The 95,663-nt window shown below is 52.9% G+C and carries 90 protein-coding genes, 4 tRNA genes, 2 pseudogenes and 2 riboswitches; of the genes and pseudogenes, 21 read left to right on the top strand and 75 right to left on the bottom strand.

Annotation, left to right across the window (positions count from 1 at the left end):
* Positions 1-201: 201 nt before the first annotated feature.
* The 10 genes from H7U36_RS13065 to H7U36_RS13020 all read right to left on the bottom strand — a co-directional run bounded on the left by H7U36_RS13065 (position 202) and on the right by H7U36_RS13020 (position 5,731).
* Positions 202-291: transfer RNA gene (locus tag H7U36_RS13065), tRNA-Ser, on the bottom strand.
* 48 nt (positions 292-339) lie between these two features.
* Positions 340-425, bottom strand: a tRNA-Ser gene (locus tag H7U36_RS13060).
* Between the two features lie 102 nt (positions 426-527).
* A complete protein-coding gene (ispD, locus tag H7U36_RS13055; RefSeq protein ID WP_205156290.1) occupies positions 528-1,268 on the bottom strand; it encodes a 2-C-methyl-D-erythritol 4-phosphate cytidylyltransferase in 741 nt (246 codons plus the stop codon).
* Positions 1,269-1,273: 5 nt separating this feature from the next.
* Entirely contained in the window at positions 1,274-2,302 is a 1,029-nt protein-coding gene (gene tsaD / locus H7U36_RS13050; protein ID WP_191493911.1) for a tRNA (adenosine(37)-N6)-threonylcarbamoyltransferase complex transferase subunit TsaD, read from the bottom strand.
* A gap of 19 nt (positions 2,303-2,321) precedes the next feature.
* Positions 2,322-3,236 carry a ribonuclease Z gene (locus H7U36_RS13045; RefSeq protein ID WP_033127087.1) on the bottom strand — a complete coding sequence of 305 codons (915 nt, stop codon included), beginning with the start codon at positions 3,234-3,236 and terminating at the stop codon, positions 2,322-2,324.
* Between the two features lies 1 nt (position 3,237).
* Entirely contained in the window at positions 3,238-3,477 is a 240-nt protein-coding gene (locus H7U36_RS13040; protein WP_033127088.1) for a hypothetical protein, read from the bottom strand.
* Between the two features lie 106 nt (positions 3,478-3,583).
* Positions 3,584-4,027, bottom strand: a complete 444-nt coding sequence (rimI, locus tag H7U36_RS13035; protein WP_191493910.1) for a ribosomal protein S18-alanine N-acetyltransferase — start codon at positions 4,025-4,027, stop codon at positions 3,584-3,586.
* 4 nt (positions 4,028-4,031) lie between these two features.
* Positions 4,032-4,736 carry a tRNA (adenosine(37)-N6)-threonylcarbamoyltransferase complex dimerization subunit type 1 TsaB gene (gene tsaB, locus H7U36_RS13030; RefSeq protein WP_033127096.1) on the bottom strand — a complete coding sequence of 235 codons (705 nt, stop codon included), beginning with the start codon at positions 4,734-4,736 and terminating at the stop codon, positions 4,032-4,034.
* 25 nt (positions 4,737-4,761) lie between these two features.
* Positions 4,762-5,199, bottom strand: a complete 438-nt coding sequence (gene tsaE, locus H7U36_RS13025; RefSeq protein ID WP_033127090.1) for a tRNA (adenosine(37)-N6)-threonylcarbamoyltransferase complex ATPase subunit type 1 TsaE — start codon at positions 5,197-5,199, stop codon at positions 4,762-4,764.
* A gap of 4 nt (positions 5,200-5,203) precedes the next feature.
* Complete coding sequence (locus H7U36_RS13020) at positions 5,204-5,731, bottom strand: YcxB family protein (protein ID WP_191429098.1); 528 nt, start codon at positions 5,729-5,731, stop codon at positions 5,204-5,206.
* A gap of 124 nt (positions 5,732-5,855) precedes the next feature.
* Between H7U36_RS13020 and H7U36_RS13015 the strand changes: the two genes are divergently transcribed.
* Positions 5,856-6,218 carry a VOC family protein gene (locus H7U36_RS13015; protein WP_033127092.1) on the top strand — a complete coding sequence of 121 codons (363 nt, stop codon included), beginning with the start codon at positions 5,856-5,858 and terminating at the stop codon, positions 6,216-6,218.
* Between the two features lie 139 nt (positions 6,219-6,357).
* Here H7U36_RS13015 and H7U36_RS13010 read toward each other — a convergent pair whose 3' ends face one another.
* From H7U36_RS13010 to H7U36_RS12995, 4 genes are all read right to left on the bottom strand, one after another.
* Complete coding sequence (locus tag H7U36_RS13010; RefSeq protein WP_033127093.1) at positions 6,358-6,993, bottom strand: ECF transporter S component; 636 nt, start codon at positions 6,991-6,993, stop codon at positions 6,358-6,360.
* Positions 6,994-7,124: 131 nt separating this feature from the next.
* Positions 7,125-7,277: riboswitch (FMN riboswitch) on the bottom strand.
* Positions 7,278-7,336: 59 nt separating this feature from the next.
* A complete protein-coding gene (locus tag H7U36_RS13005) occupies positions 7,337-7,912 on the bottom strand; it encodes a hypothetical protein (protein ID WP_205156289.1) in 576 nt (191 codons plus the stop codon).
* 109 nt (positions 7,913-8,021) lie between these two features.
* A complete protein-coding gene (locus H7U36_RS13000; RefSeq protein ID WP_205156288.1) occupies positions 8,022-10,409 on the bottom strand; it encodes a hypothetical protein in 2,388 nt (795 codons plus the stop codon).
* A gap of 322 nt (positions 10,410-10,731) precedes the next feature.
* A tRNA-Pro gene (locus tag H7U36_RS12995) sits at positions 10,732-10,806 on the bottom strand.
* A gap of 197 nt (positions 10,807-11,003) precedes the next feature.
* Between H7U36_RS12995 and dapB the strand changes: the two genes are divergently transcribed.
* Positions 11,004-11,804, top strand: coding sequence for a 4-hydroxy-tetrahydrodipicolinate reductase (dapB, locus tag H7U36_RS12990; RefSeq protein ID WP_033126519.1), 801 nt, complete (start codon positions 11,004-11,006; stop codon positions 11,802-11,804).
* 89 nt (positions 11,805-11,893) lie between these two features.
* Here the strand turns inward: dapB and dtd are convergent, their stop codons facing one another.
* From dtd to H7U36_RS12975, 3 genes are all read right to left on the bottom strand, one after another.
* Positions 11,894-12,340: a D-aminoacyl-tRNA deacylase gene (gene dtd, locus H7U36_RS12985; RefSeq protein ID WP_033126520.1), complete on the bottom strand. Its 447-nt coding sequence runs from the start codon at positions 12,338-12,340 to the stop codon at positions 11,894-11,896.
* 64 nt (positions 12,341-12,404) lie between these two features.
* The gene (locus H7U36_RS12980) at positions 12,405-12,911 is read right to left on the bottom strand and encodes a CarD family transcriptional regulator (RefSeq protein WP_033126521.1); all 507 of its coding nucleotides are present in this window, start codon (positions 12,909-12,911) and stop codon (positions 12,405-12,407) included.
* A 180-nt stretch (positions 12,912-13,091) separates the two neighbouring features.
* The gene (locus tag H7U36_RS12975) at positions 13,092-13,991 is read right to left on the bottom strand and encodes a DMT family transporter (protein ID WP_138303960.1); all 900 of its coding nucleotides are present in this window, start codon (positions 13,989-13,991) and stop codon (positions 13,092-13,094) included.
* A gap of 169 nt (positions 13,992-14,160) precedes the next feature.
* On the opposite strand from H7U36_RS12975, the gene H7U36_RS12970 reads away from it, so the two are divergent.
* The 5 genes from H7U36_RS12970 to H7U36_RS12950 all read left to right on the top strand — a co-directional run bounded on the left by H7U36_RS12970 (position 14,161) and on the right by H7U36_RS12950 (position 18,481).
* Positions 14,161-14,814 (top strand): TMEM164 family acyltransferase, encoded by a 654-nt coding sequence (locus H7U36_RS12970; protein ID WP_191428750.1) that lies wholly within the window; start codon positions 14,161-14,163, stop codon positions 14,812-14,814.
* 95 nt (positions 14,815-14,909) lie between these two features.
* Entirely contained in the window at positions 14,910-15,665 is a 756-nt protein-coding gene (locus tag H7U36_RS12965; protein WP_205156287.1) for an ATP-binding cassette domain-containing protein, read from the top strand.
* A complete protein-coding gene (locus H7U36_RS12960) occupies positions 15,662-16,627 on the top strand; it encodes an ABC transporter permease (protein ID WP_033126524.1) in 966 nt (321 codons plus the stop codon). Before H7U36_RS12965 ends, H7U36_RS12960 begins: the two co-directional genes overlap by 4 nt.
* A gap of 3 nt (positions 16,628-16,630) precedes the next feature.
* Positions 16,631-17,713 carry a sugar ABC transporter substrate-binding protein gene (locus tag H7U36_RS12955; protein WP_033126525.1) on the top strand — a complete coding sequence of 361 codons (1,083 nt, stop codon included), beginning with the start codon at positions 16,631-16,633 and terminating at the stop codon, positions 17,711-17,713.
* A 3-nt stretch (positions 17,714-17,716) separates the two neighbouring features.
* The gene (locus tag H7U36_RS12950; RefSeq protein ID WP_138303968.1) at positions 17,717-18,481 is read left to right on the top strand and encodes a pseudouridine-5'-phosphate glycosidase; all 765 of its coding nucleotides are present in this window, start codon (positions 17,717-17,719) and stop codon (positions 18,479-18,481) included.
* A gap of 74 nt (positions 18,482-18,555) precedes the next feature.
* On the opposite strand, the gene H7U36_RS12945 is transcribed toward H7U36_RS12950, so the two are convergent.
* Positions 18,556-19,398, bottom strand: coding sequence for a MerR family transcriptional regulator (locus H7U36_RS12945; protein WP_191493703.1), 843 nt, complete (start codon positions 19,396-19,398; stop codon positions 18,556-18,558).
* A gap of 82 nt (positions 19,399-19,480) precedes the next feature.
* On the opposite strand from H7U36_RS12945, the gene H7U36_RS12940 reads away from it, so the two are divergent.
* Complete coding sequence (locus H7U36_RS12940; RefSeq protein ID WP_138303971.1) at positions 19,481-20,887, top strand: MATE family efflux transporter; 1,407 nt, start codon at positions 19,481-19,483, stop codon at positions 20,885-20,887.
* 124 nt (positions 20,888-21,011) lie between these two features.
* The gene (locus H7U36_RS12935; RefSeq protein ID WP_052084097.1) at positions 21,012-21,344 is read left to right on the top strand and encodes a DUF6465 family protein; all 333 of its coding nucleotides are present in this window, start codon (positions 21,012-21,014) and stop codon (positions 21,342-21,344) included.
* A gap of 115 nt (positions 21,345-21,459) precedes the next feature.
* Here H7U36_RS12935 and H7U36_RS12930 read toward each other — a convergent pair whose 3' ends face one another.
* From H7U36_RS12930 to H7U36_RS12890, 9 genes are all read right to left on the bottom strand, one after another.
* On the bottom strand, positions 21,460-22,203 hold the full coding sequence (locus H7U36_RS12930; RefSeq protein WP_207750607.1) for a DUF6198 family protein: 744 nt from the start codon (positions 22,201-22,203) through the stop codon (positions 21,460-21,462).
* 117 nt (positions 22,204-22,320) lie between these two features.
* Entirely contained in the window at positions 22,321-22,665 is a 345-nt protein-coding gene (locus H7U36_RS12925; protein WP_033126528.1) for a YolD-like family protein, read from the bottom strand.
* Positions 22,580-23,995 (bottom strand): Y-family DNA polymerase, encoded by a 1,416-nt coding sequence (locus H7U36_RS12920; protein WP_052084098.1) that lies wholly within the window; start codon positions 23,993-23,995, stop codon positions 22,580-22,582. Before H7U36_RS12920 ends, H7U36_RS12925 begins: the two co-directional genes overlap by 86 nt.
* A gap of 208 nt (positions 23,996-24,203) precedes the next feature.
* A complete protein-coding gene (locus tag H7U36_RS12915; RefSeq protein WP_330637140.1) occupies positions 24,204-26,768 on the bottom strand; it encodes an ABC transporter permease in 2,565 nt (854 codons plus the stop codon).
* 15 nt (positions 26,769-26,783) lie between these two features.
* A complete protein-coding gene (locus H7U36_RS12910; protein ID WP_205156286.1) occupies positions 26,784-27,455 on the bottom strand; it encodes an ABC transporter ATP-binding protein in 672 nt (223 codons plus the stop codon).
* Between the two features lie 24 nt (positions 27,456-27,479).
* The gene (locus H7U36_RS12905; protein WP_330637141.1) at positions 27,480-29,813 is read right to left on the bottom strand and encodes an ABC transporter permease; all 2,334 of its coding nucleotides are present in this window, start codon (positions 29,811-29,813) and stop codon (positions 27,480-27,482) included.
* A complete protein-coding gene (locus tag H7U36_RS12900) occupies positions 29,794-30,492 on the bottom strand; it encodes an ABC transporter ATP-binding protein (protein ID WP_205156284.1) in 699 nt (232 codons plus the stop codon). Before H7U36_RS12900 ends, H7U36_RS12905 begins: the two co-directional genes overlap by 20 nt.
* A 63-nt stretch (positions 30,493-30,555) precedes the next feature.
* Positions 30,556-31,578, bottom strand: coding sequence for a sensor histidine kinase (locus H7U36_RS12895; RefSeq protein ID WP_205156283.1), 1,023 nt, complete (start codon positions 31,576-31,578; stop codon positions 30,556-30,558).
* Positions 31,579-32,271 (bottom strand): response regulator transcription factor, encoded by a 693-nt coding sequence (locus H7U36_RS12890; RefSeq protein ID WP_205156282.1) that lies wholly within the window; start codon positions 32,269-32,271, stop codon positions 31,579-31,581.
* A gap of 196 nt (positions 32,272-32,467) precedes the next feature.
* Here H7U36_RS12890 and H7U36_RS12885 point away from each other — a divergent pair, with 196 nt between their 5' ends.
* The 6 genes from H7U36_RS12885 (at position 32,468) to H7U36_RS12860 (ending at position 37,555) form a co-directional block, all read left to right on the top strand.
* Positions 32,468-33,679, top strand: a complete 1,212-nt coding sequence (locus H7U36_RS12885; protein WP_205156281.1) for an ion transporter — start codon at positions 32,468-32,470, stop codon at positions 33,677-33,679.
* Positions 33,680-33,799: 120 nt separating this feature from the next.
* Positions 33,800-33,870 (top strand) — tRNA-Trp (locus H7U36_RS12880).
* Between the two features lie 118 nt (positions 33,871-33,988).
* A complete protein-coding gene (locus H7U36_RS12875; RefSeq protein ID WP_243426766.1) occupies positions 33,989-34,891 on the top strand; it encodes an AraC family transcriptional regulator in 903 nt (300 codons plus the stop codon).
* A 102-nt stretch (positions 34,892-34,993) separates the two neighbouring features.
* Entirely contained in the window at positions 34,994-35,380 is a 387-nt protein-coding gene (locus H7U36_RS12870) for a DUF1349 domain-containing protein (protein ID WP_243426765.1), read from the top strand.
* A 1-nt stretch (position 35,381) separates the two neighbouring features.
* The gene (locus tag H7U36_RS12865) at positions 35,382-36,572 is read left to right on the top strand and encodes an MFS transporter (protein ID WP_205156280.1); all 1,191 of its coding nucleotides are present in this window, start codon (positions 35,382-35,384) and stop codon (positions 36,570-36,572) included.
* A gap of 152 nt (positions 36,573-36,724) precedes the next feature.
* The gene (locus H7U36_RS12860; RefSeq protein ID WP_205156279.1) at positions 36,725-37,555 is read left to right on the top strand and encodes a polysaccharide deacetylase family protein; all 831 of its coding nucleotides are present in this window, start codon (positions 36,725-36,727) and stop codon (positions 37,553-37,555) included.
* Positions 37,556-37,578: 23 nt separating this feature from the next.
* Here the strand turns inward: H7U36_RS12860 and thiC are convergent, their stop codons facing one another.
* From thiC to H7U36_RS15325, 11 genes are all read right to left on the bottom strand, one after another.
* Complete coding sequence (thiC, locus tag H7U36_RS12855; protein WP_033126538.1) at positions 37,579-38,889, bottom strand: phosphomethylpyrimidine synthase ThiC; 1,311 nt, start codon at positions 38,887-38,889, stop codon at positions 37,579-37,581.
* A 243-nt stretch (positions 38,890-39,132) separates the two neighbouring features.
* Entirely contained in the window at positions 39,133-39,642 is a 510-nt protein-coding gene (gene thiW / locus H7U36_RS12850) for an energy coupling factor transporter S component ThiW (RefSeq protein ID WP_205156278.1), read from the bottom strand.
* Positions 39,643-39,851: 209 nt separating this feature from the next.
* A riboswitch (TPP riboswitch) is annotated at positions 39,852-39,961 on the bottom strand.
* A gap of 68 nt (positions 39,962-40,029) precedes the next feature.
* Positions 40,030-40,695 (bottom strand): trimeric intracellular cation channel family protein, encoded by a 666-nt coding sequence (locus tag H7U36_RS12845; RefSeq protein ID WP_033126572.1) that lies wholly within the window; start codon positions 40,693-40,695, stop codon positions 40,030-40,032.
* Positions 40,696-40,856: 161 nt separating this feature from the next.
* Positions 40,857-42,590, bottom strand: a complete 1,734-nt coding sequence (locus H7U36_RS12840) for an ABC transporter ATP-binding protein (protein ID WP_033126540.1) — start codon at positions 42,588-42,590, stop codon at positions 40,857-40,859.
* Positions 42,583-44,403, bottom strand: coding sequence for an ABC transporter ATP-binding protein (locus H7U36_RS12835; protein WP_052084099.1), 1,821 nt, complete (start codon positions 44,401-44,403; stop codon positions 42,583-42,585). Before H7U36_RS12835 ends, H7U36_RS12840 begins: the two co-directional genes overlap by 8 nt.
* 62 nt (positions 44,404-44,465) lie before the next feature.
* The gene (locus tag H7U36_RS12830) at positions 44,466-45,218 is read right to left on the bottom strand and encodes a TetR/AcrR family transcriptional regulator (RefSeq protein ID WP_242842864.1); all 753 of its coding nucleotides are present in this window, start codon (positions 45,216-45,218) and stop codon (positions 44,466-44,468) included.
* 192 nt (positions 45,219-45,410) lie between these two features.
* Positions 45,411-45,977 carry a CDP-alcohol phosphatidyltransferase family protein gene (locus H7U36_RS12825; RefSeq protein WP_033126542.1) on the bottom strand — a complete coding sequence of 189 codons (567 nt, stop codon included), beginning with the start codon at positions 45,975-45,977 and terminating at the stop codon, positions 45,411-45,413.
* A 165-nt stretch (positions 45,978-46,142) separates the two neighbouring features.
* Positions 46,143-47,603 carry a glycoside hydrolase family 1 protein gene (locus tag H7U36_RS12820; protein ID WP_033126543.1) on the bottom strand — a complete coding sequence of 487 codons (1,461 nt, stop codon included), beginning with the start codon at positions 47,601-47,603 and terminating at the stop codon, positions 46,143-46,145.
* Between the two features lie 24 nt (positions 47,604-47,627).
* Complete coding sequence (locus H7U36_RS12815) at positions 47,628-49,529, bottom strand: beta-glucoside-specific PTS transporter subunit IIABC (protein WP_033126544.1); 1,902 nt, start codon at positions 49,527-49,529, stop codon at positions 47,628-47,630.
* Positions 49,530-49,670: 141 nt separating this feature from the next.
* Positions 49,671-50,510 carry a BglG family transcription antiterminator LicT gene (gene licT / locus H7U36_RS12810; RefSeq protein WP_033126545.1) on the bottom strand — a complete coding sequence of 280 codons (840 nt, stop codon included), beginning with the start codon at positions 50,508-50,510 and terminating at the stop codon, positions 49,671-49,673.
* A 190-nt stretch (positions 50,511-50,700) separates the two neighbouring features.
* Complete coding sequence (locus tag H7U36_RS15325; RefSeq protein WP_255349850.1) at positions 50,701-50,832, bottom strand: hypothetical protein; 132 nt, start codon at positions 50,830-50,832, stop codon at positions 50,701-50,703.
* A 112-nt stretch (positions 50,833-50,944) separates the two neighbouring features.
* Between H7U36_RS15325 and H7U36_RS12805 the strand changes: the two genes are divergently transcribed.
* A complete protein-coding gene (locus tag H7U36_RS12805) occupies positions 50,945-51,595 on the top strand; it encodes a TetR/AcrR family transcriptional regulator (protein WP_033126547.1) in 651 nt (216 codons plus the stop codon).
* An 88-nt stretch (positions 51,596-51,683) separates the two neighbouring features.
* Entirely contained in the window at positions 51,684-53,414 is a 1,731-nt protein-coding gene (locus H7U36_RS12800) for an ABC transporter ATP-binding protein (protein WP_033126548.1), read from the top strand.
* 209 nt (positions 53,415-53,623) lie between these two features.
* Here the strand turns inward: H7U36_RS12800 and H7U36_RS12795 are convergent, their stop codons facing one another.
* Together H7U36_RS12795 and H7U36_RS12790 are read right to left on the bottom strand one after the other, a co-directional pair.
* The gene (locus H7U36_RS12795) at positions 53,624-54,256 is read right to left on the bottom strand and encodes a Type 1 glutamine amidotransferase-like domain-containing protein (RefSeq protein ID WP_033126549.1); all 633 of its coding nucleotides are present in this window, start codon (positions 54,254-54,256) and stop codon (positions 53,624-53,626) included.
* A gap of 26 nt (positions 54,257-54,282) precedes the next feature.
* Positions 54,283-54,957 carry an MBL fold metallo-hydrolase gene (locus H7U36_RS12790; protein ID WP_191429269.1) on the bottom strand — a complete coding sequence of 225 codons (675 nt, stop codon included), beginning with the start codon at positions 54,955-54,957 and terminating at the stop codon, positions 54,283-54,285.
* A 133-nt stretch (positions 54,958-55,090) separates the two neighbouring features.
* Here H7U36_RS12790 and H7U36_RS12785 point away from each other — a divergent pair, with 133 nt between their 5' ends.
* On the top strand, positions 55,091-55,408 hold the full coding sequence (locus tag H7U36_RS12785) for a hypothetical protein (RefSeq protein WP_147581196.1): 318 nt from the start codon (positions 55,091-55,093) through the stop codon (positions 55,406-55,408).
* 91 nt (positions 55,409-55,499) lie between these two features.
* On the opposite strand, the gene H7U36_RS12780 is transcribed toward H7U36_RS12785, so the two are convergent.
* The 3 genes from H7U36_RS12780 to H7U36_RS12770 all read right to left on the bottom strand — a co-directional run bounded on the left by H7U36_RS12780 (position 55,500) and on the right by H7U36_RS12770 (position 61,824).
* Positions 55,500-60,140 (bottom strand): PolC-type DNA polymerase III, encoded by a 4,641-nt coding sequence (locus tag H7U36_RS12780; RefSeq protein ID WP_205156277.1) that lies wholly within the window; start codon positions 60,138-60,140, stop codon positions 55,500-55,502.
* On the bottom strand, positions 60,133-61,188 hold the full coding sequence (ispG, locus tag H7U36_RS12775) for a flavodoxin-dependent (E)-4-hydroxy-3-methylbut-2-enyl-diphosphate synthase (protein WP_033126553.1): 1,056 nt from the start codon (positions 61,186-61,188) through the stop codon (positions 60,133-60,135). The genes H7U36_RS12780 and ispG overlap by 8 nt, the downstream gene beginning before the upstream one ends.
* Before the next feature lie 174 nt (positions 61,189-61,362).
* Complete coding sequence (locus tag H7U36_RS12770) at positions 61,363-61,824, bottom strand: hypothetical protein (protein WP_033126554.1); 462 nt, start codon at positions 61,822-61,824, stop codon at positions 61,363-61,365.
* Positions 61,825-62,029: 205 nt separating this feature from the next.
* Here H7U36_RS12770 and H7U36_RS12765 point away from each other — a divergent pair, with 205 nt between their 5' ends.
* A complete protein-coding gene (locus H7U36_RS12765) occupies positions 62,030-62,386 on the top strand; it encodes a helix-turn-helix domain-containing protein (protein WP_033126555.1) in 357 nt (118 codons plus the stop codon).
* Positions 62,387-62,409: 23 nt separating this feature from the next.
* Here H7U36_RS12765 and H7U36_RS12760 read toward each other — a convergent pair whose 3' ends face one another.
* From H7U36_RS12760 to H7U36_RS12715, 10 genes and pseudogenes are all read right to left on the bottom strand, one after another.
* Entirely contained in the window at positions 62,410-63,153 is a 744-nt protein-coding gene (locus H7U36_RS12760; RefSeq protein ID WP_033126556.1) for a type 1 glutamine amidotransferase, read from the bottom strand.
* 15 nt (positions 63,154-63,168) lie between these two features.
* On the bottom strand, positions 63,169-64,509 hold the full coding sequence (locus tag H7U36_RS12755; RefSeq protein WP_033126557.1) for a MurT ligase domain-containing protein: 1,341 nt from the start codon (positions 64,507-64,509) through the stop codon (positions 63,169-63,171).
* A 545-nt stretch (positions 64,510-65,054) separates the two neighbouring features.
* On the bottom strand, positions 65,055-67,370 hold the full coding sequence (locus tag H7U36_RS12750) for a xanthine dehydrogenase family protein molybdopterin-binding subunit (protein ID WP_033126558.1): 2,316 nt from the start codon (positions 67,368-67,370) through the stop codon (positions 65,055-65,057).
* Positions 67,370-67,846 (bottom strand): (2Fe-2S)-binding protein, encoded by a 477-nt coding sequence (locus tag H7U36_RS12745; protein ID WP_033126559.1) that lies wholly within the window; start codon positions 67,844-67,846, stop codon positions 67,370-67,372. The genes H7U36_RS12750 and H7U36_RS12745 overlap by 1 nt, the downstream gene beginning before the upstream one ends.
* The gene (locus H7U36_RS12740) at positions 67,846-68,661 is read right to left on the bottom strand and encodes an FAD binding domain-containing protein (protein ID WP_205156276.1); all 816 of its coding nucleotides are present in this window, start codon (positions 68,659-68,661) and stop codon (positions 67,846-67,848) included. The genes H7U36_RS12745 and H7U36_RS12740 overlap by 1 nt, the downstream gene beginning before the upstream one ends.
* A 120-nt stretch (positions 68,662-68,781) precedes the next feature.
* Positions 68,782-69,252 carry a low molecular weight protein-tyrosine-phosphatase gene (locus H7U36_RS12735; protein ID WP_205156275.1) on the bottom strand — a complete coding sequence of 157 codons (471 nt, stop codon included), beginning with the start codon at positions 69,250-69,252 and terminating at the stop codon, positions 68,782-68,784.
* Positions 69,253-69,394: 142 nt separating this feature from the next.
* Positions 69,395-70,276, bottom strand: a complete 882-nt coding sequence (locus tag H7U36_RS12730) for an SIR2 family protein (protein ID WP_205156274.1) — start codon at positions 70,274-70,276, stop codon at positions 69,395-69,397.
* Positions 70,273-71,277: a ParA family protein gene (locus H7U36_RS12725; RefSeq protein ID WP_205156273.1), complete on the bottom strand. Its 1,005-nt coding sequence runs from the start codon at positions 71,275-71,277 to the stop codon at positions 70,273-70,275. Before H7U36_RS12725 ends, H7U36_RS12730 begins: the two co-directional genes overlap by 4 nt.
* A 143-nt stretch (positions 71,278-71,420) precedes the next feature.
* Positions 71,421-71,737, bottom strand: a pseudogene (locus H7U36_RS15525) (PDDEXK nuclease domain-containing protein).
* A 478-nt stretch (positions 71,738-72,215) separates the two neighbouring features.
* Positions 72,216-73,469 carry an RNA-binding domain-containing protein gene (locus tag H7U36_RS12715; protein ID WP_205156272.1) on the bottom strand — a complete coding sequence of 418 codons (1,254 nt, stop codon included), beginning with the start codon at positions 73,467-73,469 and terminating at the stop codon, positions 72,216-72,218.
* A gap of 428 nt (positions 73,470-73,897) precedes the next feature.
* On the opposite strand from H7U36_RS12715, the gene H7U36_RS12710 reads away from it, so the two are divergent.
* Both H7U36_RS12710 and H7U36_RS12705 read left to right on the top strand, forming a co-directional pair.
* Positions 73,898-74,521: a TetR/AcrR family transcriptional regulator gene (locus H7U36_RS12710; RefSeq protein WP_087174912.1), complete on the top strand. Its 624-nt coding sequence runs from the start codon at positions 73,898-73,900 to the stop codon at positions 74,519-74,521.
* Positions 74,522-74,638: 117 nt separating this feature from the next.
* Complete coding sequence (locus H7U36_RS12705) at positions 74,639-76,285, top strand: ABC transporter ATP-binding protein (protein ID WP_243426764.1); 1,647 nt, start codon at positions 74,639-74,641, stop codon at positions 76,283-76,285.
* A 1-nt stretch (position 76,286) separates the two neighbouring features.
* Here the strand turns inward: H7U36_RS12705 and H7U36_RS12700 are convergent, their stop codons facing one another.
* The 22 genes and pseudogenes from H7U36_RS12700 to H7U36_RS12595 all read right to left on the bottom strand — a co-directional run bounded on the left by H7U36_RS12700 (position 76,287) and on the right by H7U36_RS12595 (position 95,524).
* Positions 76,287-76,826 (bottom strand): histidine phosphatase family protein, encoded by a 540-nt coding sequence (locus H7U36_RS12700; protein ID WP_205156270.1) that lies wholly within the window; start codon positions 76,824-76,826, stop codon positions 76,287-76,289.
* Between the two features lie 5 nt (positions 76,827-76,831).
* Positions 76,832-77,722 (bottom strand): NifB/NifX family molybdenum-iron cluster-binding protein, encoded by an 891-nt coding sequence (locus H7U36_RS12695; protein WP_138304946.1) that lies wholly within the window; start codon positions 77,720-77,722, stop codon positions 76,832-76,834.
* Positions 77,700-78,029, bottom strand: a complete 330-nt coding sequence (locus H7U36_RS15440; protein WP_205156269.1) for a hypothetical protein — start codon at positions 78,027-78,029, stop codon at positions 77,700-77,702. The genes H7U36_RS12695 and H7U36_RS15440 overlap by 23 nt, the downstream gene beginning before the upstream one ends.
* Before the next feature lie 24 nt (positions 78,030-78,053).
* Complete coding sequence (locus H7U36_RS12685) at positions 78,054-78,794, bottom strand: metallophosphoesterase (protein WP_033127035.1); 741 nt, start codon at positions 78,792-78,794, stop codon at positions 78,054-78,056.
* Between the two features lie 39 nt (positions 78,795-78,833).
* Complete coding sequence (locus H7U36_RS12680; RefSeq protein WP_033127036.1) at positions 78,834-79,106, bottom strand: hypothetical protein; 273 nt, start codon at positions 79,104-79,106, stop codon at positions 78,834-78,836.
* Between the two features lie 4 nt (positions 79,107-79,110).
* Complete coding sequence (locus H7U36_RS12675; RefSeq protein ID WP_033127052.1) at positions 79,111-79,611, bottom strand: DUF1653 domain-containing protein; 501 nt, start codon at positions 79,609-79,611, stop codon at positions 79,111-79,113.
* 21 nt (positions 79,612-79,632) lie between these two features.
* On the bottom strand, positions 79,633-80,259 hold the full coding sequence (locus H7U36_RS12670) for an SAM-dependent methyltransferase (protein WP_052084189.1): 627 nt from the start codon (positions 80,257-80,259) through the stop codon (positions 79,633-79,635).
* A gap of 3 nt (positions 80,260-80,262) precedes the next feature.
* Entirely contained in the window at positions 80,263-80,748 is a 486-nt protein-coding gene (thpR, locus tag H7U36_RS12665) for an RNA 2',3'-cyclic phosphodiesterase (RefSeq protein ID WP_033127037.1), read from the bottom strand.
* Between the two features lie 31 nt (positions 80,749-80,779).
* Positions 80,780-80,881 carry a metallophosphoesterase family protein gene (locus H7U36_RS12660; RefSeq protein ID WP_306465207.1) on the bottom strand — a complete coding sequence of 34 codons (102 nt, stop codon included), beginning with the start codon at positions 80,879-80,881 and terminating at the stop codon, positions 80,780-80,782.
* A gap of 19 nt (positions 80,882-80,900) precedes the next feature.
* Positions 80,901-81,728, bottom strand: coding sequence for a TrmH family RNA methyltransferase (locus tag H7U36_RS12655; RefSeq protein WP_138304944.1), 828 nt, complete (start codon positions 81,726-81,728; stop codon positions 80,901-80,903).
* 112 nt (positions 81,729-81,840) lie between these two features.
* A complete protein-coding gene (locus H7U36_RS12650; RefSeq protein ID WP_138304942.1) occupies positions 81,841-82,101 on the bottom strand; it encodes a DUF1294 domain-containing protein in 261 nt (86 codons plus the stop codon).
* A gap of 98 nt (positions 82,102-82,199) precedes the next feature.
* Positions 82,200-83,684: an AAA family ATPase gene (locus H7U36_RS12645; protein ID WP_138304940.1), complete on the bottom strand. Its 1,485-nt coding sequence runs from the start codon at positions 83,682-83,684 to the stop codon at positions 82,200-82,202.
* 40 nt (positions 83,685-83,724) lie between these two features.
* Positions 83,725-84,723: a P1 family peptidase gene (locus tag H7U36_RS12640; RefSeq protein ID WP_138304938.1), complete on the bottom strand. Its 999-nt coding sequence runs from the start codon at positions 84,721-84,723 to the stop codon at positions 83,725-83,727.
* Positions 84,724-84,879: 156 nt separating this feature from the next.
* Positions 84,880-85,596 (bottom strand): ABC transporter permease, encoded by a 717-nt coding sequence (locus H7U36_RS12635; protein ID WP_138304936.1) that lies wholly within the window; start codon positions 85,594-85,596, stop codon positions 84,880-84,882.
* A 3-nt stretch (positions 85,597-85,599) separates the two neighbouring features.
* Positions 85,600-86,406, bottom strand: a complete 807-nt coding sequence (locus tag H7U36_RS12630) for an ABC transporter ATP-binding protein (RefSeq protein ID WP_330637139.1) — start codon at positions 86,404-86,406, stop codon at positions 85,600-85,602.
* Positions 86,406-87,206: a MerR family transcriptional regulator gene (locus H7U36_RS12625; protein ID WP_191493661.1), complete on the bottom strand. Its 801-nt coding sequence runs from the start codon at positions 87,204-87,206 to the stop codon at positions 86,406-86,408. Before H7U36_RS12625 ends, H7U36_RS12630 begins: the two co-directional genes overlap by 1 nt.
* Positions 87,207-87,320: 114 nt before the next feature.
* Complete coding sequence (locus H7U36_RS12620) at positions 87,321-87,902, bottom strand: metallophosphoesterase (RefSeq protein ID WP_191428694.1); 582 nt, start codon at positions 87,900-87,902, stop codon at positions 87,321-87,323.
* A gap of 2 nt (positions 87,903-87,904) precedes the next feature.
* Positions 87,905-89,761 (bottom strand): annotated as a pseudogene (gene recQ / locus H7U36_RS15520) (DNA helicase RecQ).
* A complete protein-coding gene (locus H7U36_RS12610; RefSeq protein ID WP_191493660.1) occupies positions 89,762-90,304 on the bottom strand; it encodes an O-acetyl-ADP-ribose deacetylase in 543 nt (180 codons plus the stop codon).
* A 105-nt stretch (positions 90,305-90,409) separates the two neighbouring features.
* Positions 90,410-93,043 carry a pyruvate, phosphate dikinase gene (gene ppdK / locus H7U36_RS12605; protein WP_033127046.1) on the bottom strand — a complete coding sequence of 878 codons (2,634 nt, stop codon included), beginning with the start codon at positions 93,041-93,043 and terminating at the stop codon, positions 90,410-90,412.
* Positions 93,044-93,207: 164 nt separating this feature from the next.
* Positions 93,208-94,617: an aminopeptidase gene (locus H7U36_RS12600; RefSeq protein WP_033127047.1), complete on the bottom strand. Its 1,410-nt coding sequence runs from the start codon at positions 94,615-94,617 to the stop codon at positions 93,208-93,210.
* 133 nt (positions 94,618-94,750) lie between these two features.
* Positions 94,751-95,524 (bottom strand): transposase, encoded by a 774-nt coding sequence (locus tag H7U36_RS12595; protein WP_138304924.1) that lies wholly within the window; start codon positions 95,522-95,524, stop codon positions 94,751-94,753.
* Positions 95,525-95,663 lie beyond the last annotated feature (139 nt).

Raw genomic sequence — 95,663 nt, 5'->3', positions numbered from 1 at the left:
GGTCTGATTTCCGTTCTGAATATTTCTCTTAGAAATTTTCAGGGTCGTTGTCTATTGTTCAGTTATCAAGGTTCTTTTTGTCTTTTGCTGTCTCTCGCGAGTCAGCTTTTCTATAATAGCATTTTGTTTTTCTGTTGTCAAGAACTTTTTTTAAGTTTTTTTGACATCATTTTCAGTTCTCAGAACCGATGCTATTATAAGCGGAGAAGGAGGGATTTGAACCCTCGCGCCGCTGTTAACGACCTACTCCCTTTCCAGGGGAGCCCCTTCGGCCAGCTTGGGTACTTCTCCAAATTGCCCTTTTCATATCACACAGACTTTCGTCTATTCAATATGAAGCGGAGAGGGTGGGATTCGAACCCACGCGCCCTTGCGGACAAACGGTTTTCAAGACCGCCTCGTTATGACCACTTCGATACCTCTCCACGTTGGTTTGTTTTCATGCCGCTTTCTCAGCGACATTGGTTATTTTATCACACTGAAAAACCTGAGTCAATACAAAATTTTAAATTTTTTGGATTTTCCTGTCAAAGATCCGGAAAGCACCTCTTTACAAACACTTTCGCTATGTCCAGGTCCTCCGGAGTCGTGATCTTGATGTTCTCGTAGCTCCCTTCTGTCATGTGAACAGGAATACAGAGCTCATTCTCCACAGCCATGGCATCGTCCGTGGCCTGTATCTTGTCCCGGGACATCATTTTTGCGTACGCCTCTAGGATGATAGAAGCGTCAAAGACCTGGGGAGTCTGGATAATCCACACAAACCTCCGGTCAGGCGTCTCCCTGGAAAATGTCTTCTCATCTACAATCTTTACTGTATCCTTGCTCGGGACACCCACCACACAGGCATGATATTTTTGCACATCGCAGTATGCCCTCCGAATGATCTCCTCTGTCAGGAAGGGTCTGGCGCTGTCATGGATAAAAATATACCTGTCCTGAAGATCACCCTCAGCCCGTACCGCCTTCAAGCCTTCCCACACAGAGTGATACCTTTCCCGGCCTCCCTCCACGATGTGGGTCACTTTTGTAAAATGATATTTTCCCACAAATTCTTTTCTGACATACTCTGTCTGCCCCGCCCCGGTCACCAGAACCACGTCATCGATCACCTCTGACCTCTCAAATATGCGAAGCGAATAAAAGAGGACCGGGCGGTCCTGAATCAGAAGATACTGCTTCTGTATCCTCGAGCCCATCCTCGTCCCCTGTCCTCCCGCCAGCAAAATAGCGGTACATCTTTTCTTTGTCCCGGTCTCTCTGCCCATCCTCTTTACCTCTCGCCCAGCTTCAGGTTGGGAACCGCGTTGAGATCCCAGCCGTGTCTGGTACCGTTTCTATATTCGTAGTAGGCGGCCACACCGATCATGGCCGCGTTATCTGTACAATAAATGGGAGAGGGATAGTAGAATTTAATCCCCCTGTCTTCACAGGCCTGTGCCATCGCCTGGCGAAGCGCACTGTTGGCGGCCACGCCTCCTGCAATGGCAAATTTATCCACGCCGAATTCTTCCACCGCGTGCATGGCATTCCCAACCAGCACGTCTGTCACCGCTTTCTGGAAAGAAGCAGCCACATCCGCCTGACTGAAGGTCTCCCCCTTCATACGGCAGCCATTGATGTAGTTGAGGACTGCCGACTTCACACCACTGAAGCTGAAATCGTAGGGCGCATCCTCCACGCGGGCTCTGGGAAACTGGATGGCGTCCGGATTCCCCTCCTTTGCCACCTTATCGATCTTTGGGCCTCCCGGATAGCCAAGCCCAATGGCCCGGGCCACCTTGTCAAAGGCCTCCCCTGCCGCGTCGTCCCTGGTCCGTCCCAGGATATCGAATTTTCCATAGTCTCTGACCCGCACAAGATGGGTGTGCCCGCCGGAGACAACCAGACAGAGGAAGGGCGGCTCCAGCTCCTTGTGCTCGATAAAATTGGCCGCAATATGTCCCTCAATGTGATGCACTCCCACCAGTGGTTTGCCTGCCGCGTAGGCGATGGCCTTGGCCTCCGCCACACCCACAAGGAGGGCTCCCACAAGTCCGGGGCCGTAGGTGACGCCCACCGCGTCTATGTCCCGCAGGGAAACGCCGGCCTCCACCAGCGCCTTCTCTATGACCTGATTGATCTTCTCGATATGCTTTCTGGACGCGATCTCCGGCACCACTCCGCCGTACAGCGTGTGGAGGTCGATCTGTGAATATATAATATTCGAGAGGATCTCCCTGCCGTTTCTGACGACAGCCGCCGCCGTCTCGTCACAGGAGCTCTCTATCGCAAGGATAAGAATATCTTTCTCTTCGTTCATTTCACTTGCCTCTGCCTTCCTATTTATCATCTGAAAATACCAGTTCCATCGTTCTGCCGTCTCTGGCCGTCACCGTATTGGGAAAGATTTCCCTCACATCATTCAAAAACTCCTCCGGGTGATTGAGGGAGGGACTGTAATGAGTCAGCCACATCTCCTTCACCTCCGCCTCCTTCGCAAGGCGGGCCGCCTCGTAGAACGTCATATGCTTGTACTCTTTAGCCTTTTTCTGCTTATCCTTCTCCCCGTACATTCCCTCGCAGACAAACAGATCCGAGTGTCTGGCGTTGCTGCGTATGGAATCCGTAGGCCGGGTATCCGTGCAGTAGGTGACCTTCAGCCCCTTCCTGGGAGGTCCCAGCACCATGTCCGGTGTCAGCGTCCGCCCTTCATATTCCACGGTCTCTCCCTTCTGGAGCAGGCCCCAGCAACGCTGGGGAATGTCCGCAGCCTGAGCCCGGGCCACATCAAATTTCCCCGCCCGGTCAATCTCCAGCGTGTAGCCGTAGCAGAGCACATTGTGGTTGACCCGGAAGGCCTTCAGACGGTATCCGTTCATCTCAAATGTCTGCTCCGGCTCCGTAATCTCCAGAAACCGGATTTTAAAGGGAAGTTCAGGGGCAATAACCCGCAGAGCGTTCACCACTCTCTCCAGCCCCTTTGGGCCGATCAGAGTGAGGGGCTCCGTCCGATCCGCATTTCCCATGGTGAGCAGAAGGCCGGGCAGTCCGCTGATGTGATCCCCGTGATAATGGGTAAAACAGATCACATCGATGGGCTTAAAGCTCCATCCCTTCTCCTTGATGGCGATCTGGGTTCCTTCCCCGCAGTCGATAAGAAGACTGCTCCCGTTGTAGCGGACCATCAAAGCGGTCAGCCAGCGATAAGGGAGGGGCATCATCCCTCCCGTTCCAACTAAACATACATCTAACATTCTATTCTCCTACCGGAATAACAAATGTGGCGACAAGGGCGTCGTAGCACTCCTCGCAGAGATCGAAGACGTCCACCTGGTTGTCCTTCTCGGAAAAGTACCCCCACCTCTTTTCCACAGAGAGGAAATCCGCTCTCGGCTCCCCCTTTTCTGTGGGGATCTCTCTTCCACATTTATTACAGATTATTTTTTTTATTTTTCTCTGAGTTTCTCTTGTTTCTATCATTTCATACTGGCGCATACATTTCCTCCTAAATGGTATCTCACAGGATTGTTCTTCTGTTACGCCTACATTATATATGGATGAACTGCCCCGTCATAGTGGGAACTGCTTCCTCCTCTGACAGCTATTTCCCCAGGTCACGGCTCATCAGCACGCCGGCCTCCACAGGATCGCTGTAAAATCTCCTTCGGACGCCGTCCTGCACGAACCCGTAATCCGTATAGAAGGAAATAGCCGGTCCATTGCTCTCTCTCACATCAAGGAGCAGCCTTGTGATCCCCCCTATCTCGCAGAGATTTTCCAGCTCCAGAAGAAGCCGGGCGCCTACCCCCTGCCGTCTCTTTCGGGGGATTACAGCGATCCGGGCAATCTCTCCATCCTCCAAAGCATAATACATGATCAGGTACCCGATCAGCTGGTAATCCTCATAGGCCACAAGGAGCAGCGTCTGCTTTTGTCTGTAGCTGTCCATCAGCGCCCTCTCACTCCAGGGATCCGGGAATATCTCCGCTTCCAGCCTGGCCACAGCGGGGATATCTGTCTCTTTCATCTTTCTGATCACTAGCATGTTCCTACTCCTTTTTCTCCCGCTGCGCCCTCTCCCGCTCAGCCTGGGACACCCGCAGATAATCCGGTGCGTGCTGGGCGGCCGTCTCCGTCCTGCCCTGCCTGTAATACTCCATCCCCAGAGCTCCCACTGAGGCCGCTCTCTGCCTGTTCATATGAGCCGGCGCGTATGTGTGGGGAACCGACAGCCTCCCCTCCAGGGTCTCCCTGTATACCGGGACTCCATCCCCCAGAAGGATCACCGCCTGTCCCAGCTCGTTCAGCCGGTCCGCCAGCTCCGACACAGGGATGGCACACTGGTCCATGACTGTGGAAAATCCCCCTTCAAAGGAGTAAATACCCGTGTAGACCTGCTTCCGCCTGGCGTCCATGAGAGGACACACCAGCTCCGACACGCCGTACATGTTGTAGGCAAGTCCCTCCAGTGTGGGAATATGGATCAGCGGGATGTCCAGGGCCAGCCCCAGCCCCTTCGCCGTGGCCGACCCGATCCGAAGCCCGGTGAAGGATCCCGGGCCAGCCGCCACCGCGATGGCGTCCAGCGTTTTCAGGTCCAACTCGATCATCCTGGCTATCTCATCCACCATGGGAAGGAGTGTCTGAGAGTGGGTCTTTTTGTAATTGACTGTGTATTCCGCGATTGTCTGCTCTTCCTCCAGGACGGCCGCCGAAGCCACCAGCCCGGAGCTGTCCAGTGCTAATATCCTCATTGCTGCATCTTCCTTATCTGTATGATTATCGATCATGGCCTTTTTCCTCCACAGTGATCCTGCGGTAATCAAAGCCCCGGCCCGGGTCTTTCTCTATCTTTATTTCCACATAGTGCTCCGGCAGGATCTCCTCGATCAGGTCTGCCCACTCGATCAGGCTGACACCTTCCCCGTAAATGCAGTCCTCGTATCCAATCTCCTCCATCTCCTCCACGTCACCGATCCGGTACACGTCGAAATGATAGAGAGGCATGCGGCCCTCCTCGTAGATCTGGACGATCGTAAAGGTGGGACTGCTGACAGGCTCCTCTATACCAAGGCCCTTTGCCAGTCCTTTCGTGAACACGGTCTTCCCGACTCCCAGGTCGCCTACCAGGGTGTAGACGTCACCGGGCACGGCTTTCTCTCCGATCTGGCGCCCCAGATCAAAGGTATCTTTTTCACTGTTCGACTCAAATACCATTCGTTTATCTCCTGTCCTGACTTTTTCTGATGCTCACAGCCGCCTGGGGCACATGGGCCGTGATCATGTCCACCGCCGCCCCATAGTCATCCCCGAGCTGGGAGATGGGCAGCACCATGGCATGCTTTTTCTCGTCATAGAGAATGAGAATGTGCTTTCTGGATACCGCCTTTTTCACATTCTCCCAGGGCACTCTCTTTTCCCTCTCAGCCGCCATTGTCCTTATGCCCTCCTGGTCAAAAATGTATTCCACAGGCTTTACAAATTTCTTCTGCCCCTGCAGGACAGACACCCTGTTTTTGATCACCGCCGGGAAACCAAAGAAGAGGAGCAGGGCAAACACCGCAAAGAGCAGCATCATAAACCATTCTCTCCGTATCCCAAAAGCCACCGCCAGCCCCGCGTTCAGCGCTCCCAGCGCCAGCACGGCTATGCCCGCTCCTCCTGTATAAATCTGATACATCATAAATTCAGTGATAGCCTCCGCGTCCAGCGTGATCTGCGCCCTTATCTCCTTCTTTTCCTTTTCCATCCCAGCTCTCCTTTACATCTATGTGGAACATTATAGCATATCTTTTTTTCTTCGGCTACACATGATATACTTAATTAAAGACTGCGTCAGGCAGATAATTACGATTTAAAGGAGGCACCCTGAATTGAAGTTTACATTTTATCACAACAATATCAATGTATATGATCTGGAAAAATCCCTTGATTTTTACGAGAAGGCCCTGGGCCTTACCGTGACCCGGCAGACGGAGGCCGAGGACGGGAGCTTCAAGCTCGTCTACCTGGGAGACGGCGTCACCCCCCACCTTCTGGAGCTCACCTGGCTCAGGGACATGGACAGGCCCTACAATCTGGGGGACAATGAATTCCACCTGGCTTTCCACACGGACGATTTCGAGAAGGCTCACCAGCTCCACAAGGAGATGGGATGCATCTGCTTTGAGAACGAAGCCATGGGCATTTACTTCATCTCTGACCCGGACGGCTACTGGCTGGAGATCTGCCCCTAGATCTGTTCCCAGCCGCCCTCAAGAGCCGGGCCAGGCAAAGGATAAAAAATGGATAAGCGCTCATACAAAGATCCGGACTGCCCCGTGTGTCTGCAGTCCGGATCTTTTTTCAGCTCTTTTATACCTGTCGCATCTGTCCCTACGCCTGACTGTTCATGCGGAAAACAGGGCTGATCTTCTTGTAAATGAGAAATACGATCAGCGATACAAGCACTCCCTTGAGAAGATTAAAGGGAGCCACAGCAAACGCCACAAATGTGAGCAGGCTGTTGATGCTTCCGTTTACCGCTGTGCCCATGGCCACCAGCGCGTCGATAGGCATCTGGAAGGCTGTGGCGTAAGCCGGAAGGAGCACATAGGCGTTCAGAAGGCATCCGATCAGCGTCATGAACACAGTGCCTGTAGCCATGCCTATGATGGCGCCTGTTCTTGTGCGCTTTCTGCGGTAGATAATGCCGGCCGGCACCACAAGCGCGCACCCAATCAGAAAGTTGGCCATCTCGCCTACGCCCGCTGTCGTTGTGCCGTTGATGATAAAGTTCAGAAGGATCTTCACAAGCTCGATAGATGCCCCGGCCACCGGCCCCATTGCAAAGGTTCCGATCAGCACCGGCACCTCGCTGAAATCAATCTCGTAGAAGGAGGGGGCAAAGGGCAGCGGGATCTCGAAGAGCATCAGCACAACGGCGATCGCTCCCAGCATGCCTGCCTGTACGATGGTGCGGACCCCTGCCCGCGGTTTTGCATTTGTGTTGTTCATAACCTGTGTACTCATTTTCTTTCTCTCCTTTGATGAATAAAATATTTTGCAGGAAAGAAAATCTTCTTGGAATTATGCAATAAAAAACTCCCATATCCATATGAATATCGGAGTCATGAAATAAAATGTTCTCTAAATAATATCGCATAGTTCTTCTCTCATCCAGACTTTACTGTCGGTTTTGGAATTTCACCAAATCAGCCGTTCACACATCTCCCATGCTCTGCAGCGCATCCATGTGTTCGCGGGTCGCGGACTATACCGCCGGTTGGGACTTTCACCCGACCCCGAAGACTTTATTCCTTATTTCGATAATACTATACCTCTTTATGGAGCTGTTTGCAAGAGTTTTTATTTTTTATTTCCAGTCAATCTCTCCGATCTCATAGACAGACGCACTCTGATTTTCATAGCTGATCACCAAAGTCAGACTGTATATCCTCACGAAAGGCTGTCCGTCCCTTAATCCCTCAAATGTGACCGTGCAGTCAACCTCGCCCACATCCTTTTTGTCATATCTCGTCCTTACGGCACGCGTCACTTCTGTGTTGGTCTGGCTAACCTGTACGTTTCCGCTGTAAAAGACCTTCCTGTCTTCCTTTACCCTCTCCAGATCATCCTCAGAAACAATACACTCATACAATCCCTGCTCTGTCATCTGCCGCGTCTCTTCGTCCACATCACTCCCCGACAAAAGAACACCTTCCGCCCAGGCATTGATGGACTGCCGTATATGCTCTGTATCTTCTTCAGAATAAGAGACATTAGAGTCCGGCATATGATCATACATATGACCGTACCCCTTTGTATCGCGTCCCTGATAGCCGTCGTCCACCTTTTCTGCATCATTTTCATTTTCCCCACTGCCGCCGCACGCCGTCAGGGCCAGCACAATCAGGAGCAGGCTTACTGCCCGCAAAAAACTTTTCTTCATCTTCATTTGTCAGTCCCTTTCCAAAAAAATATTGCCAAAAAACACACGGATTTTTGGCAATATTTTTGTTATGGATCATTTAACTTTTCTGCGCAAACTGTGCTGCCGCTTATTTGCGTTTTTTAGCGATCACTGCCGCGATTGCTGCAAGACTCACACCTGCCGCCGCTGCTGCTGCACCTGCGGAAGATGTATCACCTGTCCTGGGCGCAGTATTCTTATCCTCTGCGTTCTTTGAATCAGCCTTTTTGGACTCTTCAGATGTGCTGACTGTCTCACCCTTGCTGCCGTCTTCTGGAGCCTGAGGATTTTCAGGCTCTTCGGGTGTTGTCGGATCTTCCGGAGTTTCAGAAGCTACTTTTTCAACAATCATCGTATGTCCGCCTACAGAACCGTAGGGAATCTCAATATTTGTGATCTGGTCCACACCATCGGCAAGCTGGTATCCCTCAGGAAGCTGGAAATCCTCTCCAAGCACAAAGTGATGCGTATCCTCTGGTGAGCCAGGCACTCCTGCCTCCAGAGTCTCCTTCCCGACCACATTACCTTCTGTATCCTCAAAAGTCACTGTTAAAATCGTCTCACGCATTTTCAGAGTGATCGTATACTTTCCTCCGTCTTCCACAAAGAAATCACCAGTCACAATCAGCTCATAGCCTACAGGAAGATCGAGCTCAGAGTAGTTGGCAATACCGTCGCCATCCCCATCTACGATGTAATCCCCACCGCCGAGGTTGTTGCCATCCTCGTCTACAAACACGACATTGATCATCTTGCCTTCCTGGATCTTCGCCAGTTCGATCGTATAGGATTTTCCCGGGACTACAAAGAAATCTCCTGTCTCTTTCAGTTCATAGCCCTCCGGGAGATCAAGCTCAGAGTAATTGGCAATACCGTCGTCATCCTTGTCAACAAAATAATCGCCTCCACCGAGATTGTTGCCATCCTCATCTACGTATACTACATTGATGATCGTTCCCTCAATCTCCTTATTCAGAGTGATCTCATAGATCTTCTCTGTATCTACAAAGAAATCACCTGTCTCTTTCAGCTCATAGCCCTCCGGGAGTGTGAGTTCTGAATAGTTGGCAATACCGTTGCCGTCCGCATCTACAAAGTAGTCGCCTCCGCCGAGATTCTTGCCGCCTTCGCTCTTAAATACCACATGGATTATCGCAGCACCTTCCCTGTTAAGCACAATTGTATAGTGTGCGCCTTCTTCCACAAAGAAATCACCTGTCTCGTTCAGTTTATATCCGACAGGAAGCGCAAGCTCAGAGTAGTTGGCAATTCCATCCCCGTCAAGGTCTACCAGGTAGTCGCCGCCACCAAGGCTGTTGCCCTGAGGATCTGTAAATGTAACATTGATAATCGTACCTTTGTCGATCTTCTCAACCCTGACCTCAGACGCCTCGACTGCTGAGTAGTCCTTCACAAAAGCATCTCCAGTAACAGCCAGCCTGTAGCCTACCGGTCCTTCTATCTCTTTCCAGTTGAAAATTCCATCGCCGTCCGCGTCAACGAAAAAATCTCCGCCGCCCACTGTATTTCCATTCTCATCTACAAACTGCAGCCTGATGATAGAAGATTTTAAAACCTTTTTCGCTGTAAGAGTAGTTGTCTTGCCCACATATTCTGAGACAAACTGATCTCCTGCCACAGTAAGAGCGTATCCTTCCGGCACAGTCAGCTCAGACAGATTGAAAATCCCATCGCCATCTGCGTCAACAGTAAAATCTCCGCCGCCAAGATTGTTGCCATTCTCGTCCACAAATACTACGTTGATGGTCGAGGAGACAGCAATCTTTTCAATATTGACAACCAGTTTTCCGCCGTCTTCCGCATAGAAGTCGCCACTTGCTGTCATCTGATAGCCTGCCGGCACATACTGTGTAAGTACGGAATAGTTCTGCACGCCTGCCGGTACAGTGTAATCACCACCCGCTACTACTTCGTCTCCATCCTTGAACTGGATATTCATAGTTACATCTGTAGCAATCTTCTCAATATTGACAACCAGCTTTCCGCCGGCCTCCGCATAGAAGTCGCCGCTTGTCGTCATCTTATAACCTTCCGGCACATATTGTTCAAGCACGGAATAGTTCTGTACGCCTGCCGGCACAGTATAGTCGCCGCCTGCTATCACCTCATCTCCAGCCTTGAACTGGATATTCATAGTCACATCTGTAGCAATCTTTTCAATATTGACAACCAGTTTTCCGCCGTCTTCCGCATAGAAGTCACCACTTGCTGTCATCTGATAGCCTGCCGGCACATACTGTGTAAGTACGGAATAGTTCTGCACGCCTGCCGGTACAGTGTAATCACCACCCGCTACTACTTCGTCTCCATCCTTGAACTGGATATTCATGGTTGCACTCTCCTCAGCCTGCACAACCGACGCCCGACCCGGAAGCACAGTTGACATGCTGGTAGCAGCCAAAGTCACGGCCAGCGCAGTCACAAGACATGCTTTTGCCAACTTTTTTCTATACATTGTTCTCTCCTCCTACTTTCTTCCCCTACAGGAATGATACTTCTGTCTAAATACTGAAACTGCCAAAAACCACAGCAATCAGAACAGCACCAACGAGAAGCACATACCATTTTTTGTCACAGCTCCCATATTTAAACAGTTCTATTTTACCTCCCCCCGTATATTTTTGTCAATACTTTCCAAATACTTATTTCTATATTTTTCCATATTCAATTTTATTTCAGTGAGAATAATCTATAGAGTATCCAGCAGGCTCCATATTTTGTGAAACCAAGAAAAAACAGCAACAAAAAGACCAGTGGAAATCCACTGGTCTTTCAAGTCGGGGTAACAGGATTCGAACCTGCGACCTCGCGGCCCCCAGCCGCGCGCTCTAACCAAACTGAGCCATACCCCGGTCACAGATAGTATTATACTCGAAGTCTGTCGTATATTGCAAGTGTTTTTTTAATAAATCGTAAAATTCATAATATTTTTTTATTTTCGCCCTTATTGCGCCAACAAATCTGCCTGTATTCTACAATTATTATTTCCCGTTTTCAGACAAATATGCTAAAATACCTATAAAATCTTATGCGAAAGGAGTCCCTGATTATGAAATTAATTGTAACAGGCCCCAGGGGAAAAATGGGCCGGCTCATCACGCAGGTCGCCGCGGAGCGTTCTGACATCCAGCTGATCGCCGGAGTGGGGCCGGCAGGAAGAGATTACATCGGAAAGGATCTGGGCGATGTGGCCATGACAGGGCGCCGGCTCGGGGTACCCGTAGTGGATGATCTGGAGGCTGTCATAGATGACTGCGATGTGATCATCGATTTTTCCACAAAGGAGACCGGGCTGGAGGTGCTGGAAAGCGCTGTGAAGCACAAGAAAGCGCTCGTGTGCGGCACTACCGGATTTTCACCGGAGGAGATGGCCAAATTCAGGGAGGCCTCTTCCTCCATTCCCATGCTCTACGCAGCCAACACCTCCAAGCTGGTAAATATCATGAACAAGCTTCTAGAGATCGTGACCACAGCGGTGGGGGACGAGGCGGACATAGAGATCCTGGAGATGCATGACCAGTGGAAGAAAGACGCCCCCAGCGGCACATCCAAAGAGATGGGCGAGATCATGGCCCACGCCATGGGTAAGGAGCTGGACGACATCGCCGTCTACGGCCGCCACGGCGTATCTCCCCGCGAAAAGGGTACCATTGGCTACCACTCGCTTCGGGCCGGCAACATTCCCAGCAGCCACACCGTGTACTTCGGCTTCATGGGGGAGAGGCTGGAGATCACCCACCACTCCTACAACTGGGAGTGCTTCGCCAGGGGAGCTGTGGACTGCGGACTGTACCTGACGGACAAGGAGCCCGGCTGGTACACCATCAAGGATGTGCTCCACCTGTCCTGACCAGGAAAAGGGAGCGGCCGCGTCAATCCTTTTCGGATGACTGCGGCCGCTCCTTCTTTGTGCCTCTTATCGCTCATTTACCGCTACAGTTACAGTGTGTCAGAGTCCAGGATAATAGTGAAGGGGCCGTCATTTGTGAGGCTCACCTTCATATCTGCCCCGAACTGCCCCCGCTCTACTGTGGGCACTGTCTCCTGGCATTTTTCAATAATGTACTCGTACATCTCCTCCGCCATGGACGGATCGCCCGCCTCGATAAAGCTGGGGCGGTTTCCCTTTTTGCAGTTGGCATACAGGGTAAACTGGGAGATGAGAAGAAGGCTCCCGCCTACCGTGTCCAGTGACAGATTGGTCTTTCCGTTCTCATCCTCAAAAATGCGAAGGCCGAGCATTTTCTTTACCATCTTATCCGCGATCTCCTCTGTATCGCTGTCAGACACGCCGATCAGCACCATAAAGCCTCTGCCGATTTCTCCGATCGTCTGACCGTCTACCTTTACGTCCGCATTTGTGACCCGCTGTATTACAAAACGCATACTGTTTCCTCCTTTTCGCTATCTTCTATCATCCACGAAGAGGAGGGAAATGTCAATACTCTCTTTATTTGTGTTTCTCTCTCTTCTTTCGTATATAGGACTCAACCTCGTTTTTTTCAATCCCCAGCGAAACAGCGAGCTCACCGAAAAGGTTTTCCTGGGCCGCGTGCAGGCAGCGTTCATCACCTGCGGTCACTTTTTTCCCCTGGGCCAGTCTCTTTTCCCTGCGGACATTGATCGTCTTGATCACCCGCACCCACTGCCTCGTGTCGCAGGTTCTCAGCGCCTTTTTTAAGGTTTCTTCTCTCTGCCGTTCATTATCGATAGGGATCATATCCATCCCGTCAATCTCGCCAATGAGCTGCTCCGCTTCCTGCCTGGAGATCACATACCGCATAATGATCTTCTCACTGTCTGCCGGCACGTAGATCACGCCTCCTTTTGAGTACAGAGGTGACAGTGTATAGTAATCCTTTCCGGCGGACGCTTCCTCCAGGCGGATCGGACCTATACTCTCCACTCTGCACACGCCGTGCTGCCCGCAGACAATATACGCTCCTGTCTCAAACATTCCCATTCTCCTTTCTTTCATATTAAATAGTATTCCCAAAATACCGTTACATAAAAATCCGCCTATCCACAGATGTGGTAGACGGATTTTCATCTCTGTCTTTATACTATTTTATCAGACAAATCATTTTTGCGTAAGGCTTTTCCAGAAAATATTTTATTTTCAGCATTTTTGCGAGCATTACAGCGTCGATGGTTGTCTATTTTTACCCATTTTTTCCGGAAGCTGCGCCAGTATGATCGCCGCAAACATCAGGACACATCCCAGCCCCTCCCTCACGGACAGACGCTCTCCCAGGATCACCCAGCCGGCCAGCACAGAAATGCAGGACTCCAGGCTCAGGATCAGCGAGGCCACAGTGGGATTCATATTCTTCTGTCCAATGATCTGCAGGGTATAGGCCACACCGCAGGACAGAACACCCGCATACAGGAGCGGGCCCCAGCTGCGCAGGGCTCCCTCCACTGTAGTGGTCTCAAAGGCAGCCATGGGAAACATGGACAGGATGCCTGCCACAAAGAACTGGATGCAGGACATTTTCACTCCATCTGTTCTGGGCGCGAAATAGTCGATAATCAGGATATGAACAGCGAACAGCAGGGAGCCTATGAACACATAGATGTCGCCCCTCCCCACACTGAAGGACTCTGTGATACACAGAAAGTAAAGTCCCGCAAGGGCCATTGCCACCGCCAGCCACACCTTCCATCCGGTCTTCTTCCCCAGAAACATGCCGAGCACCGGCACCAGGACGATGTAGAAGGCGGTCACAAACCCTGCCTTCCCCGCCGTGGTGTACTGGATGCCGATCTGCTGCATACTGCTGGCCGCGAACAGGGCCAATCCGCAGCAGAGTCCTCCCGCAATCAGGGTCTTTGTGCTCCCCTCTTCCCCGGCTGTCCTTTTGTTGATCTTCTCCAGGATATAGATGCAGGGGAGAAGCGCCACGCCGCCGATGAGGGATCGGATGCCGTTAAACCCGAAGGGGCCCAGGTAGTCCATTCCCACGCTCTGGGCGACAAAGGCGGTTCCCCAGATAAACGCTGTCAGAAACAGCATACACGCGTTTTTTCTCCTCATATATTCTCCTTCATTCCTCTGTCTGAGTTTTCTTCTGTCTGATTTTTCTGTATACAACAACTTGTTCAGTATAACATATTCATGATTTTTTTGAAATGGTGTATACTAAAGAAAATGCGGGGCCTAAAACGCAAGATCCCTTGCAGCGGCAGAGAATCAGGAGGAGCCTATGTGGAAGTTCAGACGTTTTTTCTTAATATCGGGTATCCTGATGCTGGCGTCGGAGCTGTGGAAGCAGTACACCCTGACCTTCCTGATCGGCGGCGTCAGCTACAACTGGTGGTATTTTCCCTTCCAGCTCTGCAGCATCCCCATGTACGTCTGCCTGCTCCTGCCCTGGGCCCGTAGCCGGCGCCTCCGTCAGATCCTCACCGCCTTTCTCGTGGATTTCGGCATGCTGGGCGGCGTCTTTGCCTTCTTTGACACCAGCGGCATGCACTATGGGTATCTTCCCCTCACCATCCACTCCTTTGCCTGGCATATCTTTCTCATCCTGCTGGGCATTGCCGCAGCTCTCTCAGACCGCCTGGCCGTCGGGTGGAAAAATTATGCCGGGAGCGCCTGCCTCTATCTCGCCTGCTGCCTGGTCGCCACAGGGATCAATCTGCTTTGCGACCAATATGGCACCATCAATATGTTCTACATCAACCCGGACTATCCCATGACCCAGAAGGTGTTCTCGGAGATCGCCGCCGTCCTGGGAGACACTGCGGGTATCTTCATCTATATCGGCGCCACTGTCGCAGGCGCAGCTGTCTTTCATCTGGGCTGGCGAAGCTTTGTTCTAAAATCTATAGAAAATCCCAATCATTCTGTCTTATAGATATTATAAATATAATTATAGATGTCATCAATTTGACCACAAAACCACCTAGACGTACAATAGATTTAGACCGAAATCAAATCAGGAGACTTGCTATGGAAACTGAAACTCCCCTTTTAATCATAAACAACATCTATAAATCCTTTGGGCATGTGCAGGCCTTGAGAGGAGCCTCCTTTTCTGCCCCCAGGGGCAAGGTGACTGCTATTGTGGGGGATAATGGCTCTGGCAAGAGTACCCTTGCCAAAATCATTTCCGGCTGCCTGAAGCCCGACTCCGGGGAGATTACCATCAATGGCAGGACCTATCCTTCTCTCACGAACCATCAGGCCATATATGAAGGGAACATCGGGACTGTCTATCAGGATCTGGCACTGGACAATCTGAAGAACGCCTATGAAAACATTTTTCTTGGAAGAGAGGATATTCATTTTGGCGTTTTTCTCAACAGAAAAAAAATGAGGGAAAAAGCTGCCGCACTTTTCCAGGCTCTGGCAATTGACATTCCGGACATGGAGCTCCCTGTAGGCAGTATGTCCGGTGGACAGCGGCAGGCTATCGCCATCGCAAGAGCCATTGACATGGACAGGCAGATTTTGATTTTTGATGAGCCTACTTCTGCTATGGGTATGAAGGAGACTCAGCATACCATGGATCTCTTTCAAAGATTAAAGGATGAGGGGAGAACCATTCTTCTCATCAGCCATAATCTGTTTCAGGTATTTGATATTGCGGACCGCATCGCAGTTCTGGATAAAGGATGTTTTGTAGACACATTTTCCACAGCCGAAAGCAGCCCCCAAAAGCTGCATGATCGGATTGTAAAGGAAGAAATGGAGCTTGAGCAATGACAAAATATATTGAGAAAAACAGTCAGCAGCTATTTCTTTTGATCGTAATTGTTGTAATAGGTGGGTTTCTGACCATAAAAAGCGAATACTTTCTAACTCCTTCAAATCTGATCAATATTGCAGACTCCTGTGGCTACCGTCTCATCATGGCCGTAGGGATGACCTTTATCATGGCGTCCGGCGTCATGGATCTGTCAGCTGGCTCCACTGTCTCACTTGCAGGTGTCATCACCGCTTGGATGCTCCATGCAGGGGCAGGAATTCCCCTGTCTGTAGCGGCCGGACTGCTGACCGGAATAGCTGCAGGCGTTCTAAACGGGCTGCTCATCCACTACACAAAAATCAGTTTCTTTATCATCACACTGGCTATGAGCGGTATGCTCCGCGGCATTTCACTGATTATTACAGGCGGCCGTCCTATCACACGGTTTGGAGCGGCTTTTATGACAATCGGAACAGGCAGACTGGCAGGAATTCAGATCTCTGTGTGGATCGCAGTCATCCTGACACTGGCAGCCGCTGTTGTCCTGAACTGCACAAGATGGGGCAGCTATATCAGAACGCTCGGGAGTAATCCGGAGGCTCTTCAAAAATGCGGTATAGGCATAGCTGGATACCGCATTTCCGTACAGGCTGTCATGGGACTGGCAGCGGCTATTACAGCTGTCATCATCACGGCCAGACTTAATTCTGCCGAGCCCAATGCAGGTATGGATATGGAGCTGGACGCCATCACTGCTGTTGCGATGGGCGGCACGCCTATCACAGGAGGGAAATCCCGCATCAGCGGCACTATGCTGGCCGTTATCATTCTGGGCATCATTCGAAACGGTCTTACACTTATGAGCATTTCCTCAGATTACCAGCAGTGGATCACCGGATTTTTATTGCTGGTCTCTGTCCTCGTATCAGGGATCAGGATTAAAAATACAAAACAAAAATACACAAGAAAAGGAGAATGACTAATGAAAAAACTACTTAGTATCTTATTGGCAGCAGTGCTGGCCATGTCTCTGCTTGTCGGATGCTCCGGCACAGACAGCAGCACAGAGGACACAGATAAGGCGCAGACCACCGAGACAGAAGAAACCTCCTCCAGCGTCGTGGATCAGATACTGGCCGATGTAGAGGCCGAGATGGACAGTCAGCTCGGAGAAGTTCCGGAAAAAAGCGCCGGTGAAAAAGTTGGTATTCTGATCAGCTCTACTTCCAATGAATTCTGGGCCACTATGAAGACACGCTACGAAGAAGCTGCCGCAGACGCAGATCTTGACATAGAAGTATACGAGGCTTCTGCCGAAGATGACGCCGAGGGTCAGCTGGACGCACTAAATACTATGGTGTCCATGGATTTCGACGTGATCATCCTCTCCCCCATCAACGGCACTAATCTGATCCCCGGCATCGTGGCCGCCAATGAGAAGGGTATCAAAGTCATCAACCTTGGTCCCGGCGTAGATGAGGCGGCTCTGGAGGAGGCCGGCGGGCATCTGGATGCCAAGATCACTGTCAATTTTGAGGATCAGGGAAAAATGGTAGCGGAAGATATCGTGAAAAGGCTTGACGGCAAAGGCCAGGTAGCCATTCTGGAAGGCATGGCAGGCGCTGCACAGAGTGAGGGACGTGTCAAAGGCGCTGAGGATGTATTTGCACAGAACGACGGCATCGAGGTAGTAGCGAGCCAGGATTGCAACTGGGATACAGATACAGCCTACGAGGCAACCCGCGACATTATGACAGCCAATCCGGATGTAAAGGCAATCTTTGCCTGCAATGACAATCTTGCTCTGGCAGCTGTACAGGCTCTGACAGAGCTGGGCAACAGCGATGTACTGGTATACGGCGTGGACTACACCTCAGACGCGAAAGCCGCTATCGAGGATGGCACTATGATGGGCTCCATGACCTATTCAAGCGCCATCTACACGAAAGCTGCTATCTCCATGGCTATGAACCTGGCACAGGGCGGCAGCTATGACAAGCCCCTGTATCTTCCTCTGACACTGGTGACACAGGACAATGTGGCAGACATGGACGGATGGAAATAAACCATGAAACATCTGATCGAAACTGCCCTTTTGACTCACGGCCTGTCATCACTGTCCAATGAATACATAAAAAAGCAATGGCCGTTTAAGGAGGCAAATCTTGCTTATCTTGAAAATGGCACAGTAAAGACAGGCACTATAGAAGATTATCTGAAGCTGCGGGAACATCCTGAGCGGATGGCACGCATTGACTGTACTTCTCTGGAGAGTGCAAAATCACAGGGATTGTCCGGAGCTTTCACGGCTTCTGCCACCATGGCTGTGTGCCGTGAACTGGATATACCTATGGCAGTCACTGCCGGTATGGGCGGCATTGGCGATGTGGAAGGGGAAGAACTCTGTCCGGATCTCCCGGCACTCGAGACGATACCCGTCATCCTGATTTCAACAGGCCCAAAGGACATGCTGGACAGGGCGGCCACTTTTTCCTGGCTCCGGAAGCATGGCGTTTCCGTAAAAGGAATCAACACAAGCTCCTGTACCGGTTACGTTTTTAAAGGCAGTCCTCTTCCTCTTGAGTCATTTGACCTGAGTCTTCCCGTTGCAGCCCCGCTTCTTCTCATCAATGAGATCCCTGTATCTGACAGGATCACTGACCGAGAAATACTGACGAAGGCCATCCAGGCAGGACACCAGGCAGCCGCAGAAGGAAGAGCCTATCACCCTGCTGCCAACAGGCGCATCGATGAACTTACAAATGGGTATTCTTCCATAATTCAGCTGGCTTCTCTGATTGAAAATGCCCGTGCTGCCAAAAAGCTTCCTTAAAACGTAAAAAGGCAAAACTGACACAGGGCCATACCGCTCTTCAGACCTTACAGCGGTATGGCCCTCTTCTGTTATCACACTGTTTTCACCGGCACCTTGATCTTCACTACATAGTCCTCCTCCCCGGCTCCCGCAATGTAGCTGATCATATCGTACACATAGCAGTCCCCCGCGATTTTCAAACTTTCTCTCTCTATGAATTTCATCAGCTTCTCAATACTTTTTCCAAATGAATTGTAGGGTCCTTTATGCATGACGGATGCGAAAGTCCCTGCAGGCTTTCTCCTCACATCCTCTCTTTTGCACCATTCATCTGCCCATATATTTTCCGGTATCTTTGTAAAGAGAAAGCTTTCTTTCATCTCCTTCTTCTCCAGCGTTTCCCGCAAAATGATGGATCCCACAAAGGCGTGATTTCGGATGCCGCAAGCCTCACATTTCCGGATATGCTCGCCCAAAAGTCTGGCCGGAGCGTTGCTGCTGTCCCACTCCCTGTACCCAAAATCAGTAACCAGCAGATGCTCTTCCCCGTCCCGCTCTGTCCGGGGTACACCGTACCGGGCATCCAGCGCCTCCTCCGTGATCTGCACCAGCTCCTGCATAAAGCCTGAGAGCTCCTCCAGCTTCTTTTGCTCTTCTTTGATCCTGCGCTGCTTTTCCCTGAACATCTCCAGGAAATATCCCGTGTCAAAATTGCGAATACATTTCCGTATATCCTCCAGGGAACTGCCGGTGTATTTCATAGTCTGGATCAGATCAAAGTCATAGAACTGAACGGCCGTATAGTACCGATAGCCATTGTTTCCCACACGGTCGGGCTTCAATATACCAATCCTGTCGTAATGGAAAAGCGTCTCTTTTGTAGTGCCGCACAGAGACGCAAACTGTCCCGTTGTCAGAAGCTGTTCTGTATTCATCCTCAGATACTCCTCTCCGTTTTCTCTTGACTATTGTGTTACCCTATAGTTTACCATTCCTTGTTGAGGAGAACAACCATCTATGAAAACAGATACGCATACTACATTGAAGACAGATACTCATACTGCCGGCGTACAGGACAGCCATAACCGGATGTTTGACGGAATGTCTCCCACCAGACTCTTCTTCCGGTGCGCCATCCCCAACATGATCAGTATGGCTGTGGTATCGCTGTACACCATCGCTGACGGGATCTTTGTGGGCTACTACATCGGCGCTGAGGCGCTGGCTGCCATCAATCTGGTTATGCCTCTGATCATGATGAGCTTTGCCTTCTCGGACATGGTAGCCGTTGGTTCTTCTGTCCAGATTGCCATCTGGCTTGGAAAAAAGGACGGAAAAATGGCAGGGCGCATCTTTTCCACTGCCTGCCTTCTGATCCTCATCTCTGCTCTTATAATGGGGACACTGGCCTGGCTGTTTTCCTACCCGCTTGTGCAGCTGCTGGGGGCCACCGGGGAAGTGGCTGACCTGGCAGTGAAGTACATGCGTGTCTATGCGGCCTTCTCCGTCCTTATCATGCACTTTTTCGCCGTGGACAATTACCTGCGGATCTGTGGGAGGGTCCACTACAGCATGGCTATGAACGTGGGCATGTCGCTGGCAAATATTGTGCTGGACTGGCTTTTCATCGGCGTCTTCGGCTGGGGGATCGAAGCTGCCGCCCTGGCCTCCTGCCTCAGCCTGATGTGCGGAAACATCATCTGCTTTCTCCCGTTTTTCGCGGGAAAGCTGCCACTTTGCTTCACGCGGGAATGGGTCGGGCTCAGGCTGGTAGGAAATATCGTGGCCAACGGAAGCTCAGAGTTCTTCAACAATATCTCCGGCTCTGTGTGCATGATCATCTTCAACGCCGCCCTCCTGTCTGTCGGGGGATACATGGCAGTGGCGGCCTTCAGCATTATCATGTACGTGGACAGCGTAGTAAAGGCATTGCTTTTTGGTATGGGCGATGCCCTGCAGCCGGCCATCAGCTACAATTACGGGGCAGGAAGCCCTGCAAGGATCTGGGCCATAGAGAGGCGGGTCCAGGCTGCCGGGCTGCTGCTGGCACTGTTGGTGCTCACTTTCATGCAGATCGGCGGAGAAGCGCTGATCGGCCTCTTCGCAAAGGGTGACGGGGAACTGCTCAGCATGAGCGTCAGGGGCATGCGGATCTTTTCCCTGTCCTACCTCTTTACATGGTGCGCCATTTTGTCCGGCTCCTTTTTCACTGCTCTGAACCGGCCTGTCTTCTCCCTTGTGACTGCCGCGGGACAGACCCTCCTGTTCCCTGTCCTCTTTCTCTGTGTCCTGCCCAGGCTTCTGGGCCTGGACGGTATCTGGCTGTCCCCGGTGCTGGCCGGGGCCGCCTCCTTTCTGATGTGCATCCTGTTTCTCCTTGACACCAGCCGGCGCCTGTCCTCCGGGCAAAGGCAGCGGGCATAGAGGCTTGCGCACAGAGGCTGCTGCGATTTTGACCTTTTCAAAAAAAAGCGTTATAATACATTTCGTAGCAGAGAGAAATCCACCCTGCTTACATGCGATATGTGATCTAAGGAGGTAATCAGTCATGAAAAAGAATAACAGAACATCACATACAGCTCAGGCAACCAAATCGATTGTCACAACAAAGGACACCACCAAGGCTATCGAGACAAGGGCCGGCGTCTTAAAGGACGCACCCGAGGCGCCAAAGGCCGAGCTGAAGACACAGATATTTCTCCAGTATCTCGGAACAGAGTGCAGCACTGACGATATTCTTGCAAAGGTCAAAGATATCTGGACAAAGGACATGGGAAAAAAGGCAGAGGATATGAAGACTATCAACGTGTATCTGAAGCCGGAGGAAATGGCAGCCTACTATGTGATCAACGACGAAACAACAGGAAAAATTGCTCTGTAAATTCCTTATGAAAAAGAACACTCCCGACAGATGCGCAAAAGGCGGCATCTGCCGGGAGTGTTTTTGCAGACCTATTCTTCGCTTCACAGGCCTTCTTCCCCGGAATGGAAACGCTTTACACCTCCACACCGGAAAGCCGTATCATCCTGTCGTATGTAAAATGATTGAACACAGCGATGGTCCTTCCCACTCCGCTCATAGCCAGAATCGTCCCTATTCCAATCCCCACCAGATGTCCCGCAAAGACAAAGCTCACCGTGGTAGTGATGGCAATATTGGTCAGATCAAAGCAATTTTTTGTAAAGCCCACGCTTTTGCGGATACAGTCCGCTATAGCCTGTACAATGCCATCGCCCGGATTGGGAATAATGCGCATGTTCAGCGACATGGCCGCCCCGATCCCGGTCAGCACAATGGCGACCACAAGAAACAGGATCCGCAGGACCATCTGTCCCGGTGTGTCCTTCCCCTCTCCATACAGGTTGGGAATCACCGCCGAGAACACATTCAGGAACCTGGTAAACACAAGGCTCAGCGGTATCTGCAGCAGATCCATGAGCACCGTCAGCTTTCTGTCCATCCTGTTTGCATGGGCAAGGACAGCCCCCTCCTCACCGGCCGCTCTCTTGCTGCGGATCAGGTGCAGGCAGATCTGGATGACAACAAAAATGCTGTACAGGGCAAGCGTCATATTTCCAAAATTGTGTCCGGAGATGACAGAAATACTGTAAGCCACAGATATGATAGGCGATACGCCCAGGCCGGTCTTCGTATTCAGCGTAAGTCCCAGCGCCAGGACAAGAAGTCCAAGAAGATAGAAAAACACACGGAACAAGGTGCTTCTGTTGATTTTTCTCAAGTAAATCCCTCCCACTTTCTGCTCCGTTATATTATTCTAAGGATTTTTGAAAAATCTGTCAAATCCATTTCCCGGAACTTCCCGAAAAACTCTTTTTCCGGAAGAATTTCCACATTTTCACACATAGCTTTGGACGCTCACCTCATACAGATCCTCAAAGGGGATTTTTGTGTCCACAACCTTCAGCAGCCGGGCTGTGCCGTCTATCCTCGACACCATCCCCGTCACCTTCAGATATTCCCCCTCGCAAAAGTAGATGACTGTCACCATGTCATTTTTCCTGATCTGCCTGAGCGCGCGGTCCAGTTCCTCTCCCCGCTCCTCAGAGAGCTCTGCCTTGGGCACTGTGATCTTTTCCTTTTTTCTGAGCGCCTCCTCATAGCCCTTCAGGGCTGCGAAGGGCATAAACTGCTTTGCTCTGTCCTGGCGGCTCATCCCGCCCCGCCCGTTTCTGTACGCCATTTTCGCTTTCCCCCTTCTGTAATCGGCTCCACGTTTCTCCTCCGCTCCTGTGTCCTCCGATCTGGCGGTTTCTCTCCATAGTCGTCGCCCCCTCCTGCAGATCCATGCCTCTGACAACTGCATTTTTCCCATATTTTCCCTTGATCTCCAGAAGTGCCCTCTGCATCCGCAGCTCCCGGTCCAGCTCTTCCGGATCCGTAAACAGGTCGTACTGCCTCCAGGCTTCGTCCACCACATGATTGTACGTGACACTAATCCTTCTCACCGGCGTGCGGCGGTCCACGATCCTGTCGTAAAGCCGGGCCGTGCAGGCCATGAGCTGGCGGGAAGAGCTGGTCGTCAAGGTCATGGGCTCTGTGCCGTGAGCAGCCTTTCTTTCTATCCTTCCGCTGTACCCCACATGAAGGGTCACAGAGTCTGTTACAAGCCCCTTCTCCACCAGCTCCAGGCTGAGAAGATCCGCCATCTCTCTGGCCGCCAGTCTGCCCTCCTCAAAGCTGTAGTCCCGGGGCAGCACCTGCCCGTTGGAGACAGAGCTGGATCTGGGCCTGTAGGCCTTGATATCCTCCATCGTAGTGGTCTCCCTGCCCCAGGCGTGATCGATGAGGAGCTCCGCGTCAACGCCGAACAGGCGGTAGAGCAGCCCCTCGTCCGCATGGGCCACCTCCTCCATAGTCGTCAGGCCGGACTGGGCCAGGCGCCGCTGTATCCCGCTCCCGATTCTCCAGAAGTCCGTCAGCGGCCTGTGTCGCCAGAGCTGTCTTTTGTAGCTCTCCTCGTTCAGCTCCCCCACATGCCCCTCGGAGTGCTTTGCCGTGATGTCCATGGCGATCTTGGCCAGATAGAGGTTGGTTCCTATCCCCACAGAGGCGGTGATGCCTGTGGTGTCATACACATCCTCCATAATCCTAACGCCCAGCTCCCGTCCGCTCATCCCATACATGTGCAGATACCGGGTCACATCCATGAACACCTCGTCGATGCTGTAGACATGGATGTCCTCTTTCGCAATATATTTCAGATAAATGCCGTATATCTCTGCCGAGCGGTCAATATAGAGCTGCATCCGGGGCGGCGCCATGATATAGCTGATCCCCTTGGGGATCTCAAACACTCTGCACCTGCCCGGCACTCCCAGCGCTTTCATGGCCGGGGACACAGCCAGACAGATGGTCTTGTCGGTCCTCTCAGGATCAGCCACCACCAGGTTGGTGGTCATGGGATCCAGTCCCCTCTCCCGGCACTCCACGGAAGCGTAGAAGGACTTCAGATCTATGCACACATATGTCTTCTGCTTTCTGCTGGTAACATTTTGAACAGTGTTCTCCATATGAAATCCTCCTTTTTATTTTTTCGAACATATGTTCTTTTCTTGATTATAGCAGGAGCGGGGAGGATTTTCAACTGGGGATTTTTGACAGGAAGATTTGGGTCATGGAAATCTGTACTCGGCTTTCCAATCTCCCCCAAAATTTGTACATGCAAAAAAGGACGAGGCCATTTCGTCGAAACGGCCTCGTCCTTCGGCGCAGTGTTTCCTATTCCATCCGCAGTCTCTCCACCACGCTCTGCTTCTCCAGGTTCAGGAAGCACAGGCAGGGGATGAGAACCGCCAGGATGAGGATCAGCGGGGTGCACACGCCCAGGGGAAGCAGCGTAAAGCGGAAGGTGGAAAAGTCGTCCGCCGCCGTCACAGCCCGCACGCCAATGCCCACTGCCAGGGCGCTGACAATCCAGGAGGTAAGAAGGGTCAGCCCTGCATAGTACAGTCCCTCATACACAAGCATCCGGCGGAGCTGCCGCTTCGTCATGCCCACGCTCTGGATCACGGCAAACTCCCTCTTCCTGGAGACGATGGCCGTGATCATGGAGTTGGCAAAGTTCAGCACGCCCACCAGGGCGATGATGACGCTGATGGCGTTTCCCATGACCGCGGAGGATCTGGTCTCCTCCTCGTACTGCTGCGCCATAGTCTGGCGGGAGGTGACGGGAAGCGTCCTGTCCACAGAGGCGGTGTACCCGTCCAGCAGCTCCTGCATGGCATCCACCTGGCCCTCCTTCACATTGACGTAGAGCCTGCGCATCGTGTTATCCGGATACAGCTCCCGGAAGGAGTCGGAAGGGATCACATACTCCAGCTCAAGACCTGTGTTCTCTCCCGCCTCCAGAGCCCCGTCCACGACGGAGCTATCCGGCAGCACCACTGCCATCACCTGGTAGGTCCTCCCCTCCAGCTCCACCGTCTGGCCGACAGAGGCAGCGGGCAGAGTCTTCCCTCCTTTTGCCTCCTCTTTGGAGATGGACGCAGTGGACACGGCCAGGGCATACTCTCCTGTGGCAAAGGCCTCCGGGTCAAAGGATCCTGCCAGGATGTGATCCTCGTCTGTCATCGCCTCCAGTGGAATCCCATCCAGTCCGAACAGGGTGACTATGGCCTGCTTTTCTTTGATAGAGTTCTCCGCATCCTGGGCCCCCTGGGCATCGTAGCTGGCCCAGTCAGCCAGAATGTCCTCATTGTAGTAGGCAGCCAGATTGGCGGCTGTCCCATCGTCCATCTGCCAGATAAACTGGTGGGACCAGGCGTGGCCGGTCTCCTCCACTCCGTCCGCCTGCTCCACCTGGCTTACAAGCTCCTGGTTCAGCGTGGAGCCCTGGGGATCGTAGCCTCCTGTGTAGTCCTCGCTGGAGGCGTCGGAGAGCTCAAAATCAGCGATAGTCAGGCCGGAGAGATATTTCTCCATATCAAAGGCTGCGTTCTTGGCGTAAAAGCAGCTCAGCAGTACAAGTCCCAGGGACAGGGAGCAGACCACCAGGGCCGTCCGCTTCTTGTTCCGCCCCAGGTTGGCCCAGGCCATCTCGCGGAGGGAGGCGCTGCCCCGCTTCTTTGCCATCCTCTTCGTCTTATCCGGCGCGTCACAGGCCCGCAGCGCCTCCACAGGAGACACCTTCCCCGCAAGGCGGGCCGGGCGCAGGCAGGAGATCAGGACTGTGACCCAGGCAAAGAGGGCGGATCCGAGGAAGATCACCGGGCTTACCGAGACCACGCTCTCCCCCTCCAGCATGCCAAGGAGGGTGGGGACAAGGAGAAAACCGAGTCCCCAGCCCAGGACCAGGCCGATGGGGATGCCGATGAGGCAGAGCCTGTTTGCCTGTCCGTAGATCAGCCTGCGGAGCTGCTTTTTCGTCATACCCAGGGTCTTCAGCTTGCCGTAGAACTGCACATCCGCGGTGACGCTGATCTGGAAAATGTTGTAGATAATGAGATAGCCCGCCACAAAGACAAGGATCATCCCCAGGTACATGGGAAGGCTCTCTGAAAAGGCCGCAGCCCCCATCTCCGGCGAGTAGGCCAGGTTTACCCCGTACTCCAGCCCGATCAGGCCTGTGTCTGCCAGGATACCATCCAAGGTCTCCTCAATGTTCCTGTCACTGTAAAGGCTCACCTGCGCCATGTGGGTACCGAGAATCTGTCCCTCTGACACCGGCCCGTCGGCGCCTCCCGTCATCTGATCCGCAAAGGCCCTGGATACCCATGCCATGCTGGCGTAGCTGGAGGCATTTCCCTCCCAGTAGCCGCAGAGGGTGAAAGTGGAGGCTGTCGTCTCCTGGCTGTTCAGATCTGTCCGCCACTCAAGAGTCACCTGCTGCCCCAGCTCATGGGGAATTCCCAGGTAATCCAGCACAGTGGTGTCCACCGCCAGCTCGTCTTCTGCCTCCGGCATCCGGCCGGCAGTGGGCCAGGCAAAGGAGTGGGCGGCGTAAGAATCGTCCCCCCAGCGGATCTCGGTCTGATGTCCCTTAAGCTCTCTGTTTTCCGCCACTCCCAGCACAATGCTCTCTCCCACCTCCCTCACGTCCGGGTGGGCGCCGATCAGGGCCGCCTCCTCGCCCGTAATGCTCTTAAAGGAGGCCTGGGCATCGTAGCCTGTCTGGCGGAAGGTCATCTCCACCATATTTTTGCTCATGCTCTGAGCCAGCGTGAACAGAGTGGTGAACATGAGCGTGGTCATGAGGATGGCCAGCACAGCCACCACATTACGGCCCTTATTTTTTCTGAAAAGACGGCTACTTAGCGTCTTGATGGGTTGAAATCTTCCTCTCACAGCAAAGCACCCCCTTTACTGTGACACGATGCGGCCGTCTTCAATACGGATGACACGGTCCGCCATGCGGGCAATTTCCGGGTTGTGGGTGATCATGACGATGGTCTGGTGAAACTCCTGGCTGGTGGTCTTAAGAAGACCGATCACATCATCACTTGTCCTCGTGTCCAGGTTGCCTGTCGGCTCATCTGCCAGGATGATGGAGGGCTTGCTGGCCAGAGCTCTGGCAATGGCTACCCGCTGCTGCTGGCCGCCGGACAGGTTGTTCGGCAGATTGTCCAGCTTCTTCGCAAGGCCCAGAAGCTTTACGATCTCCATGATAAATTTCTTGTCCGGCCTGCGCCCGTCCAGGGAGATGGGGAGGATGATATTCTCCCACACGCTCAGCACGGGAACCAGATTGTAGTTCTGGAAAATGAAGCCGATCTGCTTCCTCCTGAAAATGGTGGCCGCCTCGCTGTCAAGCTCTGCCAGCTCCGTACCGCCGATGCGGATACTCCCCTCCGTGGGCGTATCCAGACCGCCCAGCATATTTAAAAGGGTGGACTTGCCGGAGCCGGACGTGCCGATGATGGCGGTGAATTTTCCCCGCTCGATCTCCAGGTCCACGCCGTCCAGGGCTTTGACGAGGGCCTCCCCCTTTCCGTAATATTTCTTCAGCCCTGCTGCCTTTAAGATCGCATCCATTTTTTCTACCTCCTGCTGTCTTGCTTAAACAAGACTCACCGCCCCCTCTATGAGTCCTTCGTACAGCACCATCCGCCGGATCTGCCTCTTCTCCATGCCAAGGCTCTGGTACAGGGCAAATTCCCTCCTCCTGGTCAACACCTTTGTCATGATCACATTCACAAATCCCAGGATGCTGATGCCAAAGAGGAGCGCTCCCGCGAACACCCCCACCGACACCGCCGATGCCACGGACTGCCGGAACTCTCCAAGCTCATCGCTTTTTCGCTCCACAGTCACTCCCTCGTCCCGGCGGATGTCGGCTGTCCTCTCCTCAAACCGGTCTGCTTTGCTGTCATCGATGTTGACCATGATCTGCCGGATGTGGGTCCCCGGGTACAGCTCCTGCAGCGTGTCCGCCGGCATCACATAGTTCAGCGAGAACTCTGCGGCCCTGCTGTTCCTTCCCGCCGGGATGCTGCCCCAGTCCGCCACGGCAGCCATGACCGTAAAGGTTCTGTCTCCGATCTCCACCTGGGAGCCCGCCGGCGCAGAGGATAAGCCCTCCTGGGAGGTAGCCCCCACAGAGATCACATAGTCCCCTGTGGCAAATTTCTCCGGATCAAATTCTCCGTCCAGAATATCGTAGAACAGGACATAGTCCATCACAAGACCCTCGGCGCCAATGAGGACGCTCCGGTACTCCCCCGTCTCCTCAAGCGCGTCAAGGCCGGCCACCCAGCCGGGCTGTCCGGACATAGACTCTTTCCTTGTCACATCTCCGTAATAGCTGTCGATGCCATTGTAAAAATCCACCACCGTCCGGCGCAGCGTCTCGTCGGCAGTCAGGTCCACCTCGTGGGTGAGAAATTCCCCGTACTCCGTAACCTCCGGGCAGGAGCGCAGCTTCTGCGCCATTTCTTCCGTGATATTGCCGGCCTGCTCATTGTATCTCTGGTACTCCCCGCCGCAGGAGGCGTCGATAAAGGAGTAATCGCTCAGATACATCTCATCCGCATAGTAGTCCTCATCGTAGCTGATATAGCGGATGTAGGCACTCCCCAGCACGAGGGAGGCCATCAAAAGGGACAGGATCGCTGCCGCAAAGCTCCGCCAGCCTGTCCCCAGCGAGGCCAGCGCCAGCCGCCAGGCGGTGACCCGCCCTCTCCTTCTCTTCTTCTTTCCACGGTACTCCCGGTTCAGAAAGGCCTGGATCATGGCCGGCGTCCAGCCCTTCATCCGGAAGGTGGAAAAGTAGCAGCCCGCCCAGGCAGTGAAAAGGGAGAGAAGCACTGCCGCCAGGGCCGGCCACAGATGGAGAAGGCTCAGCTCCAGCCGTATACCCGTGTATCCCTCCACAATCCCCCGGGCCAGCCAGAGAAACACGCCAAATCCAAGCGCCAGCCCGGCCGGAACGGCAGGGATGCAAAGGAGCAGCGCATAAGCGCTGGTAAACAGTCCCGTCTGCCCCGGCGTCATGCCCAGGGCCTTCATAGCCGCCAGAAGGGACAGACGCTCATGCAGGGATACAGTCATAATATTGTAGATGAGAAGGAAGCCCCCTGCCACCACAAAAAGGCCCGTCAGAAGATAGCTGACTGCCCTTGCGTTTGCAGTGTCCATCCTGGCGGAATTGTAGGAGAGATTCGTGGTAAAGGACACATCCCCAAGCCCCAGATCTGCCAGGATCTCCTCTGCCCGGTCATCCAGATCCTTCGGCTGCCAGAGCATGACGCCCAGGGTGACGCTCTCCTTCGCCCCGGTCTCCTCCCGAAGGCGGGACGCCTCCTCTTCAGAGATCCAGGCGCAGGACTCGGAGTGGACATTTTCCCCGGACCAGAAGCCGCAGAGGGTGAACCGGTCTGTGTGCTCTGTGCCTTCCCCATCCCTCCATTTCAGCTGGATCACCTTTCCCGTCTCGTGGGGCAGCCCTAAGGAGTCCAGGGTCATGGTGTCCAGGGCGATCTCTCCCATCCTCTCCGGCATACGCCCCTCCTCGGGGACGGCGCTCACCGTCTCGGCATAGTCCTTATCCGCGGCGGCCAGACAGATATTCCTGTATTCCAGAAGCTCGTCCCCCAGGGTGCCCAGGCTGCGGAGCTCCACGCTGCTCTCCACACTGTCGTGCCCGCTGATCCGCTCCGCCTGGTGCTCTGTCAGCCCGGTAAACACAATGTGGCTTGTGGATCCGTACTCCAGCTGATCACTGAGAAGATAAGAGCTGTGGACACTGTCCGCCGTGAAAAAGACCAGGGTGTAAAGGAGGGTCACCAGCAGGACGGACAGAGACAAAAGAGCGGCCCGCACCCTGTCTGCCCGGATCATGCGCCGGGCCAGGCGCAGGCAGACCTTTCGGTTGTCATTGGCCAGGAGCGCCATAGCCACCCCTCCCCTCCGCAAGCCTGCCGTCCTCAATGCGGACGATCCGGTCCGCCGTCTGGGCAATGTCCAGGTCATGGGTGATCATGACGATGGTCTGGCGGTATTTCCGGTTCATCATCTTCAAAAGTCCCAATACGTTCTGGCCGGACTTTGTGTCCAGGTTGCCTGTGGGCTCGTCTGCCAGCACAAGGGCCGGCCTGGCAATGAGAGCCCTGGCGATGGCTGTCTGCTGCCGCTGTCCTCCGGACAGCTCCCCGGGCAGGGCCGACAGCCGGTCCCCAAGCCCCAGCGTCTCCACCAGCTCCTCAAAAAAGCCCCGGTCCGGCCTCTCGTTTCCCATCTCCAGGGGAAACAGGATATTTTCCTCCACCGTCAGCATGGGGATCAGGTTAAAATTCTGGTACACAAATCCCACTTTGTTCCTGCGGTACACAGCAAGCCACGATTCCTTCAGGGTGTCAATCCTCGTCCCTTCCACCCAGATGCGCCCTTCTGTGGGCCTGTCCTGCCCTCCCAGCAGATTGAGAAACGTGGTCTTGCCGCTGCCGGAGGTGCCCACGATCATGGTAAATTTCCCCTTCTCGATCTCCAGGTCAATGCCGTCCAGCGCCTTCACAAGTCCCGCTCCCTGCCCGTAATATTTTTTCAGTCCCTCTGTCTTCGCGATTACTTCCATTTCCTTTATAGTAAAATCCTTTCCCTTCACTCTCTCCTGTACCTGTCGATGCCGGGGCCTTTGTCAGCTTGGCAGGAACACGGAGAAGACGGAGCCCTTCCCCTGCTCTGACTTCACCGTAATGTAACCCATCTCCTGCCGGATGATCTCCTGGGCCAGGTAGAGTCCAAGACCCACTCCGTCCTGCCCGGAGGCCTCCTGAGCCCGGTAAAACCGCTTAAAAATATCGTGGTAATGGTCCGGGGCAATGCCCATTCCCGTGTCCTCAATGTCGATCCTCGTGTAGATCTGCCAGGGCCGCACCCGCACGGTAATGCTTCCTCCCCGTGGCGTGTATTTCACCGCATTGTCCAGTATATTTCCAATGGCTTCCGCTGTCCATCTGGGATCGTGTCTGACCGCCACATCGCTGCCGCACTCTGTCTCCAGCGCGATCTCCTTCTTCTCCGCCCCGGCCCATACAAGGCTGATGGCCCGGGCAATGGTGTCCGCAAGAGAGGCCTCCTCCGGCTTCAGCACAAAGGTTCCTGTCTCCAGACGGGACATCTTGATCAGGGACTGCATGAGGAAATCCAGCTTCCCGATCTGCCCCTCCATAGTTTCCAGAAACTGCTGCCGCTTCTCCTCCGGCAGGTCGTGCTCCTTTAAAATACCCGCGAACATCCGGATATTCGCCATAGGCGTTTTGACCTGATGGGAGATATCACTGACCAGCTCCTGAATCGTCTGCTTATCCCTCTGGCTCTCCCTTCTGGCTTCCCTGGCAATGTCGTAAAACTGCAGGAGCTTTCCCTGCACCTTTGCTGTCAGGCTGTCCTCATAGATCTGAGGCCATCTGTCCGGCTCCCCGGCGATGAGACTGTCCAGGATGTCGCAGAGAGAGTCGGCAAAATCCGCCACCTGCCGCCGTACCCAGGCACGCCACCAGGCGGCCAGGAGAAAGAGGCCGGCGCAGATCCCAAGGAGCCCATACCGCACCTCCCGGCGGGGGACATACTCCCACAAAAGCCATGCCATAGCTCCGACCAAAACAATGGCTCCAAGAAATGGCAGCGCCTCCCGAAGCCTTCTCCTCTTCTCTCTCATCTATCTCCCCCCTGTCCAGATATAGCCCATGCCCCGGACCGTCTTGATGTAAGTGTGCTCCCCGTCCTCAATCTTGGCCCGCAGACGGTTCATGGTGACGGTCAGCGTGTGGTCATCAATATAATTTCCCTCGCTGTCCCACAGCTTGCCCAGAAGGGTCTGCCTGGTGAGCACATTTCCCCCGTTCTCCGTCAGCGTCCGCAGCAGCCTGTACTCGTTGGGGGTGATGGCGATCTGCTCCTGTCCCCTCCTGGCTGTCAGAGCGGCAAAATCCAGACACAGAAAGCCGTCCTCCCACCGGTCCTTCGGGGCAGTCTCCCGCCCCCCGGCGTGCCGCAGTGCCGCCTCCACTCTCTTGAGGAGGATTTTCATACTGAAGGGCTTTGTCACATAGTCGTCCGCTCCCAGGTCAAAGCCTGCCACCACGTCCTCCTCCAGGTCATTGGCCGTGAGGAAGATGACGGGCAGGCCGGGATCCCTCTCCTTCAGCTCCCGGCAAAGGTCAAACCCGCTGCCGTCGGGCAGGTTGACGTCCAGGATAACCAGGTCAAAATCGTCCTCCCCGGCAAGCTGCCGGGCTTTCTTTATATTGTAGGCGGCCACGGTGAGATAGCCGTTCATATCCAGTTCAAAGCAAAGGCCTGCGCTCAGCGTCAGGTCGTCCTCCACTACCATGATCCTTCCCGCGCTCATGTCTTACATTCTCCTTGTCCATAAAATCATACATAAAATCGCGCAGCCGGCCCTTTCGGCGCCGACATCACCATTATATTTCAGCAGGCCCCAAGGGACAAGAGAAAGCTCTCGCTGCCGGGAACTTTTTCATTTGCAATCCCGGGAATATATTGTACAATATCTGTGAAAGCTTAATGCGGGGAGGGCCTTCGATATGCAGGACACATGGGAAAAGAGGAGAAAAAGGATTTTTGAGATCATAGAGGTGGGGACAGAGTACGACTATGTCAGCCGCATCTATGATTTTTTCAACGCCTTCTGCATCATTCTCAATCTGGTGGCCAGTATGGTCTACACCTTTGACGAGTACCGGGCTGCCTACGGCGGCATCCTGATGGTCATAGAGCAGGCCACTGTGGCCATGTTCCTGCTGGACTACCTCCTGCGGATCTGGACGGCAAAATATCTGTATCCGGGCAGCACACAGCCCAGGGCTGTCTTCAAATACATGACCTCCTTCACCGGGATCGTGGATCTTTTGTCCTTCCTGCCCCAGTATCTTCCCTTCTTTTTCCCGGCAGGGGCTATCGCCTTCCGCATGTTCCGGATCATCCGCATTTTCCGTCTGTTCCGCATCAACGCCTACTACGACTCCCTGAACGTGATCACGGAGGTCATTGTGAGCAAAAAGCAGCAGCTTTTCTCCTCAGTCTTCATCATCCTCATGCTGATGCTGGCCTCCAGCCTGTGCATGTACAGTCTGGAGCATGAAGCCCAGCCGGAGGTGTTTTCCAACGCCTTCTCCGGCATCTGGTGGGCCGCGTCCACGCTTCTCACCGTGGGCTACGGGGACATTTACCCCATTACAGTGCTGGGGAAGATGTTCGGCATCTTTATCGCCTTTCTGGGCGTGGGCATTGTGGCCATCCCCACAGGTATCATCTCCGCCGGATTCGTGGATCAGTACTCCCGCATCAAGAGGATGAGCGAGTACGGCCAGGAGGCAGCTATCCATTTCATACAGATCCACCTGACAGAGCAGGACAAGTGGGCCGGAAAGACCATCTCCCAGCTCCACCTGCCGGCCCGGGTCATCGTAGCCGCCATACAGCGGGATCACCGGATCATCGTCCCCCGGGGCAGCATGATGCTGAAGGCCGGAGACGACATGGTTCTCGGTGCCGAGTCCTTCCACAACAACCAGGGTGAGCGCATCCAGCTCAAGGAAATGGTACTCCAGAAAAACCATCCCTGGATCGGCCAGCGCATCCAGGAGCTGGACATCTCGAGGAAATCTATCATCGTCCTTGTCAAGAGAAAGGGCCGCACCCTGATTCCCAACGGGAACATGATCCTCCGGGAGCAGGACATGGTCATCTTCTACTCCCAGATACACATGGCCAGCGCTACGCAGATAGAGGTGTAGCTCTCCCGCAGGGAAACAGCAGGCAAAAGATATTGATAGATTTTTTTAATTTATAATTGACAAAACGTGTGCAAATATGATATAAGTATCTAGTGACCGATTTAAGTCGGAAGCAGGTACAGGGGATTGGTCAAATGGTATGACAGGAGTCTCCAAAACTCTTAGCGGGAGTTCGATTCTCTCATCCCCTGCTTTTGAAAAGCCTTGGGAACGGCGTAAAAGCGTTGTTTCTCAGGGCTTTTATCTTTACCAAAAATTCACGATACAACTATTAATTCTTAGTCTTTATCAACATGTACAGAAATCCTGATGGAGAAAACAAAAATGCCCATATTACTTGATCATCAATTGCAGGAACAGATACCGCATGATATCTCAGCTTTTCCCATTGCATTTTATTGCGATGAGCTTGCCGCCCTGCCAGACCATGCGGGACCTATTCACTGGCATCCCTACTTTGAGATTGCCACAGCGCAAAGTGGTGTCCTTGACTATCAAGTGGGACAAACCCATACGATTCTGGAGCCGGGGGACAGCATCTTCGTCAACCAAAATGTGCTCCACGGAATCCGACAGCTGTCCGGCGCAGAGCCGGATCACCTTCCGATCATTGTTTTTTCCGCCACAGTGGTTGCCCCGGAGAACAGCTCTGTCTACCAGAAATATATCCAGCCGATTCTTGCGTGTAACTCTCTGCCCTTTGTTGTGTTCCGACACGACAGCAGTCTGTGGAAAGAGGTCCACAGGTGGATCCGCGCTACGTATCACGCCATACGGGAACATTCCGATTGTTACGAGCTGGAGGTTCAGCGCAATATCTCATGCATATTGGAAGCAGTCTTTCGCAATTTTGACTCTCTGCCAAAATCCGAAGCGTCACGGGTACAGCTGAACGCCCAGATACGGCTTCAGAAAATGCTGTCATATATTTACAAAAATTACGACCAAACGGTCACTCTGACAGACATCGCCGACGCCGCCAATATCAGCCGCAGCGAAGCGGGACGTTGTTTCCAGTCCTTTCTGGGGTGTTCTCCGGTGGAGGCGCTCATTCAGTACCGCCTTCAAACAGCGCAGCGTTTGCTGCGGGAAACCACGCTGACTCTGCAGGAGATCAGTTTTGCCTGCGGATTTCATTCTGTCAATTACTTCAGTCGTCAATTTCGCAAAAGATACGGATATTCACCCGGTGAAAAACGCCAGCGGAAATGAAGTTTGGGTAAATAATGCTTCTATTTGACGCTATAGTGCCTTTGACTTTGAAGGTTTTGATTATATAATACGCTTAAATTCGAGTTTGAAAGGAGATCCACCATGGAATTTAAGTGGTTAAACAAAAGCCGGATCGAACAGAGGAAGAGCCGGAACTGTTGGACAAAATGTTGTTTTGAACTTACCGATTTTGGTACGCATACTGTGGCAAGTGTAGTGACAAAGGGGAATTCCGATGATGCCAACGGATGCAATCTGGAAGGCAACACTGCCTGGCTGCGAGTTTGTCGGGTGGGCAACAATTTCGCGTTTCACTACTCTGTAGATGGTGTCAATTTTTATATGATACGATATTTTCATCTCCCTGCGGATCCCGCCATCAAAGTGGGACTCCTGGCACAGGCTCCGATAGGCGACGGCGGCGTCCGGGTGTATGAAAATCTCAGCATTGAAAAAAAAACATTAAAAAACATTCGGGCAGGTAAGTAATATGGCTGAAACCAGAAAGTATCAAAAAACACTGACAGCCTGCTATCTGGGATTTGTCACCCAGGCCATAGCCGCCAACTTCGCCCCCCTTCTGTTTCTTACTTTCCAAAATACCTACGGGATCTCGTTGAAAAAGATTTCCCTGATCCCCGTTGTATTTTATCTCACCCAGCTGCTGGTTGACCTTGGAGCGAGCAGGTTTGCGGACAAAATTGGTTATCGCATCTGTGTGGTGACATCCCAGGCAGTTTCAGCAGCAGGGCTTGTGCTGCTGGCGGTTCTCCCTGAAGTACTCCCTGTGCCATTTCCGGGTATCCTCATCGCAGTGGTGTTTTACGCCATCGGTAGCGGTCTTGTGGAGGTACTGGTAAGCCCTATCGTAGAGGCCTGCCCCTTCGAAAACAAGGACGGCAGGATGAGTTTACTGCACTCTTTTTACTGTTGGGGTGCGGTGGCCGTAATCCTGGGTTCCACTCTCTTTTTTGCGGTGTTTGGCACCGAGAACTGGAGGATACTCACGCTGATCTGGGCACTTGTACCGCTGGTAAATGTCTTTCAGTTCCTCACATGTCCCATGGAGCGTCTGGTCGAAGAAGGCGAGAGCTTGCCTCTTCGCAGGCTGCTCCGACTGCCGCTATTGTGGATGATGATTTTACTGATGATCTGTTCCGGCGCATCCGAGGCGGCCATGGCGCAGTGGGCATCCGCCTTTACAGAGGCAGGACTCGGCGTCTCTAAAACAGTTGGGGATTTGGCTGGCCCCTGTCTGTTTGCTGTTTTCATGGGTATCTCCCGTATGCTGTATGGAAAAATGAGCGGGAACCTGAACCTGACAAAAACCATGCTGCTGAGCGGCTTGCTGTGCGTGTCTTGCTATCTGCTGGCCTCCCTTTCCCCCGTGCCGCTTCTTGGCCTGACAGGGTGCGCTCTTTGCGGTTTCAGCGTAGGCATTATGTGGCCAGGCACGATCAGCCTTTCTTCCCAAAAGTGTCCGCAAGGCGGCACCGCTATGTTCGCTTTTTTGGCATTAGCAGGAGATTTTGGCGGAACAATAAGCCCGGCATTGGTAGGGAGCCTCTCGGAACTGGCTGACGGCAATCTGAAAGCGGGACTGCTGGCCGCTACAATCTTTCCGATTCTTCTAGTGATTGGCTTGCTTACCGTGAACCGAAGGATGAAGGGTTCCATTTGAAGGCAACCGGATGGTACAGAGAAAGCCGGAAGCGCTCATTCACAGCGCTTCCGGCCTTTTTCCCGCTGAAAGATATAAAATCTCCTCCGTCATACGCAGCCCGCCTCTATCATATAATAAAGAGACAACTGTAAGAGCAAGGATACAGCCCTATGTACCGCAAAATAAAACCACTCCCCTGCCTCCGGGTCACACTTCTCCTGGCCGCCGCCTTTCTCCTCGGCCGCACCGCCGCCCAGGTGACCTCCTTTGTCGCCGCCTCCCACTCTGACCGGATCCAGTCCTCCGCGGAGGGGAACTGGGGCCTTGGCTTCCAGGAGGAGGGCCAGCCCCCTGTGGGAAACGCCACCTCCCAGGAGCTGGCACGGTACGACGCCTACTATCTGGGCGACACAGATAAAAAGCGGATCTACCTGACCTTTGACGCAGGCTATGAGAACGGCAACACCAAGCCCATCCTGGATGCACTGAAAAAGCACGAGGCTCCCGCCGCCTTTTTTGTGGTGGGCAATTTTATCTCTGAGAACCCGGACCTGATCCGCCGGATGGAGGAGGAAGGACACATTGTAGGCAACCACACCTCCACCCACCCCGATATGTCCCGGATCTCCACTCTGGAGACCTTCCGGGAAGAGCTGGATGGTGTGGAAGCATCCTATAAAAAAATCACCGGAAAGGAGATGACAAAGCTTTACCGCCCGCCCCAGGGGAAGTACAATGTGGAAAATCTGAAGATGGCCAAAGAGCTTGGCTACCACACCTTCTTCTGGAGCCTGGCCTACGTGGACTGGTACCAGGACGACCAGCCCTCAAAGGAGGAGGCCTTTGACAAGCTGCTTGGCCGCATCCACCCGGGCGCCATCGTCCTCCTCCACAGCACCTCCTCCACCAACGGGGAGATCATGGATGAGCTTCTGGGAAAATGGGAGGACATGGGCTACTCCTTCGGCTCCCTGGAAGAGCTGATCCAGTCAGACAGATAGCGTAAAAAGAGGCACCCCCTGTCCTAGAGGATATCAATGTACTCCCCTGCCAGAGCTTTGTTCATGCTGCGCACCGCGCAGAATTTACCGCACATGCTGCATGTGTCGCTGTGGTCGTCCTCCGGGCTCCTGCTGTCCCGGATCGCTTTTGCTGTCTCCGGATCAAGGGCACATGCAAACTGGGCATCCCAGTCCAGCTTCTGTCTCGCCTCGGCCATACGGTCGTCTATATCTCTCGCACCCGGGATACCCTTGGCGATGTCCGCCGCGTGAGCCGCGATCTTGGAGGCGATGATGCCCTGCTTCACGTCATCCACATTGGGAAGGGCCAGATGCTCTGCCGGCGTCACATAGCACAGGAAGGCAGCGCCGCTCATGGCAGCCACCGCGCCGCCGATGGCTGCTGTGATGTGATCGTAGCCCGGCGCGATATCTGTGACGAGAGGTCCAAGTACATAGAAGGGGGCGCCCATGCAGATGCTCTTCTGCACTTCCATGTTGGCAGCCACCTGGTCAAGGGGCACATGTCCCGGTCCCTCTACCATGACCTGCACATTGTGGTCCCAGGCCCGCTTGGTCAGCTCGCCTAAGCGGACCAGCTCCTCGATCTGGCACACGTCTGTGGCGTCGGCCAGACAGCCGGGACGGCAGGCGTCTCCCAGGGAGATGGTCACATCATACTCCTCGCAGATGTCCAAAATCTCGTCAAAATACTCATAAAAGGGGTTCTCCTCCCCGGTCATGCTCATCCAGGCAAACACCAGGCTTCCTCCCCGGCTCACAATGTTCATTTTTCTCTTGTGCTTCCGGATCTGCTCAATGGTCTTGCGGGTAATGCCACAGTGGAGCGTCACAAAATCCACTCCGTCCTCCGCGTGGAGACGAATCACATCAATGAAATCCTTGGCCGTCAGAGTGGCCAGATCCCTCTGATAATGAATCACACTGTCATATACCGGCACTGTCCCGATCATAACCGGGCACTCGCTTGTCAGCTTCTGCCGGAAGGGCTGGGTGTTTCCGTGGCTGGAGAGATCCATGATGGCCTCCGCCCCCAGATTGACAGCGCTCATCACCTTCTGCATCTCGATGTCATAGTCCTTGCAGTCCCTGGACACCCCTAGGTTTACATTAATCTTTGTGCGGAGCATGCTGCCCACGCCCTCCGGATCCAGGCAGGTGTGGCGCTTGTTGGCGCAGATCGCAACCTTCCCTTCCGCCACCAGCTGCATGAGCTTTTCTACCGGCATCTTCTCCTTCTCTGCCACCCTTTTGATCTGGGGTGTCACAATGCCCTTGCGGGCCGCATCCATCTGTGTTGTGTAAGCTTCCATTTCTCCTACCTCCATTTGTATTTGTCCTGTTTTCTCCGACGCCGGCCATGGAAAACGCAGGACAAAGGAACGCAAAATTCCCTTCTCCCCGTCCGGATGCCGACGCCTTCACCTCTGTATAACGCGGTGATCATCATGGCTGTATTTCCTCCTTTGCAGTACAACCAGATTTTTCTATAGCGGCAGAAGGTGGTGTCCCCAATCTGCCGCTTTTTCAGAGGGCACGCCCTCCGATAAACACATTTACCCTGCTGCCCGCAGCTGGCTCATCACGCCGCCCTTCTCCAGCACTGTGATCAGGATAAAGGCCAGTATGCTCCCCGCCACTGTAGACACGAGGAACGGGACAACGTACACGAAAAGTCCCGCAGGCTCCATCCCCATCAGAAGTTTGGCTGCCGGGTAGGCGCAAAGTCCGCCCAGGATGCCTGTCCCAAGGGCCTCTGCCACGCAGGTCGGGGCCAGCTTCTTACAGGCCGCATAGACCAGTCCGCAGCAGAGGGCTCCCACCATGCTGCCGGGAAATGCCAGAAGGCTTCCGATCCCCAGGATATTGCGCAGAAGGCTTGCCGTAAACGCAATCCCCACGCCCCAGCCGGGTCCCAGCGTAACCGCGGCCAGAATGTTGACCATGTGCTGTACCGGAGCGCATTTGCTGCCCGCTATGGGAAAACTGATCAGACTCCCCACCACGGCCAGGGCTGTGAGAACTCCCGCCAGCACCAGCTTTTTCGTTGCTGTATTTTGTTTCATCAATACACAGCTCCTTTCTCTATGTCCTCAGATCCAGTGGAAAGCTTTGCTGTGAAATAAGAGTTCCGCTTGCGGAACTTTCGCGCCGAGCGCAGTCGCTTTAGCGACTATTTTCTGCTTTGCGCGAGTGCGCATCCCACGGAGTGTTTTGTTTGACAGAAACAAGGTTTTCTATCAAACAAAAAGAGATGCACGAGGGCATCTCCATTTCACACACGAATACACATCCCTACGTTGGCATTATCCAAATCAGGTTGCGGGTCGAGACGATAACAGCCTCCTCTCAGCCGGCTAACGGCCAGCTCCCCGTGACACGCTTATTCAACTGTATCTGATCACTTGTCATTATAGACCTGCCGGAGGTCATTTGCAAGGATTTTCGGTTCTCTATTTTGTTACCTGCTCCTCCATCCTGACCCTGGGAAGGTTCCACCGGTAGTGGGAGGCCAGACACCGGATCCCCAGGACAAGCAGCACTCCGGCGAACATGGCCGTCGTGATCCCGGTCGTCCTGTAGAGAAGCGTGCAGGCCACGGCTCCGGCTATGGAAGCGCAGGCATAGATGTGGCGGACAAATATGTAGGGCGGGACCCCTGCCATGATGTCCCGGAGAAGTCCCCCTCCCACGCCGGTCACTGTGCCGGTGAAGATCAGAAGGAATGTATTGTCCCCGTGCCCCTGCTGGATGCCTGCGTTGACACCCACCACAGTAAAAATTCCCAGCCCCACCGCGTCCATCAGGAGCATGGCTCCGTCGTACAGCTTTCCCAGCCTGCCGCTGGAGCGAAAGCTGCGAAAATACGCCACCCCGAATACAAGGCAGGACACAAGGACCGCCACCGTCGCGTAGACCGGATCCCGAAACACATTGGGAGGAATGATCCCTACCACCACGTCCCGAATAGCTCCTCCGCCCACGGCGGTGACCACTCCCAGCACGCACACGCCAAATATATCCATAGATTTGCGGATGCCCACCAGCGCGCCGGAGACCGCAAAGGCCACCGTGCCGATGATCTCCAGTATAAAGACAATGTTATCCTGCACACTCATTTTTCTTTTCCTCTCATACTCATCATTCTCATACAGGGCATAACAGCCCAGGTCATTATAGCACAATTCCATACCATGACAAGTCTAAAAAGAAAACTCCGATAAGCAGACCTATAAGCAGCTGTCCTTGCGCCGGCCGCTCTCTCCCCAGTGTCCCGGCGTCACAGCTTCCAGCCCGCCGCCGTCTCCCTGGCGTTCACAAACCTCCGATAAATGCCCTCCTCCTGCATCAGCTCCTCATGACGCCCTCTCTGGACAATTTTCCCTTTATCCACCACAAGGATCTGGTCTGCATGGCGGACTGTCTTCAGCCGGTGGGCGATCATGAGGATGGTCTTCTCCTTTGTCAGAGCGTCGATGGCCTCCACCAGCTCCTTCTCATTCTCCGGGTCCACATTTGCCGTGGCCTCATCCAGGATGATGACCGGGGCGTCCTTCATCATGGCCCGGGCGACGGACAGACGCTGCTTCTCTCCCCCGGACAGGGAAGCCCCGCCCTCGCCGATAACCGTGTCATAGCCCTCAGGCAAAGCCATGATAAATTCGTGACAGCAGGCCTTTTTGGCGGCCTCCACCACCTTCTCCATGGGCGCCTCCTCCTGACCGAAGCGGATGTTGTTGGCGACCGTGTCCTGGAACAGGTACACGTTCTGGAACACAAAGCTGAAATTTTTCATCAGGCTGTCCATGCTGTAATCCCGCACATCCACGCCTCCCAGCCGCACGCAGCCCTGATCCACATCCCAGAACCGGGAGATGAGATGGCACAGGGTGGTCTTTCCTCCTCCGCTGGGCCCCACAATAGCTGTGGTGGTCCGCTCCGGGATGTGAACCGTGATCCCGTCGATGATGGGCCTCTTATCGTAGGAGAACGCAATGTCCTCCACATCGATGTCGTGACTTTTGGGCGTCAGGTCCCTGCCCTCTGTGTCCATGGGCTGCAGATCCAGGATTTCCTGTGCCTTATCCACGCTCACGTCCACAGTCCGCAGCAGAGCTGAGTAGTTTCCCGCCGAGTCCAGGCTGGAATAGACGATAAAGGAGCAGATCATCATGGAGATGCACACGATCAGATCCATTGTACCCGCCAGATAAAACCAGATGGACAGGAGGGTCATGGCCACGCCGGTCATCTTGGTGACAAAATTCTGGACGCACATGTAGGGAATAAATGTCTTCTCCAGCGTAAAGTTGCAGTCCTCATTTTCGCTGATAGCCGCATCCAGCTTCCGGCTCTGGGCACTCGTCATATTGTAGGCCCGCACCTCCATGATGCCCTGGATGTACTCCAGCAGCTTTTCCACAAGGCCGGAGTCGGCAGCGATCTTTCTCGGGGAGACCTTCTCGGATTTCCTCTGCATCCGGCTGTTGACAAGGAAGAAAAGGAGAAGGCCCGCCAGCACCACCAGGCCGATCCGCCAGTCGTAAAAGAGCAGCATGGCTGCGATGATGAGGGTGGTGAGCACGCCTTGGGTGGTGAGCATGACCACTCTGGTGGCCACGTCCCCCAGGTTCTCCATGGTGTTGGTGGTGACGGAGGTAATGTATCCCATGCTGTTGCTGTTAAAATAGCCCATGGGCAGATACCGCAGGTGCTCTGCGATCTCGATCCGCTTCCCCGCCGCGGTGCCGTAGCCCGCCTCACACTGGATGATGGTGTTGTAATACTTCACGATGAAGCCGCCGATGATGCTGACAAGACAGATGCCCAGGCACTGCCAGATCACCGCTGTAGTCACATTTCCCCCGATGACCGCGTCCAGCATGAGCACGATAGCCGGGATTTTCAGGGCCTCAAAGAGGGCCATCAGCACGCCGAAGAAGATGGACAGGTAAAATTTGCGCCGGTTCTCTCCCCCGCAGAAATCAAAAAATTTTCTCAGAATTTTAAGCATGAAGCTCCCCTCCTTCCTCTTTTTTGGCAGCCTGGTCCTTCACGGACATGTGGGCCGCCCACATCTGGCTGTAGAGACCGCCCTGGGCCAGCAGCTCCCCGTGGGTTCCCGCGGCGTCCACCCTGCCATCCCGGATCACAAAGATCCGATCCGCATCGCTGACGGTGGACAGGCGGTGGGCGATGACGATAAGCGTCTTTCCCTGCACCAGCCTGGCCACGGAGGCCTGGATCACCGCCTCGTTCTCCGGGTCCATGTAGGCAGAGGCCTCATCCAGTATCACGATGGGCGCGTCCTTCAGCATAGCCCGGGCAATGGCGATGCGCTGCCGCTCGCCGCCGGACAGATGGCCGCCGCTGCCCCCTGCCACTGTGTCGTAGCCTTTTTCCAGGCCCATGATGAAGTCGTGGCAGCCGCTCCTTCTGGCCACCTCCTCCACCTCCCCGTCCGTGGCGCCGGGGCGCCCCATACGGATATTTTCCCGGATGGTGTCGTCAAAGAGGTAATTGTCCTGGGAGACGTAGGCGATCCTCCGGTTATACTCCTCCAGGGACAGATCCCGGATGTCCACGCCGCCGATCCGGATGCTCCCCTCCTTCACATCCCAGAGGGAGGCGATCAGCTTGGCGATGGTGGACTTGCCGGAACCGGAGGGCCCCACAAGGGCGGCGACGCTGCCCGAGGAGATCTCCATGCTGACGCCGTGGAGCACCTCCCTGTCGTGGTAGGCAAAATGAACGTTCTCCAGCGTGACAGAGTGGTCCGAAGGTCTGGCCCTGTCCTTCTTTGGCCGGTCCAGCTCCTCCTGTGTAAGGATCTCTGTCACCTCCCCGATGATGGTCCCCATCTTTCCCAGGTCGTCTGTGTAGGACATGCAGGTGATAAGGGGCTGGATGAGGCCCACGGACAGCAGGATGATCATGATGAAATCCACCGGAGCCAGGCTGCCGTTCCTGACAAAGAGTCCCCCAAAGGGCAGCACCGTCAGGGCCGTGCAGGGGATCACCACCATGCCCAGGGAGAAGGGGATATTGCACTTTCGCATCCACTCCACATAGCAGGCCGCCCCCTCCTTTGCCGCTGTGACAAACCGGTCGTAGGAGGTCTTCGCCTTCCCGAAGGCCTTGATGACCTCGATGCCGTTGATGTACTCCACCGCTGTGTCATTTAAGGTCTTTGTCTTTGCCAGTACATTTTTGTAGTTCTCCTCGTACCCGATCATCATCATGGAGTAGAACAAAAGTCCCAGGGGCAGGGTGATAAGAGAGATGAGCGCCATCCTCCAGTCGATGGTCAGCATGTAGAGGAACACCAGCACCGGGGCCAGTATATTTCCCGTAAACTCCGGCAGCACGTGGGCCAGCGTGGTCTCAATGCTGTCCGTCCTCTCCATCATGATGTTCTTCAGCGTCCCTGACGGTCTGTCCTTCACGTACCCTAACGGAACCCGGGACAGCTTGTCGCACATCATCCTGCGCAGCTGGGCCAGCACATGAAAGGTGGCCTTGTGGGAGCAGGTTGTGGAAATGCTGTGAAGGATGACCCTGGCCGTCCAGAACGCGGCCATGACAAGGCCGGACGCCAGATAGGCCTGCCAGTTCCTGTCCCCCTCCACCAGTCTGTGGATCATATCCCCCATGATCAAATAGGGGATGACTCCGCACACCACGCCCACGGCTGCCACCGCCACGCTGACTGCGTAGAGCCCCCTGTGGGTTCCCGCAAATGTCATGACCCACCCCAGGGTAGACCTTTCCTTCTTTCTTTTTGCTTCCAAATGAAATCCCTCCTTTATTCTTACCTTCCGTCTCATCCGTGCGTTAGTTATTTCTAACCGTCTGGCAAAAGAAAAAGGGAATGCTCCCTGTTTTCTCCTCAGCGGCTTTCGCCGCCGCTCTGTGTATCCGCATCTTCACCGGCCTCCCTGGCTTCGCCCCCGTCAAAATCAACGCCCATGATCCGCATCCACCCGCCGGTGTGGAACTCCCTCAGCTGCCGTATCCGCCTGGACGCCGCCTCCTTTTCCATATCGTGGGCCACCATCTCAAACATGCCAGTAAACAGGCCGCTGGAGATCATGTGACACAGCTCCCTGTCTATCTCGGGCATGGGATGTCCTGTGGACTCCACGGCCTCGATGTAGCGGTAGGTGGCCTCCACCTCCTTCTCTGTCATCTCATGGATAAACTGTTCATAGGACGTGCCCCCGGCGGAGCAGATGAGGAGCTTGCACTCTGTGTAATGGTCATACACATAGTCCAGGATCTGCCCTATACAGTCGCCTGTCACCCGGGACATGGCGCCGGTCTGCTCACTGGCGGGCATCTCCCGGATGGCGGCAAGTCCCTGGTCAAAAAAACCCATCACTGCCCTGGCGTGGGGCCCTGCCAGAGCGTCAAAGAGGGCCTCCTTTGTGGGGTAATACCGGTAAAATGCCCCGGTGGTGACGCCCGCCTCCTTCACGATCCTGCGAAGGGAAGCCCGCTCAAAGCCCTTTTCCAGGAATTCCTCCCGGGCCGCCTCAAGGATCCTCTCCTGTGTTCCCTTCTCTTCTTCCATGGCCTTCCTCCCCTTTGTATCCTGCCTCTCCCCGCCGGAAACAGCCTCCGCTGCTGCGGCCCCTTTCACATCGGACCTTCCGGCAGAGATAACAGTGTGTGCTAACACTGTTATCAGTGTAGCAGAAAATGTGTCCGGGCACAAGAGGAAGGGCTGTATATGAGATTTTTTCTCAACTGGGATAAAGGTATAAGAAAAGGCAGGCTCCTGTCCTCTGGAGCCTGCCGGCTGTTGACTGATCATTTTCACGCGATTTTGCGGTTATTTCTCTGTCTGTGTTCCCCGCAGGGTCCTGATGTGATGGATGCCGTAGAGGGCAAAGGACAAAAGCAGCATGGCCGCACAGATTCCGATCAGGAGCCGGGATACCCCCTCAGGGATATTGTACCAGAACAGGTGCAGGACCATCATGGCGTAAATCAGCCAGGTGGTGACCTTTCCGTGCCAGTCAGCCCCGAACACGCTGCCCGTCTTCCGTATCACCAGAAGTCCGGTGATGGCCATGAAGATTTCTTTTACCACCATGATGGCAAGCGGGACTGCCATGAGGGGAAATCTGGTCAGGAGACAGGCCAGCATGGCTGCCTGGGTCAGCTTGTCCGCCACCGGGTCCAGCACCTTCCCCAGGTCGCTGGTCATATGAAAATGCCTGGCTATGAGCCCGTCCGCCGTGTCCGTCAGGCCTGATATCACCAGCACGATGCCGGTCCATATATACTCCTTCTGCACGCAGTACAGCCAGGCAAAGACCGGTATCAGGCAGAGCCGGAAAAAGGACAGGAGATTGGGAATGGTCAGTATCCTGCGGGTTGTCTCTTCATGCTTCATGGCGGGATGCTCCTTTTTATCTTGGCCTCATTGTCCATCTGCCGGACACCGCCGCCCGACAGAAAAGCCCTGAGGTCTGTCTGTGTAAAAGTATATACCAAAGTCAGCCCTCAGGCAAGGCATCCCGGAAAAATCAGGTCAGCTCCTTAATAAAGCTCCCGCACTCTACTCCTCTTCAAAGAGCACCTTCCCGTTTGTCTCAATGACTTTCTTGTACCAGTAGAAGCTGTCCTTCCTGAAGCGGTCCAGCGTGCCGCCCTCCTCCTCTTCCCGGTCCACATAGATAAAGCCGTACCGCTTCTGATATCCGTTCAGCCAGCTCAGAAGGTCGGTAAAGGACCAGGTGCAGTAGGCCAGTACCTGGCAGCCCTCCTCCACAGCTTCTCCCAGCGCCTTGATATGCTCCTTCAGATAGCAGATCCTGTACTCGTCATGTATCTGACCGTCCTCAGTCTTCTTGTCAAAGGCTCCCAGCCCGTTCTCAGAGATGACTATGGGCAGCGCATAGCGGCTCGTAATCTCTCTGCAGCAGAACTGAAGTCCCGAAGGATCGATACTCCAGTCCCAGTCTGTGGTCAGCAGATACGGGTTGGCCGGATTTTTGTAAATCCCCGGCATCCCCAGCTCCTGGGCGGAGCCCTTGACGCCGGTCGTGTTCATAGTCCCGTAGGGAGTGGCCCCGTCCATCGGATTGTACTCGCAGACGCAGCTCTGGTAATAGTTCACGCCCATAAACGTGATCTGCGCTGCCGCCTGTCTGAGAATCTCCTCATCTCCATCAGCCATGTCCGGCGCGATCCCCTTTTTCTTCAGATATGTCATCGCCGCAACAGGATAGCGCCCGTATGCATAGACATCCATCCACCAGTAGTTTTTCAGGTCATCGTAGTTGGCTTTTGCCATAGCGTTGATAGGCCTGCAGTCCAGGGCATAGGAGGGTGTGTAGGCGAAGCTTGCCCCTATCTGTCCCTTCCCGCCCATCTGCCGATAGGCCAGCACTGCCTTTGCATGAGCCATAAACGCATGATGGTTGACCTGATAGAACATTTTCTGGTCATCAAATTTGCCCGGCGGATGCTGGGCTGTCAGCCATCCCAGCGAGGTAAATATATTCTGCTCGTTCAGAGTGATCCAGTACTTCACCTTTCCGTCAAACCTGGAAAACAGCGTTTTTGCATACTGTACATAATCATCGATGATGCGGGGGCTCTCCCACCCCCGATACTCATCGACAAGGGCCTGGGGCAGATCCCAGTGGTAAATGGTCACCATAGGCTCTATGCTGTATTTCAGGCACTCGTCAATGATATCCTGGTAAAAGGCCATTCCCTCCTCGTTGACTTCCCCGGTCCCCTCAGGGAAGATCCTGGCCCAGGAGACAGAGAAACGGTATGTCTTCAGCCCCATCTCTGCCATCAGCGCAATATCTTCTTTGTACCTGTGATAGTGGTCCACTGCCACATCTCCTGTGGTGGCTTTGTAGGTCTTGCCCGGGATGCGCACAAACGCATCCCAGTTCGTCATCCCTTTTCCGCCTTCCTTCCATCCGCCTTCTATCTGATAGGCGGCAGAAGCACTCCCCCAGAGAAATCCCTCCGGAAATCCTGATGCTCTCATCTGTTCCATGTCTCTTCCTCCTTTTCTTTTCAATCAGCGTACTACCAGTATCTCATCAAGCTCCTTCACCGGCCCGGAGGCGGTGGCAGACACATCCGCAAATGCATCCGTGTTGGATACGATGACCGGAGTCGTGATGTCATATCCCGCCTTCACGATCTCATCCTTGTCAAACTCCAGGATAACTTCTCCCTTCTTGACTGTATCTCCGGAAGCCTTTTTCGGATAGAAATATTTTCCCTCCAGATTTACCGTGTCCATGCCTACATGTATCAGCAATTCCACACCGTCACTGCTGGTCATCCCGACCGCATGTCCGGTCTCAAACATCATATCTATCTTCCCGTCAAAGGGGGATGCCACTTCGCCCTTCTCCGGGATGACAGCGGCTCCTTTTCCCAGGATTCCCTGTGAAAATGTAGCGTCCTTCACCTGCTCCAGCGGAATGCACTCTCCCTGGATAGGGCTCAGGATACGGATTTCTTTTCCCTCTGGAAGGGGAGCGGCTGCAGGCTGGGCCTCTTCTGCCAGGATAGCCTCATCCTCGTCATCCTCGTCCACAATATCTTCAAAGCCGATCAGCATAGTGGCGATAAATGCCACAATGACTGTTATGACAATGGTAAGGGCCGCTATCAGAAGGCTGGCTGCTCTGTCCTCCTCCACATACTGGACGATCGTCACGATTGCCGGTGTCGCGATGCCAAAGCACTTCATCTGGAAAAAACCGCCGAAGAGTCCGCCTGCGACAGCTCCGATGCAGGCCCCCAGCATTGGCCTTTTCAGTCTCAGTGTCACACCGTAGAGAGCGGGCTCTGTAATACCTGCCACAAGTGCGGAAAACGCGGAGGAGCCGGCAACCTGTTTGAAGTCTTTGTTTTTGCTCTTTACAGATACGGCGAGAGAAGCAGCACCCTGCGCCATGTTGGAGCATAGCTCACCGATACAGATAAAGTTCTCATATCCGGTTGTTGCGATCATACCGAGCTTTATCGGGGTAAATGCGTGGTGCATGCCGGCCATGACAACAAACGGATAAATACCGGCCACCAATCCGATGGCGATAAAGCCGAGCTGGTCATGGATAAAGTATACGATATCTGACAGGACATTGCCCAGGATTGCCCCCAGAGGTCCCAGTACGATCAGGGCGATCGGTGCCTCGATCAGCACCACCAGCATGGGGCGCAGGAAGTTCTTGGTCACCACGGGCGTAATCTTATCTGCCAGCTTCTCCACATACTTTAGGGACCATACTGCCAGGATGATCGGGATGACCGAGTAGGAATAGGAAGCATAGGTAACCGGAATAAAGCCGAGGAATTTTACCACCTCCCCTGCCTCATTTGCATTGCTCATCAGAGAAATAAAATTGGGATGGAGCATGATAAGCGCAATGCTGGCCGCATAGTACATATTTGTCCCGAATTTCTTTGATGCAGAAATGGCAATCAAAACAGGCATAAAGAAAAAAGCTCCGTCTCCCATAACGCTTAACAGGTTATAGGTATTCCCTTCTGTATCAAGCACACCTATCATGGGCAGTAGCGTCAAAAGCACCTTGATCATGGCTGCGCCGATGATTGCTGGAATAACCGGCGCCATAATGCCGGAAATCGTATCCATCAGCATAGAGACGATTCCCTTCTTTTCCTGCTTCTGTGGTGCTTTCTTCGGAGCCTCGTTTGAGAAGTTGCCAAGCTTATTCAGCTCTGCAAAGACATTGGCCACGTCATTTCCTATGATGATCTGGTACTGTCCTGCCTTCTTCATCACTCCCATAACACCTTTTGTCTTTTTCACTGCCTCGTCGTCCACAATGGACTCGTCTTTCAGCGTGAATCTTAGCCTGGTCATACAATGTACAAGGCTGATCACATTTTCTTTTCCTCCTACACGCTGCAGGATTTTCTTTGCAACATTTGCGTAATCCATATCTTCACCTCATTAGAATTAATATATGTATCCCGGAAGTATCCGGAAAAAGAAAGACCTAGCCTTAAAGAGCACATTTTCCCGGGAAATGTACCCTTCAGGGCCAGGTCTTGCTTAACTGAATAATAACAAACCTGCGAACTAGCGATGCTGTTCGTCCAGTATTCTCTTTATATGAATCAGCAGATACAGCTCCTCATCTATGCTGATCCGGTATCCGTACTGCTTTTCAATGAACCGGGCCACCTTTTCCACCCCCGTATAGGCATGCCCGTTTTGTGCCACCATTGCCTGGTATATCTCCCCCATGCTGTCTTGATAGACCTCACCGTCCAGGACTCTGGCTGAGAAAAATTTTAAATGCGTCAGAAACCTCTGATAGGACACAGAATCCTCGTCAAATTCAATCCTGAAATGTATTTTTACAATCTTGATAATGGCATTAATTAGCTCTGTCATCTTCTGCACATCTGAAACCTCGCTGCTCTCAAGCTCTGAGGATATAATGTGCATGGCGATAAATCCCGCCTCGTCTTCTCCCAGATCAATATCTGTCATCTTCCGTATCCACTCAATGGCCTCCTTGGCCACCCTGTATTCCTGTGGATAAAATTTTCGGATCTCGTGTCGCATCAGATTCTTAAGGCTGATTCCGCTCTGGTATCTCTCCACAGCGGAATTGATGTGATCAGTCAATGTCACATAGAGGGTATCTCTCACCTTCAGTCCTGCTTCTCTAGAAGCATTGACTACCTTGCCGGCAATCTCCAGATATTTCTCCGAGATTTCTCTCACCACCTGCTGGAGCCTGTAATTATCCTCCGCACTCTTCAGACAATAAATCTTCTCCACGCGGGACTTGTCCAGCTCTTCACCCTTTTTCTTTTTAAACCCGATGCCGGCGCCGGTAATGATGATTTCCCGGCCGCACAGGTCCAGCGATACAACTGCATTTGTATTCAGAACTCTGACGATCTTCACCTGTTCCTGCCCCCTCCGGCAAGCATCCAAAACGGCTCTGCCATAAAAAAAACTGCCTATAATACTATTTATCCCAGTCAGTATTATAAACAGTCTTGCTTACCATTACGTAATAACAAACTTAATTTACCTGTATATATTAACAGCTCTCGGTCCATTTGTCTATAGCTATTTTTCTTTTCATCATATATCACAACTTCCCGCTCTTCTTTTTATGCAATATTTCCAAAATCATTCCCTCTGCCTCGGAGCCGGAAACGGCCTCCTTCTGAAACCCTGACCGCCATTCCCTTTTCGGACTTCGCATTTCTATCTCAAACATATTGTACGTCACATTCTCCTTGACATTTGCCTCTCTCTCTGTTATATTGATAATCAGATTATCGGTAATCAAATTATCAGTTGCTTTCCATGCAAAGTAAGGAGGCACGACCATGGCAGTACCCGACCATTCCATTGACCCGCGCATTATCGAGAGCGCCCGGAAAGAATTCCTGGAGAAGGGTTTTGAGAAGGCGTCCCTGAAATCCATCTGCGAGGGCGCAGGTGTCACCACCGGTGCCCTCTACAAGCGCTACAAGGGCAAGGAGGACCTGTTCAGCGCCACTGTACGGCAGACCGTGGAGGAGCTGTACTCTGTGGCGTCTCAGCGGGGGGACAGAGAGCTTTCCCTCATGTCCGACGAAGAGCTGATCAAAGCGTGGGACATGGACCACTCCGACATGATGTGGTGGTTCCGATACCTCTACGACAGGCACGATGATTTCTACCTGCTCCTTGCCTGCTCGGAGGGGACCAGGTACTCCCGCTTTGCCCACGACTGGGTGGCCCTCCTCACAAAAGCCACCAGCGCCTTCCTGGAGGAGGCGAAAAGGAGGGGGCTCTGCAGGAAGGATGTGAATCCGGATGAGCTCCACATCCTCCTGTCCGCATTCTGGACTACCATCTATGAGCCCTTTATCCACCATTTTACATGGGAGCAGATCGAGGCGCACTGTCACATCGTGTGCAGGCTGTTCAACTGGCACCAGGCCCTTGGCTTCCGGACGACAGAGCCGGGACAGGAAAGCAGCCTCTCCCCCTAGACACGCCCCTCACAGCCCCTCTCTTCGGGGAGGGCTTTCTTTTCTCTCGTAAGTTAGTTTTTCCTAACCAAAAAAGGAGGTTTAAGACATGTTTAAAAAGGTTCTGGAATATGCCGGGGAATACCGCCGGACCACCTATGCGTCCATAGCAGTCATGCTGCTGGGCGTGCTCATGAGCGTACTCCCCTATTTCTCCATCTACCGGCTCATCGCCCCGCCTCTCACCGGGGAGCTGGCAAATCCCGGTCAGTCCCTTCTGTGGGCGGCGGCCATCGCCCTGTGCGGGGTGCTCTACGCTCTGCTCTACGTGAAGGGCCTGTCCCTCTCCCACCGGGCTGCCTACAGCACGCTGCGCAATCTCCGGGTCTCCCTGCAGGGCCGCCTGGAAAAGCAGCCCCTGGGAGTCATAAAGGAGAAGGGCACAGGCACGCTGAAAAAAATGTTCACTGACGACATTGACTCCATCGAGCTCCTGCTGGCCCACGCCCTGCCCGAGGGGCTGGCCAATGTGGCTGTGCCGTTCTTTGTGTTCATCGCCATGTTCTTCGTAGACTGGAAGCTGGCCCTGCTGTCCCTTTGCTCCCTCCCCCTGGGGCTGGCCGCCATGGGCGCCATGTACCAGGCGGGCACCAGCAAGGTGGGGGACTACTACGCCTCAGCCCGGAAGATGAACAACACCATTGTGGAGTACATCAACGGCATGGAGGTGGTGAAGGTCTTCAACCGGGACGGGGACTCCTACCGGCGCTTTGAGCAGGATGTCCGGGGCTACCGGGATTTCACCCTGGCCTGGTACAAGGTGTGCTGGCCCTGGATGGCGCTGTACAACAGCATCCTTCCCTGCGTGGCCCTCTTCACCCTTCCTGTGGGTGCCTTCCTTGTCCTGAAAGACTACTCCACCCTGCCGGACCTGGCCCTGGTGCTCTGCATGTCCTTCGGCACAGGCGCCCCTCTTCTCAGGGCCCTCTCCTTCCTGGCCGCCATGCCCCAGGTGAGCTACAAGATCCATGCCCTGGAGCAGCTCATGAGCGCCCTGCCCCTCGCCCAGACAGAGGCTCCCTTCTCCGGCAGGGACCACACAGTCACCTTTGACAGGGTACATTTCGCCTACAGAGAGGAGGTGCTCCACGGCATCTCCCTGACTGTGCCGGAGGGAAGCCTGACCGCCCTGGTTGGGGAGTCCGGCTCCGGGAAATCCACCCTGGCAAAGCTCCTGGTCCACTACTACGACGTGACCGGCGGGGCAATCCGTTTGGGCGGCCAGGACCTGCGGGACATGAGCCTTCAGGCTCTGAACGACCAGATTTCCTACGTATCCCAGGAGCAGTTCCTCTTTAACACCAGCCTTCTGGAAAACATTCGCGCAGGCCGCCTGACCGCCACCGACGAGGAGGTCATGGAGGCCGCCAGGAAGGCCCAGTGCATGGAATTCCTGGACCGGCTGCCGGAGGGCATCCACACCATGGCTGGGGACGGCGGAAAGCAGCTCTCCGGCGGGGAGCGTCAGCGGATCTGCCTGGCCCGGGCCATCTTAAAGGACGCCCCTGTCATCGTCCTGGACGAGGCCACAGCCAGCGTGGACGCGGACAATGAACAGTACATCCAGGAGGCCATCAGTGAACTGTGCCGGGGCAAGACCCTGCTGGTCATCGCCCACCGGCTCCACACCATCCGGGACGCAGACCAGATACTGGTCATCCGGGATGGCCGCATCGCCCAGCGGGGCACCCACGACCTGCTCATGGAGGAAGGCGGTCCCTACCGGGACCTTGTAAGCGCCAGGGAGCAGAGCCAGGGCTGGAACCGCAGGCCGGCTTAGAAACAAGCGGCCCAGGATCTCACCCCAGGGCCGCAGCAAGACAGGACAGGGCGCCTGGAACTTTGTTCCCGTCGCCCTGCATCCGTCCACTGCCCCCGCCGGCTTCTCGTCTGTAAACAGGATAGCAACCGGATAAAGTCAGAATTTTAATTTCTCACACAACACACTCTTCATACAGACCTCCGTCAGATTTTTCTTTCTGCTTAAGATTACATATCTAAGATCTCAGCCTTATCCCCTTCCACAAGTATGGCCTGCTCATCCGTAATGACCTTCAAATCCAGCTTGTCTCCATATGTCTCAATGATCTTCCGTGCCCCCTCCCCCATCTCTTCGTTGTCCAGGTGGGGAACCACATAGAAATCCACCAGTCCGAGGGCGGAATAGGTTTCAAGCTCCGGGGCCTTCTCCGGGGCGTCCATAAGATCACAGTATCCGATGTCCGGGCAGGCCACGACAGCACCCGCCGACTCGCCTATGTACAGCTTGCCCTGCTCCACCTCCCGGATCAGCAGTCTGTCCGCTCCGCTCCTTTTCAGCTCCTGCAGCAGGAAAAAGGTATTGCCCCCACCCACAAAGATCAGGTCATTCTCTGTCAGACTGTGGAAAATCTTTTCCCGGGAGGCAGCGGAGACATCCAGCACGTCCACCTTAAGTCCCAGGCTTTCCAGCATTTCCGTCTCTTCCTTTATCATTCCGTTTACGATGGCCGCATCGCCGTCCGCTTCCCCTATAATCGCCGTGGGGATGTACGACACCGTTTTTCCCCCAAGGTCAGGCTCCTCTCTCTTTAAAGTCTCCAAGACCCGATGCATCATGGAGACCAGTAAAATCTTCTTCATATTCTCCCTGTGCTCCTTACATTCTTCTATTTGTCGTAATAAAACTCCGTCCATTTTCCCCGATATGACAGGCAGGGAAGGGAGGGATGCTTCGTCCCCTTCAGTGTGCCCTTTTTCAGCTCCACGGCGTCCTCCAGGTTTCTCCTGATATATTCGGGTTCAACCGGATACGGGTGATGGCAGGGGATAATCGTCTCCACCTGGTCTGCCAGGGCGCACAGCTTTTTCTGGCTCTCTATGTACAGGTCCAGACTGCGATGATCCCCAAACATGAAAATCGGCCCGCCCTTCTGTACAGAGTCGCCGGGCAGAAGCAGCTTTCTCTCCCGGTCCAGAAGCGCCACGCTCCCGTATGTATGGCCCGGTATCTCGACCACCTCCAGGCAGTAGCCGCCGCACAGAAAGACATCCCCCTCCTCCAGAGGCTTCAGGGACACCCTGTCTTTTACCAGATGCCAGTCCGCCCTGTGGAGAAATCCTTCTCCAAAATCCTTCAGCCCTCCTGCATGGTCCACATCCCCGTGAGTCAGGACGACTCTCACCGGCAGGCTTGTAAGCCTTCTGACTGCCTGGTGCACCTGGCCGTCCGCAAATCCTGTGTCGATCAGAAGTGCCTCCTCCTCCCCTGTGATCAGGAACTGCCGCACCCGTCCGTCATCCAGTATATAAAAATTTTCCATAAACAGCTTTACATTTGTCATGGGCAACCCTCCTTTTACTGCTCTTTCTATACCTAATCCTGCTTATATTGTAACATTCCGCTCAAACAGCTGTCCACAAATTCACCAATGTGCCCGCTTTATTTTCCAGCGGCCTGCTCTGGAGTGCGAGACCGTGATGCTGAACATTAACTACGGGCACAACAGGGCCCTGATGGAGAAGTGCCGCCGTCTGAAGGAGTACGCTGTCTTCGTGAACACAGTCCGGGAGAACCTGAAGCGGCCGCTCCCCCTCAGGGAGGCAGTTTCAGCGGCAGTGGATACATGCATTGAAAACAATGTGCTGAGGGATATTCTGCTGGAGCAAAAAGCGGAGGTGATCCAGAAGAAGCTGGCAAAGGGCAAATCTGTAGAGACTATTGCCGGGGAACTGGAGGTGGACACGGATACGGTGAGAAGCCTGCGGATACTCCATAAAAATCCCGATTTCTAAAAAAGGTTCTAAAAAACACAGGGCACCTGGAATGTACTTCCAAATACCCTGTGTTTTATTTACTGTGTTGTTATTTATATTTTTATTTATTCTACCATGTATCAAACAGAGAGAGCTGATTGCTCTCCGGCAGATCCCCGAAAAGTCCCAGGTCATTCATCAGGTCAATGACTGTCTTGCTGACCTTGGTCCTCTGGCGGAAATCGTCTCTGCTCAGGTATGGGCCCTGCTCAGAGGCAGCCTCCACGGCCTCGGCCGCCTTGTCACCCATTCCTTCGATACTGGAAAGGGGCGGCATCAGCTTGCCGTCCACGATCTGGAAACGGGAGGCCTTTGCCTTGTAAATGTCAATGGGGACAAACTCAAAGCCCCTGGCGTACATCTCCTGTACAATGCGCATGTCCTTCAGGGTATCCTGCTCCTTCTTGCTCAAAGAGTCCTTCCGTCTCTCGTAATCCTTGATATAGAAATTCAGCTGCTCCTTTCCCTGGCACATGAGCTCATAGGAGAAGGCGTCCGCACGGATCCCAAAGTAGGCCGCATAGTAGGCCAGCGGATAGTTGATCTTGCAGTAGGCGATCCGGTAGGCCATCATGACATAGGCAGCTGCGTGAGCCTTGGGGAACATGTATTTGATCTTCTCGCAGGAGCCGATGTACCAGTCCGGCACACCGTGCTCTGTCATATCCTTCTTAAAGTCCGGCCACTCCTTGCATTTCCCCTTTGCCACGGTTCCCTTTCTGACGCGCTCCATGATGGTAAATGACTCCTCGCTGTCCATCCCCTTGTTGATGAGGTAGGTCATGATGTCGTCTCGGGTACAGATAGCTGTGGAAATGGTGGCCTGACCGCTCAGGATCAGATCCTGGGCATTGTTCAGCCACACGTCCGTCCCGTGGGACAGACCGGAGATACGGATCAGGTCTGAGAGGGTCTGGGGTTTGGTGTCCACCACCATCTGGATAACAAAGTCCGTTCCGAACTCCGGGATACCCAGACAGCCCACCGGGCAGCCCCCGATGTCAGAGGGCTTGATACCCAGAGCCTCGGTACTCTGGAACAGGCTCATCACACCGGGGTCGTCCAGAGGAATTTTTGTGGCATCAAACCGATTGTCCGTCTCATTGTACTCATTATCCATAGCAGGAGAGCTGATGTACTCCTCCAGCGTCTTGATCATGGTGGGATCATCGTGTCCCAGAATATCCAGCTTCAGCAGGTTGTGGTCAATGGAGTGGTAGTCGAAGTGAGTGGTCACGATGTCCGTGCTCATATCATTGGCCGGGTGCTGCACCGGGGTAAAGGAATTGATATCCTCCCCCAGGGGCAGGACAATGATACCTCCCGGGTGCTGGCCGGTGCTCCTGCGAATGCCGGTACAGCCCTGGACGATCCTGTCGATCTCGCAGGTCCGCTTTCTCTGTCCCCGCTCCTCAAAATAATTTTTCACAAATCCGAAGGCCGTCTTGTCCGCCAGGGTTCCGATGGTGCCGGCCCGGTAGGTCTGACCGTCTCCGAAGATGACCTCCGTGTATTTGTGGGCATTGCTCTGATAGTCTCCGGAGAAGTTCAGGTCGATATCCGGCTCCTTGTTTCCCTTAAATCCGAGGAAAGTCTCAAAGGGAATGTCAAATCCGTCTTTTATGAGCATCTCCCCGCACACCGGACACTTCTTGTCCGGCATGTCCATCCCGCAGCCCCCGGCGTACCTGCGCACCTCATCGGAGGTGAAATCGCTGTAGTGACACTTGGGGCAGTAATAGTGAGGACTCAGGGGATTGACCTCCGTAATTCCCGCCATGGTGGCCACAAAGGAGGAGCCAACCGATCCACGGGAGCCTACCAGGTAGCCGTCCTCGTTGGACTTCCACACCAGCTTCTGGGCGATAATGTACATCACGGCAAAGCCGTTGGAGATGATGGAGTTCAGCTCTCTCTCCAGACGCTCCGTCACCACCTCCGGCAGATCCTCCCCGTACATCTCGTGGGCCTTGTTATAGCAGATGTCCCTCAGCATCTGATCCGAGTTGGGGATCACCGGCGGACACTTGTCCGGACGGACAGGAGCAATCTTCTCCACCCAGTCCGCGATCATGTTTGGGTTGTCGATGACCACCTCTTTTGCCTTGGCAGATCCCAGGTATTCAAACTCAGCCAGCATCTCGTCTGTCGACCGCAGATAGAGAGGAGCCTGGTTGTCAGCATCTGAAAAGCCCTTCCCGGCCATGATGATCCGGCGGTAGACCTCATCCTCCGGATCCAGGAAATGGACGTCACAGGTTGCCACCACGGGCTTGTTGAACTTCTCCCCAAGCCGGATGATCTGCCTGTTGATCTCCTTTAAATCCTCCTCCGAGTGAACCTTGGACACTCTGTCGCTGTCGATCATAAAGGCGTTGTTCCCCAGAGGCTGGATCTCCAGGTAATCATAGTAGTCTACAATGCGGGCGATCCGCTCCTCGGACTTGTCGTCCAGAATGGCCTGGTAGAGCTCTCCGGCCTCGCAGGCGCTTCCCAGGATCAGTCCCTCCCTGTACCTGGAAAATTCGCTCTTTGGAATCCTTGGATGCCGGGCAAAATAATCCAGGTGGGACTTGGAGATCAGGGTGTAGAGGTTGGTCCTTCCAATGTCATTCCTGGCCAGGATGATGGCGTGGTAGGAGGGCATCTTCCGGACTGCGTCCGCATTGTTCTTCACGCCGAACCGGTTCAGCTCCTTCAAGGTATAAATGTCCCTCTCGGCCAGCATCTCCACAAATTTTTCAAAGATTTCCGCCGTAGCTCCCGCATCGTCCACCGCCCGGTGATGATTTTCCAGTGAAATGTTCAGGGCCTTTGCCACAATATTCAGCTTGAATCTGGACAGGGTAGGCAGGAGCACTCTGGCCATGGCCACTGTGTCCACAGAGGTAAAATCCGGCTGGATGTCCTCATAGCGGCAGTTCTGCTCGATAAAGCTGACATCAAAGGAGGCGTTGTGGGCCACCAGCACGCCGTCCCCCACAAATTCCAGGAATCTGGGCAGCACCTCCTCAATGGGAGGGGCGTCTAAAACCATGGCGTCCGTGATGCTGGTGAGCTGGGTGATCTTAAAGGGAATGGGGATCTGGGGATTTACAAAGGTGCTGAACCTCTCCGTTATTTTCCCCTTCTCCACCTTCACGGCCCCGATCTCAATAATCTTGTCCTTGATGGGGCTGAAGCCCGTCGTCTCCAGGTCAAAGACGATAAAGGTCCCCTGCAGATCCTGTCCCTTCTCGTTGACCGCCACGTCGGACAGGTCGTCCACCAGATAGGCCTCCACTCCGTAGATGACCTTGAAGGGGTCGTCCTTATCCAGCGTCTCTATGTAGTGGTTGGCGTCTGTAAACGCCTGCACCCCCCCGTGATCCGTGATGGCGATGGCCTTGTGTCCCCAGTCGTGGGCCCTCTTCACAATATCCTTTACCTCGGAGACCCCGTCCATGTCGCTCATCTTTGTGTGGCAGTGGAGCTCCACCCGCTTCTCCGGGGCTGTGTCCTTCCTTGTGACCGTAAAGTCCGGGATTTTCCGGATGCCTGTGACAGAGCCGATGGTCAGCTCACCGTCAAATTTATCGATGGTGGTGACTCCCTTGATCTTCAGGAACGCCCCCATCTTGATGTCCTGGAGTATGTCCGCCAGCTGGTCATTGCGGACAAACATCTTCACCATGATGGTGTCCGTGAAATCCGTCACCGCGTACATGATGATGGTCTTCTCATTGCGGATCTCTCTCGTGTCAAAGCTGATGACCTTGCCCCGGATGGTGATCTCTCCCATCTCGCTGACCACTTCCTTCAGCTCAATAGCCGCATCGTCAAAATCCCGGCCGTAAATGACATTGGGATCGTCGGATTTGCGGTAGGAAGAAAATTCCCGTTTCCGGAAGCCGCCGTTTCCCTTGGAGAAACCGCCCCGGGAGCCACCTCCCGTGAAGCCGCCCTTTGCATCTCTCTTAAGACCGCCGTTTGAGCCGCCTTTTGCGCTGCCCTTTGAGCCGGCTTTGGAGGCAACCCTCTCTCCGGATCCCTCTCCTGTCTTTTTCAGGGAGTCAGGAGCGCCCGCCGTCTCCTCTCCAAAGGCGGCGTCCTCCTCCGCGGATTTTTCCCGCAGAAGCCGCTCCTTCCTGAGGGCCTGGTTTCTCTCCACAATGGCGTCCACTTCCTGCCGCAGCTTCAGGTCATTGTACTTCAGGCTGCTCTCTTTGGGCTTCTCGTAGACCACCCGCACCTCCACAGGCACGTGGAACCGGTCGTTGAACACAGAGGTCAGAAGCTCCACTACAGAGTCTTTTTTCCCCTGCGCTACCACCGTATCCTGGAGAGTCAGGCACATAATGTTGCCGTCCTCAAATGAATAGCGGGATGTCTGAAGCATGTTCCGCTCCACCACGCTTTTTTGCTCCGCCTCCAGGAGAAGGCTGTCGTAGTACTCCCGCATCAGATTTTCCGGCGTGTACTGGGCGGAGAGCTGATAGTCCTCCCGCACCTCGATGCGGACGGGCACTCTGCCGAAAAGCTGCTCCTTGATCATCCTCTCCAGCTCGTAGATCCGCCTCTTCTTGATCAGATGCCGGCTGAAAATGTGCACGCGTATAAAATCCCTTGCGGAGTTGGAGGCCACCTTTGTCACCTCCACCTCCCCAAGGAGCATTTTCATTTCTTCATTTACCTTTAAAGTCGGAAACACTTCAAAAAACAGTTTACTCATTCCAGTGTTCAAGCTCCCATCTCAGTGTGTCCAGCAGTTCTTCTTCCTTTACCTTTTTGACAATCTCACCCTTTTTGATGAGCAGGCCTTCTCCGATGCCGCCGGCAATGCCGATATCGGCCTCCTTCGCCTCGCCTGGGCCGTTGACCACGCAGCCCATGACCGCCACCTTGATGTCGAGGGGAATGTCAGCCACCATCTGCTCCACCTTATTGGCAAGGCCGATGAGGTCGATCTTCGTCCTTCCGCAGGTGGGGCAGGAGACAACCTCAATGCCTCCCTTTCTGAGGCCAAGCGTCCGGAGGATGAGCCTGGCGCTCTTAATCTCCTCCACAGGATCCCCTGTCAGGGAGACCCGGATAGTGTCCCCGATACCCTGACTCAGGATGAGCGCAAGGCCGATGGAGGACTTGATGTTTCCGGACATAAGAGTGCCCGACTCCGTAATGCCCACGTGGAGCGGATAAGGACACTCCCTGGCGATCAGCTCATGGGCCTTCACGCACATCAGCACATCCGAGGACTTGATGCTGACCACCAGGTTGTCGTAGCCCATCCCCTCGATCATATGTACCTTGTCCAGGGCGCTCTCCACAATGCCCTCAGCCGTGACGCCGCCGTATTTTTCCACCAGCTCCTTCTCCAGGGAGCCGCTGTTGACACCCACCCGGATGGGGATCTCTCTCTCCTTCGCCTTCTCCACCACCATCCGGACCCGATCCTCTGAGCCGATATTGCCGGGGTTGATGCGGATCTTATCTGCCCCATTTTCAATGGCTGCGATGGCCAGCCTGTAGTCAAAGTGAATGTCCGCCACAAGGGGAATGTGAATATGCTTCTTGATCTCCCCAAGCGCCAGGGCCGCCTCCTGAGTGGGCACGGCGCAGCGGATGATCTCGCACCCCGCCTTCTCCAGGCGGAGGATCTGGGCCACTGTAGCCTCCACATCCTCTGTCTTCGTGTTGGTCATGGACTGGATGGCAATGGGGTGGCCGCCGCCGATCCACACATCGCCTATTCTGATCTGTTTTGTCTCATTTCGTGTCATAACCGTTCTCCTTCTTTACAAATACTGCTTTTCAAATGTAGCTCTTCTCATCAGAACAGGGCGGGGCTTCCCGCCTCCGCTTACCCGCAGAATAAAAAGGGGCCCTCTCCTTCGCCCCCGGCTCAGCCCCGGACCGTCAAAGAGGAACCCTGTGTCTGTCTGCGCCTGTGCTGCCTACTGCCGCACAAATACCATCTGCTCTCCGTACTCTCTCTCCGTGAGGGTCAGCTGACCCTGATCCACGCTGTAGGAAAAGGTGGTGGTGAGATTCGTGAGGGCCGTGCGCAGGTTCTCTTCCGTGTACTGCCCCCCGGAGCTCTCAGCCTGGCTGGCCAGTGCGCCCGGGATTTCTTTAAAGGTGATGGTCTTTTCGTCCCTGTCAAGGCTGTACTGGAGCTCCACCTCAACTGTCTGTTCTTCCACCACATCCGGCAGCGTGACCGTCATCCTCTCATTGTTCTCTATATCCAGCGCAAGCTCACTGCCCTCGCTCACCCAGTTGCCCTCCAGGGGATTGGACGTGAACATGCGGACAAGGAAGAATACCGCGATGACCACGATCAGAATGGAACTGACCGTGATCACGATCCTCCAGAGTTTACTTCTTTCAGCTTCATTATTTTTTGCGATCAGCATAGATATCGTCCTCTCATATGTCTCCCAGAGGGAGACTTTTTCCTTCTTAATAAATTATAGGTGGTTTTGGGGACAGTGTCAACGACATATCCCCCGCGTCACACCGCGTCATTTTTCGCAACATTTTGTTGAGTATCGGCACTTCACGACCGTCAGCGCCGGCAAACTGGTAAAATATGGTATCAATACAAAGGAGGAGAGAGTCATGTCATTTGCACAGAGACTGAAAACACTGCGTGCAGAGCACAATATGACCCAGAAGGAGCTTGGCCGGCGCATGAACCTTGCCCGCACCACCATCGCAGGCTATGAGACCAAAAGCCGTCAGCCCTCCCATGAGAAGCTGGCTGACATAGCCGACATCTTCGGCGTCTCTGTGGACTATCTCATCGACGGGGACGAGACACTGACTCCTGTCTCCCTGTCCCAGCATGAGCGCATCATAGACGAGAAGTTTTTCCGCCTCTACTCCCAGCTCACTGTAAAATCAAAAGAAAGCGCTCTTGACTACCTCGAGCTTCTAAAGCTCAGAGATGAAAAGCAGGCGCAGGAACGCCCATAGGGGAAAGTTCCTGACGCCTGTATTTATTTCACAAAACGCTCATAAATATACCTGTTTGCCTCCAGCTCCTGGCTGTCGTCCAGGGGCACAAGCTCTCCGGAACCGTATTTTCTCTCCAGGGCCCTGGCGATGAGCCAGTCGCAGACCTGGGGATTTTTCGGAAGAAGAGGGCCGTGCAGATAGGTGCCGATGACGTTTTTGTAGACCACGCCCTCGCATCCGCTGTTCTCCTCATTTCCATATCCGTGGAGCACTTTCCCGAAGGGGGTGTTCTCTCCGATAAACGTCCGGCCGCCGTGATTTTCAAATCCCACCACCGGTGTCTCAAAGAGGTCGCTTTTGAGGACGATATTGCCGATAAGCCGCCCCTCTCCCTGTTCCGTGTACAGGTCCACCAGATCCAGTCCCTCGATCATGCCCTCCTCGGTGCGGTAGTATTTTCCAAGAAGCTGGTAGCCGCCGCACACGGCGATGACCACTCCGTTGTCCTCCACATAGCTCTTGAAATCCTGCTGGATGTCCTTCAGCTTCCGGCAGACGATCATCTGCTCCCTGTCGGAGCCTCCGCCAAGGAGCACGATATCCAGCTTTGAGAAATCAATCTCATCGTTCAGTTCGAACTCGATCGTCTCCGCCTCGATCCCTCTCCAGATACAGCGCTGCATCAGGCAGGCAATGTTTCCCCTGTCTCCGTACAGATTGAGAAGATCCGGGTAGAGGTGGCCGATGGTTATCTTTCTTGTCTCTTTTGTCTCCCTGTTCTCCATACTGCCCGTCCCTCCTTACTTCTGTTCCTCAAGCCTTTTCAGCACATTTCTGGTGCTGAAAAGAGCGGTGTAGTTCACAAGCACATACAGGTTGCCGCAGCCCTTCTCGACACGCTCGCAGATGGCCTTCTCCACGTCCGCCTCCAGCATGGAGGGGATGTCCACATACTTGAGCCGCAGCCGCATATCCTGACACCGGATGCCGCTGACTGTGATGGAGTTCACATTCGCCTCCTTAAACCTGTCGAAATCCACATCCCACAGCCAGGACACATCGATGCCGTCCTGGGCGTTGTCGTTGATGACAATAATGACATCCTTTAGGGTCTCATCCTGCATGACCGCGGAAATATTCTGGTTAAAGCCCGCCGGGTTCTTTGCCAGGTTCAGAGTAATGTCCGTCCCCTTCACCCGGAACCGCTCCATCCTGCCGTTCTCCGGATTAAAGGCCGCCAGCATGTCATTGAAATGGGGAAGCTCCAGTCCCGACGCCCGGGCCGCCGTGTAGGCTGCCAGAATGTTGTAGACATTGTAGAATCCCCGGTAATTGGCCGTGATCCTTCTTCCCTCCACAGTGAAGGCGAGGTGATCTCCCACCTCAATATCAGAAGCGTTGTACTGGATATCCGGCCGCCTGAAATCACACTGTGTACACTGGTAGACCCCAAGCTGGCTGTAGTGATAAAACTCATAATGGAGAGGAGCGCCGCACTTCTTGCAGAAGCGTCCCTCCCTGATCTCGTGGGTACCGCTGTCATCCGTCACCTTCTCGTTGATCCCGTAAGTGATATATGGATTTCCCGCGTCCATGGCGAGGAAGGCGCTCAGAGCGTCATCCCCGTTCACGATGACCTTCATCTCCGGGGCGCTCTGCATCACTTCCTTTAGAATGTTCATGGTGATGTCGATCTCCCCGTACCGGTCCAGCTGGTCCCGGAACAGATTGGTCAGAACCATGTAGTCAGGCTTAAAGTAAGGAAAGACTCTCCTTGTGGACGCCTCGTCTATCTCAATGCAGGCGCAGTCCGCATCCAGCCTGCCGGACCATCCGGCCGCCAGCACGAAAGCCGCTGCCACGCCGTTCAGCATGTTTGAGCCGGTGTGATTGCAGACCACCTTCTTTCCCTCTGCCTCCAGAGCCGCGCAGAGCATGTTGTTGGTAGTCGTCTTCCCATTGGTGCCGCAGACGATAAAGATATCCCCTCTCACCTGGGAGGCCAGCTCTCTCAGTATATCCGGGCAGACGCGAAGGGCGATCTTTCCGGCCCAGGTCACGCCCTGCCTGTGGAAAATGTGTACGCTCGCCGCCTGCGCCGCCTTTGCCGCCCAGACTGCTGCCATTCTTCGTAGCTTCATATGTTTATCCTTTTTTCTGATTTATTCTTTGTATGATATTGAGGCAAAAACCTCAACTACGATGCCTACGGATTGTTCCATGCTGTGCACTCTCACAATCCTACCCACTATGAGCAAGCTCATGTGGGCTTAGACCTTTTGCCCCTGGCATCTTTGTACTATTTTACCTTCTGGCCTGCCACAAGTCAACCGCCATGTCGGATCCTGCCATGTCCAGCCCACATTTATTTGTTATGTTTTTCACAAATTTCTTCTGTTTTTTCCCAAAACTTTGTATCTAATTTATATTTACTATTCTGCCCTCCCGTGTTATGATACAGACATAAACAGATAGATATTTTTTTAACGATAGGCGTCCCAGGTACGCACGCTTTCTGGTTGAACTGCCAGGAACAACCGGAGAGCAAATAAACCTTTTTTTCATACAATAGAATCCTTTAAAACGGAAAAACAGCTCCGGGCTTCCAAGCGCCAGGGGCTGTTTTTCTGTGCTCTATATATGCTCTATATATGCTCTGTCTATTTTCTATGGTTTTCCTATGATCTCATGATCTGTCCTTTTCCATCATTCCCATGAGGATCTTCTCCGGCGTGATGGGCAGCTCCCTGTGCCATACGCCTGTGGCGTTGAAGATAGCGTGGGCGATAGCCGGGGAGGGAGTGTTGATGACGACCTCTCCGATGGACTTGGCGCCAAATGGGCCGGTCTCCTCATAGCTGCTCTCAAATTCCACCCGCAGCCTTCCGATATCCAGACGGCTGGGAATTTTGTACTGCATAAAGGAATTCTCCAGGATCCTTCCCTTTTTGCTGTAGGTGATGTCCTCGTAGAGGGCCATGCCGATCCCCTGGGCCAGGCCGCCCTCGGTCTGGATCCTTGTCAGATTGGGATTCATGGGCGTGCCGCAGTCCACCACGGCCACGTAATCCAGAAGCTCCACAGCCCCTGTCTCCTTGTCCACCTCCAGCTCTGCCATGCCCACCATGAGAGGCGGCGGAGATGTGGGTGAGGAGTGGGTCACTGTGACCTGGACGGGCTCCCGGTTTCCGCACATGGATTTGGTGGCGATATCTTTAAGGAGCACCTCCTTTGTCCCGTCGGCTCTGCGCACCCGGTCAGCGGCAAACTCCACCTCGTCCTTCCCGCACTCCAGCATGCCGGCGGCAATGGCGCAGATGTGGTCCTTCAGCTCCACGGCCGCCTTCTCCACCGCCTTTCCTGTCACGTACATGGTGCTGGATGCGTAGGAGCCGGAGTCGTAGGGCGAGGAGTCCGTGTCCGCCCCGTAGACGATGATATTGTCCAGGTCGCACTCCAGACACTCTGCCGCCACCTGGGCCAGGGTGGTGTCGCACCCAGTTCCCATGTCCGCTGCTCCAATGGAAAGGATGTAGAAGCCCTCGTCATTCAGCTTCAGTGTGGCCGATCCCACGTCCACACCGGAAATGCCGGAGCCCTGCATGGCCATGGCCACTCCCTTGGCCCGGATCTTTCCATTGCCCATGTCCTTTGCCAGAGGCTTCTCGTCCCAGCGGAACATCTCCTTTGCCCTCGCCATACAGCGGTCCAGAGCGCAGGCGTTCATCTTTTCATTGTAGTAAGCCATGGCTGTCTGTCCCTGGCGTACCATATTTTTCTCCCGGATCGCCACCGGATCCATGTGGAGCCTGTCCGCCAGCTCGCTGACAATGCTCTCCACCGCAAAAATACCCTGTGTGGCCCCGTAGCCCCTGTAGGCTCCGGCTGCCTGCACATTGGTATACACCACGTCATAGTTGAACCGGTAGGCTTCCATATTGCCGTTATAGAGGGGAATGGACTTGTGTCCGCTCAGTCCCACTGTTGTAGGGCCGTGCTCCCCGTAGGCCCCTGTGTTAGACAGGGTGTACACATCCAGGGCCCGGATGGTGCCGTCCTTCATGGCTCCCACCTTCACCCTGACCTCCATCTCATGGCGGGGCGAACCGGCAGTCTGGCTCTCCTGCCTGGTGTAGATCAGCTTGGCCGCCTTTCCTGTCTTCCATGTGACAAAGGCCGGAAAGACTTCTGTCACGCAGGTCTGCTTCGCCCCAAATCCGCCGCCGATACGGGGCTTTGTCACCCGCACCTTTGACTTGGGGATATCCAGGGCATTGGCCACGATCCTGCGGACGTGGAAGATGATCTGGGTGGAGCTGATAATGTGCAGCCTCCCGTAAGGATCCATGCAGGTGTAGGTCCGGAATGTCTCCATCATAGCCTGGCTGTCCGGCTTTGTGTGGTAGGTGTGCTCCAGCACAATGTCGCAGTCCTCCATGACCGCGTCCACATCTCCCTTGCTGTCCTTTGCGGAGGCGCACAGGTTCCTCTTGTTGTCCGCTCCCACAGGGCAGAGAGCCCTCCAGTTTTCCTCCGGATGAACAAGGATCTTGTTGTCCTTGGCCGTGTGGATATCCAGCACCGGCTCCAGCACTTCGTACTTGACCTTGATGAGCTTCAATGCCTTGTCCACGGCCTTCTCATTTTCCCCAGCCACGATAGCCACAGCGTCCCCCACAAAGCGGAGCCTCTGGTCCAGGATCAGCCTGTCGTAGGGGCTGGCCTCGGGGTAGGTCTGGCCAGCCATGGTAAAGCGCTTGTCAGGCACATCCCTGTAGGTGTAAATGGCCTCAATGCCGGGCACCTTCATGGCAATATCCGTGTTGATCTCCTGCACGAGGGCGTGGGCGTGAGGGCTGTGGAGCACCTTCACCACAAGACAGTCTGAGGGCGTAATGTCATCCATGTACACCGGCTTCCCTGTCACAAGGGCCATGGCGTCCTTCTTTCTCACGGAACGATTCACATATCTGTAGCTGCTTCCTGGTATCTGATCCGGCATTAGGCTTCCCCTCCCTTCGACTGGCTTTTTTTATAGTTGATGTAGGCCCGTATCCCCCGCAGCTGTCCCTCATATCCGGAACAGCGGCACAGATTTCCGGCCAGGTATTCCTTGATCTCCTCGTCCGTCGGGTCCTGGTTTTCACGGAACATGGCAATGCCGTTCATCATCAGCCCCGGGTTGCAGAAGCCGCACTGCTCCGCCCCCTCATCCGCGATAAAGGCGCCAAAGCCCTCCGCCTCCTCCTGAAGCCCTTCCAGGGTGGTCACCTTATGTCCGTCCGCCCTGGCAGCCAGAAGGCTGCAGGACAGCACCGGCCTGTCATCCACAAACACCGTGCACAGACCGCAGTTGGAGGTCTCGCAGCCCCGCTTCACACTGTAGCACCCCTGGCTGCGCAGGAAGTCGATGAGGAGCATGTCCGGGGCAATGTCCGCGGTTACTTTCTTTTCATTTAAAAGGATCTGTATCTGCATCAGTTTCTCCCCTCCTGTTCACTTTCATCCATCTGCGCAATCTGAAGAAGAGCCCGCTTTGCCAGTACCCCTGCAATAATCTTCCGGTACTGGGCGCTCCCCCGCAGATTGCTTCCCGTCTCCACAGTCTCTGACACGTAGGCTCCAAAGGCCTCCGCGCTCTCCCCCGTGATGCCGTCTGCCAGGAGCCCTCTCTCGTCCCGGAGACAGACTGCCTTCATGGGCCTTGCGCCGATGACGCAGCGGACCTCCTCCTCTGTCTGCACCACGCAGCAGGCCAGGGCCGGGAAATCTGTCTTTGTGTTCCTCTGGGAGAGATAGGCTGCCCGCATGGGCTTTTTGGGAACGATCACATAAGTCAGGATGTCATTGTCATAGGGAAGGTACGCAAACTCTTCCACAGACAGCCGGCCTCTCTTATAGAGCTCCACTTCTGCCCCCGCTGCCATCAGAAAGGTCAGCACGTCGGAAAACCCGTATCTTCCGAACACGCTGCCTCCCACAGTGGCCATGTTCCGGAACTGGACGCCCACAATGTGGCGCACGCTCTCCCGGGCCGCCCCCTGGGTCAGGGCGTTCAGGCCCTGGTGGAGCTCCACCTGGCGCAGCGTCACCATAGCGCCGATACGGAGCTCGCTCTCCGTCTCCTCGATGTTGTCCAGCCCCAGGCCGGACAGGTCAATGGCTGTCCCCACGTTTCTCTTTTGCATCTTCAGCCAGAGCATGCCTCCCAGGACCACATTGCTCCTCTTCTGGTTCAGCTCATAGGCCTCCTCCAGGCTGGACGCCTTCACATACTGATTGATCGTAAGCACGTCTTCTCTCCTTTTCTCTGTAAAATCCTCTTTATTATCCAGGTAAATTCCGTCGTATCTCTGTAAAGCCGATATATTATAGCATATTTTTCCCCTGTGCGAAAGAGGGAGAGACCTCTTTTACAGTCTCTCCCTGTCTTTCTCCAGGATATGCCACAGGAGCGCCTCGCAGCCCTCCTTTATGTCATTGTAAGTCACGTCAAAATTCCCGGTGTACCAGGGGTCCGCGATGTCCCTTGGCCTGTCCGAGAAATCCAGGAGCCGGTATACCTTATGGTCCGGGTCCGAACCGATGATCCGGTTCATATTCCGGATGTTCCGGCTCTCCATTCCGATCAGATAATCGTAGTTCTCATAGTCTTTCTTTGTCATCTGCACGGCGTACTTCCCTTTGGTGCTGATGCCAAGCTCCCGCAGCTTCCGGGTCGTCCCCGGATAGACCGGATTGCCGATCTCCTCCCGGCTGGTGGCCGCTGAGGCTATATAGAACCGGTCTCCCAGCCCTTGTTTCTGTACCATGTCCCGGAAGACGAACTCCGCCATGGGGGAGCGGCAGATATTGCCGTGGCATACGAATAGTATTTTTATCATATCTCTTATATTCCTTCAAAAGCCTTCAAACCTTGATATTACAGGCTTTCCGGCACTTTTTTCAACTCTTGTGTTTTGCCCCAAACCTACGCTATTCTTCGTAAATCTACGCAGTTTCACGGGCAAATGGCAACTGAAAATATCACCAAATTCCTTTAACCGATATTTCCTCTCTTTTTTCTTCAACTTTATTTATCAATTCTTTTAATTCATTCAATAACTGTTTGTGTGTTCCATCAGGATTGTCATATGTTAAAAGTTCTAGATTCCTATTATGCAACATGCTTAGCTCTATCTCTTTAGAATATGTATCTTTTGCCGCAACAAAATAATGCGGCAAGCATCCAGGATACAAAAAATTCATATTCTCTAATATCAATTGAATATCCGGATCACTTATCCCACACCCCAGAAATATAAAAGTATGTGTAAGCATCAATGCATCTAACATACGATAAAATGATGCATACTTACAACGCGCTTCACTATATTGCCTATGAGTAAAAATTATTTTTGATACGTCATCAACATATCCATGTACTCTGATAATAAGAAAATCATCAGTTCTCAAATATTTTGCAATATCATCTTCATAATACGATTTTACTACCACGGTAGAACGCGATTCATTCATAGCATATTGCTCATAAATTTTATCGATATTAGGCGTTAATACTAATCTTGAGTCGAGTCTATAAACAGCTTCATGAATGTCACTTGGTTTATATCCGGGACGTCTAAACTCATTCGCTGCCAATTCTCCAAAATCATTATCACCTAACGTTTCAACAATAATCTCACAGGCAGTCAAATAGTCTTTTAGCTTTAGCATTTGCTCGATAACATCTTTTTGTCCTGCTAACTTAGCAGATCTTTTTGCCAATATATCTCTTAAAAAAGCTTCCCATGTTAACGGATGCTTTCCTGCATCATTACAAGAGTTTGCTGAGATTCCTGAACCTAAAAACAAAACACTCTTTCTTCTTGCAATGGCTTCTATTAAATATTCCGGCCAATCTATCATTTTAGTATCTCCATATTTCTTAATGTTTGATTCACAATCTCTTTCATTAGTTTTTCATAATCTTTCACTTTTTGATAGTGAGCACCTACTACACCATCACCATTTGTCAAATCAAATATTGGTTTATGTGCTGTCTGAGACATAGGTACTAAACTATAAAAATTGGGTATAGAGCCTATTTTATATTCAATATCACTTCTTTCATCTCCGTTTATTGGCAAAATAATTTTCTCCTGTATTTCATCTGGTATTTTTTTTAAAATTGTTTCGTATGCTTTTACTGCTCTTTTCGTTTCTCCTACAGTTTTCATAATATACTGTTGTTCCACATATCCTAAAAATCTAATATCACAAGCATTTTTCAAACTTTCTATACTTTTTCTTTTTGAGTCTTCCATCCCATCAATCCCTTTATTAAAAGCTTTACTCCAATTAAGAATTGATGTTCCTATGTTCTCTAACGCCAATAAACTGAAAACGTCTGTTGACATCGGTGTGATAAAATAATCTGATGCTAACAAAATCGATCTATTAATAGCCCCTAATGATGGTCCCATATCAAACAACACATAATCATATTTTGAACACAATGTCAAAAAATGAATAAAAAGCATGGTGGACTTAATACCTCTTAAATCGCTCGATTTTACATCTTTCCACTCGCTGGCCAAAAAATCTTCACATGATGCAAATTTAGGATTTCCAGGAATTAAATCAAATCCGAAATGTGTGGATCTTATTGCATCAAATTGAGTAATATAGCCATTCCCATCTTCTAAGGGAGGAATTATATCTGCAATCGTAAATTCTGTAGGCTCGTAGTATACATTAATAAACTGTTCTTCATCCAATACATACGTTGTTGTATTGCATTGTGGATCTGCGTCTATTACCAATACTTTTTCCCCTAATCGTTTTTGCAAATAAGACGCAAGATTGCATAATAAAGTAGTTTTTCCAACACCGCCCTTATTATTAAATATAGCTATTGCGTTCATCATTTTCTCCTCTCCTGTAATCTATTTACTCTTCACTTTCCATCAACTTTTTCATTTCCTCTTTACTGGACAACACAATGAGATATTTACTTGCAAATATATGATTACTATCTTCCGACAAACTCATCTCAACAACAGCCTCATTCTTATTTTTTGCACAACAGGATTCCTATTGTCAGATTTTTATCCTCTAATTCTACCTTTCTGTCATAATAATGCACATACATCTGCCCTATATTCTGATTCTTTAATTGACCAATCTTTAGCTCAAAGAATATAAAGCAACGCGACTGATCAAAAAACTAAATTCCACTTTATAGTGTTTATCTTCAAAAGTGAATCTTACCTGCCGTCCAGCAAAGGTAAATCCTCGCCCTAGTCCCAACAAAAACTCTTGCAAATAGTCAATTATCTGTCCTTCTATTGATAATCGCTCTATCCTCTCTTTATCTCCGCTTAACACTAGCCGCTCATAAAATGCACTGTAATACTGTCTTCCCAGTTCCTTTACACCCTATCTGTTACGAATTGCCTCAATTTCGCAAAAATACCGTTCGTCTATACTAAGAATACGTATAAGTAATACATAATGCGAAAAATTTTCTCCCCTTCTCTTGTTGCAGGCAGATTTTCAAATTAAGTAGACACTTTCTGCCCAATCGGATCTTGAGAATATACCACATAGAATCTGTATATCAACTTCAGGTTTTCTACAGACTTTCAAAATTCTATGATAAGCTGAAAACGCTTTTTATTGTCACATCAAGGCACTTCCCCAAATGATGTGATCATGGTATAGTAAGTGCCTTTTCACGACATGAATCCATTGATTTTACTGACTTTCCAAGAATTTTTAAGGATACTGCCGTGGTAGATAAAAAGAATTTTAATGATGTTCGTATTTCTGCTTATATGCAAATGTTTCTTCTTCATCACAATTATTACTTTATCGCATACTTAGTACCTCTTCCCCTTCCTTCAATTTTCACGACGCCTTTTTTACCCATTTGTTTCAGTAACTGTGTTGTCTTTGATTTTCCAAACTCCACATAAGGAGCTATTTCGCTAATTGATTTCAACATTGTCCGACTTAAAAGCTTATATATTTTTCTTTCATCTTCCGTTAAATCCAGGTTTTGCTCAAAGACCGGAAGTACGATTTTAATCGTATTTTCTGACACTTCAAAGTCCGGTTGTTTTAGTCCTTCTTCATAGAGTTGTTTTATTCGTGTAATTCCTGTACCGAATATTTCAACAAACCCCAGCCTGTAAAATACATTTGCAAGATTTCTATTTCTTAGGACTGAAAGTTTTCCTGATAAATACTCATCTTCTGCTATTCCGGATGGCAGTCCTCCCGGAGAAATGATTTCTATCCTGTCATCAAGCATGGAAACTTTTATTTGTGACTCCACATCCCATACTCTATGGATCAATGCATTCGCAATTGCTTCTCTAAACGCTGCCTCCGGTATTTTTTCTACCTTTTTCCTATCGGCACCTTGTATTTCTTCGTATTGATAATAATCTTTGAATACCTCCAATGCTTTTTCATATACTGCCAAAATGGATATATGATCAAATGTTGCTCTCTTATGGATCACACTGATGTTTTCACCGAATTTCACAATATCAATTCCCGGAAAATGATTTTTATCAGCCAAAATACCAGCTGCATTATTATATCCAGTGGCGCTGTTATATAAATTCAGCGTTTTCAAGGTATCTTGATTAAAAGTTTCAATCTGAATATATTCTTTTAATTTTTCGCATAAAATATCAAACGTCAGTTCTTGATCTTCACAGGGCAATTCTTCAAATCTAATATTTTTCCCTTCTAAAATCAGTCTTGACAACTCCAGTGTGTCAACCTCTATTGTTGCAGTATCATTTCGTTTGTAGGCTTTTGATTTATATAAATATGGCTTATGACTCCCACTTTTTACAGTCAATTTTATCGTTCTATCATTATTCTGCAATTCCAATGTGTAATCGGGCTGCGGAGTAATGCTGTCATTAACTTTGTTTTCAATGTCCAGGCACGCTTGTTTTACATCCGGCAATCCTTTGATATTGCCGTTGTCATCAATACCAAAATAGATTTCTCCACCTTCGTAATTCGAAAAGGCACTTACTGTTTTTAAAAATGTATTTGTAATCTTTTCCTTGAACTCCGTTGTTCTCGTTTCACGCATACACAGCGCTTCCTTTCCAATCTTACTATTTATATTATAGCCAAAAGCGCGCAGAAAATCAATCGTATTTTTTTATGATTGTTTTTCTGATTGTTAGGAGATAACACTCCACATCTTATCATATATTCCTTTCAACGTATATTCCCCCAGAATATGCCCGTCCTTTTCCCGATAAACTCATTGAGATAAAATTCAAAAGTCAGATTTAACAAGTTATCCAACGTCAAAATATACAACTCATAATTTTGCTCACGTAATAATATACCCTTTTATCGGAACAACAGCAACGTTATCGTGATAATATGATTGTCCCTTTTCGTATGATCCAATATCAGCAGTCCAGAGTTGAAAGCACGAAAATCCTATTGACATACATGCAACATGCATGATACGATATACATACACAATGCATGTAAGGAGGTGGGCTCTTGCCGCGAAACAAATATCCGGAGGAAACAGTCCAGAAAATCCTAGACGCTTCTTTAAAATTATTTTTGGAAAAAGGGTACGAGGAAACAACCGTATTAGACATCATCGGTGAAATGGGCGGCCTGACAAGAGGGGCCTTTTACCATCATTTCAAGTCAAAGGAAGAAGTGTTTGACGCTTTATGTGAAAAGCTTTTTAATGAGAGCAATCCCTTTGAAAGGGCCAAAGAGCACACAGAGCTGAATGGCCTGGAAAAGCTGAAATTTGTTCTGAAAACGTCCTTTGATGACACCGAACACCATCAGCTGAGCATGGCCTCCATGCAGCTTATGGGAAGTCCGGCCTTTCTGAAGAAGCTGGTGGAAAGCAATCAGGAGCTGGCGCCCATGTACCAGGAGCTGATAGAGGAAGGGATACAGGATGGCTCCATAAAGACAGAGCACGCAAAATTGCTGGCAGAGCTGTTTGTCCTTTTAACAAATTTCTGGTCCATCCCCACCATATATCCAATGACACCGGAGGAGACATGGGAAAAATTTTTAATGATCAAAAACATCATGGACAAGCTGGGACTTCCGGTGATTGACGATGAAATCGTTGAGCTGTGCAGACAGCATGCATAGGAAAATAAGATTGCCTTTTGGCAGTTTTATTTTTACCTATATACATACATGCTACATGTATAAATAAAGGAGGAATTTATGAGACCTTATATAAAACAAAATAAAATTTTATTTGCATTGACACTTTTCACAAGCGTGATCGCCTCTTTAGGGTATGTTTTCATGGCTGTCCTTCTCCAGCAGCTGCTTGATATAGCTGTTGAAAGAGATATCCGGCAGTTTCTGCAGATTGTTGTATTTTCCATTGCCTATTTTGCGCTGCTGGGGATGTTTCTCTATCTCCAGTCTCTGCTCAGCAAAAAGGTGGTTTGCCGGATCATTTACCAGATCCGCTCAGATATGTTCCGGGGAACGATGGCTCGGAATATGGAAGATTTTTACAGGAAAAATACCGCGGATTACATTTCTGTCATGACAAATGATGTGAAAATGCTGGAGGAGAATTTTCTGCTGCCTCTTTTCGAGGTCGTGCAGTACACGGTCATATTCATCTCCTCCTTTGTGCTGATGATCTGCTTTGACCTCATTGTCACAATTTTTGTAACCATGGCAATTGCAGTCATGTTCCTCGTTCCAGGTCTGCTTGGCAGGTCGCTGGAGATAAGGCAGAACAGCTTTTCCTCCAAGCTGGCAGCCTTCACAGTCAGCCTGAAAGACATTCTGTCCGGATTTGAGGTCATAAAGTCCTATTCCATGAAAGAGTACGCCGCGCAGAGATTTGACAGAGAAAATAAAGAGACAGCCCGGTCTAAATACAGCGTTGACAGGCTGCTCGCGCTAAACGAAGGGGTGTCCGCATTTCTCTCCCTTATGGTTCAGATCGTAGTCTTTTTTCTATCCGCGTATTTTATCATTACCGGACGCATAACTGTGGGAACCCTGTTAGGCATGGTACAGGTGAGCAGCAATCTGGCCAACCCTCTTGTCATGATATTTACGAACATTCCCAAGATGAAAAGCATGCAGCCGATCATCGAAAAGCTGAAAGAGACAGCAAATTTCCCTGCGGCTCTGTCCAGGAAAGGAGTCCCGGCCTCCTGTCAGAACTGCATATACGCAAACGAGCTTTCCTTTTCTTACGACGGTCAGAAGGAGGTCTTATCCGGTGTGAACTGTACCATTGAAAGAGGAAAGAAATATGTCCTTGTCGGGAAGAGCGGCTGCGGAAAGAGTACACTTATCAAGCTTTTGTCCGGCTGCTACTCCACATACAGAGGGGAAATCCTGTATGACAATACGGAGCTTCACAGGACAGACCCGGATACGGTGGCACAGCTGTCATCGACGATCCATCAGAATATTTACATGTTTGACGAGTCCATATACGATAACATCTGCTTGCATGAGGACTATCCCGGGGAAATGATCAAAAAAGCCACGGATGAGAGCGGACTGACCGAATTCCTGTCAGGGCTTCCGGAGGGCCTGCAGTATCAGGTCGGAGAAAACGGTTCAAACCTCTCCGGCGGGCAGAAGCAGCGGATCGCAGTCGCCCGCGCCCTGATCAGGAGCAAGCCCATCCTCATATTAGATGAGGGTACTTCCGCCATTGACAGGCAGACAGCGTATGATATTGAAAACAGATTGTTAAAGCTGCAGGATCTGACTCTCATCACAGTCACTCACCATCTGGATGAGGACCTGCTGAAAAAGTATGACAAAATCCTTTATATGGAAAACGGGTGCATTAAAGAAGAGGGCGCTTTTGAGTCTCTCATCAGCGTCCCCTCCCGTTTTGCAGCATATTTTCAGTTAAAGAAATAACTTAGAATACATACCTGCGCACTGCGCAGTTTTCCACACCAAAGGCAGCGTACTCCGCATTTGTCATATCAAAAAAATAGGACTGGATCACTCTGGAAATCCCGTTGTGTGCCACCAGGATATAGGTCTTTTCCTCTGCCTCTGCCTTAATCTCGTCCAGCAGGTCATAGACTCTCTGGGCCAGCTGCAGCATGGACTCCCCGCCGTCATAGCGGCAGCAGAAGTCCTCCTTTGCCTTCTGAAACTGGGCTCCGCGGCGGGATGTGCCTTCCCACTTTCCAAAATTCTGTTCTCTCAGACGGGGCTCCATCCGTCTGGGTATCCCGGTGATCTCCGAGATATGGCGGGCCGTCTCCGCCGCCCGGACAAGAGGGGAGTAGAGGATTTCATCGGCCTGTATCCCCTCTGCCAGTATCTTCTCTCCAGTCTCAATGGCCTGCCGATGCCCCAGCTCTGTCAGCTCAATATCCGTGGCACCGCAGATCTTGTTCTCCACATTCCACACTGTCTGCCCGTGGCGGACAAAATATACACATCCCATCCTGTCTATTTTACCTCCACCAGCTCGATCCGGAAGTTCAGCTCCTTCCCTGCCATCTCATGGTTGGCGTCAAAGGTGATGGTAGCCTCATCCCTGGACACTACCTTCACCGGGAAGGGCTGTCCATATGGATTGGTCAGATACACCTGCTGCCCCGCCTCCAGCTCTTCTGATCCCGGGAGCTGGGCAATCTCAACCATAAAGACGGCGCTGGGATCCGGCATACCGTAGGCATCCTCCGGCATCAGGTGGACATCCACCACCTGTCCCACTTCCATGTCAGCCACAGCCTGGTCAAATCCCCGGATCATCTGGCCGGCGCCGCAGATAAATTCCAGCGGCTCACCCCGGTCATAGGAAGAGTCAAACTGGGTTCCGTCGTTGAAGGTTCCCCTGTAGTGGGTGCGGCATGTCTTTCCCACATTCCGCCCGGTGACAGCGGGCTGTGAGCCGCATCCCCCTGCGCAGCCGCCGCCACAGCCTGATCCGCAGCCACTGCCACAGGACTGGCCCTCCCCGGCCTCTTTGTGCTCTCCATGGTCTCCGCATTCGTGCCCCTCCCCGTGATGGTGGTCACAGTTTGCCCCTGTGGAGACCAGCTCTCCTCTCAGATAGGCCTCCACTGCCTGATCCGCGTCTCCCGCAGCGCCGGCGCACAGCTCTACGCCCGCCTCCTGAAGGGCAGCCTGGGCTCCCTCTCCGATGCCGCCGCAGATCAGCACATCCACCGACTGGTCTGCCAGAAGTCCTGCCAGGGCTCCATGTCCGGTGCCGTTGGAGCCAAGTATCTCGCTGGAGACCACCTTTCCATCCTCCACCTGGTACACCTTAAAGCTCTCTGTCCTGCCAAAATGCTGAAATATGTTTCCATTGTCATAGGTTACTGCTATTTTCATCTTCAAAAATCCTCCCTGTCGTTTTCCTGCCTATTTTATCACATGGAGCCGCCTTTTTGAACGGATTTTTCGCAGCAGGCAGCCAAAATGCGTTCCAAAAGGACAAAGAGGCTTTCAGCCCTTCAGCTCCGTGTATTTCTCTTTGCTTCCGTACGCCTTTTCCACCGGGTATTTCTCTTCGTTTTTCTTCACCTTCTCCCGGATCCTGCCCATCTTCTCCCGGCAATACACGTCCCCGGCGCTCCACTGGAATACCTCCAGCAGCTCCGCCGCCTCCAGTCCCTGTTGTCTCCTGATTCATTTCCATTGTTCACATAGTCTGCCCCTCTCCTTAAGGCAGCACCTCCGCTGGCCGGAAGCCCAGGTAATCTCCCGACACCAGCATGTACCGGATGCCCCGGCACTCTCCCCGTATACTGTCTCCGAAGCGGCTCTCCCCGTGGCAGTGGGAGTACACGACAGCGGTCACATGATACTCCTTTGCTATCTCTGTGAAGGGAGAGGTCTCTTCCAATATGCTGGTGGGCGGATAGTGCAGGAACATGACGAATTTCCGGTAACCCGCCTCACGGGCCTGTTCAAAGGAGTCCCGCAGCCGGGTCATCTCCCTGGCCACCAGCTTTTTCGCGTGGGCCTCACTCTTTTCGTCCCAGCCCAGGATGCGGCCTCTGCCGTCCAGATAAAAGGGGCCCTCAAATGTGTAGCCCTTTGTTCCCACCAGGGCGTAATCCTGATATGCCGCAAAATTATTCTGCAAAAAGAAGAGTCTGTCCTTAAATTCTTCATTCAGGCGCTCCGTCTTCTTCGCGTCCCAAAACATGTCATGGTTTCCCCGAAGAAGGATCTTGCGGCCAGGAAGTCTCTCTATAAACGCCAGATCCTCCCGGCACTCGGACAGCTTCCTCCCCCAGGAGTGATCCCCGGTGAGCACAAGTGTATCCTCCGGCTTCACGATCTGCCGGACATACTTCTCGATCTTGCGCTCATGGTGCCGCCACACTCTCCCGAATTTATCCATGGATTTGTCGGCCTGAAAGCTCAGATGCAGATCTCCCAGTGCGTAAAGCGCCATAAAGGCTCACCTCCCCTTTCCTGCTTCTGTCTGCTGACTCTACAGCCCATTCCTGTACACATCGTTCATCACTGCCTGTGCCTGCTCCATCTCCTTCTTCTGCATGATCTGCTGCCTGTCGCTTAAGATTGCCAGCATCTCATCCACCAGGTCCTCGATCCTGGGGTTGCCGACCCGGTGCAGATACCCCAGCATCCGGCCGGCCGTGAAGTCTGTATTCATATTTTTGTAGGCGATCTCAGCGCAGAACTCCTTCGGATATCCCTTCTCAAGGAGGAGTCTGTACAGCTCTTTTGTCTTCTCCTGCGCCATCTTCTCACACCTCCTGCTTCTCAAACCGGTATGTCTGCTTTACATCCGGATACTTGTCTCTGTCCACCAGACTCATAAACATGGCATAAGGTCTGGCACAGATTTTAAACGGGGCATACAGAGCCTGATAGATCACCAGACGCTCCCCTGTCTCCGTGTGCTGCGCAAAGGCAAGCACCTTGTAGAGATACTCCGACGTCTCCTGGGACACCCACTCCCTCTTAAAATGCCGCACAATATCGCCTGCCCGGATATCCCTCTTTGGAGCCTTTTCCCCGACCTTTCCTCCGTCCTTCTCTCCACCCGGCTCTGTGTTTTCCTCATCATCCGGCTCAGGCTCTGTGTCCAGCTCCATATACTCATCCTTATCCAGGGAAACCGGAACCCCTGACTTCCCGGTGATGTGCACACCCCCGTACCAGGTGCCCTCTATCTCAAAAATATCCCCGATTTCATATTCTGAATTGAACTCGTCGTTCTTCTTTATAATCCTGATTCTGGCCATATGGTCCTCCTCTGTCTTCATTTAAAATAAATCCGGCTCTCCGCCGTCTCCTGCCCCGCAGGCAAACACCATGATCCTCTCCCGCATGTCCCCTCCCGGGAAGAGGTCACGGCAGTCTATCTCGTCCAGAAAGCTCAGCTCCTCCACTGTCATCAGATATGAAATGTATTCATCTGACGGATAGTAGAAAAAGAGCAGGATTTCCCTGGGCACCCCATACCAGGACTCCTGTATCCGACTCATAACCTTCCGCAGGATCTCCTGGGAAAATGGGTTGAAAAAATAGATCCGGTCCACCTGCTCCGGCACCGGAAAATGCTCCGCGTCCGCCATCTCAAACACAGTTCTCCCTGCCCGGACTGCAGTCCTCGCATTGTCCCGCGCCCTGTCAAAGATCCTCTCGTCGTACTCCACACCAATCGTCCGGCACCCTGTCTGCCAGGACAGAAAGAAATCCACTCTCCCCTTGCCACAGCCGTAATCCAGCAATGTATTCCCCTTCCGGATATACCCGGAATTGGCCAGCCTCTCCAGTACAGAGTAGGGCGTGGGCTCGTAGGGGTACCGGTACTGATCCGCCTGCGAGTCGTCCCGCCCGGCTGTCCGGATCCTTAAAAGCCTGTCCCACTTGTCTTCATCCATGCCCATGACCTACAACTCCCGGTAAACCACTTTTCCGTTTTTCGTCTCTGATTTCATGAGAGACGCTCTCTTCACCGTCATCTCCGCCTTCGGGAGATGGATCTGGTAGGGCTTTTTGGCGGAAATTTTACGGATCAGGGTAATATGGGGCACAAACCTGTCATTCTCAAAAGGAATCCCATTCTCCTTCAGGGCCTCCCGCACCTCCTTCACATAGGCCTTCAGCTTCTGGTTCCCCTTCACCCCAGCCCACAGGATGTTGCCAAAATTTCCCTGCCCGTCCAGGGCCAGCCTGAAGCCGGGCAGGGGCACCTTCCCGATTACTTCCTTTACCTTTCCCGGATCGTCATACTCCCCGATAAAGGCCAGCGTCATGTGCAGATTTTGGGCAGGGACATAGTTTCCCTCCACCCCCTGCTTCTTCAGATCGTGCATGCAGGACACCAGGGCCTTCTGCATGTCATCGGAGAGCCGTATAGCGATAAACAGTCTCATAGTGAACACTTCCTTTCTGTCTCTATTTTTCTCATATATCCCCCGCGTGGAGGACGGCGTCACATGTCCCGATGATCTTCTTCACCTCCGGGCGCAAAAGCCCGTGAGTGTCCGAAACCACTGCTATCCTCATCTCATCTTTCTCCTTCCAGTCATTTTCCCAGCTCCCAGAAGGCCACCGCGCTGGCAACCGCCACATTCAGGGAGTCCACTCCGTGGCTCATGGGGATCTTGATGGTGTAGTCCGAGGCGGCTATGGTCTCCTCCTGCAGCCCCTCTCCCTCGGTCCCGAGAATGAGGGCCAGCTTTTCTTCCTGCCGGAGGACCGGGTCGTCGATGTCCACGGACTCATCGTGGAGAGCCATGGCGGCTGTGGAAAATCCCAGGGATTTCAGGTAATCCATCCCCTCCCGTGGCCAGGCTCCCGCCTCCTCTTCCTCCAGAAAGGTCCAGGGGATCTGGAAGACCGTCCCCATACTGACCCGGGCCGCCCTCCGGTACAGGGGGTTGCTGCATCCCGGCGTCAGGAGGACTGCATCCATGTTGAGAGCCGCCGCAGACCGGATAATGGCGCCCACATTGGTGGGATTCATGACATTTTCCAGGACGGCGATGCGGCGCGCGCGCCTGCACAGCTCCTCCACCCGGGGCAAAGGCCTGCGGCGCATGGCGCAGAGAAGTCCCCGGGTCAGCTTGTATCCGGTGAGCTGCATCAGCACCTCAAAGGAAGCTGTGTACACCGGGATATCCGGGCATCTGGCGAGCACCTCCCGCGCCTCCCCGTTTATGTGCCTGTCCTCTGCCAAAATGGAGACCGGCTCATAGCCTGCGTCCAGAGCACGCATGACAACCTTGGGGCTCTCCGCGATAAAAAGCCCCTCCTCCGGCCTGTCCCTGTTCAGAAGCTGGGCCTCTGTCAGCCGGGCGTAGACGTCCAGCTCCCCTGCGGCAAAATCCCTGATCTCTATTATATTTCCCATACCCGTATGTCTCCTCGCTGTCTTCTATTTCTCTGTCACCTGTTTTTCTGTCTATATTTCGTCATCCTTCCCTGTCCGGTCCATCCTTTTCCCGGCCGCTTCAGGCAGGGCTTTAGAAAATGATCAGAAGCGCTATCTGGACTGCCAGCAGCATTGGGACAGCCCGGAACAAAAGCTTTTTCGTCTTGTGGTGAAACAGGTGCATGCCCGCCAGGGCTCCGGCGGATCCGCCGATGAGAGCCAGCCCCAGCAGGGTGGCCTCCGAAATCCTGTATTTATGTTTGACAGCCTTCCGCTTGTCGATCCCAAATGCCGCAAATGCAATGATATTGACCAGGATCAGATAGAAGGCTGTCCAGTTAAGATCTGTCATACTTTTTCCTTTGCCCCTTTCCCGGCTCTTTTTCGGATAGCAGAAAAGTCCGGAAATGCCTGTTCATTCCGGACCGTTTTCTTTTATTTTGTCTTTGATCATCCGAGAAGCCTTCGCACCATCTGGGCGTCAAATGTGACGGATTTCACATGATCCACCTCGATCTGGTACAGGGCGTTGGCGGCAATATGCTCCGCTGCCTGCTCCAGATCCCGGATGCCGCTTGTGTTCCTGTGCAGGTCAATGACTGCATCCAGTCCGTCCTGCGTCAGGCTGCACTCGTCCTTCTCCATGCCGATCCGCTTCAGCACCTTTGGGAGGGCATATTCCGAGAATATGACCTTCTTCTCCTCCGGGGTGTAGTCCGGTATCTCGATGACGGCAAACCGGGACATGAGGGGCGCGCTGATCTGCTCCCTGTCATTGGCAGTCGCGATAGGGTACACGCCCACGGTGGGGATCATGCACTCAATATAGTTGTCCGTAAATCCCAGGTTGTCCAGAAGGGTCAGGAGCACATCCGCCGGGTTTCCGTTCCCCTTCCCCGCAGCCGCCTTGTCCAGCTCGTTGATGATAAACACCAGATTGGACTCTCCCGCCATGGAGAAGGCGTCCATAATGATCCCAGGCTTTGCGTTGGCGTAGATCCTGGAGCTGCCGGTGAGCTGCTCCGGATCGTTGATGGAGCTCATGTCCAAAGTAGTCCAGGGCAGCTTCAGGATCCTGGCCACCGCGTAGGCGATCTGGGATTTCCCTGTCCCGGCAGGCCCGATCAGCAGCAGGCCGTAGGCCGGCAGGGTGTGGGTCCTGTTGATCTGGATGATGGTCTCAATGATCCTCTGCTTCACCTGCTCCATACCGTAGAGCTCCTCGTCCAGGATACGGCGGGCCTCCACCGGATCGATGGACTCAAAATAATTTCCCTTCCACTGGATGTTCATCATAATAGAGAGAGCACGCTGGGCATGGCGCCGTTCTTCCGCAGAGACCTCGTTGGAACGGGCCACAGCCAGGTTTCTCCTGGCCCAGAGCCGGATATTGTCAGGCAGAGTCCTTCCTGCGCAGTTCATAAAATCCGTAATGCTCTGGATGCTGGTCAGCTTCATGCTGTCCCCGGTCTCCTCCTCGTCCTCGTCAGGCTCCTCCTCCGAGGGCGCATCGCTGGAGAGAAGCCGCTCGATCATAAACTGCAGAAAGCCATCCTCCGCCGAGAGCTTGGAGCCGCCTCCAAAGGCGATCTCGCGGATCTTGTATACAGCGTAGCCTTCCTCCCGGACCGCGCCGGACAGACGCACGTTGATATGGTTTTCCCCAAGCCATTTCAGCAGGCTTACAAACCGGGCGTCGATCTGCAGAATATCCGCGCTGACCGTCCCCTCCTCTGTCTTAAACTCAAAGGCCGTCTTTCGGACCGGGTTGGTAAAAGCGCCGTTTGAGTGGTGCTTCAGCTTTCCGGCGCTGTTGTCCAGCACCAGCATGGGATGATCCGGCCCTGCCTGCGAGTGGCTGGAGTAAAAGATCGTATAGGTGCACTGGGGAGCGTTTGACTCCTCCGGTGTATTATTGAAATCAAATACTGGCATAGTATCCCCCTGTCTTTTCTTCTGATTTTCTTACAGTTTATCATATTGACGCGGGGAGTACAATCAGGTCTTTCCACGCCGGATACCCGTAAGCGCTCCGTGCGCTTTTCACTGCCACTGTGATGGCCTCGCTCATCACCTCTGCGGCCAGTGCGCCAACCAGATCCTGATCTGCGCACACCCTGCTGCCGTCGGCGTTTCCCACGGAGACAGCGTAAATACTGTCCCCATCCGCTGTGGTGTGAACCGGCCTTATGGAGCGGGCGTAGCCGTCATGGGCCATACCGGCGATCTTGCAAAGCGAAGGCTTCTGAAAAGCAGCGTTGGTGATGATCACGCCAATGGTTGTATTGCCTGTAAATTTATTGTCCACTGCCCGGGTATCGGCGTACATCAGCTCCTCCGTCCCGCGGAAAGATCGCCGGTCCTCTGCCAGCAGGCCGGCCAGCTTCCGTCCGCTTTTCCAGTCATAGATATCTCCCAGGGCATTGACCGCCACCACAGCGCCCACCTGCAGTTCACCAATCTGTAGGGCATAGCTGCCAATACCGGACTTCATACAGCAGTCCATACCGGCAAATTTTCCTACAGTGGCGCCGCATCCCGCACCGCAATTCCCATCTCTGTAGTTTTCCTCCTCTGCCCTCAGGCAGGCCTCATAGCCCATAGCCCTGTCCGGCCTGGCTCCCGGATCTCCTACTGTCAGGTCGAAAAGATCTGACTGGCAAACAAGGGGAACCCTCGTCACTCCCACGTCAAAACCAATCCCTCTCTCTTCCAGATACTGCATCACACCGTCGGCAGCTCCCAGCCCAAAGGCGCTTCCCCCGGCCAGCACAATGGCATGGATCTCCTGGGCGGCCGCCAGAGGCTTCAAAAGCTCCGACTCTCTGGACGCAGGGCCGCCTCCCCGCACATCCAACCCGGCCGCCATCCCCGTCTCTGAGAGGAAGACTGTACAGCCTGTGCCGCCCTCCAGGTTTTCTGTCTGCCCGATCCTGATTCCCCTGATATCCTTTATACTGATTGTTTTCTTCATCTTGGTTTTCTCCTCCATATTTCTCATGCGCTTCACAATGTCAGATATCCGGATTCCTTTTTACTCTATTTTATAATCATACCATGAGAGAGCAGATTTTCCCAGCAGTTTACGCAGAGCTTCTATGCTATGCTCTCCTCTGCTCCTGCGCAAAATTTATGTGCATCTACTCCTTCGCAGCAGCAGGCAGCAAAGTCCTGCCGCTCCGGCGAGAACAGTAAGGAGAAGAGCATATCCTGACAGCTCTGCCTCCCCTCCGCCCAGGAGCTGATATCCCCATGTGGCAGGGAAAAGCCTTCCCAGCTTTTCCAGGGCATCCGGGAGCAGCTGTGCCGGAAACATGATGCCGGACAGCATGATAGACGGCAGAAACAAAAGCTGACAGTACATGGTCAGCTTTGCCTGGCTTTTGACCAGCAGCCCCAGAACCGCGGCCAGAGACAGGGATGCTCCGATAAACAAAGCAAGCGTCAGAAAATATCCCGGCAGGTGTTCAGGCACTTTGGCATCAAAGAGTGCCTCTGCCGCCGCGAACATAATGCCGCTCATGATCAGCAGATGGAGGAAAGCGGAAAGCAGCATAGACAGGAGGCCAAAGCAGAGCGGCGCTCCCCCTGCCTGATACATTTTCCGCACATCTGTCCCATAGATTTCCACAAGGACGGGCGGGACGCCAATCAGAGCCCCCATGGACACGCCCATCACAGTCATGGACTGGATCAGCGCATCCCTCGACTGGGGCATGAGAGCAGTAAATATATTTCCCATGATGGCAAAGAAGAGAAGAGGGACAAGATAGCAGGTGACCAGCAGGGACCGGCTGCGTATGTCCATCTTAAACTGCAGAAGGGTTCCGTATAAAAATGCACTCATCTGTCACGCCCCCTTTGCCAGGTCCATGAAATGCTGCTCCAGCGTTCCCCGGCTGACACTGACATCCAGCACCTCCACCTTTTCTCTCTTCAGGCTTTCCAGAATACGAAGCAGGTCCTCGCCGATGTGAGCCGCCCGGTATGTACGCTCTCCCTGCTCTGTCCTGATCCGGATCACAAAACGGCTGTCCACACGGTCCGCCAGCTCCTCTGCCGTTCCCAGGAAAGCGATGCGGCCGCTGTTCAGGATGGCGATGCGGACGCACAGCTCCTCCACCTCCGCCATATCATGGCTGGCCAGGACAATGGTAGCTCCCCGCCGGTTCAGCCTCCTAATCCTCTCGTGCAGAGCCAGCCGCCCCTTCACATCCAGACCGGCTGCCGGCTCATCCAGGAAAAGAATATCCGGATTTCCTGTCAGAGCCAGGACCAGATGCAGCCTGCGCTTCTGTCCGGTGGACAGCTCCGCGTACTTTTTCTTTGAAAATTCCCGGATCCCCAGCCCCTCAATAAGCTCTCCGTCCGGCTTTGTCCTCTTCCATCTCGCAAACAGCTCCACCGCCTCCAGCGGCTTCATGCAGCCCGGCAGTGAGGCGGACTGGAGCTGGATGCCTACGCTGCCCTTCAGCTGGATCCTTCCGCCATCATATTTCCGGAAGCCCTCCATGCACTCCAGAGTCGTGGTCTTTCCGGCCCCGTTGGTTCCCAGAATTCCAAAGATCTCCCCTCTTCTCACCTGGAAGGAAATGCCGCAAAGCACCTCTGTCTTTCCGTAGCTTTTTCGAAGGTCCGCCACTTGTATCACATCCATCATTCCCCCTCCTTCCCGAAGGGATCCATGCCCGTCTCCCGGAAATAGCGCTCCAGCCCCGGCTGCAAATACTGATTGACTTCCGCCTGCTTCCTGGCCCACGCATGATCCTCGTCCATCATATTTCCAAATTCCATCAGCTCAGGCAGCATGGACATGTCCCCGCCTGTGAACTCTACGACCATATCCCAGAACTCCACGGCCAGCTCCATAGCCCGGTCATCCTCCGGTGGGACGCCGCTTTCTTTCACCGCCAGCACCCTGTCATCCAGCTTATTGAACCGGTCTATGAAGGCCATCCCGCTCTCCCTGTCAAACCGGTTCCGGATGTGGTCCAGCGTCCTCTCGTCAAAATGCTTGATAAGCCAGTAGAACTCATTGTTCATCTGAAGATTGACTATGATATCCGCGTACTTTTTAAAGTCCACCTCTTTGATCTTGAGGACTTCCTCCCTTAAAGCCTTCGTCTCTGCCGCCACCTCTTCCAGGCGGCGGATCTGCTGCCGGATGGCCTGCTCCTGACCTGCCAGCATCTCTGCCACCTCTTCTGGCGTATCCAGAGGGATCAGCCGGTTCTTAATGTCATCTAGAGAAAATCCCAGGGATTTCAGCGACTGGATCTGATGGAGCCGGATCATGTCCTTGTGGGTGTACAGTCTGCGGCCTCCCTCACTTGCGGCGGCGGGCTTCAAAAGCCCCACTCTGTCGTAATACTGCAGGGTTCGGACTGTGGTCCCCATCTTCCCGGCCAGCTCTCCAACTGTCATGTAACCATCTGGTATTGCTTTTCTGTTCTCCATACTGCACCTCCTGGGATGATTATAATTCATGACGCCGGGTCATGAGCAAGAGTATCCGCGCCACTTTTTTCAATCTAAGTTCAGGTCCGCTACTCTCCCAGCACAGCATAATCCTCAAATATGATCCTGAGGCGGTCCAACACCATGGACTTGATCGATAAAAGGAAGATATTTATCCACCGGCTCGTATTTCAAAGGCAGCGTATAACTCAGGACATAGTCTATCTTCCATTCCGCTCTGTCCAACTGCTCTTCCACATACTTTTTGATGGAAGCAGACGGCTGTTCATTGTCATACCAGGCATATCCTTTCTTCTGCCGGTAAAACTTATCCACACTGTATGCTCCCCCAATAGCGATTGCCTTTTTCCCATCAAAGTCATATATCTCTCCGTCTTTGGCAAACAGAATAGATGGATATGCATCCTCCACATAGGCTACCGCGCCGCTCCACAGTTTCTCCCGGTGAGTTTTTATGGCAAAAGGCCTCTGTTCATGATTGCCGTGGATACAGAAAAATGTAACCGGCAGTTCTGACAGATGTTCTTTTATCGCCACGGCCTTCGATCCTAGAAAATAATTGATACCTGTATCTCCAAGAATAATCCGTATATCTTCCCGGTGTCGTCTGCCTTTCTCTGAAAAATCACCGATACGGTCAAATACCGCATGTGTATCCCCTGTGAGATAGACCATTTTTATATCCCCTTTTTTAAAAGAACCTCCAGAAACGCCTCCCCGTACTGCTTTACCTTTTTCTCCCCCATTCCATTTACATCCAGCAGCTCCTCTCTGGTGCGGGGCAGCCTGACGCACATATCCCGCAGTGTCTTGTCCGAGGCCACCATGTAGGGAGGGATCTTCCTCTTTCCCGCCAACCTCATGCGCAGCTTCCTCAGCTCTTCAAAGAGCACCTGCTGCCCTTCTGTCAGGTCAGCCATCTGGGCCGGCCGCCTTCCCGAAGCCCCGGAAGCCTTTAACTTCTTCCCAGCCTTCTCCTCTTCCTTCCTATAGGATATATAGAAGGGCTGCGTCTCCTCCAGCAAACTCTCTGAGCTCTCTGTCAGCTTCAGCAGCGTATATTTGTCCTTTGTCTGGCAAAGATACCCTCTCTCCACCATGGTGCGTATCACTTCCTGCATCCGGGCCTTCCCCAGCTTACTCTGCTTGCCGTAGACAGAGCTCTTATCCATACCGCGATCCCTTATCCTGGCTGTGTTCTCTCCCAGAAGCGTGCCTGCGATCATGCTCTGGCCATAGCGCTGTCCGCATTCCCGCACACACCGGACCACATCAGCAGCAGCCTCCGCGGCATCCATCTGCTCAAATTCCGTCAGACAATTGCCGCAGTTTCCGCAGCTATCCTCTGCCTTTTCGCCAAAATAACGGAGAATGTAGCTGCGCAGGCATCCCGTAGTAGTGCAGTAGCCTTCCATTTTCCGCAGCCGCTCCGCATCCTGCTCCCGGATCGTCCGCCGCTCCTCTTCTGTATAGGTCTCATCCATCTCCTTGCTCTCCAGCAAAAGCCGCCCGATCATCGTGTCCTGGGGCGAGTAGTAGAGGATACACTCCGCCGGTTCCCCGTCACGCCCCGCTCTGCCCGCCTCCTGGTAATAATTTTCCATGCTCTAAGGCATGTGGTAGTGCAGCACAAAACGGACATTGGACTTGTCGATGCCCATTCCAAAGGCATTGGTGGCAATGATCACGCGGATGCGGTCATATATGAAATCCTCCTGGCTCATTTTCCTGGCGTCAGCGCTCATGCCTGCATGGTATCTCCCCACAGAAAAACCGGCATTTTCCAGATAGAGATACAGCTCATCCACTGCCTTTCTTGTGGCACAGTAGACGATCCCGCTGTCCTGGCTGTGATCCGTCAGATACCGGCGCACGCGCTCTTTCTTATCCCTGGCCCTCTGCACTTCAAAATAGAGATTAGGCCTGTCAAATCCGGCCACTGTCTCATAGGGCTGCTCTAATTCAAGGGAAGCCAGGATATCCTGTCTGACCTTCTCTGTTGCTGTGGCCGTGAAGGCGGAGACCACAGGCCGCAGGGGAAGCTGGCGGATAAAGGAGAGGATCCGCACATAGCTGGGTCTGAAATCCTGGCCCCACTGGGAAATGCAGTGAGCCTCATCCACTGTGATCATGGAAATCTGCGCGTGGCAGGCAAAATCCAGGAACCTGGGCGTCTCCAGGCGCTCCGGCGCCACATAGATGAGCTTGTAGCGCCCTGCTCTCGCCAGCTCCAGCGCCCTGGCTGTCTGCCCCTCCGAAAGAGAGCTGTTGATATAGGCCGCGTGCACTCCCGCCTCGTTGAGGGCTTTCACCTGGTCCATCATCAGGGAAATGAGGGGAGAGACGACGATCGTTGTCCCCGGCATGAGGAGGGCCGGCAACTGGTAGCAGAGTGATTTTCCCGCCCCCGTGGGCATGACTGCCAGCACGTCCCGACCGGCAAGGAGCTGGTCTATGATCTCCTCCTGGCCGGAACGAAAGGTGTCGTATCCAAAGTATGTTTTTAATGTCTTTCTCTTCTGCTCTGCTTCCAATCATTCTTCCCCGCTTTTTCCCGTTCTTTTGTCTATCGCCTTCCTGTAGATCTGCCAGGTTCTGTCGTCAAAGAGCACCCACTCCGCCAGCTCCAGCTTTCCCGGGTGCTCGCTGACAAACCTTCTGACCACGGCCACCGCGATCCCGGCTGCCTCTTCCACAGGAAAATGATACACGCCTGTGGATATGGAGGGAAATGCGATCCTTCTCACACCGTTTTCCACTGCCAGCTTCAGACAGGATCCGTAACAGGACGCCAGAAGCTCTCTCTCCCTGTGACTGCCTCCTCTCCAAACAGGCCCTGGCGTGTGGATCACATATTTGCACGGCAGTCCGTAGGCGCCTGTAATCTTTGCCTCCCCGGTAGGGCATCCGTGGAGAGTCCGGCACTCCTCCAGAAGCTTTGGGCCAGCGGCTCGGTGGATGGCGCCGTCCACGCCGCCTCCTCCCAGCAGGCTTTCGTTAGCTGCATTTACAATGGCATCCACATCCGTAATCTCTGTGATATCTCCGCGCACAGCTCTTATCACTGTCTCACTCATAGCTTATCCCTCCTGTGATTACTTTTCTGTTATTATACCACAAAATCCCGCCTCATTTCTGAGACGGGATTTCATATAAATCACACTGCTTGTATTCTGCTGTGATTAGTTTTTCTTCTGTGCGATTGCAGCCTGAGCAGCAGCCAGACGAGCGATCGGTACACGGAACGGTGAGCAGGATACATAGTCAAGGCCAAGCTTGTTGCAGAACTCTACAGAGCTCGGATCTCCGCCGTGCTCGCCGCAGATACCTACGTGGAGCTTCGGATTAACCGGTTTTCCAAGATCGATAGCCATCTTCATCAGCTTGCCAACGCCATCCTGATCCAGTTTTGCGAACGGATCGTTCTCAAAAATCTTAGCGTCATAGTAAGCGTCAAGGAACTTGCCTGCATCGTCACGTGAGAAGCCGTATGTCATCTGTGTCAGGTCGTTTGTACCGAAGCAGAAGAAGTCTGCCTCTGCAGCGATCTCGTCAGCTGTAAGAGCAGCTCTCGGGATCTCGATCATTGTACCAACCTCGTACTCAAGGTCGCTTCCTGCGGCAGCGATCTCAGCGTCAGCTGTCTCAACAACGAATTTCTTCACGTATTTCAGCTCTTTCACATCGCCAACAAGCGGGATCATGATCTCCGGCTGAACTTTCCAGCCCGGATGAGCCTTCTGTACGTTGATAGCCGCGCGGATAACAGCCTTTGTCTGCATCTTTGCGATCTCAGGATATGTTACGGCCAGACGGCATCCACGGTGACCCATCATCGGGTTGAACTCATGGAGGCTGTCGATGATCTCTTTAATTTTCTCAACAGATTTGCCCTGAGCCTCAGCCAGCTTCTTAATGTCCTCTTCCTCTGTCGGAACGAACTCGTGAAGCGGAGGATCAAGGAAACGGATTGTTACCGGGTGTCCTTCCAGAGCCTCGTACAGCTTCTCGAAGTCTCCCTGCTGATACGGAAGGACTTTCTCGAGAGCTTTCTCTCTCTCTTCCTCTGTCTCAGCACAGATCATCTCACGGAATGCGTCAATTCTTCCCTCGCCGAAGAACATGTGCTCTGTACGGCAAAGTCCGATACCCTCAGCACCAAGCTCAGCAGCCTTTCTTGCATCCTCAGGTGTATCTGCGTTTGTACGAACCTTCATTGTTCTGTACTTGTCAGCCCAGTCCATGATACGTCCGAACTCACCAGCGATTGTAGCGTCTACTGTCGGGATGATTCCGTCGTAGATGTTACCTGTGGAACCGTCGATGGAGATGCAGTCTCCCTCGTGGTACTCTTTTCCGCCAAGTGTAAATTTCTTGTTTGCCTCGTCCATAACGATGTCGCCGCATCCGGATACGCAGCACTCACCCATACCACGGGCAACAACAGCTGCGTGGGATGTCATACCACCGCGGACTGTCAGGATACCCTGAGCAGACTTCATACCTGTGATATCCTCAGGTGATGTCTCCAGACGAACAAGGATAACCTTCTCGCCTCTCTCAGCCCACTCTACAGCATCGTCAGCTGTGAAGACAACCTTACCGCAGGCAGCTCCCGGAGAAGCTCCAAGACCTTTGCCCATGGGAGTTGCAGCCTTCAGAGCAGCAGCGTCGAACTGGGGATGAAGCAGTGTATCCAGGTTACGCGGATCGATCATAGCTACAGCCTCTTCCTCTGTTCTCATGCCCTCGTCAACCAGGTCGCAGGCAATCTTCAGAGCAGCCTGAGCTGTTCTCTTACCATTACGTGTCTGCAGCATGTACAGTTTTCCGTGCTCTACAGTAAACTCCATATCCTGCATATCTCTGTAGTGTGTCTCCAGAGTCTTGCACACATCCTTGAACTGTGCAAATGCCTCCGGGAATTTCTCTTCCATCTCTGCGATGTGCATAGGTGTACGCACGCCGGCAACAACGTCCTCGCCCTGTGCGTTTGTCAGGAACTCTCCGAACAGACCATTCTCTCCTGTAGCAGGGTCACGTGTAAAGGCAACACCTGTACCACAGTCATCACCCATGTTACCGAATGCCATCATCTGTACGTTTACGGCTGTTCCCCATGAATACGGGATGTCGTTGTCACGACGGTAAACGTTTGCTCTCGGGTTGTCCCATGAACGGAACACAGCCTTAACAGCGCCGATCAGCTGCTCTTTAGCGTCAGACGGGAAGTCTGTTCCGATCTTCTCTTTGTACTCAGCCTTGAACTGTCCTGCCAGAGTCTTCAGATCCTCTGCTGTCAGCTCTACGTCCTGCTTAACGCCCTTCTCCTCTTTCATTTTGTCGATGAGCTCTTCGAAGTATTTCTTTCCTACTTCCATAACTACATCTGAGTACATCTGGATAAATCTTCTGTAGCAGTCCCATGCCCAGCGCGGGTTTCCGGATGCCTCTGCCAGAGTCTCAACAACTTCCTCATTTAATCCCAGGTTCAGGATGGTGTCCATCATACCAGGCATGGAAGCTCTTGCACCGGAACGAACGGAAACGAGAAGCGGATTCTGCTTGTCTCCGAATTTCTTTCCTGTAATCTCCTCCAGCTTAGCCATAGCAGCCATGATCTGATCCATGATCTCGTCATTGATCTGTCTTCCGTCCTCGTAGTACTGTGTACAAGCCTCTGTTGTAACGGTAAATCCCTGTGGTACCGGGAGTCCCAGGCCTGTCATCTCAGCGAGGTTGGCGCCTTTTCCGCCAAGAAGGTTTCTCATGGTCGCATTACCTTCTGTGAACATATAAACCCATTTTGTTGCCATGTTCCAATGACCTCCTAAAATTTTTTCTTTCTACTAATACCTAGTAATTTGCACATAATATTTTACTGTTTTTGCCATGGTTCGTCAAGTCCTTAGCCCGCAAGTTCTCAAATAATGTGCAGGGGCCCTGCCTTTTCCGGCACTCCCCGCCAGAACGTGACATTTTACAGCTCCTGTATAAATGCTTTGTACCCTTTATACGCCTCATAGACGTCGGCCTTGCTGGTAATCTCCCAGGGTGCGTGCATACACAGAACAGCCACGCCGCTGTCGATGACCTCCATGCCGTAATTTGCCATAATATAGGCAATGGTTCCGCCGCCCCCCGCGTCTACTTTTCCAAGCTCGGCAAACTGATAGGCTACCTCCTGATTGTCCATAGCCCGGCGAATCTGGGCCAGATACTCGGCATTGGCGTCGTTTGACCCGCTTTTTCCCCTGCTTCCTGTAAATTTATTGAACACAAGTCCCTTGGCGAAGAAGGCGGAGCTCCTCTTTTCAAACACCTCAGCATACATGGGATCATAGGCAGCGCTCACATCAGAGGAGAGCATTTTTGAATTCTGCAGCGCCCGGCGCAGCTTCAGCTCAGACTCTCCTTCCTTGAGAGCCAGCACCTCGGCCACGGTATTTTCAAAGAAGCGGGAGTGCATGCCTGTGGCTCCCACGCTTCCGATCTCTTCCTTATCTACAAGGATGCAGCAGGCGGTCTTGTCCAGATCAGAGACATCCATCATGGCAAAGAGAGAAGTGAAGGCACACACTCTGTCGTCCTGCCCGTACGCCATGATCATACTCCGGTCAAAGCCGCAGTCCCGGGCCCGTCCGGCAGGAACGATCTCCAGCTCAGCGGAGCAAAAATCCTCTTCCTCTATATCATAGGCTTCGTGCAGGAGCTTCATGATCTGCTTTTTCACCGCCTCTTTCCCCGCTTTTTCATTTTCAGCCTCCTCGCCGTTCTCTCCAGACAGGGGTCTGCTTCCCACCAGGAGATCCAGCTTTTCTCCTTCTATGACAATGCTGGCCTTTTTCTCCATCTGTTTGCCTGCCAGGTGGACCAGAAGATCAGTCACCGCGAAAACAGGGTCCTCCTCCCTCTCGCCGACACAGATATCTACCGTGGTTCCGTCTTTTTTTACCACCACTCCGTGAAGAGCCAGGGGCAGGGTCACCCACTGGTATTTCTTTATTCCCCCATAATAGTGGGTGTCCAGATAGGCCAGCTCCTCGCTTTCATAGAGAGGATTCTGCTTTACATCGATGCGCGGAGAGTCTATGTGGGCTCCCAGGATGTTCATTCCCTCCTCCAGAGGCTTTCGCCCTATGTGGAACAAAAGGATGCTCTTTCCCATGCAGATCGCATAGACCTTATCCCCGGGCTTCAGGCTGTCGCCTGAGCTGATGATGTCATTCAGATCTCTGTATCCCTTCTCCTTTGCAATGCGGACCGCGGCTTTCACGCACTCCCGCTCCGTCTTGCCCTCATCCAGGCAGCTTTTGTATAAATTGTTGATACGCTCCAGCTCGCTCAGCTGCTCTTCGGAGTAGCCAAGCCATGCATTTGTTCTTTCCATTGGTGTAGTCCTCCTTTTTGATGATGGATATAGTATAACACATATGATCGGAGACGTAATCCTTTTCAAAAGTATTACGTCTGGAATTAAACCAACTGGTGTACATTTATGAGAAAATCCCTGTGTAATTGTGTTAATTGTTTTTTACCTGGTTCCTGATTTTCGAATATAGAAGCTTAGATTTGCGCTGCGACACATTCAGTGTCTGCTGAATGTTTTTGATATATTCTTCCCGATATGACTTTTCTTCAAACACCTGCGTTAGATAATTCATCTGCGCCTGTTCGTACATCTCTCTGGCAAGTTTTTCTGCCACCTCAAGCCGCTGCTGCTCCATTTCATTATATATATCCTGAAAGATTTCATAATTTCTTTTCCTGTGGAACTCTTCAAACAAAGCACAGTCTCCGAATTTCTGTTTCGCCATTGTCAGGCTGTCAGGATGTATCAGCGGATCCTTGGCCTTTCCCGGGAAAAATTCTCTCATACTGCTGAAACGGTAATCCGTGGCATGCACTGCCATTCCGGCTTTCACTGGATTCATATGGATGTACCTGAGACAGTTCCAGAAATAGGACTCCGTTTCAATACATTCACTCGTAAACCTGTTCTGGAAAACATGCCCGTTACGATTATGTTTATAATTATAGTAAATTGCGTATTCTGCCAGGATCCTGGCCATGAACAAAGACAAAACCGGAAGCTCCGCACCTATCATAAGGTGCACGTGATTTGACATGATGCAGTATGAAAAAATTTTCACTGCGTATTTATCCTTATATTTTCTGATAATTTTTTGGAAATATTTCCTTTCTCTTATCTGGCTAAAATTATTTTCCCGGGCGATCCCTTTAGCAATAACATGGTACACACCGGTACTACTCTCCTGTCTTTTCCCCTGCGCCAAAATATCCCTCCTTTCAAATATCACAGGGACATTTCACACAATTATACACCAGTTGGTTTAATGAGGGTGTCCCAAAAGTCACGAAGTGACTGAAAGGACACCCGACTATAAAAAAGGAGAACGGTTACCACGCCGTTCT

Origin of the sequence: Faecalicatena fissicatena, from assembly GCF_016900595.1 — a bacterium.
Lineage (GTDB): Bacteria > Bacillota > Clostridia > Lachnospirales > Lachnospiraceae > Claveliimonas > Claveliimonas intestinigallinarum.
Note: the sequence above shows the minus strand (reverse complement) of the source record. Positions and strands in the feature narration are given on the sequence as shown.

Coding starts and splice junctions, on each gene's coding strand:
- H7U36_RS12780 (WP_205156277.1), bottom strand. CDS start 60,140: ATGAGTAAACTGTTTTTTGAAGTGTTTCCGACTTTAAAGGTAAATGAA.
- H7U36_RS12750 (WP_033126558.1), bottom strand. CDS start 67,370: ATGCCGGATCAGATACCAGGAAGCAGCTACAGATATGTGAATCGTTCC.
- H7U36_RS15325 (WP_255349850.1), bottom strand. CDS start 50,832: ATGTTTGAGATAGAAATGCGAAGTCCGAAAAGGGAATGGCGGTCAGGG.
- H7U36_RS12735 (WP_205156275.1), bottom strand. CDS start 69,252: ATGATAAAAATACTATTCGTATGCCACGGCAATATCTGCCGCTCCCCC.
- H7U36_RS12960 (WP_033126524.1), top strand. CDS start 15,662: ATGACAAAATATATTGAGAAAAACAGTCAGCAGCTATTTCTTTTGATC.
- H7U36_RS12685 (WP_033127035.1), bottom strand. CDS start 78,794: ATGGCGCTTTACGCACTGGGAGATCTGCATCTGAGCTTTCAGGCCGAC.
- H7U36_RS12940 (WP_138303971.1), top strand. CDS start 19,481: ATGAAAACAGATACGCATACTACATTGAAGACAGATACTCATACTGCC.
- H7U36_RS12630 (WP_330637139.1), bottom strand. CDS start 86,406: ATGGATGTGATACAAGTGGCGGACCTTCGAAAAAGCTACGGAAAGACA.
- H7U36_RS12890 (WP_205156282.1), bottom strand. CDS start 32,271: ATGAGCGCGGGAAGGATCATGGTAGTGGAGGACGACCTGACGCTGAGC.
- H7U36_RS12905 (WP_330637141.1), bottom strand. CDS start 29,813: ATGGCGCTCCTGGCCAATGACAACCGAAAGGTCTGCCTGCGCCTGGCC.
- H7U36_RS12760 (WP_033126556.1), bottom strand. CDS start 63,153: ATGGAGAACAGGGAGACAAAAGAGACAAGAAAGATAACCATCGGCCAC.
- H7U36_RS12860 (WP_205156279.1), top strand. CDS start 36,725: ATGTACCGCAAAATAAAACCACTCCCCTGCCTCCGGGTCACACTTCTC.
- H7U36_RS12950 (WP_138303968.1), top strand. CDS start 17,717: ATGAAACATCTGATCGAAACTGCCCTTTTGACTCACGGCCTGTCATCA.
- H7U36_RS12745 (WP_033126559.1), bottom strand. CDS start 67,846: ATGCAGATACAGATCCTTTTAAATGAAAAGAAAGTAACCGCGGACATT.
- H7U36_RS12625 (WP_191493661.1), bottom strand. CDS start 87,206: ATGGAGAACAGAAAAGCAATACCAGATGGTTACATGACAGTTGGAGAG.
- H7U36_RS12980 (WP_033126521.1), bottom strand. CDS start 12,911: ATGTTTGAGACAGGAGCGTATATTGTCTGCGGGCAGCACGGCGTGTGC.
- ispG (WP_033126553.1), bottom strand. CDS start 61,188: ATGACACGAAATGAGACAAAACAGATCAGAATAGGCGATGTGTGGATC.
- H7U36_RS12800 (WP_033126548.1), top strand. CDS start 51,684: ATGTTTAAAAAGGTTCTGGAATATGCCGGGGAATACCGCCGGACCACC.
- tsaE (WP_033127090.1), bottom strand. CDS start 5,199: ATGGTATTTGAGTCGAACAGTGAAAAAGATACCTTTGATCTGGGGCGC.
- H7U36_RS12840 (WP_033126540.1), bottom strand. CDS start 42,590: ATGCTTAAAATTCTGAGAAAATTTTTTGATTTCTGCGGGGGAGAGAAC.
- H7U36_RS12655 (WP_138304944.1), bottom strand. CDS start 81,728: ATGGGAAATATAATAGAGATCAGGGATTTTGCCGCAGGGGAGCTGGAC.
- H7U36_RS13040 (WP_033127088.1), bottom strand. CDS start 3,477: ATGCGCCAGTATGAAATGATAGAAACAAGAGAAACTCAGAGAAAAATA.
- H7U36_RS13005 (WP_205156289.1), bottom strand. CDS start 7,912: ATGAAGAAAAGTTTTTTGCGGGCAGTAAGCCTGCTCCTGATTGTGCTG.
- H7U36_RS12825 (WP_033126542.1), bottom strand. CDS start 45,977: ATGAAGCATGAAGAGACAACCCGCAGGATACTGACCATTCCCAATCTC.
- H7U36_RS12895 (WP_205156283.1), bottom strand. CDS start 31,578: ATGAGAGAGAAGAGGAGAAGGCTTCGGGAGGCGCTGCCATTTCTTGGA.
- H7U36_RS12790 (WP_191429269.1), bottom strand. CDS start 54,957: ATGACAAATGTAAAGCTGTTTATGGAAAATTTTTATATACTGGATGAC.
- H7U36_RS12955 (WP_033126525.1), top strand. CDS start 16,631: ATGAAAAAACTACTTAGTATCTTATTGGCAGCAGTGCTGGCCATGTCT.
- H7U36_RS12865 (WP_205156280.1), top strand. CDS start 35,382: ATGGCTGAAACCAGAAAGTATCAAAAAACACTGACAGCCTGCTATCTG.
- H7U36_RS12820 (WP_033126543.1), bottom strand. CDS start 47,603: ATGGAACAGATGAGAGCATCAGGATTTCCGGAGGGATTTCTCTGGGGG.
- H7U36_RS12795 (WP_033126549.1), bottom strand. CDS start 54,256: ATGAAGAAGATTTTACTGGTCTCCATGATGCATCGGGTCTTGGAGACT.
- H7U36_RS12660 (WP_306465207.1), bottom strand. CDS start 80,881: ATGAGGATAGCAGTGGTTTCGGACACTCACGGGCTTTTGCGCCCGGAG.
- H7U36_RS12935 (WP_052084097.1), top strand. CDS start 21,012: ATGAAAAAGAATAACAGAACATCACATACAGCTCAGGCAACCAAATCG.
- H7U36_RS12650 (WP_138304942.1), bottom strand. CDS start 82,101: ATGACAGATCTTAACTGGACAGCCTTCTATCTGATCCTGGTCAATATC.
- tsaD (WP_191493911.1), bottom strand. CDS start 2,302: ATGAACGAAGAGAAAGATATTCTTATCCTTGCGATAGAGAGCTCCTGT.
- H7U36_RS12670 (WP_052084189.1), bottom strand. CDS start 80,259: ATGGGCATGGATGAAGACAAGTGGGACAGGCTTTTAAGGATCCGGACA.
- H7U36_RS12610 (WP_191493660.1), bottom strand. CDS start 90,304: ATGAGTGAGACAGTGATAAGAGCTGTGCGCGGAGATATCACAGAGATT.
- H7U36_RS12765 (WP_033126555.1), top strand. CDS start 62,030: ATGTCATTTGCACAGAGACTGAAAACACTGCGTGCAGAGCACAATATG.
- H7U36_RS12925 (WP_033126528.1), bottom strand. CDS start 22,665: ATGGCGTACAGAAACGGGCGGGGCGGGATGAGCCGCCAGGACAGAGCA.
- H7U36_RS13000 (WP_205156288.1), bottom strand. CDS start 10,409: ATGTATAGAAAAAAGTTGGCAAAAGCATGTCTTGTGACTGCGCTGGCC.
- H7U36_RS12965 (WP_205156287.1), top strand. CDS start 14,910: ATGGAAACTGAAACTCCCCTTTTAATCATAAACAACATCTATAAATCC.
- H7U36_RS12945 (WP_191493703.1), bottom strand. CDS start 19,398: ATGAATACAGAACAGCTTCTGACAACGGGACAGTTTGCGTCTCTGTGC.
- H7U36_RS12870 (WP_243426765.1), top strand. CDS start 34,994: ATGGAATTTAAGTGGTTAAACAAAAGCCGGATCGAACAGAGGAAGAGC.
- H7U36_RS13045 (WP_033127087.1), bottom strand. CDS start 3,236: ATGTTAGATGTATGTTTAGTTGGAACGGGAGGGATGATGCCCCTCCCT.
- thpR (WP_033127037.1), bottom strand. CDS start 80,748: ATGAGACTGTTTATCGCTATACGGCTCTCCGATGACATGCAGAAGGCC.
- H7U36_RS12805 (WP_033126547.1), top strand. CDS start 50,945: ATGGCAGTACCCGACCATTCCATTGACCCGCGCATTATCGAGAGCGCC.
- tsaB (WP_033127096.1), bottom strand. CDS start 4,736: ATGAGGATATTAGCACTGGACAGCTCCGGGCTGGTGGCTTCGGCGGCC.
- H7U36_RS12680 (WP_033127036.1), bottom strand. CDS start 79,106: ATGGCGCAGGAGAAGACAAAAGAGCTGTACAGACTCCTCCTTGAGAAG.
- H7U36_RS12640 (WP_138304938.1), bottom strand. CDS start 84,723: ATGAAGAAAACAATCAGTATAAAGGATATCAGGGGAATCAGGATCGGG.
- H7U36_RS15440 (WP_205156269.1), bottom strand. CDS start 78,029: ATGGAAATGAATCAGGAGACAACAGGGACTGGAGGCGGCGGAGCTGCT.
- H7U36_RS12815 (WP_033126544.1), bottom strand. CDS start 49,529: ATGGATTACGCAAATGTTGCAAAGAAAATCCTGCAGCGTGTAGGAGGA.
- H7U36_RS12910 (WP_205156286.1), bottom strand. CDS start 27,455: ATGGATGCGATCTTAAAGGCAGCAGGGCTGAAGAAATATTACGGAAAG.
- dapB (WP_033126519.1), top strand. CDS start 11,004: ATGAAATTAATTGTAACAGGCCCCAGGGGAAAAATGGGCCGGCTCATC.
- H7U36_RS12645 (WP_138304940.1), bottom strand. CDS start 83,684: ATGCCAGTATTTGATTTCAATAATACACCGGAGGAGTCAAACGCTCCC.
- H7U36_RS12920 (WP_052084098.1), bottom strand. CDS start 23,995: ATGGAGAACACTGTTCAAAATGTTACCAGCAGAAAGCAGAAGACATAT.
- H7U36_RS12715 (WP_205156272.1), bottom strand. CDS start 73,469: ATGCGTGAAACGAGAACAACGGAGTTCAAGGAAAAGATTACAAATACA.
- H7U36_RS12875 (WP_243426766.1), top strand. CDS start 33,989: ATGGAGAAAACAAAAATGCCCATATTACTTGATCATCAATTGCAGGAA.
- H7U36_RS12975 (WP_138303960.1), bottom strand. CDS start 13,991: ATGAGGAGAAAAAACGCGTGTATGCTGTTTCTGACAGCGTTTATCTGG.
- dtd (WP_033126520.1), bottom strand. CDS start 12,340: ATGCGTTTTGTAATACAGCGGGTCACAAATGCGGACGTAAAGGTAGAC.
- ppdK (WP_033127046.1), bottom strand. CDS start 93,043: ATGGCAACAAAATGGGTTTATATGTTCACAGAAGGTAATGCGACCATG.
- H7U36_RS12695 (WP_138304946.1), bottom strand. CDS start 77,722: ATGAAAATAGCAGTAACCTATGACAATGGAAACATATTTCAGCATTTT.
- H7U36_RS12635 (WP_138304936.1), bottom strand. CDS start 85,596: ATGAGTGCATTTTTATACGGAACCCTTCTGCAGTTTAAGATGGACATA.
- ispD (WP_205156290.1), bottom strand. CDS start 1,268: ATGGGCAGAGAGACCGGGACAAAGAAAAGATGTACCGCTATTTTGCTG.
- H7U36_RS12885 (WP_205156281.1), top strand. CDS start 32,468: ATGCAGGACACATGGGAAAAGAGGAGAAAAAGGATTTTTGAGATCATA.
- H7U36_RS12600 (WP_033127047.1), bottom strand. CDS start 94,617: ATGGAAAGAACAAATGCATGGCTTGGCTACTCCGAAGAGCAGCTGAGC.
- thiW (WP_205156278.1), bottom strand. CDS start 39,642: ATGAAACAAAATACAGCAACGAAAAAGCTGGTGCTGGCGGGAGTTCTC.
- rimI (WP_191493910.1), bottom strand. CDS start 4,027: ATGCTAGTGATCAGAAAGATGAAAGAGACAGATATCCCCGCTGTGGCC.
- H7U36_RS12675 (WP_033127052.1), bottom strand. CDS start 79,611: ATGGCCAGAATCAGGATTATAAAGAAGAACGACGAGTTCAATTCAGAA.
- H7U36_RS12845 (WP_033126572.1), bottom strand. CDS start 40,695: ATGAGTGTGCAGGATAACATTGTCTTTATACTGGAGATCATCGGCACG.
- H7U36_RS12835 (WP_052084099.1), bottom strand. CDS start 44,403: ATGAGACGGAAGGTAAGAATAAAGGAGGGATTTCATTTGGAAGCAAAA.
- H7U36_RS12755 (WP_033126557.1), bottom strand. CDS start 64,509: ATGAAGCTACGAAGAATGGCAGCAGTCTGGGCGGCAAAGGCGGCGCAG.
- H7U36_RS12970 (WP_191428750.1), top strand. CDS start 14,161: ATGTGGAAGTTCAGACGTTTTTTCTTAATATCGGGTATCCTGATGCTG.
- H7U36_RS12620 (WP_191428694.1), bottom strand. CDS start 87,902: ATGGTCTATCTCACAGGGGATACACATGCGGTATTTGACCGTATCGGT.
- H7U36_RS12730 (WP_205156274.1), bottom strand. CDS start 70,276: ATGATAGATTGGCCGGAATATTTAATAGAAGCCATTGCAAGAAGAAAG.
- thiC (WP_033126538.1), bottom strand. CDS start 38,889: ATGGAAGCTTACACAACACAGATGGATGCGGCCCGCAAGGGCATTGTG.
- H7U36_RS12770 (WP_033126554.1), bottom strand. CDS start 61,824: ATGCTGATCGCAAAAAATAATGAAGCTGAAAGAAGTAAACTCTGGAGG.
- H7U36_RS12725 (WP_205156273.1), bottom strand. CDS start 71,277: ATGATGAACGCAATAGCTATATTTAATAATAAGGGCGGTGTTGGAAAA.
- H7U36_RS12700 (WP_205156270.1), bottom strand. CDS start 76,826: ATGGGATGTGTATATTTTGTCCGCCACGGGCAGACAGTGTGGAATGTG.
- H7U36_RS13020 (WP_191429098.1), bottom strand. CDS start 5,731: ATGGAAAAGGAAAAGAAGGAGATAAGGGCGCAGATCACGCTGGACGCG.
- H7U36_RS12900 (WP_205156284.1), bottom strand. CDS start 30,492: ATGGAAGTAATCGCGAAGACAGAGGGACTGAAAAAATATTACGGGCAG.
- H7U36_RS13010 (WP_033127093.1), bottom strand. CDS start 6,993: ATGAGTACACAGGTTATGAACAACACAAATGCAAAACCGCGGGCAGGG.